Annotated in this window: 100 protein-coding genes (2 of these 100 only partly in view); 47 read left to right on the forward strand and 53 right to left on the reverse strand. The window is 73.2% G+C overall.

The window, feature by feature from the left end; genetic code table 11:
* The 12 genes from ngcE to ABZ479_RS06330 form a co-directional block, all read left to right on the forward strand.
* A protein-coding gene (gene ngcE, locus ABZ479_RS06275) for an N-acetylglucosamine/diacetylchitobiose ABC transporter substrate-binding protein (protein WP_500460269.1) crosses the window boundary here: on the forward strand, nt 1-1,196 show its 3' portion. 199 nt of this gene lie to the left of the window's left edge; only the last 1,196 of its 1,395 coding nucleotides appear in the window; the start codon falls outside the window, past its left edge; the stop codon is at nt 1,194-1,196.
* Nucleotides 1,197-1,298: 102 nt separating this feature from the next.
* Nucleotides 1,299-2,231, forward strand: coding sequence for a carbohydrate ABC transporter permease (locus tag ABZ479_RS06280; RefSeq protein WP_500460270.1), 933 nt, complete (start codon nt 1,299-1,301; stop codon nt 2,229-2,231).
* Nucleotides 2,232-2,247: 16 nt separating this feature from the next.
* Complete coding sequence (locus ABZ479_RS06285; protein ID WP_500460272.1) at nt 2,248-3,183, forward strand: carbohydrate ABC transporter permease; 936 nt, start codon at nt 2,248-2,250, stop codon at nt 3,181-3,183.
* Nucleotides 3,184-3,409: 226 nt separating this feature from the next.
* Nucleotides 3,410-4,606 (forward strand): ROK family transcriptional regulator, encoded by a 1,197-nt coding sequence (locus tag ABZ479_RS06290; protein ID WP_500460274.1) that lies wholly within the window; start codon nt 3,410-3,412, stop codon nt 4,604-4,606.
* A 146-nt stretch (nt 4,607-4,752) separates the two neighbouring features.
* Complete coding sequence (locus tag ABZ479_RS06295; RefSeq protein ID WP_500460276.1) at nt 4,753-5,856, forward strand: sugar ABC transporter substrate-binding protein; 1,104 nt, start codon at nt 4,753-4,755, stop codon at nt 5,854-5,856.
* A 187-nt stretch (nt 5,857-6,043) separates the two neighbouring features.
* Nucleotides 6,044-6,832, forward strand: coding sequence for an ATP-binding cassette domain-containing protein (locus ABZ479_RS06300; protein WP_037733039.1), 789 nt, complete (start codon nt 6,044-6,046; stop codon nt 6,830-6,832).
* The gene (locus ABZ479_RS06305; protein ID WP_500460278.1) at nt 6,829-8,127 is read left to right on the forward strand and encodes a sugar ABC transporter permease; all 1,299 of its coding nucleotides are present in this window, start codon (nt 6,829-6,831) and stop codon (nt 8,125-8,127) included. Before ABZ479_RS06300 ends, ABZ479_RS06305 begins: the two co-directional genes overlap by 4 nt.
* Before the next feature lie 136 nt (nt 8,128-8,263).
* Nucleotides 8,264-10,189 (forward strand): 1-deoxy-D-xylulose-5-phosphate synthase, encoded by a 1,926-nt coding sequence (gene dxs, locus ABZ479_RS06310; protein WP_500460279.1) that lies wholly within the window; start codon nt 8,264-8,266, stop codon nt 10,187-10,189.
* Between the two features lie 147 nt (nt 10,190-10,336).
* Nucleotides 10,337-11,848 (forward strand): amino acid permease, encoded by a 1,512-nt coding sequence (locus ABZ479_RS06315; protein WP_500460280.1) that lies wholly within the window; start codon nt 10,337-10,339, stop codon nt 11,846-11,848.
* Between the two features lie 37 nt (nt 11,849-11,885).
* The gene (locus ABZ479_RS06320; protein WP_500460281.1) at nt 11,886-13,412 is read left to right on the forward strand and encodes a glycosyltransferase family 39 protein; all 1,527 of its coding nucleotides are present in this window, start codon (nt 11,886-11,888) and stop codon (nt 13,410-13,412) included.
* A 139-nt stretch (nt 13,413-13,551) separates the two neighbouring features.
* Nucleotides 13,552-14,001 carry a hypothetical protein gene (locus tag ABZ479_RS06325; protein ID WP_500460282.1) on the forward strand — a complete coding sequence of 150 codons (450 nt, stop codon included), beginning with the start codon at nt 13,552-13,554 and terminating at the stop codon, nt 13,999-14,001.
* Between the two features lie 33 nt (nt 14,002-14,034).
* Nucleotides 14,035-14,274 carry a hypothetical protein gene (locus tag ABZ479_RS06330; RefSeq protein WP_500460284.1) on the forward strand — a complete coding sequence of 80 codons (240 nt, stop codon included), beginning with the start codon at nt 14,035-14,037 and terminating at the stop codon, nt 14,272-14,274.
* A gap of 70 nt (nt 14,275-14,344) precedes the next feature.
* Here the strand turns inward: ABZ479_RS06330 and ABZ479_RS06335 are convergent, their stop codons facing one another.
* Nucleotides 14,345-14,752, reverse strand: coding sequence for an NTP pyrophosphohydrolase (locus ABZ479_RS06335; protein ID WP_500460286.1), 408 nt, complete (start codon nt 14,750-14,752; stop codon nt 14,345-14,347).
* A gap of 129 nt (nt 14,753-14,881) precedes the next feature.
* Here ABZ479_RS06335 and ABZ479_RS06340 point away from each other — a divergent pair, with 129 nt between their 5' ends.
* The 3 genes from ABZ479_RS06340 to ABZ479_RS06350 all read left to right on the forward strand — a co-directional run bounded on the left by ABZ479_RS06340 (nt 14,882) and on the right by ABZ479_RS06350 (nt 17,936).
* On the forward strand, nt 14,882-15,619 hold the full coding sequence (locus ABZ479_RS06340) for a DsbA family protein (RefSeq protein ID WP_500460288.1): 738 nt from the start codon (nt 14,882-14,884) through the stop codon (nt 15,617-15,619).
* A gap of 89 nt (nt 15,620-15,708) precedes the next feature.
* Nucleotides 15,709-16,980, forward strand: coding sequence for a peptidoglycan-binding protein (locus ABZ479_RS06345; protein ID WP_500460289.1), 1,272 nt, complete (start codon nt 15,709-15,711; stop codon nt 16,978-16,980).
* Nucleotides 16,977-17,936, forward strand: a complete 960-nt coding sequence (locus ABZ479_RS06350) for an SPFH domain-containing protein (protein ID WP_500460291.1) — start codon at nt 16,977-16,979, stop codon at nt 17,934-17,936. The genes ABZ479_RS06345 and ABZ479_RS06350 overlap by 4 nt, the downstream gene beginning before the upstream one ends.
* A 3-nt stretch (nt 17,937-17,939) precedes the next feature.
* Here the strand turns inward: ABZ479_RS06350 and ABZ479_RS06355 are convergent, their stop codons facing one another.
* A complete protein-coding gene (locus ABZ479_RS06355; protein WP_500460292.1) occupies nt 17,940-19,028 on the reverse strand; it encodes an LCP family protein in 1,089 nt (362 codons plus the stop codon).
* A 172-nt stretch (nt 19,029-19,200) separates the two neighbouring features.
* Between ABZ479_RS06355 and ABZ479_RS06360 the strand changes: the two genes are divergently transcribed.
* From ABZ479_RS06360 to ABZ479_RS06370, 3 genes are all read left to right on the forward strand, one after another.
* Nucleotides 19,201-20,319, forward strand: coding sequence for a PLL family lectin (locus tag ABZ479_RS06360; protein WP_500460293.1), 1,119 nt, complete (start codon nt 19,201-19,203; stop codon nt 20,317-20,319).
* Nucleotides 20,320-20,616: 297 nt separating this feature from the next.
* Entirely contained in the window at nt 20,617-24,321 is a 3,705-nt protein-coding gene (locus ABZ479_RS06365; protein WP_500460295.1) for a bifunctional glycosyltransferase/CDP-glycerol:glycerophosphate glycerophosphotransferase, read from the forward strand.
* A gap of 115 nt (nt 24,322-24,436) precedes the next feature.
* Nucleotides 24,437-25,633, forward strand: a complete 1,197-nt coding sequence (locus ABZ479_RS06370; protein ID WP_500460296.1) for a hypothetical protein — start codon at nt 24,437-24,439, stop codon at nt 25,631-25,633.
* 78 nt (nt 25,634-25,711) lie between these two features.
* Here the strand turns inward: ABZ479_RS06370 and ABZ479_RS06375 are convergent, their stop codons facing one another.
* The 5 genes from ABZ479_RS06375 to ABZ479_RS06395 all read right to left on the reverse strand — a co-directional run bounded on the left by ABZ479_RS06375 (nt 25,712) and on the right by ABZ479_RS06395 (nt 32,793).
* The gene (locus tag ABZ479_RS06375; RefSeq protein WP_500460297.1) at nt 25,712-27,841 is read right to left on the reverse strand and encodes a 3-hydroxyacyl-CoA dehydrogenase NAD-binding domain-containing protein; all 2,130 of its coding nucleotides are present in this window, start codon (nt 27,839-27,841) and stop codon (nt 25,712-25,714) included.
* Nucleotides 27,838-29,058, reverse strand: coding sequence for a thiolase family protein (locus tag ABZ479_RS06380; protein WP_500460298.1), 1,221 nt, complete (start codon nt 29,056-29,058; stop codon nt 27,838-27,840). Before ABZ479_RS06380 ends, ABZ479_RS06375 begins: the two co-directional genes overlap by 4 nt.
* An 885-nt stretch (nt 29,059-29,943) precedes the next feature.
* Nucleotides 29,944-31,185 carry an HRDC domain-containing protein gene (locus tag ABZ479_RS06385; protein ID WP_500460300.1) on the reverse strand — a complete coding sequence of 414 codons (1,242 nt, stop codon included), beginning with the start codon at nt 31,183-31,185 and terminating at the stop codon, nt 29,944-29,946.
* Nucleotides 31,186-31,264: 79 nt separating this feature from the next.
* The gene (locus ABZ479_RS06390) at nt 31,265-31,927 is read right to left on the reverse strand and encodes a LuxR C-terminal-related transcriptional regulator (protein ID WP_499601712.1); all 663 of its coding nucleotides are present in this window, start codon (nt 31,925-31,927) and stop codon (nt 31,265-31,267) included.
* A 215-nt stretch (nt 31,928-32,142) separates the two neighbouring features.
* Nucleotides 32,143-32,793, reverse strand: a complete 651-nt coding sequence (locus ABZ479_RS06395) for a DUF3000 domain-containing protein (RefSeq protein ID WP_500460301.1) — start codon at nt 32,791-32,793, stop codon at nt 32,143-32,145.
* Between the two features lie 89 nt (nt 32,794-32,882).
* Here ABZ479_RS06395 and hemE point away from each other — a divergent pair, with 89 nt between their 5' ends.
* Entirely contained in the window at nt 32,883-33,926 is a 1,044-nt protein-coding gene (gene hemE / locus ABZ479_RS06400; RefSeq protein WP_500460302.1) for a uroporphyrinogen decarboxylase, read from the forward strand.
* A gap of 55 nt (nt 33,927-33,981) precedes the next feature.
* Here hemE and ABZ479_RS06405 read toward each other — a convergent pair whose 3' ends face one another.
* Nucleotides 33,982-35,022: a DUF4349 domain-containing protein gene (locus ABZ479_RS06405; RefSeq protein WP_500460303.1), complete on the reverse strand. Its 1,041-nt coding sequence runs from the start codon at nt 35,020-35,022 to the stop codon at nt 33,982-33,984.
* Nucleotides 35,023-35,149: 127 nt separating this feature from the next.
* Here ABZ479_RS06405 and hemG point away from each other — a divergent pair, with 127 nt between their 5' ends.
* Together hemG and hemQ are read left to right on the forward strand one after the other, a co-directional pair.
* Nucleotides 35,150-36,595 carry a protoporphyrinogen oxidase gene (gene hemG / locus ABZ479_RS06410; protein WP_500460305.1) on the forward strand — a complete coding sequence of 482 codons (1,446 nt, stop codon included), beginning with the start codon at nt 35,150-35,152 and terminating at the stop codon, nt 36,593-36,595.
* Nucleotides 36,596-36,599: 4 nt separating this feature from the next.
* Entirely contained in the window at nt 36,600-37,331 is a 732-nt protein-coding gene (gene hemQ, locus ABZ479_RS06415; RefSeq protein ID WP_500460306.1) for a hydrogen peroxide-dependent heme synthase, read from the forward strand.
* Between the two features lie 21 nt (nt 37,332-37,352).
* Here the strand turns inward: hemQ and ABZ479_RS06420 are convergent, their stop codons facing one another.
* The 5 genes from ABZ479_RS06420 to ABZ479_RS06440 form a co-directional block, all read right to left on the reverse strand.
* Nucleotides 37,353-38,102 carry a TIGR04222 domain-containing membrane protein gene (locus ABZ479_RS06420; RefSeq protein WP_500460308.1) on the reverse strand — a complete coding sequence of 250 codons (750 nt, stop codon included), beginning with the start codon at nt 38,100-38,102 and terminating at the stop codon, nt 37,353-37,355.
* Nucleotides 38,103-38,199: 97 nt separating this feature from the next.
* Nucleotides 38,200-39,360 (reverse strand): DUF1996 domain-containing protein, encoded by a 1,161-nt coding sequence (locus ABZ479_RS06425; RefSeq protein WP_500460309.1) that lies wholly within the window; start codon nt 39,358-39,360, stop codon nt 38,200-38,202.
* Between the two features lie 14 nt (nt 39,361-39,374).
* Entirely contained in the window at nt 39,375-40,112 is a 738-nt protein-coding gene (locus tag ABZ479_RS06430) for a DUF4142 domain-containing protein (RefSeq protein WP_499601701.1), read from the reverse strand.
* A gap of 161 nt (nt 40,113-40,273) precedes the next feature.
* Nucleotides 40,274-41,650: an MbnB/TglH/ChrH family RiPP precursor modification enzyme gene (locus ABZ479_RS06435; RefSeq protein ID WP_500460310.1), complete on the reverse strand. Its 1,377-nt coding sequence runs from the start codon at nt 41,648-41,650 to the stop codon at nt 40,274-40,276.
* 113 nt (nt 41,651-41,763) lie between these two features.
* Nucleotides 41,764-42,444, reverse strand: coding sequence for a peptidyl-tRNA hydrolase (locus ABZ479_RS06440; protein WP_500460311.1), 681 nt, complete (start codon nt 42,442-42,444; stop codon nt 41,764-41,766).
* 68 nt (nt 42,445-42,512) lie between these two features.
* On the opposite strand from ABZ479_RS06440, the gene ABZ479_RS06445 reads away from it, so the two are divergent.
* From ABZ479_RS06445 to ABZ479_RS06455, 3 genes are read left to right on the forward strand one after another with little or no spacing between them, the layout of a single operon-like run.
* A complete protein-coding gene (locus ABZ479_RS06445) occupies nt 42,513-43,187 on the forward strand; it encodes an AIM24 family protein (protein WP_499601696.1) in 675 nt (224 codons plus the stop codon).
* A gap of 1 nt (nt 43,188) precedes the next feature.
* Complete coding sequence (locus ABZ479_RS06450) at nt 43,189-44,037, forward strand: ATP-binding cassette domain-containing protein (protein ID WP_500460312.1); 849 nt, start codon at nt 43,189-43,191, stop codon at nt 44,035-44,037.
* Nucleotides 44,034-44,705: an ABC transporter gene (locus ABZ479_RS06455; RefSeq protein WP_500460313.1), complete on the forward strand. Its 672-nt coding sequence runs from the start codon at nt 44,034-44,036 to the stop codon at nt 44,703-44,705. Before ABZ479_RS06450 ends, ABZ479_RS06455 begins: the two co-directional genes overlap by 4 nt.
* 27 nt (nt 44,706-44,732) lie before the next feature.
* On the opposite strand, the gene ABZ479_RS06460 is transcribed toward ABZ479_RS06455, so the two are convergent.
* The 6 genes from ABZ479_RS06460 to ABZ479_RS06485 form a co-directional block, all read right to left on the reverse strand.
* Nucleotides 44,733-45,356 carry a LysE family translocator gene (locus ABZ479_RS06460; RefSeq protein WP_500460314.1) on the reverse strand — a complete coding sequence of 208 codons (624 nt, stop codon included), beginning with the start codon at nt 45,354-45,356 and terminating at the stop codon, nt 44,733-44,735.
* Entirely contained in the window at nt 45,350-47,434 is a 2,085-nt protein-coding gene (locus tag ABZ479_RS06465; RefSeq protein ID WP_500460315.1) for a spermine/spermidine synthase domain-containing protein, read from the reverse strand. Before ABZ479_RS06465 ends, ABZ479_RS06460 begins: the two co-directional genes overlap by 7 nt.
* 98 nt (nt 47,435-47,532) lie before the next feature.
* The gene (gene msrB / locus ABZ479_RS06470) at nt 47,533-47,940 is read right to left on the reverse strand and encodes a peptide-methionine (R)-S-oxide reductase MsrB (protein ID WP_500460316.1); all 408 of its coding nucleotides are present in this window, start codon (nt 47,938-47,940) and stop codon (nt 47,533-47,535) included.
* A 13-nt stretch (nt 47,941-47,953) separates the two neighbouring features.
* The gene (gene murC, locus ABZ479_RS06475; protein ID WP_500460317.1) at nt 47,954-49,345 is read right to left on the reverse strand and encodes a UDP-N-acetylmuramate--L-alanine ligase; all 1,392 of its coding nucleotides are present in this window, start codon (nt 49,343-49,345) and stop codon (nt 47,954-47,956) included.
* A gap of 79 nt (nt 49,346-49,424) precedes the next feature.
* Nucleotides 49,425-49,898: an indole-3-glycerol phosphate synthase gene (locus ABZ479_RS06480; protein WP_499601687.1), complete on the reverse strand. Its 474-nt coding sequence runs from the start codon at nt 49,896-49,898 to the stop codon at nt 49,425-49,427.
* A gap of 193 nt (nt 49,899-50,091) precedes the next feature.
* On the reverse strand, nt 50,092-50,850 hold the full coding sequence (locus tag ABZ479_RS06485) for a pyrimidine reductase family protein (RefSeq protein WP_500460318.1): 759 nt from the start codon (nt 50,848-50,850) through the stop codon (nt 50,092-50,094).
* Nucleotides 50,851-50,996: 146 nt separating this feature from the next.
* On the opposite strand from ABZ479_RS06485, the gene zapE reads away from it, so the two are divergent.
* Nucleotides 50,997-52,043 carry a cell division protein ZapE gene (gene zapE, locus ABZ479_RS06490; RefSeq protein ID WP_500460319.1) on the forward strand — a complete coding sequence of 349 codons (1,047 nt, stop codon included), beginning with the start codon at nt 50,997-50,999 and terminating at the stop codon, nt 52,041-52,043.
* A 106-nt stretch (nt 52,044-52,149) separates the two neighbouring features.
* On the forward strand, nt 52,150-53,025 hold the full coding sequence (locus ABZ479_RS06495; protein WP_500460320.1) for a PPK2 family polyphosphate kinase: 876 nt from the start codon (nt 52,150-52,152) through the stop codon (nt 53,023-53,025).
* A 19-nt stretch (nt 53,026-53,044) separates the two neighbouring features.
* Here ABZ479_RS06495 and ABZ479_RS06500 read toward each other — a convergent pair whose 3' ends face one another.
* Genes ABZ479_RS06500 through ABZ479_RS06510 form a run of 3 tightly spaced genes read right to left on the reverse strand, consistent with a single transcriptional unit; the run spans nt 53,045 to nt 55,890 of the window.
* Complete coding sequence (locus ABZ479_RS06500) at nt 53,045-53,182, reverse strand: hypothetical protein (protein ID WP_499602017.1); 138 nt, start codon at nt 53,180-53,182, stop codon at nt 53,045-53,047.
* 13 nt (nt 53,183-53,195) lie between these two features.
* Nucleotides 53,196-54,953, reverse strand: a complete 1,758-nt coding sequence (gene treZ / locus ABZ479_RS06505; protein WP_500460321.1) for a malto-oligosyltrehalose trehalohydrolase — start codon at nt 54,951-54,953, stop codon at nt 53,196-53,198.
* Between the two features lie 28 nt (nt 54,954-54,981).
* Entirely contained in the window at nt 54,982-55,890 is a 909-nt protein-coding gene (locus ABZ479_RS06510) for a GNAT family N-acetyltransferase (protein ID WP_500460322.1), read from the reverse strand.
* A gap of 237 nt (nt 55,891-56,127) precedes the next feature.
* Here ABZ479_RS06510 and ABZ479_RS06515 point away from each other — a divergent pair, with 237 nt between their 5' ends.
* The gene (locus ABZ479_RS06515) at nt 56,128-56,682 is read left to right on the forward strand and encodes an FHA domain-containing protein (protein WP_500460323.1); all 555 of its coding nucleotides are present in this window, start codon (nt 56,128-56,130) and stop codon (nt 56,680-56,682) included.
* Nucleotides 56,683-56,700: 18 nt separating this feature from the next.
* Here the strand turns inward: ABZ479_RS06515 and ABZ479_RS06520 are convergent, their stop codons facing one another.
* From ABZ479_RS06520 to glgX, 5 genes are all read right to left on the reverse strand, one after another.
* Nucleotides 56,701-57,237 carry a hypothetical protein gene (locus tag ABZ479_RS06520; protein WP_500460324.1) on the reverse strand — a complete coding sequence of 179 codons (537 nt, stop codon included), beginning with the start codon at nt 57,235-57,237 and terminating at the stop codon, nt 56,701-56,703.
* A gap of 44 nt (nt 57,238-57,281) precedes the next feature.
* On the reverse strand, nt 57,282-57,764 hold the full coding sequence (locus tag ABZ479_RS06525; RefSeq protein WP_499601675.1) for a VOC family protein: 483 nt from the start codon (nt 57,762-57,764) through the stop codon (nt 57,282-57,284).
* Between the two features lie 98 nt (nt 57,765-57,862).
* A complete protein-coding gene (locus tag ABZ479_RS06530) occupies nt 57,863-58,600 on the reverse strand; it encodes a hypothetical protein (RefSeq protein ID WP_500460325.1) in 738 nt (245 codons plus the stop codon).
* A 115-nt stretch (nt 58,601-58,715) separates the two neighbouring features.
* Nucleotides 58,716-61,112: a malto-oligosyltrehalose synthase gene (gene treY, locus ABZ479_RS06535; protein WP_500460326.1), complete on the reverse strand. Its 2,397-nt coding sequence runs from the start codon at nt 61,110-61,112 to the stop codon at nt 58,716-58,718.
* A 51-nt stretch (nt 61,113-61,163) separates the two neighbouring features.
* Nucleotides 61,164-63,284 carry a glycogen debranching protein GlgX gene (gene glgX / locus ABZ479_RS06540; protein WP_500460327.1) on the reverse strand — a complete coding sequence of 707 codons (2,121 nt, stop codon included), beginning with the start codon at nt 63,282-63,284 and terminating at the stop codon, nt 61,164-61,166.
* A 342-nt stretch (nt 63,285-63,626) separates the two neighbouring features.
* On the opposite strand from glgX, the gene ABZ479_RS06545 reads away from it, so the two are divergent.
* The 4 genes from ABZ479_RS06545 (at nt 63,627) to ABZ479_RS06560 (ending at nt 67,988) form a co-directional block, all read left to right on the forward strand.
* Nucleotides 63,627-64,358, forward strand: a complete 732-nt coding sequence (locus ABZ479_RS06545) for a Tat pathway signal sequence domain protein (RefSeq protein WP_500460328.1) — start codon at nt 63,627-63,629, stop codon at nt 64,356-64,358.
* A gap of 19 nt (nt 64,359-64,377) precedes the next feature.
* On the forward strand, nt 64,378-65,670 hold the full coding sequence (locus ABZ479_RS06550) for a copper amine oxidase (RefSeq protein WP_500460330.1): 1,293 nt from the start codon (nt 64,378-64,380) through the stop codon (nt 65,668-65,670).
* 124 nt (nt 65,671-65,794) lie between these two features.
* Nucleotides 65,795-67,042 carry a DUF5919 domain-containing protein gene (locus tag ABZ479_RS06555; RefSeq protein ID WP_500460331.1) on the forward strand — a complete coding sequence of 416 codons (1,248 nt, stop codon included), beginning with the start codon at nt 65,795-65,797 and terminating at the stop codon, nt 67,040-67,042.
* Between the two features lie 232 nt (nt 67,043-67,274).
* Nucleotides 67,275-67,988 carry a 3'-5' exonuclease gene (locus ABZ479_RS06560; RefSeq protein ID WP_500460332.1) on the forward strand — a complete coding sequence of 238 codons (714 nt, stop codon included), beginning with the start codon at nt 67,275-67,277 and terminating at the stop codon, nt 67,986-67,988.
* Nucleotides 67,989-68,069: 81 nt separating this feature from the next.
* Here ABZ479_RS06560 and ABZ479_RS06565 read toward each other — a convergent pair whose 3' ends face one another.
* Nucleotides 68,070-68,930: a phosphotransferase gene (locus tag ABZ479_RS06565; protein ID WP_500460334.1), complete on the reverse strand. Its 861-nt coding sequence runs from the start codon at nt 68,928-68,930 to the stop codon at nt 68,070-68,072.
* A 33-nt stretch (nt 68,931-68,963) separates the two neighbouring features.
* Between ABZ479_RS06565 and ABZ479_RS06570 the strand changes: the two genes are divergently transcribed.
* The 3 genes from ABZ479_RS06570 to ABZ479_RS06580 all read left to right on the forward strand — a co-directional run bounded on the left by ABZ479_RS06570 (nt 68,964) and on the right by ABZ479_RS06580 (nt 70,920).
* The gene (locus ABZ479_RS06570) at nt 68,964-69,317 is read left to right on the forward strand and encodes a hypothetical protein (RefSeq protein WP_500460336.1); all 354 of its coding nucleotides are present in this window, start codon (nt 68,964-68,966) and stop codon (nt 69,315-69,317) included.
* Nucleotides 69,318-69,665: 348 nt separating this feature from the next.
* Entirely contained in the window at nt 69,666-70,565 is a 900-nt protein-coding gene (locus tag ABZ479_RS06575; protein ID WP_500460337.1) for a hypothetical protein, read from the forward strand.
* 55 nt (nt 70,566-70,620) lie between these two features.
* On the forward strand, nt 70,621-70,920 hold the full coding sequence (locus ABZ479_RS06580) for a YciI family protein (protein ID WP_500460338.1): 300 nt from the start codon (nt 70,621-70,623) through the stop codon (nt 70,918-70,920).
* A 16-nt stretch (nt 70,921-70,936) separates the two neighbouring features.
* Here ABZ479_RS06580 and ABZ479_RS06585 read toward each other — a convergent pair whose 3' ends face one another.
* The 7 genes from ABZ479_RS06585 to ABZ479_RS06615 all read right to left on the reverse strand — a co-directional run bounded on the left by ABZ479_RS06585 (nt 70,937) and on the right by ABZ479_RS06615 (nt 82,352).
* Entirely contained in the window at nt 70,937-74,644 is a 3,708-nt protein-coding gene (locus ABZ479_RS06585; protein WP_500460340.1) for a CHAT domain-containing protein, read from the reverse strand.
* Nucleotides 74,645-75,410: 766 nt separating this feature from the next.
* On the reverse strand, nt 75,411-76,487 hold the full coding sequence (locus tag ABZ479_RS06590; protein ID WP_500460342.1) for a carboxylate-amine ligase: 1,077 nt from the start codon (nt 76,485-76,487) through the stop codon (nt 75,411-75,413).
* Between the two features lie 45 nt (nt 76,488-76,532).
* Nucleotides 76,533-77,759, reverse strand: a complete 1,227-nt coding sequence (locus tag ABZ479_RS06595) for a condensation domain-containing protein (RefSeq protein ID WP_500460343.1) — start codon at nt 77,757-77,759, stop codon at nt 76,533-76,535.
* A 28-nt stretch (nt 77,760-77,787) separates the two neighbouring features.
* Nucleotides 77,788-78,705: an NAD-dependent epimerase/dehydratase family protein gene (locus tag ABZ479_RS06600; RefSeq protein ID WP_500460344.1), complete on the reverse strand. Its 918-nt coding sequence runs from the start codon at nt 78,703-78,705 to the stop codon at nt 77,788-77,790.
* A complete protein-coding gene (locus tag ABZ479_RS06605; protein ID WP_500460346.1) occupies nt 78,702-79,850 on the reverse strand; it encodes a GNAT family N-acetyltransferase in 1,149 nt (382 codons plus the stop codon). Before ABZ479_RS06605 ends, ABZ479_RS06600 begins: the two co-directional genes overlap by 4 nt.
* Nucleotides 79,847-81,088, reverse strand: coding sequence for an aminotransferase class I/II-fold pyridoxal phosphate-dependent enzyme (locus ABZ479_RS06610; protein ID WP_500460347.1), 1,242 nt, complete (start codon nt 81,086-81,088; stop codon nt 79,847-79,849). Before ABZ479_RS06610 ends, ABZ479_RS06605 begins: the two co-directional genes overlap by 4 nt.
* A gap of 16 nt (nt 81,089-81,104) precedes the next feature.
* A complete protein-coding gene (locus ABZ479_RS06615; protein WP_500460348.1) occupies nt 81,105-82,352 on the reverse strand; it encodes a cytochrome P450 in 1,248 nt (415 codons plus the stop codon).
* Between the two features lie 486 nt (nt 82,353-82,838).
* Here ABZ479_RS06615 and ABZ479_RS06620 point away from each other — a divergent pair, with 486 nt between their 5' ends.
* The 8 genes from ABZ479_RS06620 to ABZ479_RS06655 all read left to right on the forward strand — a co-directional run bounded on the left by ABZ479_RS06620 (nt 82,839) and on the right by ABZ479_RS06655 (nt 89,152).
* Complete coding sequence (locus ABZ479_RS06620; protein ID WP_500460349.1) at nt 82,839-83,957, forward strand: LLM class flavin-dependent oxidoreductase; 1,119 nt, start codon at nt 82,839-82,841, stop codon at nt 83,955-83,957.
* Nucleotides 83,954-84,586: a CE1759 family FMN reductase gene (locus ABZ479_RS06625; protein WP_500460351.1), complete on the forward strand. Its 633-nt coding sequence runs from the start codon at nt 83,954-83,956 to the stop codon at nt 84,584-84,586. Before ABZ479_RS06620 ends, ABZ479_RS06625 begins: the two co-directional genes overlap by 4 nt.
* A gap of 8 nt (nt 84,587-84,594) precedes the next feature.
* A complete protein-coding gene (locus tag ABZ479_RS06630; protein ID WP_499601648.1) occupies nt 84,595-84,918 on the forward strand; it encodes a GNAT family N-acetyltransferase in 324 nt (107 codons plus the stop codon).
* Nucleotides 84,919-85,063: 145 nt separating this feature from the next.
* Nucleotides 85,064-86,053 (forward strand): pirin family protein, encoded by a 990-nt coding sequence (locus ABZ479_RS06635; protein WP_500460353.1) that lies wholly within the window; start codon nt 85,064-85,066, stop codon nt 86,051-86,053.
* The gene (locus ABZ479_RS06640) at nt 86,050-86,418 is read left to right on the forward strand and encodes a tetratricopeptide repeat protein (RefSeq protein WP_500460354.1); all 369 of its coding nucleotides are present in this window, start codon (nt 86,050-86,052) and stop codon (nt 86,416-86,418) included. Before ABZ479_RS06635 ends, ABZ479_RS06640 begins: the two co-directional genes overlap by 4 nt.
* A gap of 140 nt (nt 86,419-86,558) precedes the next feature.
* Nucleotides 86,559-87,353 (forward strand): VC0807 family protein, encoded by a 795-nt coding sequence (locus ABZ479_RS06645; protein ID WP_500460355.1) that lies wholly within the window; start codon nt 86,559-86,561, stop codon nt 87,351-87,353.
* A 142-nt stretch (nt 87,354-87,495) separates the two neighbouring features.
* Nucleotides 87,496-88,905, forward strand: coding sequence for a carboxylesterase family protein (locus ABZ479_RS06650; protein ID WP_500460356.1), 1,410 nt, complete (start codon nt 87,496-87,498; stop codon nt 88,903-88,905).
* Between the two features lie 49 nt (nt 88,906-88,954).
* Entirely contained in the window at nt 88,955-89,152 is a 198-nt protein-coding gene (locus ABZ479_RS06655; protein WP_500460357.1) for a hypothetical protein, read from the forward strand.
* Between the two features lie 118 nt (nt 89,153-89,270).
* Here the strand turns inward: ABZ479_RS06655 and ABZ479_RS06660 are convergent, their stop codons facing one another.
* Both ABZ479_RS06660 and ABZ479_RS06665 read right to left on the reverse strand, forming a co-directional pair.
* Nucleotides 89,271-91,493, reverse strand: coding sequence for an MMPL family transporter (locus ABZ479_RS06660; RefSeq protein ID WP_500460575.1), 2,223 nt, complete (start codon nt 91,491-91,493; stop codon nt 89,271-89,273).
* 323 nt (nt 91,494-91,816) lie between these two features.
* The gene (locus ABZ479_RS06665) at nt 91,817-93,028 is read right to left on the reverse strand and encodes a pyridoxal phosphate-dependent aminotransferase (protein ID WP_500460358.1); all 1,212 of its coding nucleotides are present in this window, start codon (nt 93,026-93,028) and stop codon (nt 91,817-91,819) included.
* Between the two features lie 107 nt (nt 93,029-93,135).
* Here ABZ479_RS06665 and ABZ479_RS06670 point away from each other — a divergent pair, with 107 nt between their 5' ends.
* Entirely contained in the window at nt 93,136-93,747 is a 612-nt protein-coding gene (locus ABZ479_RS06670; RefSeq protein ID WP_500460359.1) for a winged helix-turn-helix transcriptional regulator, read from the forward strand.
* A 19-nt stretch (nt 93,748-93,766) separates the two neighbouring features.
* Entirely contained in the window at nt 93,767-94,561 is a 795-nt protein-coding gene (locus tag ABZ479_RS06675; RefSeq protein ID WP_500460360.1) for a class I SAM-dependent methyltransferase, read from the forward strand.
* A 734-nt stretch (nt 94,562-95,295) separates the two neighbouring features.
* On the opposite strand, the gene lepB is transcribed toward ABZ479_RS06675, so the two are convergent.
* Nucleotides 95,296-95,967 (reverse strand): signal peptidase I, encoded by a 672-nt coding sequence (gene lepB / locus ABZ479_RS06680; protein WP_500460361.1) that lies wholly within the window; start codon nt 95,965-95,967, stop codon nt 95,296-95,298.
* A 120-nt stretch (nt 95,968-96,087) separates the two neighbouring features.
* Between lepB and ABZ479_RS06685 the strand changes: the two genes are divergently transcribed.
* Both ABZ479_RS06685 and ABZ479_RS06690 read left to right on the forward strand, forming a co-directional pair.
* Nucleotides 96,088-97,563 (forward strand): ArnT family glycosyltransferase, encoded by a 1,476-nt coding sequence (locus ABZ479_RS06685; protein WP_500460362.1) that lies wholly within the window; start codon nt 96,088-96,090, stop codon nt 97,561-97,563.
* Between the two features lie 219 nt (nt 97,564-97,782).
* On the forward strand, nt 97,783-98,634 hold the full coding sequence (locus ABZ479_RS06690) for an LLM class flavin-dependent oxidoreductase (protein WP_500460363.1): 852 nt from the start codon (nt 97,783-97,785) through the stop codon (nt 98,632-98,634).
* 49 nt (nt 98,635-98,683) lie between these two features.
* Here ABZ479_RS06690 and ABZ479_RS06695 read toward each other — a convergent pair whose 3' ends face one another.
* From ABZ479_RS06695 to ABZ479_RS06765, 15 genes are all read right to left on the reverse strand, one after another.
* On the reverse strand, nt 98,684-99,439 hold the full coding sequence (locus ABZ479_RS06695) for a sirohydrochlorin chelatase (RefSeq protein ID WP_500460364.1): 756 nt from the start codon (nt 99,437-99,439) through the stop codon (nt 98,684-98,686).
* A gap of 2 nt (nt 99,440-99,441) precedes the next feature.
* Nucleotides 99,442-100,335, reverse strand: a complete 894-nt coding sequence (locus tag ABZ479_RS06700) for an ABC transporter permease (RefSeq protein WP_500460365.1) — start codon at nt 100,333-100,335, stop codon at nt 99,442-99,444.
* Nucleotides 100,322-101,116, reverse strand: a complete 795-nt coding sequence (locus ABZ479_RS06705) for an ABC transporter ATP-binding protein (protein ID WP_500460366.1) — start codon at nt 101,114-101,116, stop codon at nt 100,322-100,324. Before ABZ479_RS06705 ends, ABZ479_RS06700 begins: the two co-directional genes overlap by 14 nt.
* A 53-nt stretch (nt 101,117-101,169) precedes the next feature.
* On the reverse strand, nt 101,170-102,246 hold the full coding sequence (locus tag ABZ479_RS06710) for an ABC transporter substrate-binding protein (RefSeq protein ID WP_500460576.1): 1,077 nt from the start codon (nt 102,244-102,246) through the stop codon (nt 101,170-101,172).
* 275 nt (nt 102,247-102,521) lie between these two features.
* The gene (locus tag ABZ479_RS06715; RefSeq protein WP_500460367.1) at nt 102,522-103,871 is read right to left on the reverse strand and encodes a sulfate adenylyltransferase subunit 1; all 1,350 of its coding nucleotides are present in this window, start codon (nt 103,869-103,871) and stop codon (nt 102,522-102,524) included.
* A 2-nt stretch (nt 103,872-103,873) separates the two neighbouring features.
* A complete protein-coding gene (gene cysD / locus ABZ479_RS06720; protein WP_499601611.1) occupies nt 103,874-104,809 on the reverse strand; it encodes a sulfate adenylyltransferase subunit CysD in 936 nt (311 codons plus the stop codon).
* 76 nt (nt 104,810-104,885) lie between these two features.
* The gene (gene cysC, locus ABZ479_RS06725; RefSeq protein ID WP_500460368.1) at nt 104,886-105,431 is read right to left on the reverse strand and encodes an adenylyl-sulfate kinase; all 546 of its coding nucleotides are present in this window, start codon (nt 105,429-105,431) and stop codon (nt 104,886-104,888) included.
* Nucleotides 105,432-105,463: 32 nt separating this feature from the next.
* A complete protein-coding gene (locus tag ABZ479_RS06730) occupies nt 105,464-106,171 on the reverse strand; it encodes a phosphoadenylyl-sulfate reductase (protein ID WP_500460369.1) in 708 nt (235 codons plus the stop codon).
* Nucleotides 106,168-106,347 (reverse strand): hypothetical protein, encoded by a 180-nt coding sequence (locus ABZ479_RS06735; RefSeq protein WP_499601605.1) that lies wholly within the window; start codon nt 106,345-106,347, stop codon nt 106,168-106,170. The genes ABZ479_RS06730 and ABZ479_RS06735 overlap by 4 nt, the downstream gene beginning before the upstream one ends.
* Complete coding sequence (locus tag ABZ479_RS06740) at nt 106,344-108,041, reverse strand: nitrite/sulfite reductase (protein ID WP_500460370.1); 1,698 nt, start codon at nt 108,039-108,041, stop codon at nt 106,344-106,346. The genes ABZ479_RS06735 and ABZ479_RS06740 overlap by 4 nt, the downstream gene beginning before the upstream one ends.
* Nucleotides 108,042-108,210: 169 nt before the next feature.
* The gene (locus ABZ479_RS06745; RefSeq protein WP_322975673.1) at nt 108,211-108,294 is read right to left on the reverse strand and encodes a putative leader peptide; all 84 of its coding nucleotides are present in this window, start codon (nt 108,292-108,294) and stop codon (nt 108,211-108,213) included.
* A gap of 93 nt (nt 108,295-108,387) precedes the next feature.
* On the reverse strand, nt 108,388-109,425 hold the full coding sequence (locus ABZ479_RS06750; protein WP_500460371.1) for a carbohydrate kinase family protein: 1,038 nt from the start codon (nt 109,423-109,425) through the stop codon (nt 108,388-108,390).
* Nucleotides 109,426-109,451: 26 nt separating this feature from the next.
* Nucleotides 109,452-110,030, reverse strand: coding sequence for a GNAT family N-acetyltransferase (locus ABZ479_RS06755; protein ID WP_500460373.1), 579 nt, complete (start codon nt 110,028-110,030; stop codon nt 109,452-109,454).
* 72 nt (nt 110,031-110,102) lie between these two features.
* Nucleotides 110,103-111,395 (reverse strand): helix-turn-helix domain-containing protein, encoded by a 1,293-nt coding sequence (locus tag ABZ479_RS06760; RefSeq protein ID WP_499601598.1) that lies wholly within the window; start codon nt 111,393-111,395, stop codon nt 110,103-110,105.
* A 360-nt stretch (nt 111,396-111,755) separates the two neighbouring features.
* Nucleotides 111,756-113,390, reverse strand: coding sequence for an acyl-CoA dehydrogenase family protein (locus ABZ479_RS06765; RefSeq protein ID WP_500460374.1), 1,635 nt, complete (start codon nt 113,388-113,390; stop codon nt 111,756-111,758).
* An 18-nt stretch (nt 113,391-113,408) separates the two neighbouring features.
* Here ABZ479_RS06765 and ABZ479_RS06770 point away from each other — a divergent pair, with 18 nt between their 5' ends.
* Nucleotides 113,409-113,470: the beginning of a YihY/virulence factor BrkB family protein gene (locus ABZ479_RS06770; protein ID WP_500460375.1), read on the forward strand. It continues 1,099 nt past the right edge of the window; 62 of the gene's 1,161 nt are visible here — the first part of the coding sequence; it begins with the start codon at nt 113,409-113,411; the stop codon falls past the right edge of the window.

Here is a 113,470-nt window from a genome sequence, read left to right on the forward strand (position 1 = left end):
AGGGCGGCTACGGCGACGCGTACGCCATCGAGTTCGAGAAGATCTACAAGAAGAGGTTCTCCGGGTCGAAGGTCAGCCACCTCGGCACCCAGGAGATCACCGGCAAGCTCCAGCCCCGCTTCAACGCCGGCAACCCGCCGGACGTCGTCGACGACTCCGGTGCCCAGCAGATCAAGCTGGACGTGCTCTACAAGAGCGGCCAGCTCACCGACCTCACCCCGCTGCTCGACGCGCCCTACATCGACGACCCGAGCAAGAAGATCAGGGACGTCCTGCAGCCCGGCACCGTCGAGATCGGCAGCTTCGACGACGGCAAGATGTACCAGCTCTCCTACATCTACACCGTGTGGGGCCTGTGGTACTCCGGCAAGCTCTTCAAGGAGAAGGGCTGGACCGCGCCGAAGACCTGGGCCGACTTCATGTCCCTCTCCGAGGAGATCAAGAAGTCGGGCATGGCCCCCTTCTGCCACCAGGGCAAGTACCCGTACTACATCAACATCGTGGTCATGGACCTGATCGCCAAGCACGGCGGTGCCGAGCTGGTGAAGCGGATCGACAGCCTCGACCCGACCGTGTGGGACGAGGACGCCGCCAAGGTGGCCGTCGAGTCGGTCTACCAGATCGCCGACAAGGGCTACCTGCTCCCCGGCACCAACGGCATGACCCACATCGAGTCCCAGACCGCCTGGAACGAGGGCAAGGCCGCCTTCATCCCCTGCGGTTCGTGGCTGGAGAACGAGCAGCTGAAGGCCACCCCCTCGGACTTCGAGATGACCTTCCTGCCGATCCCCTCGCTGGACGGCGACAAGCTGCCCTTCGAGTCGATCCGGGCCGGCGCCGGTGAGCCCTTCATCGTCCCGAAGAAGGCCAAGAACCAGGCCGGCGGCCTGGAGTTCCTGCGGATCATGCTCACCAAGGAGGCGTCGAGCAAGTTCGCCCAGACGGCCAACTCGCTGACCGTGCTCAAGGACGGCGTCGGCTCCGACGTCCAGCTGCGCCCGGGCACCAAGTCCACCGTCACGGCGCTCACGGCGGCCGGCAGCAACGTCTTCAACTACAACTACATCAACACGCAGAGCGCCTTCGACACGGACGTGCAGAACGCCAGCGCCGAGTTGATGGCCAAGCGCATCAAGCCCGCCGACTGGCTCAAGCGGGTCAAGGCGGCGGCCGAGAAGGCCAAGAAGGGCTCTTAGTTCAGACCGGCCCTTGCGCACCGGGGCCCCGGTGCCCCCTGATGGTCCGGGGGGCGTTCGGGGCCCCGGTGCGACGGTCTACCCGATGGCAGGAGCAGCGCCATGCGTTACCGCAAGTACCCGTTCATCGCGGGATTCCTCTTCCTTCCGGTCGTGCTCTACGTCGTCTTCGTGATCTGGCCGTACCTCCAGACGTTCGGGTATTCCCTGACGGACTGGTCCGGGCAGTCCCAGGAGATGAACTTCGTCGGCCTGGAGAACTACACGAAGCTCTTCGGGGACCACGTATTCCTGCAGGCGCTCCAGCACAACGTGCTGCTGCTGGTGTTCCTGCCGGTGATCACGATCCTGCTGGCGCTCTTCTTCGCCTTCATGCTCAACGTGGGCGGCCGCGGCGGCACCACGGGCGTCCGCGGAGTACGCGGATCGGCCTTGTACAAGGTCGTCTTCTTCTTCCCCCAGGTGCTTTCCGTCGCCATTCTCGTGGTGCTCTTCCAGGCGGTGTACCGCAGTGACGGAAGCGGCCTCCTGAACGGCGTCCTGATCAAACTGCACCTCCAGGACCCGAACGCCCCGGTCGAATGGCTGAACAGCCCCAACCTGGTGATGTGGTGCCTGCTCGGCGTGCAGATCTGGGCCGGTGTCGGTTTCTACCTGGTGCTCTTCTCGGCGGCCATGCAGTCCGTTCCGAAGGACATCTACGAGGCCGCGCTGCTGGACGGCGCGGGCCGCCTGCAGACCTTCTTCAAGGTGACGCTCCCGCTGCTGTGGGACAGCGTCCAGACGGCGTGGGTGTACCTCGCGATCGCCGCGATGGACTTCTTCGTACTGGCCTCGGTCCTCACCCCGGGATCGAATTTCGGCGGCGGTCCCGACTACCACGGTGAGGTCATGGCGACCTACCTGATGCGCAACTTCCTCACCTTCGGGAAGAGCGGCTACGCCTGTGCCATGGGCGTCGTCATCCTCTTCCTCACCCTGATCCTTTCCGCCATCGCGCTGCGGGTCTCCCGCCGCGACCGCATCGAGTACTGAGCGGGGAGCGCATCCCATGGCCACTCCCATCAAGCAGCCCACCCCGGTCCCGGTCTTCAAGGGCCGGCCCACCGTCATCGGCAGCAAGAAGACGGACCGGGAACGTTCCGCCGACGGCGGCGCGACCCTCAACGTGTTCTCCCACGGATTCCTGGTCCTGTGGGGCGTGATGATCGTCCTGCCGCTGGCGTGGATCGTCCTCGGCTCCTTCAAGAACAACACGGAGATCGGCGCGAGCGCCTGGTCCTGGCCCTCGCAGTGGTCGTTCGACGCGTTCTCCCGGGCCTGGGAGAAGGGCATCGGCGACTTCTTCGTGAACACCGTGATCGTGCTGGTGTTCTCGGTGCCGCTGACCATGCTGCTGGGCTCGATGACGGCGTACGTGCTGGCGCGCTACGAGTTCCCCGGCAACCGGATCATCTTCTACCTGTTCGTCGGCGGGGCGATGTTCCCGGTGTACCTCGCCCTGGTGCCGCTGTTCTTCATGGTCAGCAACCTGGGCATGCTCAACACCTACCAGGGCCTGATCCTGGTCTACGTCGCCTATTCGCTGCCCTTCACCGTCTTCTTCATGCATTCCTTCTTCAGGACCCTGCCCACGGCGGTGCACGAGGCGGCCATGATCGACGGCTGCTCCCATTCCCGGGCCTTCTTCCAGGTCATGCTCCCGATGGCGAAGCCGGGCCTGATCAGCGTGGGCATATTCAACGTGCTGGGGCAGTGGAACCAGTACATCCTGCCGATGACCCTCATGCAGCAGCAGTCCAGCAGCGACCCGGACCGCTCGATGCTGGCCCAGGGCCTGGTCAACCTGGCGCAGCAGCAGGGGTACTCCGGTGACTACCCGGCGCTCTTCGCGGGCATGACCATCGCGATGCTGCCGGTGCTCGTGGTCTACCTCTCCTTCCAGCGGCAGGTGCAGGCGGGTCTGACGGCCGGCACCCTGAAGTAACGGGAAGGTCACTCCACGTGGCCGCCGTCCGGTCGTCCGGACGGCGGAGCGGAAGCGGTCCCGCCGTATGCGGGGCCGCTTCTGGATTTTTCGGGCATACCGCCAGCGGTCTGGTTCTGCCCCTTGACGGGAAGCGAGCCTAAAGGCTTGCTTAGAGTTCACATGTTGTAGACGACGGGGTCTCATCGGCGTGGCTCCCGTCCGGTTCGGCAGGAGTGGAATGGTCGTGGAGACTCCGGGATCCCAGTCGTCGCTGCACCGGGCCAACCTCGAGCGGGTGGTCCGGGCCGTACGCCTCGCGGGTTCGCTGACGCAGGCGGAGATCGCCCGTACGACGGGGCTGTCCGCCGCGACGGTCTCCAACATCGTCCGCGAGTTGCGCGACAACGGGACCGTACAGGTCACCCCCACCTCCTCGGGAGGGCGCAGGGCCCGCGCGGTGGCGCTGTCGGGCGACGCGGGCGTCGTCGTCGGCGTCGACTTCGGGCACTCCCACCTGCGGGTCGCGGTCGGCAACCTGGCCCACCAGGTGCTCGCCGAGCAGTCCGAGCCGATCGACGTGGACGCCTCGGCCTCCGAGGGCTTCGACCGGGCCGAGCAGCTGGTCGCGCGGCTGATCGCGTCCAGCGGCATCGACGCCGACAAGGTGATCGGCGTCGGCCTCGGCGTCCCGGGCCCGATCGACGTGGAGACCGGCGCGCTGGGGTCCACCGCCATCCTCCCGGGGTGGGGCGGCATCAACCCCCGCCAGGAACTCGCCGAGCGGCTGCGCATGCCGGTCCAGGTGGACAACGACGCCAACCTCGGCGCCCTCGGCGAGCTGGTCTGGGGCGGCGGCCGCGGCGTGAAGGACCTGGCGTACATCAAGGTGGCCAGCGGCGTGGGCGCCGGGCTGGTGATCGACGGCCGCATCTACCGCGGCCCCGGCGGCACCGCCGGCGAGATCGGCCACATCACGCTGGACGAGTCCGGTCCGGTCTGCCGCTGCGGCAACCGCGGTTGCCTGGAGACCTTCACCGCCGCCCGGTACGTGCTGGACCTGCTGCGTGGCAGCCACGGCCCCGACCTCACCCTGGCGCGCATGGTGCAGCTGGGCCGCGAGGGCGACCCGGGCTGCCGCCGGGTCATCGCGGACGTCGGCCGGCACATCGGCATGGGCGTCGCCAGCCTCGCCAACCTCTTGAACCCGAGCCGGGTGGTGCTCGGCGGTGACCTCGCGGAGGCGGGGGAGCTGGTCCTGGCGCCGATAAGGGAGTCCGTGGCGCGGTACGCGATCCCCAGCGCCGCCCGCCGCCTCTCGGTCGTCGCAGGGGGCCTGGGGGCCCGCGCGGAGGTGCTGGGCGCGCTGGCGCTGGCCCTCAGCGAGGTAGGGGATTCGTCCCTTTTGGATGCTAATGTTCCGGCAGCGGTTGCTGTGCTGTAGAGATCACTCTGCGTTCATCTAGATAACGAAACGCACCGTTGCCATCTCGTTAAGTATTTACTTCTTGACGTCAAGGCTGTAGCCGAGTTGACTCACGCTCACCTCGGCCGCAGTCTCTTGCGGCCCTGTCAGGGAGGCAACCCCACATGAACGCAATGATGCGTCGCGTCGTGATCGGCACCGCGGCCGTCTCCATGGCCCTTTCCGTTGCTGCGTGCGGCAAGGCCGGCGACGACAAGGCGGACGGCGGCAGCAGCAGCACCGGCAGCAAGAGCAAGACCATCGGTCTGCTGCTTCCCGACAGCGTCACCGCGCGTTACGACAAGTTCGACAAGCCGCTGTTCGAGGCGAAGGTCAAGGAGCTGTGCGCCGACTGCGACGTACAGTACGCGAACGCCGCGGGTGACTCCGGCAAGCAGGCCCAGCAGGTCTCCACCATGATCACCAAGGGTGTCAAGGTGATCGTGATCAGCGCGCAGGACGCCGCTGCCATCAAGACCTCGGTCCAGTCCGCCGTCGACAAGGGCATCAAGGTCATCGCGTACGACCGCCTCGCCCAGGGTCCGGTCTCCGCGTACGTCTCCTTCGACAACGAGAAGGTCGGCGAGCTGCAGGGCCAGGCGCTCCTCGACTCGCTCGGCGCCAAGGCCAAGCCGTCGGCGAACGTCGTCATGATCAACGGTGACGACGCCGACCCGAACGCCGCGATGTTCAAGGCCGGCGCCCACAAGGTGCTCGACGGCAAGGTCAAGATCGCCTACGAGCAGAGCGGTCTGTGGAAGGACACCGTCGCCAACCAGAAGATGACGGCGGCCATCACGCAGCTCAAGGCCAAGAACATCGCGGGCGTCTACGCCGCCAACGACGGCATGGCCGGCGGCATCGCCACCGCCCTCAAGGGCGCCGGCATCAGCGGCATCCCGCTGACCGGTCAGGACGCCGAACTCGCGGGCATCCAGCGGATCATCGCGGGCACGCAGTCCAGCACGGTCTACAAGGCGTTCAAGCCCGAGGCCGACGCCGCCGCCCAGCTCGCGGTCAACCTGATCGAGGGCAAGGACATCGCGTCCCTGGCCACGACCTCGCTGACCAGCGGCTCCGGTGACAAGGTCCCGTCGCAGCTGCTGACCCCGGTCTCCGTGACCAAGGCCAACGTCAAGGACACGGTCATCGCGGACAAGCTGTACTCCGTCGCCGAGATCTGCACGGCCGAGTTCGCCGACGCCTGCAAGGCCGCCGGCATCCAGTAACACGGCAGGTCCTCCCTCCGGAGGCCGCCACGCGAACCTGTCCGGTGCCCGCCCCGTCCAACAGACCCCGCTGACGGGGCGGGCGCCGGACAGACAGTTCGTTTCCGTTCATGTAAAGCTGTGCAGTTTGCACAAAACTCCGCGCCCCTCCAAGCGCGGCATCCCCGCCGGTCAGGCGGCGAAGGAGATGGTTCACGTGTCCGCTACGCCCGTGCTGGCGTTGCGCGGAGTCTCCAAGCGATTCGGTGCAGTCCAGGCACTCACCGATGTCGACCTGGAGGTCCACGCCGGTGAGGTCGTCGCGCTCGTCGGCGACAACGGCGCAGGTAAGTCGACCCTGGTCAAGACGATCGCGGGTGTCCACCCCATCGATGAAGGCGTCATCGAGTGGGAGGGCAAGCCGGTCAGCATCAACAAGCCGCACGACGCCCAGGGCTTCGGAATCGCGACGGTCTACCAGGACCTCGCGCTCTGCGACAACCTCGACGTCGTCGCCAACCTCTACCTCGGCCGCGAGATCAAGCGCGCCAGCGTGATCGACGAGGTCACCATGGAGGCGCGGTCCAGGGAGCTGCTGAGCACCCTGTCGATCCGTATCCCCAGCGTGCGCATCCCGATCGCCAGCCTGTCGGGTGGTCAGCGACAGGTCGTGGCCATTGCGCGCGCCCTGATCGGCGACCCCAAGCTGGTCATCCTCGACGAGCCGACCGCCGCCCTCGGTGTGGAGCAGACGGCCCAGGTGCTCGACCTGGTGGAGCGGCTGCGTCAGCGCGGCCTCGCCGTCATCCTCATCAGCCACAACATGGTGGACGTCAAGGCCGTCGCCGACAAGGTGGCGGTACTGCGGCTCGGTCGGAACAACGGCGTGTTCGACGTCAAGAGCACGTCCCAGGAAGAAATCATCTCCGCGATCACGGGCGCCACGGACAACGCCGTGACCCGCCGTCAGGCGCGGCGCACGGAGGATGCAAAGTGAGCGACACGTCGAAGACCGTAAAGCAGGACGCGGCGGCAGCGGTCGAGGACGCGTCCTCGGCCGCGGTGCCCGTGGTCGACCCGCGTCTGCTCGTCCGTGAAGAGGGCTTCAAGGGCTACATCACGGAGTTCAAGCGCAAGGTGCGCGGCGGTGAGCTCGGCTCGCTGCCGGTCATCATCGGCCTGATCATCATCTGGACCGTCTTCCAGACCCAGTCCAGCAACTTCCTGACCGCCGGCAACCTGGCCAACATCGGCTTCTTCCTGGCGGCCACCGGCATGCTCGCCGTCGGCCTGGTCTTCGTGCTGCTGCTCGGCGAGATCGACCTGTCGGTGGGCTCGGTCAGCGGTCTGGCGTCCTCGCTCTTCGCGATCCTGGCGACCACCCACGGGATGAACCCGTGGCTCGCCCTGATCCTGACGATCCTGACCGGCATCCTCATCGGTGCCCTGCACGGCTGGTTCTTCGCGAAGATCGGCGTCCCCGCGTTCGTCGTCACCCTCGCCGGCTTCCTCGGCTGGAACGGCCTGATGCTGCAGCTGCTCGGCGACAGCGGAAGCCTCTCCATCCAGGACACGGGCCCGCTGCACATCCTGGGCCAGCAGTCCTTCTTCCTCGACCAGGACATCGCGGGCGCCTACCTGCTGGCGGGCCTCGGCACGGTGGCCATGCTCGCCGGATCGCTCATCGAGCAGCGCCGCCGTCGCGCCGCCGGCGTCCCGTTCCGGCCCACCAGCGAGATCGCGCTCCGTGTCGGCGCCCTCGCGGTGGTCTCGTTCGTCGTCGCCTACGTGCTGAACCAGGCGAGCGGTGTCCCCAACGCGCTGGTCATCTTCCTGGCGGCCCTGGTCATCACCGACTTCGTGCTCCGCCGCACCTCCTACGGCCGCAAGATCTTCGCGGTCGGCGGTGGCATCGAGGCGGCCCGCCGGGCCGGCATCAACGTCGCCATGATCCGCATCTCCGTGTTCGCCATCTCCGGTGCGTTCGCGGCGATCGGCGGTCTGTTCTTCGCCTCCCAGACCTACACCGCCTCGCTCGGCGCGGGTGGCGGCAACTACCTGATGCTGGCCATCGCGGCCGCGGTCATCGGCGGCACCAGCCTCTTCGGCGGCCGCGGCACCGTCTGGTCCGCCCTGCTCGGCATGCTGGTCATCCAGTCCATCCAGACCGGCCTGGACCTGCTCAACATGAACACCGCACTGCAGTACATGATCACCGCCGCGGTGCTCCTCGCCGCCGTGGTCATCGACTCGGTGTCCCGCAAGAGCCAGAAGGCCGCCGGCCGCGGCTGACGGTTCTCATCGCACCAGTGGCGTGACGTGCCCGGCGCAGGGAAGATCATCCCAGCGCCGGGCACAGGTGTGTGCGGAGCTGGAAACGCGAACACATACACTCGGGTAACCGGCAAGCGACAACAAGGAGGCACGGGTGGCGCTGCTGACCCGTATCAAGGGACCGCGCGACCTCGACCGGCTCAGCCCGGAGCAGCTGGTCGAGCTGGCAGGCGAGATCCGTACCTTCCTGGTCGACGAGGTCTCCAAGACGGGCGGGCACCTGGGGCCGAACCTCGGTGTCGTCGAACTCACCGTCGCCCTCCACCGCGTCTTCGACTCGCCGAAGGACAAGGTGCTGTGGGACACCGGGCACCAGTCCTACGTCCACAAGCTGCTCACCGGCCGTCAGGACTTCTCCAAGCTCAAGGGCAAGGGCGGCCTGTCCGGCTACCCCTCGCGCGCCGAGTCCGAGCACGACGTCATCGAGAACAGCCATGCCTCCACGGTGCTGGGCTGGGCCGACGGCCTGGCCAAGGCCAACGAGCAGCTCGGCAAGCGCGACCACACCGTCGCCGTCATCGGTGACGGCGCCCTGACGGGCGGCATGGCCTGGGAGGCGCTGAACAACATCGCCGCCGCCAAGGACCGCCCGCTGGTCATCGTCGTCAACGACAACGAGCGCTCCTACGCGCCCACCATCGGCGGCCTCGCCAACCACCTCGCCACGCTGCGCACCACCGACGGCTACGAGCGCTTCCTCACCCGCACCAAGGAGCTGCTGGAGCGCACCCCCGTCATCGGCCAGCCGCTGTACGAGACCCTGCACGGCGCCAAGAAGGGCTTCAAGGACTTCATCGCCCCGCAGGGCATGTTCGAGGACCTGGGCCTCAAGTACGTCGGCCCGATCGACGGCCACGACCTCGCCGCCCTGGAGTCCGCGCTGCAGCGCGCCAAGCGCTTCGGCGGCCCGGTCATCGTCCACTGCCTGACGGAGAAGGGCCGCGGCTACACCCCCGCCCTGGAGGACGAGGCCGACCGCTTCCACGCCGTCGGCAAGATCCACCCCGACACCGGCCTGCCCATCGCCGCCTCGGGCGCGGACTGGACCTCGGTCTTCGCCGAGGAGATGGTCAAGCTCGGCAAGGAGCGCAAGGACATCGTCGCCATCACGGCCGCGATGCTCCAGCCCGTCGGTCTCGACAAGTTCGCCAAGGCCTTCCCGGACCGCGTCTACGACGTCGGCATCGCCGAGCAGCACGCCGCCGTGTCGGCGGCGGGCCTGGCCACCGGCGGCCTGCACCCGGTGGTCGCCGTCTACGCGACCTTCCTCAACCGCGCCTTCGACCAGGTGCTGATGGACGTCGCGCTCCACAAGTGCGGCGTCACGTTCGTCCTGGACCGCGCCGGCATCACCGGCACCGACGGCGCCTCGCACAACGGCATGTGGGACCTGTCGATCCTGCAGGTCGTGCCCGGCCTGCGGATCGCCGCCCCCCGCGACGCCGACCAGGTGCGCGCCCAGCTGCGGGAGGCCGTGGCCGTCGAGGACGCCCCGACCGTGGTCCGCTACTCCAAGGGCGCGGTCGGCCCGGCGGTCAAGGCCGTCGGCAAGGTCGGCGGGATGGACGTGCTGCGCGCGGCCAAGACCCAGGGCGAGGACCGGCCGGACGTCCTGCTGGTCTCCGTCGGCGCGCTCGCCCCGATGTGCCTGGAGATCGCCGACCTGCTCGACGCCCAGGGCATCACCACCACCGTCGTCGACCCCCGCTGGGTCAAGCCCGTCGACGAGGCCCTGCCCGGCCTCGCGGCCGGCCACCGGGTCGTCGTCACGGTCGAGGACAACGGACGGGTGGGCGGTGTCGGCTCCGCCGTCGCCCAGGCCCTGCGCGACGCGAACGTGGACGTGCCGCTGCGCGACTTCGGCATCCCGCAGGAGTTCCTCGACCACGCCGGCCGCAAGGAGGTCATGGCCGAGATCGGCCTGACCGCCCCGGACATCGCGCGTCAGGTGACGGGCCTCGTCAGCCGGCTCGAGGGCCGCTACGCGGACGAGCCGGCGCCGCAGGTCGCGAGCGACTGACGCCCGCCTCCCCGCCTCGGCACCACCGGGCCGGGCGACACCCTTACGGGTGATCGCCCGGCCCTTCTGTTGATGTGTAGGCGCGCCAGATCCGGTCACAAGCATCAGCGGATGTTGTGATGCAGGGACAACTGTGGAGGTGCGCCGGTGGACGTGGGCGGTAACGCTACGAAGGGACGGAGCGGCTTCTTCCGTACCAAATCGGTCGAGGATTCCCTGAGGGACACGCAGGAGCCGGAGCACGCGCTCAAGAAGTCGCTGTCCGCCCTCGACCTCACGGTCTTCGGCGTCGGCGTCATCATCGGCACCGGCATCTTCGTCCTCACGGGCAAGGTGGCGAAGGAGAACGCGGGCCCGGCGGTCGCCCTGTCCTTCGTCGCCGCCGGCGTCGTCTGCGCGCTCGCCGCCCTGTGCTACGCCGAGTTCGCCTCCACCGTGCCGGTGGCCGGGTCCGCGTACACCTTCTCCTTCGCGACGCTCGGCGAACTGCCCGCCTGGATCATCGGCTGGGACCTGGTGCTGGAACTGGCGCTGGGCTCCGCCGTGGTCGCGGTCGGATGGTCGGGGTACCTGCGCTCGATCATGGACAACTGGGGCTGGCACCTGCCGTCGGTGCTGTCCGGCGGCCAGCAGGACGGCTTCCACTTCGACCTGCTGGCCTTCCTGCTGGTGGCCGCGCTGACCGCCATCCTGGTCGCCGGGATGAAGCTCTCGGCCCGGGTGACCTCCGTGGTGGTCGCCATCAAGCTGACCGTGGTGCTCATCGTGATCGTCGTGGGCGCGTTCTTCATCAAGGGCCACAACTACACGCCGTTCGTCCCGCCCGCCGTGCGGTCCGAGGGCGCCGAGGCCGGCATCAAGGCCCCGCTCATCCAGCTGATCTCGGGCTTCACTCCGTCCCAGTTCGGCGTCATGGGCATCTTCACCGCCGCGGCCGTGGTCTTCTTCGCCTACATCGGCTTCGACATCGTCGCCACCGCCGCGGAGGAGACCAAGAACCCGCAGCGGGACGTGCCGCGCGGCATCCTCGGCTCGCTGCTGATCTGCACCGTGCTGTACGTCGCCGTCTCCATCGTCGTCACCGGCATGCAGCACTACTCCCAACTCACCGTGGACGCGCCGCTGGCCGACGCGTTCAAAGCCGTGGGCCACCCCTTCTGGGCCGGGCTGATCGCCTTCGGCGCCGTGGTGGGCCTGACGACGGTCTGCATGATCCTGCTGCTGGGGCAGAGCCGGGTGTTCTTCGCGATGAGCCGCGACGGACTGCTGCCGCGCTTCTTCTCCCAGGTACACCCCACGCGGGGCACGCCGTACCGCTCGACGATCCTGCTCGGCGGCATCGTCGCGATCGTCGCGGGCTTCACCACCATCGAGGAACTGGCCGAGCTGGTGAACATCGGCACCCTGTTCGCCTTCGTCGTCGTCGCCATCGGCGTCGTGGTGCTCCGCCGTACCCGCCCCGACCTGCCGCGCTCCTTCCGCACCCCGTTCGTGCCGTGGCTGCCCGCGGTGTCGGTGCTTGCCACGCTGTGGCTGATGCTCAACCTGCCGGCCGAGACCTGGCTGCGGTTCGCCGTCTGGATGGCCATCGGCTTCCTCGTCTACTTCCTGTACGGCTACCGGCACAGCCGGGTGCGCGGGCCGGCCCGGCAGGGCTGAGCTGACGCGGCCGGAGGGCGCCCGGTACGTTGGGCGCGTGCCGACCCGCCCCGAGACCGCCCGCGCCGACGCGCCCGCGCTCCCGGAAGGGCGGTCGGGCGCGTCGGCGAACCGGGCGCCCTCGGCGTTCCCCCGCTTCTCCTGGCCCGTGCTGCTCCCGCTGCTGACGCTTCTCGCGGCCCTGGTCCACCTGCCCTCCTTCGTGCGCCCGGTCTGGAACCCCGACGAGGGGTTCCTGGCGACCCAGGCGCGGGTGCTCGCCTCCGGCGGTGTGCTCTACGACACCGTCGTGGACCGCAAGCCCCCCTTCCTGCCCTGGCTGTACCAGGGCGCGTTCGCGCTCTTCGGCGACGGCTCGCTGTGGCCCCTGCGGGTGGCCGCGGTCGCCGCGCACGTCGTGACCGCGGCGCTGCTCGTCTCCCTCGCCCGGCGCCGCTGGGGCGACCGGTGGGGCGCGGCCGCCGGGTTCTGCTACCTGCTGCTGTCCGTCGGGCTGGCGCCCGAGGACACCCAGGCGGCCACCTTCGAGGTCTTCACCCTGCCGTGGACGGCCGCCGCCGTGCTGTGCGCCGACCGCGGCCGCTGGGGTGCGGCGGGGGTGGCGGTGGCCGGGGCGGCGCTGACCAAGCAGACCGGCGCTGTGGTGCTCCTCCCGGTGGTCTGGATGCTGTGGCGGGCCCACCGGGGGAGTCCGGCCGCGCCCGCGGGTGCGTGGGGCCGGCTGGCGGCGGGGTGCGCGCTTCCCGTGGCGGCCGTGGCCGTGGCGACCGGCGTGGGGCGCTTCGTCTTCTGGACGGTCACCGGGTCCGGCGCCTACATCTCGCCCGAGGGCGCCTGGCTGCTCGCGGCGGGGCGCGGGCTCGGCAACGCCGCGATCCTCACGGCGGCCGGGGCGGGGCTCGTCCTGCCGGCCCTCTGGATCGCCGCGCGGCGGCGGGCCGGCGCCGGGGCCGAGCTGTGGGTCTGGCTCGGAGCGTCGGCCGTCGCCGTCGTGGCGGGCTTCCAGTTCTACGGCCACTACTACCTCCAACTGCTGCCCCCGCTCACGCTCGTCGGGATCGCCGCGCTGCGCCGGCTGCCGGCGCGCGGGCCCGCCAGGAAGGCCGCCGCCGTGTGGACGGTGCTGGCGGCGGCCGCCTTCACCGGCTGGGGCTTCACGGCCCCGCGCGCCGAACTCGACCACGCCCGGGCCGTCGCCGCCGCGATCCGCGCCCACACCGACGCGGACGGGACCGTCCTGGTCTGGGGCATGCACCCGGAGCACTACTGGCTCTCCGGACGCGCACCGGCCGGCCGCTTCCTCACCGCGGGATTCCTCACCAACTTCAGCGGCGGCCGCGGCGGGGCCCGGGTCGGCGAGGAGTACGCCGTGCCGGGCGCCTGGGCGGACTTCCGCAGGGAGTTCGCCGCCGCGCCCCCGGACGTCGTCGTCGACGACTCCCGGGGCGCGCCCTACGGCGCGGCGCACGTCCCCGGCCTGCGCGCTCTCCTCGACGGCGGCGGCTACGAGCGCGTCGCCACCGCGGACGGCGCGGTGCTCTACGCCCGGCCCGGGCGCGGCTAAGGGCTGTCCGATGAGTCGTGTGGGCTGATCAGGGCCGTGGCGTAACCGGAGCTCGTCACCAATCCGCCAACCGCCCCTTGCGTCAGCCGGTTGAGGAAACTGGTTGCGGTGGATCAGGCGGATGCGGTGATACTCCGGCATGAGTAGAGATGCCGAGGTCATCGTGCTCGCCCGTTGGTCGGGCGAGGTCATGGAACCGCTGACCCGGGACGATCCAGAACGCACGTGGCATGGCCGCTTCGTCCCGATAGCGGGGCAGTGGGGCTACGAGTTCGGATGGGCCCTGGAGTTCGAGAAGATGCGTGCCCGCAAGGGCCTGCTCGAGCACCTGGAGTCGCTGCCGTGGCCGCATCCGCATACGGTGCAAGTTCTGCTCCGCGACCAGGACGACGACTGCTTCGGACTCTGGATGTTCCGTGAGGACCGACTGGTGGAGGTCACCATTGCGCGCACCGAGCGTTTCCACCGGCCGGCACCGCCCAATGAGGACTTCGAACCCGACCCGGGCCTGCTGCTGCGCACAGACCAGGACACGGCCCTGCCCGAGCAGACCCCGGAAGCACGCCGCGACACCCGCCCACCCTGGTAGAAGTGTTCACCGGGTCCGAGGGGGTGGAACACGGTGTTCGTCGAGATCGTCCTTGCGGGGCTGCCCATCGACCGGGACGAGGTCGAGGAGGCGTTGGAGGCAGCGTTCGGCTCGGACGGGGAGATCACGGGTGCGGGCAGCGGGGAGGGGCGTTGCCATCTCGACCTCGAGATCGAGGGGCACCTCGATCGCGGTGCGGCACTGGAACGGGTTCGTTCCGTGCTGGTCGGGCTCGACGTGCTGCAGTACGCGACGTTGAACGTCGGCGACTGATCACGCGGCGAGCGTTCGTCCCCAACGGGGCGGGCCGGACCACGGCGGCCCTGTGCGGTCGGAGCACCGCTCAGGGGCGTACCGACCGGGGCCCGGCGACAGCCGCGCCGTGGGCGGTCACCCTGCGGCGCAGTTCGCGGTCGGCCGTCACGACCAGGCACGGCCGTTCCGGGGCCCGGGCGGCGACGAGTCCGGCGACGAGGTCGTCACCGCTGCCGCGGGCCGCCTCGACCCGTACCCCCGGCACGGGGGCCACGTCCCGGGCCGCGCCCTCGACGACGAGCACGATGTCGAGCGGCGCCCGCCGGGCCCACTCCGGTACGTCCGCGCGTTCGGGCAGCCCGGTCCGGGCCAGGGCGGCCAGGGCGTCCCGTACGCGTTCCGTCGCCCCGTGCCGGTCCCGCCACCACCCGTCGGGCACAGACCCCACGGTGTTGGCGGCGTCGACCACGACCAGGGGCGCTGTCCCACCGTTCACCGGCCCACCCTCCCACAACGGGCCCGGGGCGGGTCGGGCGCCGTCGCGAGGACACCGCCCCGGCGGTACCCGCCGCCCGAGGCCGTACCCCCCACGGGGCGCGGTCGTACGCGGTGGTAGAAAGTCCCGGTGAAGCAGACGAAGTCCAAGCGCTGGCGGTCCTACATCGGGACGGTGATCGTCCTGGGTGTGGTGTTCGGGGGCTCCGCCGTCCTCGGGGCGCATGTGCGCAGTGAGAAGCAGCACGAGGTCAAGGCGCCGACCGGCGCCGCCGGCGACGAGCGGCTGGCGGTGCCGGTGCGGCCGTCCGAGCTGCCGGTGACGCTGACCGTGTACGAGGACCTGCGCAGCCCGGAGTCGAAGGCCTTCGCCTCCGAGTACGCGGACACCCTGGCCAAGCTGGTGGCCACCGGCCAGGTCGGCATCGACTACCGTCTGGTGACGCCGACCGACGTCGCGGACGGCGGCACCGGCTCCCTGGCCGCGGCGAACGCGGCCGCGTGCGCGCAGGACGTGGGCCGGTTCCAGGAGTTCGTGGCGCAGGTGTGGGACGCGCAGCCCGTCGACGCCCAGGACGACCCGTTCACGAGCGACACGTTCCTGAAGGGCCTGGCGAAGAAGGCCGGCGGCGTCGACGAGACGCACTTCGTCCCGTGCGTGCAGGGCGGGGACCACGACGGGTGGGTGCGACGCTCGCAGGAGGAGTTCGCCGCGGCCGGGTTCACCTCGACGCCCGTCGTGCAGGTGAACGGCGAGACCGTCACCGACGCCGCGGGCGGCGCGTCCGGGCTCACCCCCGAGCGGCTGACGCAGCTGGTCGACAAGGCCGTCGCCGAGGTCGTGGACAGCACCACCGCGAACGGCTGACCACACCGCGAGCTGTCATTCCATCAGATTTACATGGAAATCGGGTAATAAGGGCATGTGGCACTCGATCGCGAGGAGTGGTGGTGCACATGTCCACACCGGTGTTCGACGAGGTCGGGCCGCAGCCGGGCTGCGTCTGTGAGGACTGCGCCCGGCGGCGGCTGATCCGGTCGGCGATCCGCGGCACGCCCCCGTGCGTGCCACCGGTCGCTGCCCCCGCCGCGCTGGTCGTGCTGGCCACCGCCGGCGCGGCCGTGATGGCGCCCGCCGCCGTGGCCGCCCCCGCGGAGGACGCGGGCCAGGCCGCTTCCGCCGGGCGGACCGAGCAGGCGCAGCCCGACCTGGCCGGCGCCGCGGTACCGCTCCGGCTGACCCGCGATCAGATCCTGGAGCGGGCCCGGGACTGGATCGACGCCGGCGTCCCCTACGACATGCGCCGCCGCTGGCGGGACGGCTACCGGCAGGACTGCTCCGGCTTCGTCTCCATGGCCTGGGGCCTGGGCACCAGCCAGTGGACCGGTACGCTGCCCCGCTACGCCGAACGGATCGGCCGCGACGAGCTCGAACCCGGCGACATCCTGCTCTTCCACAACCCCCGCGACCCCGTCGACGGCTCCCACGTCACGATCTTCGGGGGCTGGGCGAACGCCGCGCACAGCCGCTACGTCGCCTACGAGGAGACCCGGCCGCGCGCCCGGGTGCGCACGACGCCGTACGCCTACTGGGACCACTCCAAGCGCTACGTCCCCTACCGTTACAAGTACCTGCGCGGCGAGGGCCTCGACGACTTGTACGACGACCTCTACGAGGACCTGGACGGCGACCTCGACCTCGGCGACCTGGCCGCCATGGCCTACCCGGGGAGCCGGACCTTCGGGCCCGGCGCCACCAACGGCTACGTCACCCGGCTCGGCAGGATGCTGCGGCAGCGCGGGGCCGGCGGGTACTACCACGACGGGCCGGGTCCCCACTGGAGCGACTCCGACCGCCTCGCCACCCGCGCCTTCCAGCGCGCCCAGGGCTGGAAGGGCGACCAGGCCGACGGCTTCCCGGGCCCCCTGACGTGGCGTTACCTCACCCAGGGCGCGGGATCCGACATCGACGGCGGCCGCCCCGAGGCACCCCCGGCCTACCCCGGGCTCGGCGGCTTCCGGCCCGGCCAGTCGGGGCCGCACGTGCTCGCGCTGGGACGCCGCCTGGTCGCCAAGGGGTTCGGCCGGTTCTACGCCAAGGGGCCCGGCCCCCGTTGGGGCGAGGCCGACCGGCGCGCGGTGGAGGCCTTCCAGCGCTCGCAGGGCTGGTCGGGCAGCCGGGCGGACGGCTACCCGGGACCCGAGACCTGGAGGCGGCTCTTCTCATGACGATCACAGCGCAAGGCGGCCCGGCCGAACTCCCCGTCCCCGCCCGGCCCCCCATCGCCCCCGCCGCCGCTCGCGGTCCGGCCGCCGCGGCACCACTGCCCGAGATCGCCGAGCGTCCGGGGCGCTGCCTGCCCGGCGGCGTCGCCGTGTGCACGGCCCTGGCGGCGGCCGGCGGCACGGCCGCGCTCCTGCTGGGCCCCGCCGGGTCCTCGCCCGCCGTCCGCGGCAGCGCCGTGGCCGTCCTCGCGGCGATCGTGGCGCTGGCCGCGTTCGGCCTGGCGCGGGGCCGCCCCGGCTCGGTCTGGATGCTGTCCCGGCACGGCGCCTACCGCGGCACCGTCCGCCGTACCGGGCTGCTGTGGTTCAGCCCGCTGCTCGTCCGGCGCCGCGTCGACACCAGCCTGCGCCACTGGCGCAGCAGCCCCATCGAGGTCACCGACGCCAACGGCACCCCGCTGCTCGCCACGGTCCTGGTGGTGTGGCGGGTGCGGGACACCGCGCGGGCCGCCTTCACCGTGCACGACCACGTCCGCTACCTGCGCGAGCAGGTCGAGGCCGCGGTCGCGCGCTGTGCGTCCCGGCTGCCCGCCGACGACTTCCGCGGCCCCGGTCCCACGCTGCGCGACACCGACCGCCTCGCGGACGACCTCACCAGGATCCTCGTCGAGGACCTGCGGCCGGTGGGCGTCGAGGTGTTCTCCGCCCAGCCCGTCCACGTCGGCTACGCCCCCTCCGTGGCCGCCGCCATGCGCCGCGCGCACGTCGCGGCACTCGACGCCCGCCACCGCCGGGCCGCCCTGGACGACGCCCTCAACGCCGTGGGCGAGACCGTGCGCGGTCTCCTCGACCGCGGCCTGGTCGACCTCGACGACTACGAACGCAAGGCGCTGGTAAGGGACCTGACGGTCGCCTACTGCGCCGCCCGGCCCCAGGAGGGCCCGACGCCCGGCGGGTGAGCCTCAGTTGGTGGTCGTGGACTCCAGCACTGACCGCGGGACCGGGGTGTCCTCCCGGATCGCCTTCCACAGGAGGGACGCCTGCGGTTCGGCGGCCACCACGCGGTTGGGGTCGACCTTGTCGTAGGCCACCGGCAGCATGATCGTGCGCAGGTTGCCGGGGTCGAGTCCCTTCAGGCTGCGGCCGAAGTCGGCCAGCTTCACCAGGGAGCCGAGCCCGGAGTCGGTCGTCAGGGACCGGGTGGCCGAGTCCGCGATCCGGTAGGCCTTGGCGGGGCTCCCGAGGAGGTCCTGCTGCTTGATCTCGTCGAGGGTCGCCAGCAGGAACTGCTGCTGCAGCCCGATGCGGCCGAGGTCGCTGCCGTCGCCGATGCCGTGCCGGGTGCGGACGAAGGCGAGGGACTCGGTGCCGTCGAGGCGGTGCGAGCCGGCCGCGAGGTCCAGGCCGCTGGAGGTGTCGTGGATGGTCTTGTCGACGGTGACCGTGACCCCGCCGAGCGAGTCCACCAGGTCCTTGAAACCGGCGAAGTCGACCTCGACGTAGTGGTCGATCCGCACGTCCGAGATCCGCTCGACGGTCTTCACCACGCAGGCCGGACCCGCCGTGGTGTAGACGGAGTTGAACATCACGCGCTTCGCGGACGGCAGCGTGCTCCCGTCGCGGGCGGTGCACTCGGGGCGGGTGACGAGGGTGTCCCGCGGGATGCTGACCGCGACCGCGCTCCTGCGGCCCTCGGGGATGTGGATGACCATGGCGGTGTCCGAGCGCGCGGTGCCCCCGGTGTTGCCGCCCGCCAGGCCCTTGTTGGCGCCGGAGCGGGAGTCGGAGCCGAGCACCAGGATGTCCTTGGCGCCGGTGGCGAGCTTCTCGGGCCGGTCGGGGCCGAGTTCCCGGTCCAGGTCGATGCTGGTCAGGTTGGAGTTGAGGTGCGCGTAGGCCCACCACGCCGCGCCACCGGCGATGAGGACCAGGGCCAGGAGCGTCCAGACGACGATCCTGCGGATCCGCCGTCCCCGGGTGCGGGGTCCGCGCGCCTTCGGCGATGCGGTGACCGTGGCGGCCTCGTGGTCGGTGTCGACGGCGTGCGGCATCGCGTGAGTTGTCCTTCGTGGTGCGCGGTCCGGGATCCGGTCGCGACGTACCGCGTCGCAGCCCCTCCCCCTGATGATCGAGATCCGCGGAAGTGTAGCCCGCATGCATATCATGTGAAGAATTGGGGGTCCGGATCCATGGCGGACCGGGGCGAAGGGGTGGGCGCACGTCATGAGGCGTGGAACGGCGCGCGCGGCGCAACGGCGGGAAGCCGGCAGGCGCCGGGACGCACCGGACGCCGCGGAGGCCGCGACAGGCACGGCCGCCGGCACATGGCTGGTGCGCGGCGCCGACGGCAGGCTCACCGCGTACGCACCCTGTCGTGACGGACTGCTCCGGTGGACGCAGGCCAGGGCCGGCGCCGACGGGTGGACCGGCCCGGACGTGCTCGCCGCGCCCGGCCTCACGCACCTGTCGGTGACCCAGGGTGCGGACTCCTTCGTGCACCTCGTGGGCCGTCGCTCACTCGGCGCCGAGGGCGGGTTGACGGTGGACGTCGCCTACGCCCTGCAGTACCAGACGGGGCGGCCCCTGACGGAGTGGGTGTCCGTCGGCAATCCCCACGGTGATCCCGAGCGCGCCCGGCTGATCGGCGCGCCCGTGGCGGCCGTCGACGCCTCGGGCACGGTCCAGGTCTTCGTACGCTCCGCGGACGGCGGCGTCATGGCCCGGTGCGAGGGCAAGGGCGGGAAGTGGCAGGCGTGGCGGGACCTCCGCGGCACGGGTGTGCGTGACGGGCTTGCCGCCGTCGTCTCGCCGGCCGGCCGTTTGGAGTTGCTCGCACCCGCCGAGACCTCGGCCCTCCACTGGATCCAGGCGGAGGCCGGAGGGGTGCTCCGGCGATCCCTCGACGTGCGTCCGGCGCCGGTGCCGGGATCCGTGGCCGCGGTCGCGACCGCACCCGGCCGCCTCACCTACCTCTGGACCGACGCGGCGGGTTCCGGGCTGGTCGCCCATCGCCAGGGAGGCTGGGTCGTCCCGCTGGGCGGCAGCCCGGCGGCCGACGCGGCCAGCGCCGTGCTGCGGACCGTGCTGGACGACCAGGACTGCATGGTGGTCGCCCACCGGGGCCTGAACGGGAACGCGATGGTCGGGGTCTGCGGTACGGAGGCCGAGGCCTCGGGGGTGTGGTGGGTGGACACCGGTGTGCCGTGCCTTGGGGCACCGTCCCTGGCCGCCGACGCCCTGGGGCGGGTCGTGCTCGCGGTACTGGGACCGGACGGAGTGCTCCGGGTGGCGCGGCAGCGCGACGAACCCGGCCTCACCCTGGCCGACTGGGTGTGCGCCTGAGGACCGACCCACGTGACCCTGTGGGCAACACCACGTACCCCGTGCCGGACATTCCCGCCGTAATCGCAGGTAGGACCTTGACCGTTTGCGGGACATAAGATTGTGTTCACCCTGTGAGGGTTTCCTTTTCAACCGTCACAACGTAGTGGGGGAGGTTCGCGTTCCCGCCCGTCCGCCGGACGTGGGGGCGCGGTATACGGGGTGGGGTTCGGCAGGTCCGAGCGGTTGATGCCGGATCGTGCGAAGTGTCTTGAGTGGGAGAGTCCGGTACCTGTGCGCCCGCGGCTGAGCGTTGTCGTGCCCTTCCAGGATGTCGAGATCTATCTCGAAGAATGCCTGGAGTCGATCGCCCGTCAGACATTCGGGGATCTCGAGGTGATCCTCGTCGACGACGGGTCGACCGACACGTCCACGGAGATCGCCCGGAACTTCTGTGCCCGTGACCCCCGCTTCCGGCTGATCCGCCAGACGGCGCACGGTCCGGGTCACGCCCGGAATGCCGGGATCCGCGCCGTGCACCCCGACGGCGAGTTCCTCGCCTTCGTCGACGGGGACGACGTGATTCCGGAGCACGCGTACGAAGTGCTGGTGCGCACGCTTGAGAAGTCCGGTTCGGACTTCGTGTCGGGCAACGTGCAGATGATGAATTCCAGCACGAAGTGGCAGTCCCCGCTGCACCGGGCTCCGATGGGGCGGGCTCGCCGTGGTACTCACATCACGAAGTTCGATGCCCTCATCTACGACCGCACGGTGTGGAACAAGGTGTTCCGGCGGTCGTTCTGGGACCACCACCGCATCGCGTTCCCCGAAGGTGTCCTCTACGAGGACTCGTGGGTCAACATGTTCGCTCATTTCCGGGCCAACAAGGTCGATGTCATCACGGATTTCGTGTACTTCTGGCGACGGCGGGAAGGCGGTGCGGCTCCGTCGATCACGCAGCGCCACACGGAGATCGGCAACCTCCGGGACCGGGTGTCCGCCGTTCAGTCGGTGAGCCGGTTCCTCGCCGCGCACCGGTCGCCCGAGTTCGACGTCCAGAAGCGGAAGTACGACCTCGCCTGTCTGAAGTCCGACCTGATGCTGCACCTCAAGGTGCTGCCCGACGCCGACCCGGAGTACCGGCACGCCTTCATGCGCTGGGCCAACGAGTTCCTCGACGAGTCCGACCCGGGCATCGTCCAGGAACTGCCGGCCGACGCGCGGGTCAAATGGCTCCTGGTGCGCGAGGGGAAGCTCGACGAGTTGCTCGACGTGATCGAGTTCGAGCGCAAGGGCGGTCCGATCCCCGTGCGCCGCCGTGTCCACCGCTACCTGAACTACCCGTACCTCGGCGACCGGACGGTGGGCCTCGACAAGAGTGCCTACCGCCTCGGCAAGGAGCTGTCGCTCCACGGCTCCCTGCGCGATGTCCGCTGGGACGACGACTCCCTCGTCATCGACGGCTCCGCCTACATCCGATTCATCAACGTTCACAAACGTCACATGTCGGTCAAGGCCATCGCGCTGCGGAACAAGAAGCAGGGCCGTCTGCTGGTCACGCCCGCGAAGACCACGTTCGATCCGCAGGCCACCGAGCACTCCAACCAGAACCGCTACTGCTACGACTGGGCGGGCTTCCAGACCCGGATCGACGTGACCCGGCTGAAGAAGAAGGGGGAGTGGGTCGAGGGCACCTGGGACGTCGCCGCCGGAGTCCTCAGCCGCGGACTGTTCCGCTACCGGGGTCTGGCACGCGGCGGAGCGGGGACCGCGGCCAACCCGCCGTACCGTTACGTCGACAACAACATCCGAGTTGTCCCGGTCTTCCTGCAGGGGACACTGAAGCTCCGGGTGGAGATTGTCCGCTGCCGGATCACCCGGCACCGCGTCGACGGCAACCACCTGGTCATCGGCGGCGTGTACCTGGGGCCCCGGGTCCCCGAGTGGGGCCTGTTCGGGGTGACCAGCATGGGCGGCTCGGGACACCACGAGTCGCGGGTGGTCTTCACCCCGGGAGGCGACGGATGGTGCACCTTCGTCACCCGTGTCCCGCTGGAGTACCTCGTGCCCCGCTCCCGCTCGCAGGACGGCAGCGGCATCCCGCAGAGCTGGAGCATGGGCAGCAACGGCTGGAAGACCACCCTCCGCGTGGAGGGCCGGAAGACGACCCTCTACCCCGTCATGGCGGAGGGCGTCGAGGACGGTCGCCACCCGATGCCGGCGCGGCTCCAGACACCCGCGGGCGACCGCGAGATCTTCGTCCACCGCAACGGATCCGGCTACCTGGTGCTCTTCGAGCGGGCGATGCTCCCGACAGTGACGCACGCCGACTGGCGGGAGGACGGATCGCTGGAGCTCGTCGGCCGGTACCCCGCGGTGAACCGCCTCTCCTCGATCGAGTTCGCCTCCGCCCACCTGGTCGTCCGCTCCCGTGCCCACGGTGCCGAGCGGGTGGTCCCGATCGTGTGGAGCGGTCACGCGTTCCGCTCCGTCCTCACCCCGGCCGCCATGCGCAGCCTGGCGGGCGACATCCCGCTCGCAGCCGGACGCTGGGACTTCTTCCTCAGACGGCAGGACCCCTCCGTCGTCACGGCGGAGGAGCGCTCCGAGGACCTCATGGTGAAGATCGAGCAGGAGCTCATCGGCGAGCTCCCCCGCTCGATCACCGAGGACGACCGGAAGTACGAACTCCAGGGCGAGGCCTACGACCGGCTGTCGCTGCTGGTGCACTCGGCGATGCCGGACGCCGCCCGCGGCCCGTACCGGCAGAAGTTGCTGCGCACCAGGACCTACCCCGCCGCCCGGCGCAGACCCGTCCGTCCGGCCGTGCTGTTCGACGCCTTCAAGGGGACCCAGTACTCGGACAGCCCCCGCGCCGTCCACGAGGAGATGGTGCGGCGCGGCGTCGGCCTGGAGCACCTGTGGGTGGTCCGCGACGACCAGGTCGCGGTACCGCCCACGGCCCGCCCGGTCCGGATGTGGTCGCCCGAATGGTACGAGGCGCTGGCCACGTCCCGGTACGTCGTCGCCAACAACCACCTTCCCGACTGGTTCGTGAAGCGCGAGGGCCAAGTGGTCGTGCAGACATGGCACGGCACCCCGCTCAAGCGCATCGGGCACGACATCGAGGCCGTTCACTTCGCGGACCGCCGCTACCTGGAGCGGGTGGAGAAGGAGGTGCAGAACTGGGACATGCTCGTGTCGCCCAACAGCTTCAGCACGCCCATCCTCCAGCGCGCCTTCCGGTTCCCGGGGGAGATGGTCGAGTCCGGCTACCCGCGCAACGACATCCTGCGCCGGCGCGACTCCGAAGAGCGGGCGGCCGGCGTACGGCGCCGGATCGGGCTGCCGAGCGGCAAGCGCGTCATCCTGTACGCGCCCACGTGGCGCGACGACCAGTTCTACGCGCCCGGAAAGTACAAGTTCGACTTCCGTATCGACCTGGACGACGCCCGTGCCAGGCTCGGTGACGACTACGTCCTCCTGGTCCGCCGCCATCCGAACGTCGTGGATCCGGTGCCGGGCGCCGGCAACGGCTTCGTGTTCGACGTGTCCGACTACCCGGACATGGCGGACCTCTCGCTGATCACCGACGTCATGATCACCGACTATTCGTCGCTGATGTTCGACTACGTCAACACCGGCCGGCCGATCCTCTTCTTCACCTACGACCTCGAGCACTACCGCGACACGCTTCGCGGCTTCTACTTCGACTTCGAGGCGTGTGCTCCGGGACCGCTCGTGTACACCTCCGAGGAACTGGTCGACGCGCTCCACCACATCGACCTCGTCGAGGAGGCGTACGCCGCGCGGTACCGCTGGTTCCAGGAGGAGTTCTGTGACCTGGACGACGGATTCGCCTCGGTGCGGCTCACCGACCGCATCCTCGCGGCGGGCGGCGACGCCCCGAAGGCCCCCGCTTCTCCGTCGGCACAGAGCCTGACGCGACGCATCAGGACGAAGGCCATCGGTAAGGAGACGACCGAGCAAGCCGCGGAAGGCGGCTACGAGGTCACGATGTGATCGCGCCGACGCCCGGCGGACCCCGCCCAGGGGGAACGGGCCCGGTCCTGTCCTCATCATCCGTCCGCGGGACACCTCGTGCCGCGTCATCGATCCAGGGAGAACGATCCCCCGCATGTCGAAGGAAGCACCGGGAGGACGTCCCGCACTCAGAGGCATCGAAGCCTCCGGGGCGTTCCCCGTCGAGTACCGGTTCGCCCACGCGAAGAACGGAAACTGCCACCTGGTAGTGGTGTTCGCGAACTTCTCGGCGCCCCTCGACTACGGATGGTCCAACGGAGTCTTCGACGGACTCCGGGCGAACATCCTGTGGATCCGCGACCGGTTCGACGGGATGAACAGCTACTACCTGTGCAAGGACATGGATTTCGGGCTGGAGGAATCCGTGGTCACCCTGGTGTGGAAGGTGATGGAGGCACTTGCCCTGACGCCGGACCAGTGCACCTTGTGGGGTGGCTCGAAGGGCGGCAGCGCGGCCCTCTACTTCGGTCTGAAATACGGATTCCGGAACGTCGTGTCCTTGGTGCCGCAATTCATGGTCGGCTCCTATGTGGAGCGGTACCACCCGAAGGTCGCCCGGTTCATGATGGGCGAGGTGTCCGAGCAGAACGTGCGGATCCTCGACTCCGCCATTCCCAACCTCGTTCGCGCCGGCGCCAACCGGGGTGCCAACCTCTACCTGCTCTCCTCCCGGCAGGACTCACAGTACGAAGAACAGGTCGCCCCCTTCGTCAACCTGTTCCAGGGCTACGAGAACTTCAACTTCATCTACAGCGACTCCCCGTTCATCGCCGATCACACGGAAGTGACCAGGCGGAACGTCCCGCCGCTCATGGGACTCGCCCACCTCCTCGTCGACGGGATCGCCCCGCGCATCGGCTTCGTGCAGAACGGCTTCGAAGAACCCCGCCGCGACAGGTCCGCGATCGACGCCTACCTCAAGGCCACCGCGGTTCGACAGGACCAGGCGCTCGCCGCGCCGGTCGTCACGACTCCGGGCGCCGGGCAGCGGGTTCCGGGCGGCGTTGTGCGCGTCTCCGGCACCGCCCCCGGCGCCGTCCGCGTCAGCCTGTGGGAGAACGGCCGGTACCTGGGCTCGGGTACGGTCGGCGCCGACGGCACGTGGGTCTGGGAACCGGAGCGCCCGTGGAGCGTGGGGGAGCACCTGGTGAAGGCCTTCGCCGTGGACGCGCACGGGTACGAGTCCGCACGGACACAGATCACCTTCTCCGTAGCGGAGGAGCCGGCGCCGGTGTTCTCGGCGCTGCCGGGCCGTGAACTGCACGACGGAGTCACCCGCTTCGCGGGATGACGCACCGTGAGTGACAGAGCGGGCCGTACGGGACCACTCCCGTACGGCCCGCCCATCACAGCGCGGCGGCAGCCGGCGTCACGCGGGCACGCTCGCCACGCCCGGGGCCAGGAACGGCTTGCCGTTCACCCGCTCCGAGACGCCCTCACGGTCCAGGTACGGCGTGATGCCGCCCAGGTGGAAGGGCCAGCCGGCACCCGTGATCAGGCAGAGGTCGATGTCCTGCGCCTCGGCGACGACACCCTCCTCCAGCATGATGCCGATCTCCTGCGCCACCGCGTCCAGGACGCGGGCGCGCACCTGCTCCTCCGTCAGGACGCTGTCGCCCTGCACCAGGAGCGCGGCGACCTCCGGGTCCAGCTCCGGCTTCCCCGAGTCGTAGACGTAGAAGCCGCGCTTGCCCGCCTTGACGACGGCCGCGAGGTTCGCCGAGACCGTGAAGCGGTCCGGGAAGGCGCGGTTGAGCGTCTCGGAGACGTGCAGGCCGATCGCCGGCCCGACCAGCTCCAGCAGCACCAGCGGGGACATCGGCAGACCGAGCGGCTCGATGGCCTTCTCCGCGGTCGCGACCGGGGTGCCCTCGTCGATGACGTTCTGGATCTCGCCCATGAAGCGGGTGAGGATGCGGTTGACGACGAACGCCGGGGCGTCCTTGGTCAGCACCGCGGTCTTCTTCAGCTTCTTCGCCACGGCGAAAGCGGTGGCCAGCGACGCGTCGTCGGTCTGCTCGCCGCGCACGATCTCCAGCAGCGGCAGCACCGCGACCGGGTTGAAGAAGTGGAAGCCGACGACCCGCTCCGGGTGCTCCAGCTTCGAGGCCATCTCGCTCACCGACAGCGAGGAGGTGTTGGTGGCCAGGATCGTCTCCGGCTTCACCACCGCCTCGACCTCGGCGAACACCTGCTGCTTGACGCCGATCTCCTCGAAGACCGCCTCGATGACGAAGTCCGCGTCGCCGAAGGCCGCGGCCTTGTCGAGCGAGCCGGAGACCAGGCCCTTGAGGCGGTTCGCCTTGTCCTGGTTGACGCGGCCCTTGAGCAGCAGCTTGTCGATCTCGCCGTGGACGTAGCCGACGCCCTTGTCCACGCGCTCCTGGTCGATGTCGGTGAGGACCACCGGCACCTCCAGGCGGCGCGCGAAGAGCAGCGCCAGCTGCGAGGCCATCAGACCGGCACCGACGACGCCCACCTTGGTGACCGGGCGGGCCAGGTTCCTGTCCGGGGCGCCGGCCGGGCGCTTGGCGCGCTTCTGCACCAGGTTGAAGGCGTAGATGCCGGAGCGCAGTTCGCCGCCCATGATGAGGTCCGCCAGGGCCTCGTCCTCGGCGTCGAAGCCGGCCGACAGGTCGCCGTCCTTGGCGGCGGCGATGACGTCCAGCGCCCGGTACGCGGCCGGGGCGGCGCCGTGCACCTTGGAGTCGGCGAAGGCACGGCCCTTGGCGACGGCCTCGTCCCACGCCGCGCCACGGTCCACCTCGGGGCGGACGACCTGGATCTCGCCCTTGAGGACGGCCGCGGTCCAGGAGAGCGACTGCTCCAGGAAGTCCGCGCCGTCGAACAGCGCGTCGGCGATGCCCAGGTCGTAGACCTGACCGCCCTTCAGCTGCTTGTTCTGGTTGAGCGAGTTCTCGATGATCACGCTCACCGCGCGCTCCGCGCCGATCAGGTTCGGCAGCAGCGCGCAGCCGCCCCAGCCCGGGACCAGGCCCAGGAAGACCTCGGGGAGGGAGAACGCCGGGATGGCCGACGAGACGGTGCGGTAGCCGCAGTGCAGGCCCACCTCGACGCCGCCGCCCATGGCCGCGCCGTTGTAGTACGCGAAGGTCGGCACGGCCAGCCCGGACAGTCGGCGGAAGACGTCGTGGCCGCCCTTGCCGATGGCCAGCGCGTCCTCACGGCGCTTCAGCAGCTCGACGCCCTTGAGGTCGGCGCCGACCGCGAAGATGAACGGCTTGCCGGTGAGGCCGACGCCGACGATCTCGCCGTCCGCGGCCTCCTTCTCGACCTGGTCGATGGCGGCGCTCAGGTTCGCCAGCGACTGCGGGCCGAAGGTGGTCGGCTTGGTGTGGTCCAGGCCGTTGTCCAGGGTGATCAGGGCGAAGCGCCCGGCGCCCAGGGGCAGGTCGAGGTGGCGCACGTGCGCCTGCGTCACGACCTCGTCCGGGAACAGCTCGGCGGCGCCCTTGAGGAGCTCGGCGGTGGTGGTCACTTGCTGCCTCCGTCGAAGTGCGGGTTCTCCCAGATCACGGTGCCGCCCATGCCGAAGCCGACGCACATGGTGGTCAGGCCGTAGCGGACGTGCGGCTGGTCCTCGAACTGGCGGGCCAGCTGCGTCATCAGCCGGACGCCGGAGGAGGCGAGCGGGTGGCCGAACGCGATGGCGCCGCCGTACTGGTTGACGCGCGCGTCGTCGTCGGCGATGCCGTAGTGGTCCAGGAAGGCCAGTACCTGGACGGCGAACGCCTCGTTGACCTCGAAGAGGCCGATGTCCGAGATGGACAGGCCCGCCTTGGCCAGCGCCTTCTCGGTCGCCGGGACCGGGCCGATGCCCATCACCTCGGGCTCGACGCCCACGAAGGCGTACGAGACCAGACGCATCTTCACCGGGAGCTCCAGCTCCCGGGCGACGTCCTCGGCGGCGATCAGCGAGGCGGTGGCGCCGTCGTTGAGGCCGGCCGAGTTGCCCGCGGTCACGTTGCCGTGGGCGCGGAACGGGGTCTTCAGGCCCGTCAGGCTCTCCAGCGTGGTGCCGGGGCGCATCGGCTCGTCCGCCGTGGCCAGGCCCCAGCCGGTCTCCCCGCCCTCGGGGGAGGTGCGGCGCACCGAGACCGGCACCAGGTCCTGCTGGACCTTGCCGTTCGCGTACGCCTTCGCCGCCTTCTCCTGGCTGCGCACCGCGTACTCGTCGGCGCGCCGCTTCGTCAGGTGCGGGAAGCGGTCGTGCAGGTTCTCCGCCGTCATGCCCATGAACAGCGCGGAGTCGTCGACCAGCTTCTCCGACACGAAGCGCGGGTTCGGGTCCACGCCCTCGCCCATCGGGTGCCGGCCCATGTGCTCCACGCCGCCCGCGACCGCCACGTCGTACGCCCCGAAGGCGACGCCGCCGGCGACGCTGGTGACCGCGGTCATCGCGCCCGCGCACATGCGGTCGATGGAGAAGCCGGGGACGGACTTGGGCAGCCCCGCCAGGATCGCGGCCGTACGGCCCAGGGTCAGGCCCTGGTCGCCGATCTGGGTGGTCGCGGCGATGGCGACCTCGTCGATGCGCTCCGGGGAGAGCGCGGGGTTGCGTCGCAGCAGCTCCCGGATGGACTTGATGACCAGGTCGTCGGCACGGGTCTCGTGGTAGATGCCCTTCGGGCCCGCCTTGCCGAACGGGGTGCGGACGCCGTCGACGAAGACGACGTCCCTAGCGGTACGAGGCACGTTGGCTCTCCTCAAGGTGCGGGTTCGCTTGCCGCGGGCAGAAGACGGCGGCTCCGGCGTACATGCTACTCGTGGGTAACCGTTGTGCACAGTGCGGGGTGGGGCGCGTCACACGCCGATCTTCCTCCGGCGTTCCCGCGTTCGGGTCGTTCGTGGTTGGGGTTGGGTTTCTCCCCCACCCTCCCTCCCGATTGCCCGGCGCGATTGGTGCGGGGCTGCGCAAGTTCGTCTGGGGGGCGGGGCCGCGCCGGCGCACGTCCTCAACGCTCGCGGTTTACCCCTACATCGTCGGGCGCCGCACTCGACCGCTCGTCGTTTCCGGGCGCACCCCGACACACCCCCTCCCGTCGTATGGGCGCACAACGGCCGGTGGGGGGTCAGATAGGCGTGCGGGGGTACCCGGAACCGCCCTCTGACCCCCCAGCCCCACCGCTCAGCCCGCATCGCCCGGGTCCGCCGCTCGTTTCGCCTCGACCTTCAGCCAGGGGAAGCACCCCGCCACACCCCTCCCTCTTGCGCCGGCGCAGGGTGTCCCGTTGGGGGTGCGTGGGACAGTGCGGTGCCCCGGGCTGCCTTGTGACCACCCACCGGCCGTTGGTCGCTGTCGATTCGGAGGGGGTGGGGTCGGAGGGGTGGGCGTTCTGGACGCTGACGTGTATTTGATGTGCGGCAGCGACGGCACCGGCGAGTGGTGCCCGTCATGCACATAAATATGCGGTACAGGATGCCCACCCCGGAGGCCCCGCCCCCGGCCCACCCATGCACAGTGCGCAGGCCCGCACCAATCGCGCCGGGCAATCGGGTGGGAGGGCGGGAGACAGCCCGCCGCAGGCGCAGACAACCCGCACACAACAACAGGCCGCAACCACGGACCCCGGGCATCCGCTACGCGGGCGGCTTCGCCGCCAGCGCGGTCGTGAGGATGGGCGTCGTCAGTTCGACCTGCCAGGGGCGGGCCCCGGCCTCCTGGAGGAAGGCCGACACCGACTCGGGGCTGCGGTCGCGCGGAGGCGCCCAGCACAGGCGGCGGACGGTGTCCGGGGTGATGAGGTTCTCCTGGGGCAGGTTCAGCTGCTCGGCCAGTGCCGAGACCGCCGCCCGCGCCGCGGAGAGCCGGGCCGCCGCGGCCGGGTCCTTGTCGGCCCAGGCGCGCGGCGGCGGGGGGCCGGTGTAGGCGGGGCCGGGCTGCGGCAGGTCCCGCTCGGGGATGCTGCGGGCGTGGTCGATCGCGGCCTGCCACTGCTCCAGCTGGCGCCGCCCCATGCGGTGCCCGAACCCGGGGAGCGCGGCGAGCGCGTGCGCGTTGGGGGTGGCCTCCAGGGACGCGGTGACGATCGCCGCGTCGGTGAGGACCCGCCCGGGGGAGACGTCCCGCTCGCGGGCGATCCGGTCGCGGAGGTTCCACAGCTCGCGCACGACCCCCATCTGGCGGCGCCGGCGCACCTTGTGCATGCCGGACGTGCGGCGCCAGGGGTCGACGCGGGGCGGGGGCGGCGGGGCCGCGGCGATGGCCGCGAACTCCTGCATGGCCCACTCCAGCTTGCCTTGGGCGCGCAGCTCCTCCTCCAGCGCGTCGCGCAGGTCGACCAGGAGCTCGACGTCGAGCGCGGCGTACCGCAGCCACGGTTCGGGCAGGGGGCGGGTGGACCAGTCGACGGCGGAGTGGCCCTTCTCCAGGGCGTACCCGAGGACGTTCTCCACCATCGCGCCGAGCCCGACCCGGGCGAACCCGGCGAGGCGGCCGGCCAGCTCGGTGTCGAACAGCCGGGTGGGGCGCATGCCGGCCTCGTCGAGGCACGGCAGGTCCTGCGTGGCGGCGTGCAGCACCCATTCCGTGCCGTCCAGCGCGGCGCTGAGCGCCGACAGGTCCGGACAGGCGACGGGGTCGATCAGCGCGGTCCCTGCCCCGGTGCGGCGCAGCTGGACCAGGTAGGCCCGCTGCCCGTAGCGGTAGCCGGATGCGCGCTCGGCGTCGACGGCGACAGGTCCGGAGCCCGCGGCGAAAGCCGCGACGACGTCGGCGAAGGCCTCCGGGCTGGCGGTCACCGGCGGGATGCCCTCGCGCGGGTCCAGCAGCGGGACCGGCGCCGGGGGTGCTTCTGTTGCGGTCTCTCGGGCGTCGGTCACCAGTCAAGAGTATCTGTGTACAGCAGGGGCCCGCCGACGGAACGTTCCGGCGGCGGGCGCACCCGGGATATGACGTCGATCAGTGGATGATGCCGGTACGCAGCGCGACCGCGACCATGCCGGCCCGGTCACCGGTGCCCAGCTTGCGGGCGATCCGGGCCAGGTGGCTCTTCACGGTCAGCGCGGACAGCCCCATGGAGACCCCGATCGCCTTGTTCGACTGGCCCTCCGCGACCAGCCGGAGCACCTCCACCTCGCGGCCGGACAGCTCGCGGTAGCCGCCGCCGTGGCCGGGGGCTCCCGGTGGGCGGCGCTGCAGCCGCTGGCCGGCGGGGCCCAGGGGCACGGAGCCGGGGCGGCCGGGGATGCCGAGGTTGGTGCGGGTGCCGGTGACGACGTAGCCCTTCACTCCGCCCGCGAGGGCGTTGCGCACGGCGCCGATGTCGTCGGCGGCGGACAGGGCGAGGCCGTTGGGCCAGCCGGCGGCCCGGGTCTCGGCGAGCAGGGTCAGCCCGGAACCGTCGGGGAGGTGCACGTCGGCGACGCAGATGTCTCGGGGGGTGCCCACCCTGGGCCTGGCCTCGGCGATGGAGGACGCCTCGATCACGTCGCGCACCCCGAGCGCCCACAAGTGGCGCGTGACGGTGGAACGTACGCGGGGATCGGCGACCACCACCATCGCCGTCGGCTTGTTCGGGCGGTAGGCGACCAGGCTTGTGGGGTGCTCGAGAAGAACCGACACCGGGCCTCCTGGGACATTGGCGGGAAGGGTCACAGGTTCCTTCGGCAGCAACTTCGCCCGGCTTTAGAGAATGATCACGACTTGTTTAGTAACAATTCCGGCAATTCGGACGCGCTGTCGAGCAGGGTCGATCGAAGGTGTGAAGATCGCGGTCACCGGGTGTCAGAGCGTGTTGACGGCGGTAAAGCGAGTGGTCAGCGCCGGCGCGCCGGTCCTCAGCGGGCCTGCTGCGGGCCGCGCCGCTTCGGCAGCGGCACCACCGAGGGGCCGCCCCCCGGCGGGGGGCACGGGGGCTCGGCGGGCACCGGCGGCAGTCCCGCACCGGTGCACAGCAGGTCGCACCAGGCCGCCAGGTGCGAGGCCATGTCCGGAACGCCGCCGCTCACCGCGAGCGGCGTCCACGAGGCACGGATCTCGATGCGGGTGGAGTCCTCCCGCCCGGCCAGGGTGCCGAAGTGGTGCGAGGAACTGCGCGAGACCGTGCCGCCCGCCTCGGTGAAGGCCGCGCCGCGCCCCTCCAGGGCGCCCGTCAGCCACGACCAGCTCACCTCGGGCAGCAGCGGGTCCCCCGCGATCTCCGGTTCCAGCTCCGCCCGGACCAGGGTGACCAGCCGGAACGTACCGTGCCAGCCCTCCTGGCCGTCGGGGTCGTAGAGCAGCACCAGGCGCCCGTCCCCGAGCTCCTCGTCGTCGACGACGACCGCCGCCTCCAGGGCGTACGCGTGCGGAGCCAGGCGCTTGGGCGGGGGCACGGGATCGAGCTCCACCTCGGGCCGTACCCGGGCGCGCAGCAGTGCGTCGACCGCGTGCTGGAACGGGAGGGGGGCGTCGTTCCCGTCCGAGAGGTGCCCATGAGCCGCTGCCATGCCCGGAAGCGTAGGCCGAAGGGGGCCCGCAGTGAGGGAGGACACCCGGTCGGGCGGGTCGCCCACTTGGCGCATGCGAAGATTCGGGGGTGAGTGCGCACCAGCAGACCGCTGCTTCCCCCTTCATCCTGGCGTGCCGGCGCCGGCCCGTGCCGCACACCCCCGTGTGGTTCATGCGCCAGGCCGGGCGCTCCCTCCCCGAGTACCTCAAGGTGCGCGAGGGGATCCCCATGCTCGAGTCGTGCATGCGGCCCGACCTCGTCACCGAGATCACGCTGCAGCCCGTGCGGCGGCACAAGGTCGACGCGGCGATCTACTTCAGCGACATCGTGGTGCCGCTCAAGGCCATCGGGCTCGACCTCGACATCAAGCCGGGCGTCGGCCCGGTCGTCGAGCAGCCCATCCGCTCACGCGAGGACCTGCAGCGCCTGCGGCCGCTCGACCCGGACGACGTCAAGTACGTCACCGAGGCGATCGGCATGCTCACGGGTGAACTGGGCGCGACGCCGCTGATCGGGTTCGCGGGTGCGCCCTTCACCCTGGCCAGCTACCTGGTCGAGGGCGGCCCGTCGCGCAACCACGAGCGCACCAAGGCCATGATGTACGGCGAGCCCGAACTGTGGGCGGAGCTCCTGGACCGTCTCGCGGACATCACCTCGGCCTTCCTGAAGGTGCAGATCGAGGCCGGTGCCAGCGCGGTGCAGCTCTTCGACTCCTGGGTCGGCGCGCTGGCCCCCGAGGACTACCGGCGCCACGTCATGCCCGCCTCCGTCAAGGTCTTCCGGGCCGTCGAGGACTACGGCGTCCCCCGCATCCACTTCGGCGTCGGCACCGGCGAGCTGCTCGGGCTGATGGGCGAAGCCGGCGCGGACGTGGTCGGCGTGGACTGGCGGGTCCCGCTGGACGAGGCCGCCCGCAGGGTCGGCCCCGGCAAGGCGCTCCAGGGCAACCTCGACCCCGCGGTGCTCTTCGCCCCCCGCGAGGCGGTCGAGAAGAAGACCCGCGAGGTCCTGTACTCGGCCGGGGCCGCCCCCGGCCACATCTTCAACCTGGGCCACGGCGTCCTGCCCAGCACGGACCCCGACGCCCTGACCCGCCTCGTGGACTTCGTCCACACCGAGACGTCCCGCTGACACCGCCGGCACCGGTGACCCCGCGCCGCACGGCGCGGGGTCACCGGGTCCGCCGCTACTCCCGCGGCTGGGCCTCGCCGTCGCCCGCCCCCACCGGCGCGGGCACCCGCACCGGCTCCGGGGGCGCTTCGACGGTGCGCCGGGCGGGCAGCACCCGGCGCAGCAGCCGGAAGCCCAGGTAGCCGAGGAGGACCAGCGCGGCGAACGGCGCCACCACGGCGAGGACGACGAGCAGGGTCCGCAGGGTCACGTAGAAGGCGTGCCAGCCGCTGCCGAGGGCGTCGCCCACCGTGGCCCAGAAGCCGTCGGCCTTCTGAGGTGCCTCCTCGGCGGCCGGCTCCTGCACCTCCAGGGTGATCGTCGCCATTCCCGTCCGCGCCTTCAGCGAGGCCTGCTGGGCCTCCAGCGCCTCCAGGTCGGCCTGGCGGGAGCTGAGTTCGCCCTCCAGGGCGACGACGTCGCTGAGCCTGGTCGCCCGGTCCATCAGCTCCCGCACCCGCGCCACGCTCGCCCGCTGCGTCTTGAGCCGGCTCTCCACGTCCACCACCTCGCCGGTGACGTCCTGGGCGTCCACCTTGCGGTTGCGCAGGGTGCCCAGCCCGGAGAGGTCCTGCAGCACCCGGTCGTAGCCCTCCGGGGGCACGCGGAGCGTGATGGTGGAGTACTCCAGGCCGTCCTCGTCCAGGCTGGTGCTCTCGTTGCCGACGTAGCCGCCCGCGCCCTCCACCAGCGTGCGCGCCTTGGCCACGGCTCCGGGGACGTTCCTGGCCTCGACCGTCAGCGCCGCCGTGCGCACGATGTAGGACTGCGCCAGGGTCGGGGTCCTCCCCGCCCCGGTTCCGGTGCCGGACCTGCTGCCGGAGCTCTTGCCGGTGGCGTTCTCCGTGTCGCCGCCCGCGTCGGCGGGTGCCGTGCCCGCGTCGGGCCGCTCGGCCAGACCCGGGGCGGCGGCACCGGCCTTGCCGTCCGCGGTGTCGGCGCTGCTCTCGCTGCCGCCGCCGCTGCCGCAGCCGGTGAGCATGAGGGCGGCGGCCAGCGCCAGGGTGCCCAAGGCCGCGGCAAGTGGTCTGCGGGCTGCGGTGGTTGACGTGCTCACAGGGCATCCCCCCGGGTCCGTTGCGTCTGTTGCCGATTCGACGTGAGGGGCACCGGGCGGGTTTCGGCTCCGTGATCCCGAAGAGGTCACGGTTAGGGCTCGTTCCGGCGTCTGAGACAGTGGTGGCATGAGCAATACGCAGCCCCGGGCCGGGCATGTGGTGGTCGTGGGCGGCGGGGTCTCCGGACTCGCCGCGGCGCATTTCCTGCTGGAGGGCGGGGCGGCACGGGTGACCGTGCTGGAGTCCTCCGGCCGCCTGGGCGGCAAGCTGTACGCGGACGAGATCGCGGGCGTCCCGGTCGACCTGGGCGCCGAGTCGATCCTGGCGCGCCGCCCCGAGGCGGTCGACCTGGCCCGTGCGGTCGGCCTCGGCGACGACCTGGAGGCGCCCGCCACGACGACCGCGGGCCTGTGGACCCGTGGCCGGCTGCGCCCCATGCCCAAGGGCGGCGTCATGGGCGTCCCCGGCGACCTCGGCTCGCTCGCCGCCTCCGGTGTGCTGTCGGCGGCCGGCCTCGCGCGGCTGCCGCTCGACCACGTCCTGCCCCGCACCAAGGTCGGCGAGGACGTGGCGGTGGGCGCCTTCGTCGCCGCCCGGCTGGGCCACGAGGTCGTCGACCGGCTCGTCGAACCGCTGCTCGGCGGGGTGTACGCGGGCAACGCGTACGAGATCTCGCTGCGCGCCGCCATCCCGCAGCTCTACGAGGGCGCGCGCGGCGGCCGGTCCCTGATCGAGGCCGTCCGCGAGAGCCAGCGCAAGGCCGCCGCCGCGCGGCAGGACGGCCCGGTCTTCGCCGGCGTCCGGGGAGGCGTCGGCCGGCTCCCGGTCGCCGTCGCCGAGGCCTGCCGCGCCGCCGGGGCCCGCATCGAGACCGACGCCCCGGTCCGCACGCTGCGCCGTACCCCCGACGGCTGGGAGGTCGCCTTCGACCACGACGGCACCCGCGAGACGCTGGCCGCGGACGCGGTCGTGCTCGCCGTGCCCGCCCCCGCCGCGTCCGCGCTGCTGGCCGCCGAGTCGCCGGGCGCCGCCGCGGAACTGTCGGCGGTGGAGTACGCGAGCGTCGCCCTGGTCACGATGGCCTTCCGGCGGCGCGAGATCGCCCACGCGCTGCCCGGCAGCGGCTTCCTCGTCCCGCCGGTCGACGGGCGGACGATCAAGGCGTCCACGTTCTCCAGCCAGAAGTGGCACTGGAGCGGCGCCGCCGACTCCGACGTCTACGTGCTGCGCACCTCGATCGGCCGGCACGGCCAGGAGGCCGACCTCGCCTGGGACGACACCGACCTCGTCCGGCTCTCCCGCGAGGACCTCGGCGAGGCCGTCGGGCTCACCGCGGCACCCGTGGCCGCCCGCGTCACCCGCTGGGACGGCGGCCTGCCGCAGTACCCGGTGGGCCACCTGGCGCGGGTCGCGCGGCTGCGCGAGCACGTCGCGAAGCTGCCCGGCCTCGAGGTGTGCGGCGCCGTCTACGAGGGCGTGGGCATCCCGGCCTGCGTCGCGAGCGCGCGCGGCGCGGCCACGCAGGTGCTGGGCACCCTGCGGCGGGCCGCGGAACCGGACGCGGGACAATAGCCCCATGACCGACTCCACTGCTTCCGCCGCCCCCGCCAAGGCCCCCAACGCCGGCAAGAAGGCCAAGGACCTCAACGAGGTCATCCGCTACACCCTCTGGTCGGTGTTCCGGCTGCGCGACGTCCTCCCCGACGACCGCACCCGCTACGCGGAGGAGGTGGAGGAGCTCTTCGCGCAGCTCGCCGAGAAGGACGTCACGGTCCGTGGCACCTACGACCTGTCCGGGCTGCGCGCCGACGCGGACGTCATGATCTGGTGGCACTCGGAGACCTCCGACGCCCTCCAGGACGCGTACAACCGCTTCCGCCGCACCTTGCTGGGGCGCCACCTGGAGCCCGTCTGGTCGAACATGGCCCTGCACCGCCCGGCGGAGTTCAACAAGAGCCACATCCCTGCCTTCCTCGCCGACGAGACGGCCCGCGACTACGTCTCCGTCTACCCCTTCGTCCGCTCCTACGACTGGTACCTCCTCCCCGACGAGGACCGCCGCCGCATGCTCGCCGACCACGGCAAGATGGCGCGGGGCTACCCGGACGTGCGGGCGAACACGGTGGCGTCGTTCTCGCTGGGGGACTACGAGTGGATCCTGGCGTTCGAGGCGGACGAGCTGCACCGGATCGTGGACCTGATGCGTCATCTGCGGGCGTCCGAGGCGCGGATGCACGTCCGTGAGGAGGTGCCGTTCTACACGGGGCGCCGTAAGTCGGTGGCGGATCTGGTGTCGGGCCTGGCCTGAGGCCCTGCCTCGCGCGGCGCGTCAGCTCAGGGCCGCGCGGAGTGCGGGGTCGGGGAGGGCGGAGGGGCCCCGGACGGCGAGGGCGGTGAGGAGCTGCCGGCGGTCGTCGGGGGCCGGGCCGCGGGGGACGTCGACGGCACGCAGCAGTTCCCGGCCCGCAGGGGCGGCCCAGCGGGTGTAGGGGTGGATCTCCAGGCGCGCGACGGCCAGGCAGCCGAGGGTGGCCAGCAGGGGGAGGGCGAACCACGGCAGCAGGGGCCGGCCGGCGGGGCTCAGGGTCGTCGCGGCGACGAGCATCACCAGGATGAGGGCGGAGGCCGCGCGGACCTCGCGGATGCCGGTGGAGATCGACTCCCGGGTCGCCGCGGGCACCGCGAGCCCGGCGTCGGTGAGGCGCCGCGCCAGTGCGCGGACCCCGTCGGAGCCCGCGTGCGCCGCGCGTATCGCGGGGACGGGGGCCTGGCCCCCGGGGCCCGTGGCGGCGATCAGGGAGCGCTCGATGGCGTCCCGCCCGTCGGGGTCGACGACCGTCGCCCAGCCCGTGCCGGCGAGCAGCAGGCGGCGTTCGCGGCCCATCGTGACCATCGTCAGCTCGGTCACCCGGCGCGGACCGCCGGCCAGGAAGGCCATCTCGTAGAGCCCGAGGGCGTGGTCGGCGGCCGGTGCGGCGGTCGCGTCAGGCAGATCGGCCGCGGCGACCGCCGCCCTGCACAGGCGTGTGCAGGAGGCGATCGCCGCGGCCCAGGCCACGACGAGGAAGAGCATCCACATGGGGGAGTTGTAGCCGACCCCCGCGGGGGTCCGCCCGTGGTTTCCCGGAACGGAGGCGGGCGGACCGGAGCCGGCGGGGGTCGCGCGGGCTACCGCGTCAGCCGCAGTTGCGGTTGCCGTTGACGCAGCTGACGACCTGGTTCATCAGGCGCGTCGGCATGAAGTTGGCGAAGTCCGCGTGGTCCGTGACCGGCTTGTGCAGCTGCTCGGGGAAGCTGTCGAGCGCGAAGTTCGGACCCTGCGGGACCTTGTAGGTGAGCCGCATCTTCAGCTGGGGCACGGCCTTGAAGCCGGCCTGGCACCGTCCCGCGCCGTCGGGGAAGACGATGTGCGTGCGGTGGTTGGCGCTGTCGGCGTTGGTCCCGTCCCAGCAGTTGGGGAAGTTCAGGGTGCGGACCACGCGGCTGCCCTGCGGGCACAGCGGGTACTTGTCGGTGAGCTGGCGGTTCTCGAAGCCGGTGCAGCTCCACGACGCCTTGGCGTTGGCGACGCCGTTGGTGAAGGACTTCGCGTCGCCCATGATGATCCGCATCGTGGACGGCATCGCCACCACCTTGGACGTCGGGCTGCCGCCGAAGACCAGCTGCACCGAGGTCGCCTGCAGGATGGTGCCGGTGTTGCCGTCGGCGTCCGGCGCGTCGTTGGCGGAACGGGTGCGCAGCACCGGCCAGAAGTACGTCGACTTGTCCCCACGGGCACAGGTGGTGCCGGCCGCGGCCAGGGACTCGTTGGTCGAGAAGCCGTCGGTGCTCAGGTTGCCGACGTAGTCGTGGACGTGGTGCGCGCCGTTGGCGACGCCGGGGGCCACGATGAAGTTGTCGGGGTTGTGGTGCTTGTTCTCGTTGCGGCCGCAGCGGGCCGTGAAGGTGCCGCGCGAGGCGCCGCGCTGGTTCGCCGCCCGCTGGACGTTGGGCTTGACGGAGCGGATGTCGGCGAAGTCCTCGGGGGCCGGGCCGTTGGTCTGCGTGCCGCCGCCGGCCGGCGCGGACGCCGAGGCCGAAGGGGCCGGGGAGCCGCTCTGGCCGCCGTTGTTCTGCCCGCCGTTGTTCTGGCCCCCGTTGTCCGCCTTGGTGCTGTTCCCCGGGCTCGGGCTCTGCCAGCCGCCCGAGTGGCCGGAGTTGGACCGCCAGTGGGCCGAGGCCGATCCGGAGACCAGGGCGAAGGTGCCGCCGGAGCCGAGCAGTGCCAGCACGGCTATCAGCACGAGTTGCTTGGTGCTCAACCTGCGCCGGTGGTTCATGTGTTGTCGTGTGGGCATGGGATCGCTCATTTCTACTGCGACGGCTGGGGGGACGAAGCCGCTGGGGGAAGTGAGTACGTGGGGGACGGGGTGACGATGAAGGTCGGCTCACCGGGACCCGGCGAGACCGGCACCGCCGCCGCGGGGTTGGTGGGGCTGGCGGTGGTGTCCACGGCGACCTGGTCGAAGTTGACCATCCCGGTCTTCTCCAGAACGGTGATGTGGTCGAGCACCGTCGCGTTCGCCTGGTCGGCCAGTTCGCGCACCAGCGAATTGCGGGTGGTGGCGCGTACCTGGGCGACGACGGAGAAGACCTGACCGTGGGCGAGCCTCAGGATGTTCGCGAACTTCTGGTCGAAATCCTGTCCACTCGCCGCGGACATCGTGGCCAGAAAGCCCATTTGCTGCTGTGTGGGCTGGTTGGGCAGGGTGATGCCCAATTGGGGAGCGATCGTGCGGCACGTGGCGTCGAGGCTGGTGTGCCCGTCGATCAGGTGCTGCCCCGCGCGCTTGACCGCGGGCGTCGTCCCCTTCTGCAGGCCCATCTGCCCGGCGGGGAACTCCCACAGGCCGGCCAGTCGGACCTTGGTGACGAAGGTGCGGTCCAGCTGCGTGAGCGGACCGTACTGCGTGGACACGGTCTGGGCACCGGCCGCGGTCACGGCGGGGCTGTTCAGCCCTGACATGACGGGGTAGGCCAGTGCGGCGAGGGTGACCACGAGAGCCCCGACCACGAGGCTGAGTCCGGTGGCGTAACGGGTGGATCGCATGGGACCGCACGTTAGTGCGTTTGAAGCGTCCAAGGCGAGGAACGGTCACGTATTCGCGAATTCCAGGAATCGGGGTCCGCGCCTTGATACGTTGTTGTCTTTTCGTGCCCGATGGGCCCCGCCGCCATTCTCTTCGCAGGTCGGGGGCCTCTTGGAAAAGATTATGGCAGCTTTGAACGGAGCCTGTCCCGCATACGTATGAATACGTGTGAGGGCTGTCGCGGCGAGGGGAAAACCCTTCCGCGCAGCCGCGGCTGCCGGGCCCGCAGCGGCGCCGGCCCCGACCGCTCCCGCCACCACGCGGCCAACTGCCGGACGGCCGCGGGTTCGTGCGTGCCGACGGCGTCGTCGAGGACGTGCGCGGCGAAGTCCAGGGCGTCGCGGCGGTACCCGCCCGTGAGCGGCCGCGCGGTGGCGTAGCGCAGGAACGCCGGCCGGTACGCGGCCCCCAGGATCTCCGGCAACTCCGGCGCCACCTTGGCGACGATCCCGGCGCGCTTGGCGGCGAGGGCGCGTCCCTGCACGCCGATCCGGGTCCGGTCGAAGCCCTCCGGCACCGGGGTCCCGGCCACGAGCGCCGACAGCAACGCGGTCTGCCGCAGCGCGAGGCGCTGCCGGGCCGCCCCCGACGCCGCGGCGACCCCGGTCGGCACGGAGGGCGGAGCGGGCGGGGTCGCGGGTGCGTCCGGGCGCCCGCCGGTGCCGGCGTCCACCACACGCCCTATCGCGGCCAGTTCGCGGGCCAGCTCCTCGTCCGCGGGGAAGTCGTCGTCGCGCTCCAGCAGCACCCCGGGCGGGCAGGCCCGTTCGTACAGCGCCGCCAGCACGTCCAGGACCGGCCCGGGGACGGGGTGCGCGTGGCTGTCGTGCCACACGCCGTCCTTCTCGACGCCGCCGGCCACGTGGACGTAGGCGATCGCGTGCACCGGCAGCGCGTCGAGCGCCGCGAGGGGGTCCTCACCGCGGTTGACGTGGTTGGTGTGCAGGTTGGCGACGTCGACCAGCAGCCGCACCCCGGTCCGCTCGACGAGCTCCGCGAGGAACGCCCCCTCGCTCATCTCCTCGTCCGGCCAGGCCATGAGCGCCGCGATGTTCTCCAGCGCGAGCGGAACCGGCAACGCGTCCTGCGCGACGCGCACGTTCTCGCACAGGACGTCCAGCGCGTCCCTGGTCCGCGGCACGGGCAGCAGGTGCCCCGCTTCCAGGCGGGCCGAGCCGGTGAGCTCCCCGCCGCCGCGGACGTAGGCGATGTGCTCGGTGACCAGGGGGGCGCCCAGCGCCTGCGCGCGCTGCGCGAGGGCGGCCAGCCGTTCCGCGGCGGGCCGCTCGGCGCCCCCGAGGCCGAGCGAGACACCGTGCGGGACGACCGTGACACCGCGCTCGCGCAGCCGCAGCAGTGAGTCGGGCAGGTGCCCGGGGCAGACGTTCTCGGCGACCGCCTCGACCCAGTCGACGCGACCGGCCTCCGCGAGCGCCTCGACCGCCGCCGCGATCTCCGGCCGCCAGCCGATGCCCGTGCCCAGATACGAGTGCTCCATGCGCCCCCCTTCCTCCTGCCGGGTTTGTGGCCCGGCGGAAGGCCCGCGAACCCCGTGGGGCGGGTTTCAGAGCTTGATTTGAGCTTGCGGCCGCAGGCTCCGCGGGCGCGGCCTCAGCGGCGCAGCGCGGGATGGTCCGCCACGACGGTGCACGAACCCGGGGCGATCTCGGTGAACCCCGCGTCCCGCACCACGGGCAGCCCGGACGCGGTGAGCGCCTCCCAGCGTGCCTGCGGCGCCGTGCGCACCGCCAGCGGGAAACCGGCGTCGCGCCACTGCGCACGCCCCTCGGGGGACAGCGCCAGCCAGGCGAGCTGGGCGCCGTGGCCGGCCTGCGCCATGGCCTTGCCCGCCGACATCGGCACCCCCGGGTTGAGCCAGAGCACCGGGAGGCCGGCGTCCGGCGCCAGGGGCGGCTCCGGCTCCTCCAGCTCCGTCCCGGACACCTGCAGCCGCGCCAGGTCCTTGGGCCAGCCGTCCAGCGGCACCGGTGGGAAGACCCGCACCTCGGCGGACTTGCCGGTGACCGTGATGCCGGGCAGCGCCTCGGCCCGCCGCCACTCGGCGCCGCGCGCCCGCCGCACGACCTTGCGGATGCGGGCGTCCTCCCAGCCCCGTACCGCCTCGGCCCACTCCCCGTCCACGGCGGTGCTGCGCTCGTCGGAGCGCAGCAGGAGCACGGCACGGGCGGCCGTCTCCAGCGCGTCGGTACGCGACGGCGGGGCGTCCCGCTCGATGCGGACGACCAGGGGGAGCACGAACTGGGGAGCGGCGTCACGAGGATCGGTTGTCACCTCGACAGTCTGCCACCAGCCCGCGGAAGAGCTTGTCGGAGCCGATCCCTCCGGGCCAGGATGCCGGGGTGCACAGCGACCTCTTCGCGACCGAGAACACGGCGCAGCCGGCCACCGAGCCCGGCATGACCCTCCAGAACGCCAAGTCGATCAAGTACGCGGTCAACGGCGAGTGCCTGGCCCGCCAGGGCTCGATGATCGCCTTCCGCGGCAACCTGCAGTTCGAGGTGAAGGGCCAGGGCGTCGGCAAGTTCCTCAAGCGGGCCTTCACCGGTGAGGGCCTGCCGCTGATGGCGGTCCGCGGCCAGGGCGAGGCATGGTTCGCGCACGAGGCCGCCAACTGCTTCGTCATCGACATCGACCCCGGCGACAGCCTCACCATCAACGGCCGCAACGTGCTGGTCTTCGACTCGACCCTCTCCTACGAGATAAAGGTCGTGAAGGGCGCGGGCATGACCGGCGGCGGCCTGTTCAACAGCGTCTTCACCGGGCACGGCCGCCTCGGCGTCATGTGCGAGGGCAACCCGATCGTCATCCCGGTCACCCCGCAGGCCCCGGTGTACGTCGACACCGACGCGGTCGTGGGCTGGAGCGCCCAGCTGCAGACCTCCCTGCACCGCTCGCAGAGCTTCGGCTCGATGCTGCGCGGCGGGTCGGGCGAGGCCGTGCAGCTGATGCTGCAGGGGGAGGGCTTCGTCATCGTCCGGCCGAGCGAGTCCCAGCCCCACCAGCCGTCCAACTGACGTGCGCCTGGAGGCGGTCGGCCGCCGTTACGGCGCCCGCGGACCCTGGGTGCTGCGCGGCGTCGACCTCGACGTGCCCGCGGGGCAGGTGCTGCGCGTCGAGGGCGCGAACGGCAGCGGCAAGTCCACGGTCCTGCGCATCCTCGCCGGCATCGACCGCCCCACCACGGGCCGGGTCAGCGGGCGCCCGCGCGCCGCGTACGTGCCCGAACGGTTCCCGCCGGCGCTGCCCTTCGACGCGTACGGCTACCTCGTGCACCTCGGGCGGGTGCACGGGCTCGGCGGCCGTACCGCCGCCCGGCGGGCCGCGCAGTGGCTGGAGTGCTTCGGCATCGCAGGCCACGCCCGGACGCCGCTCGCCGAGCTGTCCAAGGGCACCTGCCAGAAGGTGGCCGTCGCCCAGGCGCTGGTGGCCGAGCCGGAACTCCTCGTCCTCGACGAGGCGTGGACCGGGCTCGACCCGGAGGCGCGCGCCGTCCTGGACGACGCCGTGCGCGCCCGGTGCGCCGCCGGCGGCACCGTCGTCTTCGTCGACCACGACCCGCGCCGGCTGGCCGCCGACACCACGGCGGCCCACCGCGTGGCGGGGGCCCGGCTCGTGCCGGTGCCCCTGGAGGCCGCCGCCGGGCCGCGGGTCGTCATCGAGGCCACCGGCGGCGGGGAGCCGCCGGCCGGCCTCGTCCACGAGCCCGCCGCGCCCGGCACGCTGCGGGTGACCGTCCCGGCCGGGGAGTCCGACGCCGTCCTGCGGCTGCTGCTGGCCGCCGCCCCGCCCTGGCACATCCGCGCCGTCCGTCCTGCCCGGCCGCTCGCCGAGCCGCCCGCGACGCCGCCCACGGAGACCTCATGACCGCGACGCTGCACTACCGGACCGCGCTGCTGCTGCGGTCCTTCCGCTGGCTGCCCCCGCTGCTGCTCTACGTGGCCGTCATGGGGATCGGTCTCGCCGGCGGACCGCAGCCGCTGCTGGACTCCCTCGGCTGGAGCGCCGCCGCCCTGCTCCCGGCCGCGGCCTGGCTGGTACGGGTCAGCGTCACCGTCGAGCCGCCGGCCGCCCGGGCCTGCGTGGCGGCCGCCACCGGTCCGGGACGGGCCCACACGGCGGGGGTCCTGGCGGCGCTGCTGTGCTCCGTGGTGCTGGGCGGCGCGGGCACCGCCGTGGTGGCCGCGATCGCCGACCCGCACACCACGGACCACCTCAAGGCCGTCCCGGTCGTCCCGGCGGCCGTGGCCGGTCTGCTCGCCGCCCTGGTCACGGCGCTGCTCGGCACCGCCGTCGGCGCCCTCACCAACCCCCCGGTGCTGCTCCGCCCCGGATGGGCCGTGCCGGTCACGGCGCTCACCGCGGTCCTGGTCCTCGTGGCGGCCGGATCGCCCGCCAACGCGGCGGTCACCGGGCTCGTCACCGGTTCGCGCACCGGCGCCGTCCCGTTCCCGCTGCTGCCGCTCCTGCCGGCGGCGCTCGCCGCCGCGGGCACCACCTGGCTCGGGGCGGTGCTCAGCGCCCGCCGCGGATGAGGGCCGGGACGGCCCGGCGGGGCGGGCTCAGCCCTCCAGCGCCATCCGGACGCCGAGCGCCACGAGCACACCGCCGGACACCGCCTCCAGGCGTCGGCGCACCGCTGCGCGGCTGAACACCGACCGCAGACGGTCGACGAACCAGACGTACGCCCCGTAGTAGCCGACCTCGTAGACCGCCCACAGCGCCGCGAGCCCGGCCATGGTGGGCAGCTGGGGCGCGCCGGCCGGCACGAACTGCGGCAGGAACGACATCGCGAAGACCGCCGCCTTGGGGTTGGCCAGGTTCATCCCCAGCCCCGCGCGGTAGGCCGCCCACGGGGTCACCGCCGCCTCCTCGCCCGCCGCGGCCCGCTCGGGGTCCGGGCCGCGGCGGGCGGCACGCAGCGCCTGGACGCCGAACCAGATCAGGACGGCGGCGCCGACGATCCGTACGACGTCGTAGGCGAGCTGCGAGGCCGCGAGGAGCGCGGTGAGCCCGAAGGCGGCGCACAGGCCCCAGACGAACACACCGGTCTCGTTGCCGAGGACGGTCGCGAAGCCGGCACGGCGGCTGCGCAGGGAGTGCCTGATGATCAGCACCGTGCTCGGCCCGGGGGCCGCGGCGACGAGGGTGCAGGCACCGATGAAGGGCAGGAGGACGTTCAGCATCCCGTCATGGTGCTGCGGCGGGCCCCTCGCGCACCAGCCGGTTTCCGCGCGCCGGTCACGTCCTGCCCGCCCTTCCCCGTGCCGTCCGCGCCGTCCCCCGGGCCACCGCCGCCGTACAGCCGCATCGCGACGCAGGCCCCGGCGTACAGCACCGCCACCAGGATCAGCAGCGCCCGGTAGCCGGTGAGCAGCGCCAGGTACTCCAGGGTGCCGCCGGTCAGCGCGCCCAGGAGGTTGGCGCCGAAGGCGGAGGTCGGGTCAGGCGCCTGCGCGAGGCGGTCGGAGAAGATCAGGTTGGCGCAGAAGATCGGCGCGAAGGCGAGGGCGACGGCCGCCGCCAGCCGCGCCGCGAAGGGCAGCGACAGCACGGCCTGCGCGGGGACGAGCCAGCCGACGGCGAGCGTGACGAAGAGCAGGACCTGCAGCGCCGTCTGGTTGAGCCGGCGCATCCGGCGCCGCACCTCGACGGCGGCCAGCACCGCCAGCAGCACCCCGATGAAGACCAGCGCGTTCACCAGCCAGGTGGTGCCGAAGTACAGCGCGAAGCCGATGACGTTCTTCGTCTCCAGCAGCATGAAGGCCGCGCCCATCAGGAACATGTCCGTGTAGCGCAGCGTCCCGCGCAGCCGCACCCCGGCCAGCCGCACCGAGATCACGGTGACCAGCAGGATCAGGCCGAGCGCGCCGAGGTACAGGCTCGGCACGGTGCGGTTGAGGAGGTACGGGAAGGGGTGGTCGTCGTCCGCGGGCGGCGGCACCGCCCCGGAGGCCCGCCAGACCGTCCCGCAGGTCTGGTCCGCCGGCGTCAGCCCGGCCACCAGGACCGCGGCGCGCTTGCTGTACTCCGTCATGCACGGCGCGTGGCCGAAGACCTGGTCCAGGCTCCCGGCGAAACGGTCGATCAGCCACTGCTGCCGGTAGTAGTTGTACATGGCGAACGCGCCGCCGGGCGCGAGGTGGTCGCGCGCGGACTCGAAGGCCTGCTTGGTGAAGAGGTAGCTCTCCAGCCGCAGGTTGCTCGCCCCCGACACCAGCGTCAGCGAGTCCGGCAGGGCGAGCACGATCAGGTCGTACTGCGTGTCCGTCCGCTCCAGGAAGGCCCGCCCGTCGTTGATGTGGACGTGCACCCGCGGGTTCTCGTACGGCTTCGCGGGGTGCAGCTTCGCCCCGATCTCCTGCAGCCGCGGGTCGATCTCGACGGCGTCCACGTGCTGCGCCCCGTTGGCGAGCGCCACGGCGACGTCGTTGCCGTTGCCCGCCCCGATCACCAGCACCTTGCGGTGCGGGTTGTCCGGGGTCTCCCGGTAGGCCTGCTCGTACGGCGAGTTCGGCTGCTGCAGCACCTTCAGCGGTGCGATGCTCTGGTGCGGCACGCCGTTCGCCGCGATCTTGTACGTCCGCGAACTGGTGCCCGGCTCGGGGCGGGTCAGCTCGATCTTGTAGTACGGCGACCACGACACCCCCGGCGCCAGCGACTCGAAGAGCAGCGTCATCACCATCGCCGCCAGCGGCAGCGCGTAGCGCAGGACGTTGCGCCGGCCGCCGAGCACCAGCAGCGCCGCCGCGGCGACCAGCCCCCACACCAGGGAGGGCGCGCGCAGCCACGACAGCCCCGCGAAGGCCACCGAACCGGTCAACGAGCCGAGCAGGTCCCAGCGGTACGCCTCCAGCGAGGGCAGTTGCCGGAACAGGTCGGCGGTGATCTTCCCGATCGCCGTCATGGCGAGGGCCACCAGCAGGAAGAGCACCGGCAGCGTCACCCACTGCGGCAGGCCGGTGGTCCGCACGGCGGTGAAGTAGATGATGTCGCCGCTGCTCTGCCGCACCTGGACGGGGAACTCCCGCACCAGCACGACGAGTACGGCCAGCGGCAGCGGCGCCCACCGCTTGAGCCACTGACCGCGTTCCGCGGCGATCAGGAAGCCCAGCCCGATCCCCAGGAACGAGCCGAGCAGGATGAAGTTGGAGAAGTAGCTCAGATGGACGACGTTCGCGCCCGCCCACCGGATCAGCGCCAGTTCGACGAAGAGCATGGTGGCGCTGGCCAGCAGCAATCTGGCCCGTACGTGGTGTTCCATGCCCGGCCACGTTGCCACCCGGTGGGCGGGGAGTCGACGGACGCGCCCCGTGGGTCGCGTGAGCCCCACGCGGGGGGCCTAGCCGTCGGATTTCGTGATCAGTCCCCCACGGGGGCCAGTCGCAGCGAGATCGAGTTGATGCAGTAGCGCTGGTCCGTCGGGGTGTCGTAGCCCTCGCCCTCGAAGACGTGGCCCAGGTGCGAGCCGCAGCGGGAGCAGCGGACCTCGGTGCGGACCGTGCCCATCGAGCGGTCCTCGATCAGCTCGACGGCCTTGCTGTCCTTCGGGTCGAAGAAGGACGGCCAGCCGCAGTGCGACTCGAACTTGGTGTCCGAGGTGAACAGTTCGGCCCCGCAGGCGCGGCAGGAGTAGACGCCCTGCGTCTTGGTGTCGGTGTACTCACCCACGAAGGGACGCTCCGTGCCCGCCTGGCGCAGGACCGCGTACTCCTGCGGCGTCAGCTCCTGACGCCACTGCTCCTCGGACTTGTCGACTTCGTACGCCATGGTCTCCCTCTCCTCAGTTCTCCAGGCGGGCGAGGATGCGCGGACCGAGATCGGTCACGTCTCCCGCCCCCATGGTGAGAACAAGGTCACCGGGCCCGGCCATTCCGGCGACGACCTCGGGGACCGCGTCCTTGTCGTGCTCCGCGGCGACGTCGGCGCCCGCGGCGGCGGCCGCGTCGACGATCATGCCGCTGGTGACGCCCGGGATCGGGTCCTCGCGGGCCGGGTAGATGTCCAGCACCACGGATGCGTCGGCCAGCGCCAGGGCCCGGCCCATCTCCAGGCCCAGTTCCTGGGTGCGGCTGAACAGGTGCGGCTGGAAGACCACGACGATGCGCCGGTCGCCCGCCGCCTCCCGCAGGGCCTGCAGGTCGGCGGTCATCTCGGTCGGGTGGTGCGCGTAGGAGTCGATGACCTGCACGCCCCCGGCGGTGCCCTTCAGCTGCAGCCGGCGCTTCACCCCGGTGTACGTGCCGAGCGCCTTGGCCAGGCCCTCCACCGGGACGCCCAGCGCGACGCCGGCGGCGAGGGCCGCGACCGCGTTGTGGGCGTAGTGGCGGCCGGGCACGGAGACGGTGAAGGTGTGCTCCTCGCCGCCGAGGCGGACGGTGACGTCGCTGGACATGCCGTGCGGGGTGACCCGCAGGATCCGCACGTCGGCCGCCTCGTCCTCGCCGACGCGCACGACCTCCAGCCCCTCGCGGCCCGCCACCCGGGCGGCCAGCTCCCGCGCCCCGGAGTGCTCGCCGACGACCAGGGTGCCGCCCGGCACGATCTTGCCGACGAAGACCTCGAACGACTCGTGGACCTCCTCCACCGACGCGTAGTTCGCGTGGTGGTCGAGTTCCACGTTCAGCACGATCGCGACCTCGGGGTCGTACTTCTGGAAGCTGCGGTCGCTCTCGTCCGCCTCCGCCACGAAGATCTCGCCGGTGCCGTGGTGGGCGTTGGAGCCGGGCGCGTCCAGGTCGCCGCCGATGGCGTACGACGGGTCCAGGCCCAGTGCCGACAGGCTCACCGCGAGCATGGAGGTGGTGGTGGTCTTGCCGTGCGTGCCGGCCACCGCGATCGGGCGCGAGCCCCCCATCAGCGCCGCCAGCGCGTCCGAGCGGTGCACCACCGGGATGCCGCGGCCACGGGCCGCGGCCAGCTCCGGGTTGTCGTCACGGATGGCGCTGGAGACGACCACGCAGGTCGCCTCCGGAGCGAGGTGGTCCGCGGAGTGACCGATGTGGACGGTCGCGCCCAGCTCGCGCAGCGCCTCCGCCGTCTCCGAGTCCTTCGCGTCGCTGCCCGCGACGGCCGCGCCGCGCTGGGTCAGGATCTTCGCGATGCCCGACATCCCGGCCCCGCCGATCCCGATGAAGTGCGGTCGGTCCATGCCGGGGGGAAGGGTGGGGCTCATGCGCGGTGCTCCCTGGAACTCACGGGGTCGGTTGTCGGCCGTCCCCGATTCTTCCACCAGTCGGGGACGCGGCGTCCGCTCAGTCCTCCGCGTTGTGGGCGAAGAGCTTCAGCACCGGTACGCCGACCCTGTGCCGGGCCCGGGACGTCCAGTCGCGGTGGAAGAACTCCTCCACCAGGTGCGGGGCGGTCAGCACGATCACCTCGTCGGCGTGGGTCTGCTCGACCACCGACCGCATCAGCTCGATCGGGTGCCGTTCGACCACCTCGCCCACCGCCTCGCAGCCCGCCTCGCGCAGCGCGGTCAGGCTGTGGTTCAGCGCCCGCTCGGCCGGCAGCAGCGCCTGGTCGCCCTCCGGGCGGTCCCGCTCGTGGACGGCCTTGTCCAGTTCACCCAGTGCGACGTCGTCGATGGCCCGCAGCAGCCGGTCCTGGTCGCCGCGGGGCTGCATGAGGACGACGAAGGAGACGGGCTCGTCACCATGGAGCGTGGTGACCAGTTCCACGTCGGCGGGGACGAGCGGCTGCTCGATCATGAGTACGGTCGTGAACACGGACGCGTCCTTCTCTCTCGCGGGCCGTCGGGCCAGCCACGGAAACCATCCTGCCCCGCCGGGGCGCGGGGCACGCGGGGTCATCTGTTCCCGCGCCGCGGCACGCGGACGTCCACGGGCGGGCGGTCGGCGCCATCCGGGTGAGGCCGGTGGCGCGGGGCGGCGGCGGCCGGTCCCGGTCGTGCCGGGGCGGTCAGCCGCGTACGTAGCGGGTGAACAGGAAGCCGTCCTCCTCCAGGATCGACAGCGGGGCGTAACGGACGGGGTCGGCGATGCCGGGGCCGTTCATGATGCGCATGGCGTCGCCGGCGGTCAGCAGCGGCGCGACCGTCAGGCACAGCTCGTCGACCACCCCCGCCGCGGCGAACTGGGCGAGCAGCCGCGGTCCGCCCTCCGTCAGCATCCGGCGCAGCCCCAGGGCGGCCAGCTCGCGCACCACTCGAGCCGGCTCCACGCCCGTGCCCCGGCCGGCCCGGACGACCCGCGCCCCGGCCTTCGCCGCCGCCGCGACCCGGTCGGCCGGGGCCTCCTCGCCGGTCAGCAGCAGGGTCGGCACCAGCGGCTCGGTGAACAGGGGCAGCGAGAAGTCCAGGTCGAGCCGGGCGCTGACCACGGCGATCGCCGCGGCCGGGCCCTGCCCCGCCGCGGCGCGGCGCTCCGCGAAGGCCTCCCGGGCCCTCGCCGGGCGGTAGCCCTCCTGCCGTACGGTCTCCGCGCCGACGACGACGACGTCGGCCAGGGCCCGCAGCACCCCGAAGACCCGCATGTCGGCGTCGGAGGACAGCGGCTGGGAGCGGCCGTCGTGCCGGGCCGCGCCGTCCAGCGAGGACACCATGTTCGCCCGCAGCCAGGGCGCGTCACCGGCGGACTCCGGGTACGCGTAGGCGTCCGCCAGCGCCTCCGGGCCGTCCAGGGTCTCGGCGGGTGCGGGGGCGGGGAAGAGGCGGCGCATGGCTGCAGTCTTCCACGCCCCCCGCGCAGTGGTGTCGCCCACACGGCGGCGAGGGGACCTCCGGGGAGGCACTAGGCTGGAGTGCTGTGTCCTCGTCCTTCGCCGCCGCGCAAGAATCCAGCCCGATACCCGGCGGGACGCCGCCCGTGTCGCTGAGCGGACGCGAGCCGCGCGTCCCCGTGGACCGGCTGGTGGCGGAGATGGTGCCCCCGCCGCGCTTCGACTCCGTCCGGTTCGACAACTACCTCCCGGACCCCGGGCAGCCGAGCCAGTCCGAGGCCGTCGCCACGCTGCGGTCCTTCGCGGAGGGACTGGCCGCCCCCGCGGGCGGCGGACGCAAGCCCTGGTTCCGGCGCCGGGCCGCGGCGGCCGCCCCGGCCGGCCCCGGCGGGGTCTACCTCGACGGCGGCTACGGCGTGGGCAAGACCCATCTGCTCGCCTCGCTGTGGCACGCCACGCCCGCGCCGCGCGAGCAGAAGGCCTTCGGCACCTTCGTGGAGCTGACCAACCTCGTCGGCGCCCTCGGCTTCCAGCAGGCCGTGCAGGCGCTCAGCGGACACCGGCTGGTCTGCATCGACGAATTCGAACTCGACGACCCCGGCGACACCGTGCTGGTCTCCACGCTGCTGGGCAAACTCGCCGACGCCGGGGTGAAGCTGGCCGCGACCTCCAACACCCTGCCCGGGAAGCTCGGCGAGGGCCGGTTCGCGGCCGCCGACTTCATGCGCGAGATCCAGGGCCTGTCCGCCCGCTTCCGTTCGCTGCGCATCGACGGCGAGGACTACCGCCACCGCGGCCTCCCCGAGGCCCCGGCACCGTACGGCGACGACGAGGTCACCGCCGCCGCGGGACGCACCCCCGGCGCCTCCCTGGACGACTTCGGTGCCCTCCTGGCGCACCTCGCCCGGGTCCACCCCAGCCGCTACGGCGCGCTCTGCGACGGCGTCGAGGGGGTCTTCCTGCGCGGCGTCCGCCCGGTGGAGGACCAGGCCACCGCGCTGCGCCTGGTCGTCCTGGCCGACCGGCTCTACGACCGCGAGGTCCCCGTGATGGCCTCCGGGGAGCCCTTCGACCGCATCTTCGGCGAGGAGATGCTCGCCGGCGGCTACCGCAAGAAGTACTTCCGGGCGATCTCCCGCCTCACCGCCCTCGCCCGCGACGCCGGACGCCTCGCCGCCCCGCACCGTTCCTGAGCCGCCGCATGCGGCCCGCGTTGGCGGGTCCGCGGGATCCGTCGCACCATCGGATCACCGGAACAGGGCCCGCGGGGACGCGGAACGTACCCCGGAGGGAGGCGCGGTGGCGCAGAGGAAACCGGACACCGCGTCCGGAACCAGGCCGGGGCTGCGCACCAGGCTCCGCGTCCCGTCGGGCGGGCCCGTGCGGCTGCGGTCGGTCGACCCGCGCGCGACGCCGGGCGGACCCGCTCACAAGGCCGAGGCCCTGGCGGGCGTGCCGTACGCCAGGGACCGGATCACGGCGCTGCAGGAGCGGCTCTTCGCGCAGAGCACGGCGGGCGACCCGCGTTCCGTCCTCGTCGTCCTCCAGGGCCTGGACACCTCGGGCAAGGGCGGCTCGGTGCGGCACCTGGCGAGCCTGCTCGACCCCGCGGGGTGCCGCATCACCGCCTTCAAGGCCCCGACCGCCGAGGAGAAGGCGCACCACTTCCTCCGGCGCATCGAACGGGCCCTGCCCAGCCCCGGGCGAATAGGCGTCTTCGACCGCTCCCACTACGAGGACGTCCTCGTCCCCCGGGTCCGCGGCGGGGCGCCGCGCTCGATGTGGGAGGAGCGCTGCGAGACCATCAACTCCTTCGAGGCCTCGCTCGCCGACGACGGCGTCAGCGTCGTCAAGGTCTTCCTGCACATCAGCCGCGACGAGCAGCGCACCCGTCTGCTGGCCCGGCTGGACAACCCCTGCAAGCACTGGAAGTTCGGCCCCGCCGACCTGGAGGACCGGGCCAGGTGGGGCTCCTTCCAGCAGGCGTACGAGGACGTGCTCGGCCGCTGCTCCACGGAGGCCGCGCCCTGGTACGTCGTCCCCGCGGACCGCAAGTGGTACCGGAACTGGGCCGTCGGGCGGCTGCTGATGGAGCACCTCGACCTGATCGACCCGGTGTGCCCGCCGGCCTCCTTCGACGTCGAGGCCGCCCGCAAGGAGCTGCTGGAGGACTGACCCGGTGCCGTCCGGCGGCTCAGCCGCTGCAGGCGGTGCGCTGGGCCTCGTGCCAGGCGCAGACCGGGCAGAGGGTCGCACCGGGCTGGGAGTCGGGGTGCTCGGTCGGCTCGCCGCAGTGGACGCAGATCGCGCGGGGTTCCTCGTCGGTCGTCACCCGGACAGGGTAGTCAGCGCTCACGGAGCACGGCGACCGAGTGCCCGGGCAGGTGGAGGCACCCGGTGGCGGTGGGCGGCGGGCAGGGACGCCAGGCGGCGACCTGGACGTACCCCGGCGGGTCGGCGCGGCCCGGGTGGTGGAGGGGGACCAGCGCCTCGTCGCCGGAGAGGTTGACGGCGATCCGGAACCGCCCGCGGTCCAGCCGCAGGGTGTGCTCGCCCACGGTGACGTGGACGGCGTCCAGGGCCGGGTCGGTCAGCTCGGGCTCGGCGTGGCGCAGCGCGATCAGCCGCCGGTACCAGGCGAGCAGCTCCGCGTGCGGCTCCCGGGCCGGTTCGGACCAGTCCAGGCAGGAGCGCAGCCGGGTCGCCGGGTCCTGGGGGTCGGGGATGTCCTCGGCCCTCCAGCCGTGCTCGGCGAACTCGCGGCGGCGGCCGCGCGTGATGGCGGCCGCGAGCTCGGGGTCGTCGTGGTCGGTGAAGAACTGCCAGGGCGTGCGGGCCCCCCACTCCTCGCCCATGAAGAGCATCGGCGTGTACGGGGAGGTGAGCACGAGCGCGGCGGCCGCGGCGAGCAGCCCCGCAGGGACGCTCGCGCCGAGGCGGTCGCCGGTGGCCCGGTTGCCGACCTGGTCGTGGGTCTGGGTGTACGCCAGGAAACGGTGGCCCGGGGTGCCCGTCAGGTCCACGGGGCGGCCGTGGGCCCGGCCGCGGAAGCTCGAGTGGGTGCCGTCGTGGAAGAAGACCCGGCGCAGCGCCTTGGCCACGGCGGCCACCGGGGCGACGGCGAAGTCCGCGTAGTACGCCTGGGACTCGCCGGTGACGGCGGCGTGCAGGGCGTGGTGGAAGTCGTCGTTCCACTGGGCGTGCACGCCCAGGCCCCCCGCCTCGCGCGGGTCGGTGGTGCGCGGGTCGTTGCGGTCGGACTCGGCGATCAGGAAGAGCGGCCGGCCCACCGCCGCGGCCAGCGCGTCGACGGCGGTGGACAGCTCCTCGAGCAGGTGCACCGCACGGGTGTCGACGAGGGCGTGGACGGCGTCGAGCCGCAGCCCGTCGAGGCGGTAGTCGCGCAGCCACGCCAGGGCGCTGCCGACCAGGAAGGCGCGCACCTCGTCGGAGCCGGGGGCGTCGAGGTTGACGGCGTCGCCCCACGGGGTGTGGTGGCGGTCGGTGAAGTACGGGCCGTAGGCGGGCAGGTGGTTGCCCGAGGGCCCGAGGTGGTTGTGGACGACGTCCAGCACCACCCCGAGGCCCTGGCCGTGCGCGGCGTCCACGAAGCGCTTCAGCCCGTCGGGGCCTCCGTAGGGCTCGTGCACCGCCCACAGCGACACCCCCTCGTACCCCCAGCCGTGCGTGCCGGGGAACGGGCAGAGCGGCATCAGTTCGATGTGCGTGATGCCCAACCCGGCCAGGTACGGCAGGTGTTCGACCGCCGCGTCGAAGGTGCCGGCGGTGGTGAAGGTGCCGACGTGCAGCTCGTACAGGACCGCGCCCGGCAGCGGGCGGCCCGCCCATTCGTGGGTCCAGGCGAACCGCCCGTGGTCGACGACCGCGCTCGGGCCCTCGGGTCCTTCGGGCTGGCGGCGGGAGCGGGGGTCGGGCCGCGGCGGGCCCCCGTCCAGCGCGAAGGAGTACCGCGCACCGTGCCCGGCGGGCACGTCCGCGTACCACCAGCCCTGGCGTTCGGGCTCGCGCTCCATGTCGTGAGCCCGGCCGTCGACCCGTACCTCCACCTCACCGGCGTCCGGTGCCCACACGTCGAAGCGCATGGGCACCATGCTGCCCGCCGTCCGGGGGTCACACCAGGTTGACGCGCTCCTGGGAGACCGGATAACCCGCCTTGGCGAAGTGCGCCGCCATGGGCGCGTTGGTCTGGTCGGTGGCGGCGGCGATCTTCTCCGCGCCGTGACCGACCAGGCCGTGCGTGCACTCGACCAGCAGGTCGTAGGCGTAGCCGTGGCCGCGCTGCTCCGGCAGGACGCCGATGAAGCCGACGCAGAACGCGCCCGGATTGCGCCCCGGCACCTGGATGCCGGCGAGCTCGCCCTGCGGGGTGTACGCCAGGCGCCACCATTCGCGGGGCGACTGGAGCCAGTTGAGGAACTCCAGTTCCTCGCGGGCGGCCGCGTCCGGGCCGTGCAGCCGCACCGTGCGGCGGGTGTGCGCGTCGAGGCTGCCGACCCCGATGCGCCTCAGCACGTCCAGGATCACGCCGTCGTCCGGCTCCGGCCGGTACTCCAGGCGTCCGGTGCGCTCCGGCAGCCCGCACTCGGGCGTCCAGGTGTAGCGGTAGCGCTCGACGACCATTTCCATGCCGGAGACGATCGCCGCGTCGATGCGGCTCTGGGCGGCCTCGCGCACCTCGCGCCGGTCCCGCCAGCCGGGCGGCACCAGCAGTTCGTACTCGGCCTTCAGCGGTGCCGTGCGCAGCAGCCGAACGGCCGCGTCGGCGTCGGTGAAGTCGAACCAGTCCAGGGCGATGGGCTTGTCGTCGGTGGAGGCCGCCCACCACGCCGCGCGGGCGACCACGGTGCCGTCGCGCAGGGCCACCCAGGTCCAGTCGGGGCGGTACTCGCCGCCCTCGTCGGTCATGGCGTAGGTGTGGCCCAGCAGGGAACGGCCGACCAGGCCGTCGTCCTCGAGGGCAAGGGAGTGGAACAGGTGGGATTCGCCCGCGGCGAGCGGGCGGAAGACCAGATCGGTCATGAAGGTGAAGTCCTCACGGGAGAGTGGTGCGCTCCCGGTCAGACGGAGTACGCCCTGCGGATCTCGGGGCGGGAGCGCGGAACGCTGAACAGGCACATGGCTTCCGCCTCCTTCCTCGGTCAAGGGCGTGCGCCCACCGTAGTCGGGCCGCCCCGGCGGCGTCCACGCAATTAAGCGCGGCCCCCCCGGGCCGCACCTTCTGGACACCCCGGCCTCCCCGGCCCGACAATCACGCAGGTGAGCTACGAGTTCCCGACGCACCCGCCGCGTCCCACCGACGCCGAACGCGAGCGCGCCATCGAGGTGCTCCGCGAGGGCGCCGTCGACGGACGGCTCTCCCACGACACGTTCGTGCGCCGCATGGGACTCGCCCTCAAGGCCCGTCACGCCGACGAGTTGGCCGCCCTCATCGCCGACCTGCCGCCGGAGCAGGGCCGTTGGGCCCGGCTGACCGGCTCGGTCGTCCGCGCCGTCACCAAGACCTCGGCCTTCCGGGCCCGCATGCGGCTCGCCTGGGCCGTCCAGCAGCTGCCGCCGCTGCTGCTGCCCGCCCCCGGGCCCTTCCCGGTGCGGATCGGCCGTGACCTGTCGTGCACCTTCCGGCTCAGCCACTCCTCGACCTCGCGCTTCCACGCGGAGCTCAGCCACGAGGGCGGTCTGTGGGTGCTGCGCGACCTCGGCTCGATGAACGGCACCTGGGTCAACGGCCACCGCGTCATGGGCGCGGCCGCCGTCCGCCCCGGCGACCAGGTCACCTTCGGGGCGATGAGCTTCCGTCTCACCACCGCCTGAGCCCGGGCCGGGCCCGGCTCAGGGCCCGAACATCGGCTCGTACGCCCCGTGGTCGGCGTCGTCCACGTACGGCAGGAAGTCCGGCACCGTGCGGGCCGCGGTCGCCAGCAGCCGGGCGACGACCTCCTCGACCGGAGGGGGCGTCAGGCCGAGGGCCGCCACCAGTTCGGCGCGCTCCCTGTCCAGGTCCGGCTCATCGGCCCGCGCCTCGGCGTCCAGCTCCTCCGGGGAGCGCCCGCAGTCCACGTCGTGCCACCACACCGGGCAGCAGACGAGCAGCTCCACCGCCTCGGTCAGGTCCGCGCCGATCAGCGCCGCCTGCCCCTCGGAGTCCGCGTACACCACGGGCCGCTCGGCGTCGCCGGGTTCCCCGCACAGGTAGAACGTGCCGCCGGCGGCGTCGCCCGCTATGGGGCGCATCGCGAGGCCCGAGGGCAGGCGCACGTCCTCGACCGGGTCGCGACCGCTGATGTCGAAGTCAGCGGTCCGCGTGAGGTTCGAGGCCGCGACCGGGTCGTTCTCGATGCGGGCGAGCAGGGCTTCCGAGGCGTCCATGGCAGGACGCTAACAGCGGGCTCCGACAGTCCGGTCCGCGTCCCTCAGGCGGTGCGGGACCGGAGCACCGGCTCGCGGCCGCCGGCCAGGCGCAGCACCTGCCCGCGGCAGGGCGGCGGTCCCTCGTCGACGGTGGCGAAGCGCAGCTCGTGGCCGTCAGGGTCGCGCAACTGCGGCAGCAGCCAGCCGCGGGTGGTGCGGACGACGGCGCCGTGCGGCTCGCCGAGGGCGTCCAGCCGGGCCGCCAGCGCCTCCAGGGCGGGGAGGTCGGGGACGCCGAGGGAGAACCACGCGAAGCCCGCGGAGGCGGCCGCGAGGGCGGGGTCGTGGCGCAGGCACAGCACGGGTCCGCCGCCGGGGTGGGCCATGGCGACGCCGGCGAAGGCGCCGCCCTCCGTGAACTCCGCGATCCGGTGGTGGCCGAGGACCCGCTCGTACCACGCCTCCGACCGGGCCGGATCGCTGACGGGCAGCGTCACGTGGTGCACTCCGGCGAGACGCGGGATGAAGGGAATATCGGTATACATGCCGCATACCGTACAGTGTGCCCGGTCGTGCGGCTCCGGCGCAGGAGCGGCGTGCCGCACGGTGGTTGACGAACCGTCAGGGGATGCGGCCCGAGGGGTCAGGCCGTGGTCCCGGGGTCGACCAGCACGTCGTAGGCCGGGGTGGTCAGGGAGTGAAGCGGCGAGTCCAGCTTCTCCGTGCGCAGGATGTACGTGCCCGGCGCCAGGTCGGAGATCGGCTGGTACCGGCCGGTGAACCAGGGCTCGGTGCCGGTCCAGTAGCCGGACCCCAGGCTGTTCTTGAGGACCCAGCCGCCCGGCAGCACGACGGCCGGGTACACCGGTCCGAGCGCGTCCGGGGTGATGGTGAAGGACGGCCCGGCGTGGGCGTCCGGGCCGGGCGCCCCGGGCAGGGTGAACGAGAAGTACCGCACGTTGAAGGGCGCGCCCGCGGTCAGCGGGGCGCAGCCCTCGGCGACGACGGGACCGTCGGCGACGCCGAGCTGCAGCGGGTCGGTGAAGGTGCCGCTGCCGGGCAGGGCGCCGCAGCTCGTCGTCCGCGGTCCGCCGCCGGACGCCGGCGTCCCCGTCGCGCCGCCGGGCGGGTCGCCGCCGTCCGAGGGGGTGGCGGCCGGTGTGGCGTCCACCGTCGCCACCGTCGCCACCGTCCCGGACGGTTCCGCGGCGGCCGGGGACGGCGGGCTGCTCTGCGGGACGGGAGGGGAGCTGTCCATGGCGGTCGCGGAGGCAACCGCGGACGGTGATCCCGCGGTCGTCGTACGGACAGGCGCGGAACCGCCGCCGCAGCCGCTCGCCAGCAGCACGGCGGCGAGCGCCGGCGCACACCTGCGCAGCATGGACGTCCCTCCCCCCGCGCCGCCGGGAGGGTCCCCGGCGACACTCAACGGGCGGGACATTACCGGCTTTCGTGCTCCGTATCCCTCCGTACCGGATTTCTCCTCCCGCCCAGTCTCATTCGTCCACGTCGCGCACCAGCAGACCCACCGGCAGCCGGTCCAGCAGCTCCGCCAGCGGCACCACCGCCTGGAACGGGCGGCCCGTCAGCACCTCCGTCCAGACCCCCTCCGGCAGCACCAGTTCCGTGCCGCGCCACCCGCCGGCGTCCGCGAGCCGCCGGGACAGCCGGGTGACGACCGTCAGCGCCCGTCCGCCGCGGACGAAGGCCACGCAGTGCTCCCCGGCCGGACCGCGCGCGTACAGCGGCTCGTACGAGCCCTCCGGGCCGGTGAACCACTGCGGGCGGGCCCGGCGCAGCCGCAGCGCGAACTCCGTCACCCGCCGCTTCTCGCTCACCTCGCCCCCGGCCGTGCCCGGGTCGTACGGACGGCGGTTGGCGGGGTCGACGAGGAGCAACTGCCGTTCCTCGTCGCCCTGGTAGAGGTCGGGCACGCCCGGCATGGTCAGGTGCGCCAGGTGCGCGCCGAGCACGTTGACGCGTTCCGGTCCGCGCAGCGCCCGGTCGATGCGCTCGGTGGCGAAGGCGGCCGGCCCGCCGACGAGTTCGCGGACGAAGCCGGTCATGTCCCGCTCGTACTCCGGCCGCTGGTCGGTCCACGAGGTGCGCAGGCCCGCCTCGCGCTCCGACTTGAGCATGGTGTCGGCCACGAGCCCGGCCGCGCCGGCGTCGCAGAAGACCGCCGCGTACTGCCAGGCCTGGTACTCCACATGACGCTCGGGCAGCGGGATCCCGCGGTGCTCCAGGTACTCCCGCAGGTCCGCCGAGGCCTCGCCCAGCCAGTCCGCCCACTCGCCGGGCAGCTCGCTCAGCGCGGCCAGCCGGGCCCGCACGTCGCCGCCGCGCTTGGTGTCGTGGGTGGAGCGCACGGTCCCGGTGAGCGGCCAGTCGCGCCGCAGCCGCTCGCAGAAGGCGTGGAACTCCTCGGGCGAGGTGGCGGGACGGTCCGGCTCGCGGCCGACCTCGTTGAGGCAGAGCAGCGGGTGGTAGCGGTAGAACGCGGTGTCCTCGGCCGACTTGGCGCGCAGCGCGGAGGAGACCTGGGCGAAGCGCACCGCGAAGTCCGCCGCGGCCTCCCCGCCGCCCTTGTGCCGGCCCAGGGCCAGGTCGCACACGGCGCCGGCCGCCGGGAGCCCGGTGGCGCCGGCCGCGGTCTCCAGCAGGGCGGTGTCCTGTGCGTCCGCCGGCTCGCCGGGGACGACGTACGGGCGGTAGCGCGGCAGCCGGACCAGCGTCGCCTCGACGGCCTCGCGCAGCGCCGTGTGCTCCAGCCCGGTGGCGCGGACGGCGGAGCGGGTCAGCCGGTCCACCTCGGCGGCCAGGTCGTGCGTGACGATGCGTTCGGCGGCGGCCCGTACGGTCGGCTGCCACTCGCCGCCCGCGTCGGCGGGAGCGGCGGTGAAGGCGCGGTAGCCGCGGACGATCTCCTCGACGCCCGCGGGGTCGGTGAACAGCCCGTCGAGCCGGTCCAGGGCGTCGTAGCCGGTCGTTCCGGCGCAGGCCCAGCCGGCCGGCAGCCGCTCGTCGCCGGTGAGGATCTTCTCCACGACCGTCCAGCGGCCGCCCGAGGCGTCCGCGAGCCGCCGCAGGTAGCCGGCCGGGTCGGCGAGGCCGTCGGGGTGGTCGATGCGCAGGCCGTCGGCGACGCCCTCGTCGAGCAGGCGCAGCAAGGTGGCGTGCGTGGCGGCGAAGACCTCGTCGTCCTCGACACGGACCGCGATGAGCTCGGAGATGGTGAAGAAGCGCCGGTAGTTCAGTTCGGTACGGGCCTGCCGCCACCAGGCGAGCCGGTACCACTGGGCGTCGACCAGCGCGCGCAGCGGCAGTCCCTCGGTGCCGGGGCGCAGCGGGAACGCGTGGTCGTGGTAGCGCAGCACGCGCTCCCCGGCGGCCCGGTCGCGTTCGACGCGCAGGTCGGGCAGCACCTCCTCCAGCGGGCCGCCCAGCACCGGCAGCAGCAACCGGTCGCCCTGCGCCGCCCAGTCGACGTCGAACCAGCGTGCGTACGGGGAGTCCGGCCCGTCCCGCAGCACCTCCCACAGCGGCCTGGCCAGGTGCTCGGGCGCGGGCACGGCCATGTGGTTGGGCACCACGTCCAGCACGAGCCCGAGGCCGTGCGCGCGGGCGGTGCGGGCCAGGGCGCGCAGCCCCTTCTCGCCGCCGAGTTCCTCGCGGACCCGGGTGTGGTCGACGACGTCGTAGCCGTGCGTGGAGCCGGGCACGGCCTGCAGGACGGGGGAGAGGTGCAGGTGGGAGACGCCGAGCGCCGCCAGGTGGGGGACGACGGCCTCGGCCGCGGCGAAGGGGAAGTCGGGCTGGAGCTGGAGCCGGTAGGTGGCGCTCGGCACGGAAGGGACGACAGCGGTCGGCGGGCTCGCGGCGCTTTCTGTCATGGAGGACTGACTACCCCGCCGACCGGTAGGCCCATCACATCGGACGGACGGTTACGCCGGGCGCTGCAGGACCACCATGCTCCGGTCGGCCAGCCGCAGCCGGTCGCCCTGGGTCACCTTGCGCCCCGAGCCGGGGGGCACGCCCTCCGGCCGCTGGGTGTCCACGACCACCTGCCACTCCTTGCCGTGGTTCACCGGGACGACGAAGTCCAACGGCTCGTACCAGGCGTTGAACATCAGCAGGAAGGAGTCGTCGCCGATCCGCTCCCCGCGGTCGCCGGGCTCGGAGATCGCGCTGCCGTTGAGGAAGACCACCAGGGCGTTGGCCTGCGCCTCCTGCCAGTCGTCCTGGGCCATCTCCTCACCCTCAGGGGTGAACCAGGCGATGTCCGAGAGGTCGTCGTGCGTCCCCTCGACCGGCCGGCCGTGGAAGAAGCGGCGGCGCCGGAAGACGGGGTGGTCGCGGCGGAGCCACACCATCTGGCGGGTGAACTCGTGCAGCCGCTCGGTGTCCGCGTCGCCCTCCTTGGGCCACGGCACCCAGGCCAGTTCGTTGTCCTGGCAGTAGGCGTTGTTGTTGCCCTGCTGGGTGCGGCCGAACTCGTCGCCGTGGGCGAGCATCGGCACGCCCTGGGAGAGCATCAGCGTGGCGATGAAGTTGCGCATCTGGCGCTCGCGCAGGGCGAGCACCTCCTCGTCCTCGGTCTCGCCCTCGGCGCCGCAGTTCCACGAGCGGTTGTGGCTCTCGCCGTCCCGGTTGTTCTCGCCGTTCGCCTCGTTGTGCTTGTCGTTGTACGACACCAGGTCCCGCAGGGTGAACCCGTCGTGGCACGTCACGAAGTTGATGGAGGCGAGCGGCCGGCGGCCGTCGTCCTGGTAGAGGTCGGAGGAGCCGGTCAGCCGGGAGCCGAACTCGGCCAGCGTGGCCGGTTCGCCGCGCCACAGGTCGCGCACGGTGTCGCGGAACTTGCCGTTCCACTCCGTCCACAGCGGAGGGAAGTTGCCCACCTGGTAGCCGCCCTCGCCGACGTCCCAGGGCTCCGCGATCAGCTTCACCTGGCTGACCACCGGGTCCTGCTGCACCAGGTCGAAGAACGAGGAGAGCCGGTCCACCTCGTGGAACTGCCGCGCCAGGGTCGCCGCGAGGTCGAAGCGGAAGCCGTCGACGTGCATCTCGGTGACCCAGTAGCGCAGCGAGTCCATGATCATCTGCAGCACGTGGGGGCTGCGCATCAGCAGCGAGTTCCCCGTGCCGGTGGTGTCCGTGTAGTAGCGCGGGTCGTCGGCCAGCCGGTAGTACGAGGCGTTGTCGATGCCCCGGAAGCACAGCGTCGGCCCCAGGTGGCTGCCCTCGGCCGTGTGGTTGTACACCACGTCGAGGATGACCTCGATGCCCGCCCGGTGCAGTTCGCGCACCGCCGTCTTGAACTCCAGCACCTGCTGGCCGCGGTCGCCCATCGAGGCGTAGGCGTTGTGCGGGGCGAAGAAGCCGATCGTGTTGTAGCCCCAGTAGTTGCGCATCCCCGCGTCCACCAGCCGGTGGTCGTGGACGAACTGGTGGACCGGCATCAGCTCCAGCGTCGTGACGCCCAGCTCCGTCAGGTGCGAGATCACCGCGGGGTGGGCGAGCGCCGCATAGGTGCCGCGGATCTCCTCGGGCAGCTCCGGGTGGAGCATCGTCAGGCCCCTGACGTGCGCCTCGTAGATGACGGTGCGGTGGTAGTCGATGCGGGGGCTGCGGTCCTCCGCCCAGTCGAAGTACGGGTTCACCACCACCGACGTCATGGTGTGCGGCGCCGAGTCCAGGTCGTTGCGGGACTCCGGCTCCCCGAAGCGGTAGCCGTACACCGCCTCGTCCCAGTCGATCGTCCCGCTTATCGCCTTGGTGTACGGGTCCAGCAGCAGCTTCGCGGAGTTGCAGCGGTGGCCCCTGGTGGGCTCGTGGGGGCCGTGGACCCGGAAGCCGTAGCGCTGACCGGGCATGATGCCCGGCACGTAGGCGTGGCGCACGAAGGCGTCCGCCTCGCGCAGCTCGACGGCGGTCTCCGAGCCGTCGTCGTGCAGCAGACACAACTCGATCCGGTCCGCGGTCTCGGAGAAGACCGCGAAATTGGTGCCGGCGCCGTCGTACGTGGCGCCGAGGGGATATGCCTGACCCGGCCAGACCTGCATGTCGTCGACTCTTCCACTTCTCCGCCGGGTGCCGGTAGGCCGCACCCCGGCCACATCGGTGCCGAAAGGGCATCCTCACGCAAACGGGCCCCTGCGGGCGTGGAATCGCCAAGATCTTCCCCGTTACGGGTGGCCCAATTCCCCTGCCTGCCGCAAGAATCCACCGCCCCGGGGCAACCTGTGCCGTTGAGGTTCCGTCGATAAGAGTGACCATACGACACAGGGGAGACCTACGTGACAGATCAGGGGGAAAGCCGTTCCTTACCGCGTAAGGGACGGTTCGGGCGCGGCCTCAGGCGCGCCCTGTGGGGCGGCGGCACCGCCGTCGCCGCCACCGTCGTGATGATCGGCATCACCTTGCCGCGCGACGCCTCAGGCGACGACCACTCCACGACGGGCGGCCCGGCCGCCGCGCCGGGAGCGCCGGGGCGGCAGGACGCGGGCAGCGGTGGGACGACGGAGGACGAGGCGCCCGCCGGCGCGCAGCGGAGCGGTCGCGGGCCCCTGACCAAGGCCGAGGTCGACCGCGCGAAGTCCATAGCCCTGCGCCGCGACGCGCTGCGCAGCGCCGAGGACGTGGCGGGCGGCCGCGGCCCGGAGTACCTCGACACCGACCTCGCCGAACCGGCCGACGCCACGGGGGCGCGGACCGAAGGGGCCCGCCGGGTCGAGGTGCTCTTCTACGACTACGGGCACGACCGGCTCGTGAAGAAGACCGTCGACCTCACCGCCGGCACCGTCGAGCGCACCGACACCGCCACCGGCCTGCAGCCGCCGCCGTCGCCGGACGAGACCCGGCAGGCGGCGGCACTGCTCATCGGTGACGCCCTCGGTGCGGGTCTCCGCGCCGACTTCACGGCCGCCACCAAGGGCCGGGAACTCACCTCGCCCGGCCAGCTGCGGCTGCGCGGCATCTCGTTCAACACCGCTGAGCAGTCCGCCCCCGCCGGTCTGGCCAAGTGCGGTCGTCACCGGTGCGTACGGCTGTTCACACAGGTGAAGGACGGGCCGTGGATCGACACGACCCAACTCGTCGTCGACCTCAGCGACCGCACCGTCGGCCGGATCCACTAAGAGCGGAGACCCAGACACGATGCGCACCACCCTTGTGCGCCGGGCCCTCGGTACGGCCCCGGCGCTTCTCCTCCTGCCCGCGCTCGCCGTGGGCCCCACCGCCGGACGGGCCGAAGCGGCCCCCCGGGCCGGCGCCGCCGCCGCGGCGGACTGCGGCACCGCCACCGCCCTCACCAGGACGCTGCCGAACGGCACCGGCTGGACCATGTGCTGGCGCATGAGCGGCACCAAGGGCCTGGTCCTGGAGAAGATCGCGTACCGGCCCCGGAAGGAGCCGCAGCCCCTCAAGGTGCTGAACTCCGCCACACTTGCGCAGGTCAACGTCCCGTACGACTCCGGGCTCACCGAGTACAACGACCTGTCCGACATCGGATTCGGCAACACCGCGGTCGACATCGGCCCCGAGGAGTGCCCCGGCGGCACCATCGCCTCGGCCTACGTCCCGCAGCAGGAACGCACCGTCAAGGCGCTGTGCGTCACCACCGCGCCGCACGGCTACGCCTACCGCAGCGACCTCTACGACGAGGACGGCACCGCGAGGAAGTACACCCGGCAGGGCAGCGACCTGGTCGTCTTCTCCGTCTCCCAGCTCGGCTGGTACGAGTACGTCACCCAGTGGAACTTCTCCGACGACGGCACCATCACCGCCAAGGTGGGCGCCACCGGCGACCTCTCGCCCGGCGACTACAGCGGCGAGGGCACCGGCTGGCCCATCGGCACGGGCGGCCACGACCACGCCACCAGCCACTACCACTCGGTCTTCTGGCGGCTGGACTTCGGCCTGGACGGCTCGAACCGGGCGAAGGTCGAGCAGTACGACACCAAGAAGGCCGGCCGCGGCTCCGGCTCCGCCGTCCTGAAGACCACCAGGACCGCCGTCACCAAGGAGCTCGCCGTCAACTCCGCGCTGCGCCGCTGGTGGCGCGTGGTCTCCACGGCCGGGAGGAACGCCGACCGGCACCCGCGCTCCTGGGAGCTGGTCCAGCAGCACTCCGACCGCTACGACGCCCACGCGTACACCTCCAAGGACCTGTACGTCACCCAGTACCGGGCCTGCGAGCAACTGGCCAGCGGCAACAGCGACCCCGCCTGCGCCGGCCGCGGCACCTCGGTGGACAAGTGGGCGAACGGCGAGACCCTCACGCACCCGGTGATGTGGGTCAACGTCGGCTTCCACCACATCCCGCGCGACGAGGACCAGACGCCCATGCCGATCCACTGGCAGGGCTTCCAGCTCGCGCCGCGCGACGTGACCGCCATGAGCCCGCTCACACCGGACGAGCTGTCGGGCGGCAACGGGCAGGGACACTGACCGTCCCGCGCCGTCGGGCCCGGTAAGCATGTGGTGAAGTAGCGTCGTTACGGCTGCACCGCCTCCCGCCCCGCAGTACCCTTCCTTGATCGTGGACGGGGGCGGGAAGGCGGGTGCAGTCGTGATGTCGGGAGGTCTGGTGCTCCCCGGTGGTGGTGATCAGGGGGACCCGGGCGGCGGCATCGGCGAGGGAGGCACCGGTACGGCCGCCCTGGCACTGCCGTTGGAGATCGGAGCGGAACTGGACTGGGGCGCCGACGAGTGGGCCGAGGTGCGCACCCGCGCCCGGCGCGCGGGACGGGCGTACGTGTGGCTCAACCTCGTCGAACAGCGCCTGCGCGCCGTCGTCAACGCCGTGCTGCGCCCGATCTACGAACCCGTGCACGGCGACGAGTGGGTGGTCGCGGCCGCGGGCCCGGCCGGTCACGAGTGGGTGCAGCGGGCCGCGGCCGTGCGCGAGGTCAGCCGCCGCAAGGGATTCCTGCTCGACCCGGCCGACGACAACATCCTCAGCTTCCTGACGCTGCCGCAGCTGCGCGAGCTCGCCGTGCAGCACTGGCCGTGCTTCGAGCCCTACCTCGACGACCGCCGGGAACTCGAACTCGCCCTGGACGAGCTGGAGGTGGCCCGGCACGTCGTCTCCCGCAACCGCGCCCTGTCCCGCACCGTCCTGGACCAGGCCGAGCGGGCCGCCGCCCGCCTGCTGGACATGCTCGGCTCCGGCCCCGGCTACCCCTCCGCCGAGCGGCTGCCCGTGGACGCCGTCGAGGAGCTCGTCGCCGACCGCTACGCCGACGTCGTCGGCGTCTACCCCGACCGGGTGCGGCTGCAGCGGCAGCTGCCCGCCGAGGACCTGTTCGGGAACGCCCGCCGCCTGGACGCGGTGGGCATCGGCCTCAACCTGCTGGTGCAGAACTACTCCGGCAAGCGGCTGGTGCGGCTCGCCGAGTCCGGCTGCCGGGTGCGGCTGCTCTTCCTCAACCCGGCGAGCAGCGCCGTCCGCCGCCGCGAGCGCGAACTCGGCCTCGGCCGGGGGGAGCTCAGCCGCGCCGTCGAGATGAACATCATGCACATGCGGCGGGTGCGGGCCCGGCTGCGGGACACCGCCGCGTTCGAGATCCGGGTCTTCGACGAGACCCCGCGCTTCACCGCCTACCTCGTGGACGGCGACACCGCGGACGGCATCGCGGTCGTCCAGCCCTACCTGCGCAGGGCCCGCGGCATGGAGGCGCCCGTCCTCATCCTGCGCGGCGGGCCGCGGGACCTCGTGCAGACCAGGGCCGACGGCGCGCCCGAGGCCGAGCACGGCCTGTTCGAGACCTACCGCGAGGAGTTCGAGGGCGTCTGGGCCGACTCCCGTCCGGTCTCCTGAGGGGTCTCCTGACGGCCCGGCGGGCCCCCGGCCGGACGCCCCCGCACAGCCCGGCCGCGGGACTGTCAGTGGCGCACGGGATGATGGAGGCGAACACGGGGGAACAGCGGGAAGGACGTACGTCAATGCGCATGGGACGAGGCCGGACACGGCCGGCCGATTCCGCACGGGGGAGGAGCGCGGGCAGCCGCCCGCGCGGCGCTGTGCACGCCACGGGCACGAGGGCCGCGCGATGAGCTGGATCAGCGACGCACTGGTCGCCTTCGACCTGGAGACCACCGGCACCGACGTCGAGACCGACCACATCGTCACCGCGGCGGTCGTCAGGCTGGAGGCCGACGGGGCCGTCTCGCGGGAGCGCACCTGGCTGCTCGACCCGGGCGTGGCCATACCCGAGCAGGCCTCGGCGATCCACGGCATCTCGACCGCGCACGCCCGTGCGCACGGCGCCCCGGCGGCCTCGGCGGTCGAGGAGATCGCCCAGGCCGTCACCGAAGTGCTGCGCTCGGGCACCCCGCTGGTGGTGATGAACGCCCGGTACGACCTGTCGCTGCTGGACCGCGAGTGCCGGCGGCACGGCGTCGCCTCGGTCAGCGAACGGCTGGGCGGCGGGCCCGAGCCCGTCATCGACCCGCTGGTCATCGACAAGCACGTCGACAAGTACCGCAAGGGCAGAAGGGCCCTGCAGGCGCTGTGCACCCACTACGGGGTCCAGTTGGAGGGCGCCCACGACGCGCGGGCCGACGCGCTGGCCGCGGCCCGCGTCGTGCGCCGCCTGGGGGAGCGGCACGAGCCCGTCGGCCTGATGCCGCTCGCGGACCTGCACGCCCTTCAGATCCGGGCGGCGGCCGAGCAGTCGGCCTCCCTCCAGGCATACCTGCGGCGCACCGCCGACCCGGCGGCCGTCGTCGAGCAGGCCTGGCCGGTCATCCCCCGGCCGAGGTGACCGCGGGGCCCCGGCGCGCACGGATGCGCCGGGGCGGCCCGGACGCGTGGCCGGGGCCTGTTGCCGGTAGGCGTTGTGGGGTCAGAAGGGGTACCAGCGTACGGACGGGTCGCCGTCGCGCAGCGAGGTCACCCGGCGGCGGAACTCCGCGAGCGCGGCCGGGTTGCCCGGTGCGTGCTGGGCCACCCAGGCGCAGCTCGCGGTCTCCCTCGCCCCGCGCAGCACCGCGCAGCCGTCCCACTCGCGCACGTCCCAGCCGTAGGTGTCGGTGAAGGCGGCGTAGGCGTCCGGACCGAGCCCGTAGCGGTCCCGGCTGAGCGCCATGACGACGAGGTCGTGCTCGCGCAGGTCGGCCGAGAAGGTCTCGAGGTCCACCAGGACCGGGCCCTGCGGGCCGACGTGCACATTGCGCGGCAGCGCGTCGCCGTGGACGGGGCCCGGGACCAGGTGCGGGGTCAGCGCGGCCGCGGCGGCGGCGAAGCCGTCCCGGCGCTCGCGCAGGTACGCGGCGTCCGCGGGGTCGACCGCGTCACCGGCCAGCCGCAGCCACCGTTCCACCCCGTCCAGCAGGTCGCGGGGCGGCAGGGCGAAGTCCGGCTCGGGCAGGGCGTGCACGAGCCGCAGCAGCGCGGCGAGGTCGGCGGGCCCCGCGGGCCGGACCGGGTCCGGCAGCCGCTCCCAGTACGTGACCGGGTGCCCCTCCACCAGCCGGGCCTCCGGCGCCGCCGCCCGTACGGCGGGGACGCCGTGCGCCGCCAGCCAGGAGGCCGTGCGCACCTCGCGGGCGGCCCGCTCCAGCAGTTCGGGACCGCGGCCGACCTTCGCGACGGTCACGCCGTCCGCGAGGTCGAACACCGCGTTCTCGCCGAGCGCGAGCAGCTTCGCGCCGTCCTGCCCGTCCGCCGCGAGCACGGCCCGGGCGAGCTCTTCGGTGAACGCCATACGGCAATGATCGCAGATCAGTAGGCTGGGCCGGTGACCGAGGAAGACGTCATGGCCTTCTGCGAGATGCTGCCGCTGCTGCGCGGCGCCGCGAGCGACCCGGGCGAGGCGGCCGAGGTCGAGGCCGCCGCCGAGGCCGTACGGCGGGGCGCCGGCGACGTCGAGACCGTGACCGACCTGGGCCACCGGCTCGGCGTCCGGGTCGTCGGCCCCCGCATGGACCCGGGCGGCTACACCCAGCTGCCGGGCATGACCGGCGGGGGCGCCGGCATCCTGCGCCACCGCTGCCCGCGCGGCCTCTGTGCCCGCAGCGAGGACCCCACGGCCTCGGTCACCGCCCCGCGCTGCGCGGTCTGGGACGCCGAACTGCGGCCCGTCTGGTACTAGGCCGTGCCGTCGAAGGAGCCCCGGCCGCCCGGAGGGCGGGCCATCCCCCAGGTCCGATGCACCGCAAGGCGGAGAGCCGTCCCCGTAGTGGGCTGCTCGGACGATTCGACAACACAGCGCGAGGGCACTTCCCGGCGGAGCGCCGTGCCGGATCCTGCGGGCAGGAGGGACTCTTGACGACACGGCCTGGACCTGTCCTTACGGCCTCCGGGGAGAAGGAGGGCCGTCCGGTGCGCGCAGCCGCACGGCGGAGGAAGCAGCAGGCACCGGTGGCGGTGGCGCGAAGGCCCCGGGGCCGCTGCGCCCGCCGCGTAGTCGAGCAGGTCGCGGAAGGCGGGGCGTAGCGCGGTGGCGGGTCTGCTGGACGAGATCGGCGGGAAGCTCGCCGAACGCTGGGTCTCCCTGCTCGCGCTGCCCGGCGCGCTCTTCCTGGGCACCGCCTGGGCCGCCCATGTGCTCGGCGGCAGGCGGCCGTTCGACGCCGGCCGCCTGCTGCGCGAGGTCGAGCGCGCCGCGGACTGGACCGACGCGCACGGTACGGCCGGGTTCCTCCTGGCCCTGGTCGCGGTGCTGTTGCTCGCCGTCGTCCCGGGCCTGGCGGTGCAGGCCCTGGCCCGCGCGGTCCAGGTGCTGTGGGTCGGGCCCTGGCCGGGCGGGTCGGGGCAGTGGCTCGTGCGCCGGCGCCGGGCCCGTCGTGAACGCGCGGACGCCGACGTCGCGGCCCGTCTGCGGAACCACGAACGCGACGGCGACCCGGCCGAACTGGCCGCCGCCCGCGCGGCCGAGGCCCGCCGGGACCGGATCGCGCCCGTGCCCCCGGCCCGCCCCACCCGCATGGGCGACCGGATGCACGCCCTGGAGCACCGCGTCGGCGCGTACTACGCGGTGCCCTTCACGGCGGTCTGGCCACGCCTGTGGCTGGCGGCGACGGAGGCCGACCGCAAGGAGATCCGTACCGCGGCCGGTGCCTTCGAGGCGTCCACCCGGCTGTGCGGATGGGGCCTGCTCTACGTGGCGCTGGGCTGCGCCACCGCGTGGTGGCCCGCCTTCGGCGCGGGCGCCGTGGTCGTGTTCGCCGCCTGGTGGCTCGGGCGCGAACGGCTCTTCGCCCTCGCGGACCTCGCCGACGCCGTCGTGGACCTGCGGCTGCGCTCCGTCGCCCGCGCCGTCGGGATCCCCGTCGCGCCGGGCCCCGTCGCCCCGGCGACCTGGCGGGAGCTGGACCTGGTGCTGCGCCGCCGCCGGTGAGCGAGCCTGAAAATGACGGACCGGGCCGCCCGGACCGCGAGGAGATCGGACGGGGATGCTGCACCTGCTGTTCCTGACGTACACCGGATCCGAGGAGGACGCCGGGCCGTTCGTCGCGGCCCACGTCGCGTTCCTGGAACGCCACCACCGCGCCGGCACCTTCCTGCTCTCCGGGCAGACCGTGCCCTCGTCCGAGGGCGGCGTGATCCTCGCCCGCGGGACGGACCGCCGGACGATCGAGCGGATCGCCGCGGAGGACCCCCTGGTGGTCTCGGGGGTCGCCGTGTACACCGTCACCACCGTCGATCCGGCCCGCGTGCACCCGGTCCTAGCCGGACTGCTCGGCGGCGCCTGACGTCCCGTCGCGGCGCTCAGCGGCCGATGTGGACGAAGGGTGCCCACACCGCGGGGGAGCGGGCGTAGCGGGTGCGCAGGGCGCGCACGACGTGGTTGAGGGCGCGGCCCGTGTCCGCGGGGGCGACGGCGCCCGGCGCCGGGGCGCGGAGCGCCGCGTACAGGCGGGCGGCCAGGAGCGCGGAGACCGCGTCGTCGGCCTCCCACAGGGCGCCGACGACCTGCGGGTAGCCCGCGGTCTGGAAGGCGGAGGCGAGGTGGACCGCCTCGTCGGGCAGCTGCCCGGTGTGCGCGGTGTGGCAGGCCAGCAGCACCGCCAGCTCCGCGTAGAGCGGTTCCTGCCGGGCGACGTCCGCGGCGCTCAGCGGCCCGCCGTGCAGCAGCAGGTGGCTGGCGGACGGGTCCAGAGGGTCGCTGACGCCGTGGCAGGCGAAGTGCACCCAGCGGGCCGTGCGCAGGGCCGACAGCACGCGTTCGGGTGTGGCCTGCTCGCCCTCGAGGGCGCGTACGCCGCCCAGCGCGTCCGCGATCGCGGCGATCTCACGGGCCGAGGCACCCGCGGAGCCCGCCGTGCCGGTGGGGCGGCCGACCGCCAGCAACCGGCCACCGGTGCGGCCCGAGGACGCCCGCCGGGCGTGCTCCAGGGCGCGCAGGGTGGGGGTGTAGGACGAGGCCACCCGGTCCAGGACGGTCCGTCCGTCGCGCAGTTGGTGCTTGCGCTGCATCCCTGCGGCGTGCAGCGGCAGGTACGCCAGCGGTCCCGACGCCGACCACCACAGCCGGGGCGCCGCCGAGGCGGGGGCGTCCTCGGGGAGCGCCCTGGTCAGGCCGAGGGCGGTGAGCACGGGCTCGGCCACCGTGCGCCACAGCCAGGCGAGGGTGTCCAGCACCAGTTCGCGGGCCCGGTCGTGCTCCTCGGCGGGCGCGGTCCGGGGAAGGCCCACGGCCGCCAGGAACTCCTGTGCCCGCAGGGCGAGCCGGCCCTCCGTCAGCTCGCGCAGCGGCACCGAGAAGATCCGCTCCCGCGTGACGACGACCGCGTCGCACCGCAGCCGGTCCACGTTGACCGCCACGACCGGCCCCTGGGCCGCCACGGCCCGCATCTCCCGTTCCGTGGGCGGCATCAGGAACCGCTCGAACCCCGTCCTGCCGCGGACGCGCGTCAGCAGCGCCTCCCACTCGGCGGCCGCGACGTGCCGTTCCATGACGTCCTCGCCGGCCTCGGCCCGCCGCAGCCGGGCCCCGAGCGCGGCGAACTCCCGGGCCAGCAGGGGATGCGCCGCGGACAGCGCCGTCAGATCGGTCCGGGCCTCCAGGTCCTGCCCCATCAGCACGGCCCGGCTCTGCTCCAGTAGCGCCAGCGCCTGAGCGGGCCGCCCGGCGGCGAGCGCCGCGGCGCAGCCGGTGCGGCCCAGGCTCGTGCCCGTCAGCGGATCGGGCCGGCCCGCGTCCGCCGGGTCGCCGCCGTCCGTGCGCAGGTGCGCCAAGGGGTAGCGGCGGCCCAGCAGCGCCCCGCCGACGAAGGCCCGGCGGTCCTCCCGGGCCAGGGCACGCGAGGCCACCGCCGGCAGCGTCTCCAGGGCTCGCGCCGCCGCGTCGGCGGCGGCCGCCCAGTCGTGGTGCTCCAGCGCGTCGGCCATCGCGATGCGTGCCACCTCGAAGCGCAGCGCCGGCATCTCGCCCCCGGGCTCCGCCGCCAACGCGACCTCGGCCGCCCGCGCCGCCCGCAGGTCCCCGCGGACCGTGGCGTCGGTGTAGTCCGCCCAGTGGCCGTACGAGGTGACCATCCCGCCCAGCAGGTCCGACAGGCCCGGGCTCCGCTCCACGCGCAGCGAGGCGTCGGCGATCCGGCGGCGCGCCTCGGCGGCGAGCACGGGGTCCTGGGTGAGCCCGGCGAGGTTGGTGAGCGCGTTGGCGTACTCGACCTCACCGGCGGCCCGTTCCGGCGCGTCGTCGGGCAGCAGGTCGAGCGCCGCGCGCAGTTCCCGGCAGCAGACGCGCAGCGCGCCGGTGTCCATGGCGAGCACCGCCCGCATGTGCTGCCAGGGCGCCGAGGCGAGGACCAGACGGGCGTGCTCCGGTGAGCCGTGGGGGAGTTCGGCCAGGACGCGGTCGCCGAGCGCGGCCGCCTCCTCGATCACGGCGGCGTCCTGGTCGGCCATGTAGCGCATCCCGGTGACGGCCATCAACAGCGCCGCGGTCTGGGCGCGTTCCGGGCTGCCGGACTCCGTCCGTTCCAGTGCCTCGCGCAACTGCCGCTCCGCGTCGGCGACGAAGGCCGGATCCAGGCCCTGGGGCGTGCCGGGGCCCTTGGCCAGGGCGTCGAGCAGCGGGCGCATGTCGGGAGGCACGGGGAAGGCGGAGGTGAAGCGCGTGTACAGGTCGTCGCCTGTCCCTGCCTCCGCCTCGCCGCCGGGTTCCGGACGGGGGCCGGGCACTGGCTGTGGTTGTGGCTGAGGCTGAGGCTGCGGCTGTTCGGCGGGTGCGGGCCCGGGGCCGGGGCCGGGCTCGGGGCGGAAGCCGTCCGGCGGCAGGGCCGTCCGTAACTGCATCGGCGGCAGCGCGGGCGCGAACCGCACCATCAGCGGCAGGAAGCGGGTCACCACCGGCCCCAGGGACCGCGGCAGGAGCCGCATCCTGCCGCGGAGTTCGCCCACCGCGGCGGCCTTCGCCGCGATGTGCGGCTGCAGCGGATGGCCCGGCGGCAGCCGCTCCATGAGCGCGCGCAGCATCCGTTCCGCCTCCGCGGCGTCCGCGGCCTCCCACGCGACGACCGCGCGGGCGGCCAGAAGCGAGGCCGTGTTCACCTCGTACGACCCGTTGTCGTCCGGCAGCCCCTCGGCCCGGTACGCCTCCAGGTGACCCATCGCCTCGTCGATCGTCGCGCGGGACGGCGCCCAGGGCAGCGTGCACATCAGCGCCACCGCCAGCGCGAAGTGGACGCTGCGCATCTCGTGCCGGTCCCGCAGCCCGCCCATGGTGCGTCCGCTCGCCGCGGCCAGCGCCAGCCGACCGCCCCGCACGGCGACGTCCACCGCCTCCCGGTCCCGCGGATGCGCCCGGACCCAGGCGACTCCGGCCAGCACCGCCACCCGGCCCGCGTCCGGGGCGTCGACGTGGCCGGGGACGACCGTCGCGAAGGCCTCCCGGGCACGCGCCCACAGGGCGGGCAACTCCCCGGTGGCCCCGCACTCGTAGCGGACCAGCGCGGAGTGCGCGAGCCGGGCGAGCAGCCCGGGGCGGCTCAGGTCGTCCGGCGGCAGCGTCGCCAGCAACTCCACCACCTTGCCCTCCACGGGGTCCGCGGGCCGGAACGGCCGCTGCGCGGGGCCCGAGGGGTAGACCGCGGCGACCGCCACGAGGTCGTCGGGCGGACGGTGCTGGGTCTGCGCCCCCAGGTGGTGCCGGACCTCGGGCCCGGTGCGGAAGTCGCCGTGCACGTGCGCCAGGGTGCGGTCGGCCAACTGCAGGTGCAGGACGAGCCGGGCGCGCGACGGATCGTCGCGGTCCGCCGTGTCCAGCCCCAGCACGGTCAGCGCGAGCGCGGCGGCGGCCGGAGCCCGCCCGTCCTCGCTCCCCCAGGACTCGCGCAGCAGGCTCTCCGCCGCGGCGAGCAGACCAGCGGGCGTCGAGCCGGCACCGTCGACGAGGCGCGCGGTCCCCGGCGGTTCCGCCAGCCCGAAGCGTGCCAGCATGCGGTCCACGGCCGCCCGCGCGTCCTTCATCAGCCGCCCCCGATCCCCGTCGCCGACGTCGCGCGGCAGAATAGCGCGCGCCGGGTGACCGACCGGTCACTCCAGGGCACGAGGACACCCCGAGGCGTGCGCGCGCCGGCATGCGGTCGCTCACCGGCCTGCCCCGCCGTGTCCTGCCGCGCGGCGCCCACCGGCCGGCCGGTCCGGGGCGGGATCCGGCGGTGCGTGAGTCGCGCCGTCTCGCTGTCCCGGAGGGACTCGCGGTCCGTCCGGTACCGCGCGAACAGGGCTGGGGCGGGGCCATGGGCTCCGGGCTTCCCGCGCGGCGTCACGATGTCCCGGGCCGGGCTCGGCGGAGGTGGCTGCGCGCCGTAGAGAGGGCACCCGGTGGCCTGCTGGGAGCGCTCGTGGCCTGCGGCCTCCTGCAGCAGTGCGCTCCTGGGGCCTTGGTGGACGGATGGCGGGCCCGGTCATGCCGCGCCGCACAGCTTCGCGCTGCCTGCGGGGTTGTCAGGACCCGGGGTGCATCGGGCCTCGCCCGGGCCGGACCGCATCGTCACGTTGCGCGCGTTCGCAGCGCCCGCGGGGCCGGCAAGGGCCGGGCCGGGCACGAGTGCCCGCCGTGGACGGGGCACCCGGTGGCCTGCTGGGAGCGCTCGTGGCCGGCGGCCTCCGCGGCACTGCGCTCCTGGCGGCCTCGGTGGACGGATGGCGACCCCGGTCACGCTGCGCCGCAGCGCGCACCGCCCGCACGGCCTGGCGGGGCCCGCCACCGTGCCGCGGTGGACCGGCCAGGTCACGCCGCCGTGCGGCGGACCGCGTCGCGGAGGACCGCGGGGGCGCCGCCCTGGGCGTACATCTCGCGTTGCCGGCGGGCGCCGGAGCCCCGCGAGGTCAGGCGGTCGACGCCGGCGCGGACGGTGTAGAGGTCGCCCGCGTCCTTCAGGGCGTCCTCGACGTGGGCGACCAGGGTCTCGACGACGTCGTGCGCGCTCGCCGGGCGGAAGGTGCGCGGATCGAGGAGGGCGCCGTCCAGGCCGGAGCGGCTGGCCCGCCAGGAGGCGAGCCGGAGCAGCGCGAGGTCGTCGTCGGGCGCGGGGTGCCCGTCGGCCCACTCGCGCGCGGCGGTCTCGACCAGGCCGCGCACCAGCGCGGCCAGCACCACCGAGTCCTGGTACTCCGGGCACACGTCGCAGACGCGCACCTCGACGGTGGGGAACTTCGCCGACAGCCGGGCGTCGAAGTAGAGCATGCCCTGGTCGATCAGGATCCCCGTGGCCAGCAGCCGGGACACCGCGGCGCGGTACCCCTCGGCGGAGCCGAAGCCGCGGGTCGGCCCCGCGGTGGGCCAGCGGCCGAAGACCTGGTAGCGGTAGCTCGCGTACCCCGTGTCGGTGTCCTGCCAGAGCGGCGAATTGGAGCTGAGCGCCAGCAGCGGCGGCAGCCAGGGGCGGATGCGGTCGACGACGGCCACGCCCTCCTCGTCCGACTCCACCCCCACGTGGACGTGGCAGCCGCAGGTCAGCGTCTCCTGCGCGGTGAGGCCGAAGGACTGGGCCATCCTGCGGTAGCGGCCCCTGGGGGTGAGCCGGGGCGGCACCGTCACGGGGGAGGTCCCGAGCGCCGCCACCGCGACGCCTTCGGGGCGGGCGAGGTCGGCCGCCCTCCGGCGCCAGGAGCGCAGTTCCTCCCTGAGCTGGTCGAGGGTGACGCAGGGGGAGCTGTTCAGTTCGAGCTGCTGTTGCTGCAGCTCGGCCACGAGTTCCCGGGGCCAGGGCCCGCCGTCCAGCACCGCGTCCGCGACCGCACGCGGTTCCCCGGACCGTGCGTCCACCAGGAGAAGCTCTTCTTCCACTCCCACGGTGCGTGCCACCCCCTTCGGATACCCGCTGAGGGCGCCGCTATCCGTCGTCCGGCCTCACCCGGGGGTCAGCAGGTGGTCCATGGCGCGCCGGCACAGGTCCGCGGCCTCGTCCCCCGCCGTGGAGGTCACGCTGAGGAACAGCCGCCCCCCGTGCCCCACCACGATCACCAGCGGCGCCCCGGACAGGCTGGTGTGCGCGGCGCCGTGGACGGCGGCCAGCCGCAGCGGCCCGTACGTCTCGGGGAGGTCCAGGCGCGTGTTGCTCACGGACACGTCGAAGCGGGGCCCGCGCGACTCGCCGCGCCGCAGCAGGGCGCCGACGGCACGGTGCGGCAGGAACGAGGTCAGCCGGAAGACGCGGACGAGCGGCCGCAGCTCCTCGGGGGTGAGCCGGGCGTGGATCCCGGTCCTCGCCTCGCGCGCGGCCGCCCACAGGTCGTCGGTCGCGCCGTCCACGGGGACGACGAAACTCGCCGCGTACAGGCCCATGGCCTCACCGGGCGACGGTTCGAGCACCCGGCGCAGGTCGGCGGCGACCGCGATGCGGGCCGGGCGGCCGGGCGCGGCGGCCCGTGCGAAGGCCGCGCACAGGGCGGCCTGCAGCGTCGCGCCGCGCGCCCGGCACCGCTTGAGCAGCAGCTCCGTCTCCTCGCGCTCCAGCGACCACGCCCGGTAGGCGAGCCGCCCGTCCGGCGGGTACGGGGGGCGTACGGGCCCGCCCAGGGCGCGGGCGGTCTTGAGCAGGTCCCCGGGGCGGGTGCGCGGGCCGGGGATCAGCTCGTCCGCGGGCGCCGCCCGCACCGGCACCGCGCCCGCGCCGGACCCGTCCGGCCCGTCCGGCCCGCCGAGGTGGGTCAGCAGGTCGCGCAGGACGACACCCGCGGAGACGGCGTCGGCGACCAGGTGGTGGTAGACGGTGACCAGGTCGAAGGCATCGCCCGCGTCGACGAGCACGAAGCGGGCGAGCGGACCGGTGCGGGTGTCGAAGGGCCGCGGGAGCTCCTCCTCCACCACCCGGGACCAGGCGCCCGCGCCGGCGTCCGGGACCACCCGCACCTCGGGGTCCGGCACCCCGGTCGTCGTGAGCCGCCCCTGCCACGGCCCGGGGTCGGCGACGCGGACCCCGAGCAGGGGGTGGCGGCCGCGTACGGCGGCCACGGCCGCACGGAGGCGCCCCGGCGTGGTGCGGCCCTCGACCCGGGCCACGGCGGCGATGTTGACGGGGAGCCGCTCGCCGGCGGCCCAGATGACGCGTTCGTACGGGGACAGTCGGCGGCGCACGGGGTGCTCCCCCTTCCTCGCGGGGCGGTCAGCGGTTCGGGGTCAGGGAGCCGCGCAGCCCCTCGGGGAGCGTGACGGCGGGGCGGTACGGGAGCCGGCCGCCGGGGGCGCAGGTCCACGCGGGGTGCAGCGCCTCGACGACCTTGTCGGGGTTGAGCGCCGACGTACGGCCGAAGAGCCGTGCCGCCGCCATCGCCAGCGGCCCGGGGATGTGCACCACCCGCGGCGCGCGGCGGCCGAGCGCCGCCGCGACGGCGGCGCCGATGTCCTCCCAGCGGTGCTCGGTGCCGTCGCACACGTGGTACGTGCCGACCTCCGTGGTGGCGGGGTCGGCGGCGGTGATCAGCGCCCGGCACAGGTCGTCGACGTGGATCAGGGAGTAGTGCCGCGGCCCGGGCCGGCCGACCACGGGCAGCAGGCCCGTGCGTACCGCCGCGACCAGCCGCGGCAGGAACTCCCGGTCGCCGGGGCCGTAGACGATCGGCGGCCGGACCACGACGGCCGGCAGCCGGTCCGCGGCGTCCCGCACCGCCCACTCCCCGCCGAGCTTGCTGCGCCCGTACGCGGAGACCGGCTCCGGCGGCGCGTCCTCGTGCCGCCGCCGTCCCGGGCCGGAGGCGGCCAGCGACGAGCAGTACACCAGGCGGGGCGGCACGGCGAGCGCCGCCGCCGCGTCGCACAGCCGCCGTGTCCCGGCGGCGTTCACGGTCGCGTAGGCCCGCGGGTCGCCCGCCTTGGTGACCCCCGCCAGGTGCACCACGCGGTCCACGCCGCGCAGCGCGAAGGTCAGCCCGGCGCCGGTGGCGAGGTCACCGGGCACGCTGCGGGCCCCGGGCACCTCGCGGCCGCCGCGCACCAGCGCCGTCACCTCGTGGCCGTGGGCGGTGAGGTGGCGTACGAGGTGCCCGCCGATGAAGCCGGTGGCGCCGGTCACGAGGTACCTCACCGCAGGCCCCCGCCGTCGCGCTCGTACAGCCGGTGCGTCCTGAAGTGCACCCCGCCCATGGCCTGCGCGTGCCGGTTGGAGCCCCGGTTGTCCTCCAGGATCCAGGACAGGTCCGTCTCGGTGTAGCCGAGCCGGAACGCCGCGCGCTGCGCGTCGGCGAGCAGCACGGCCACCAGCCCGCGGCTGCGGTGCTCCTTGCGGACGCCCGAAGTGCCGCCCCTGACGCGGGTGATGCGGCCCATCGCCCGGCTGACCCGCAGCATGCCGACGGGCAGCCCCCAGGTGGTGAGCCGGCCCCGCACGGTGCGCAGCGCCTGGTTCACGTCGGGCACCCACAGGGTGAAGGCGGCGGGCTCGCCGTCCACCTCGGCGATCCGTACCAGTTCCGGGTGGACGACCGACCTCAACTGGGCGGCCATGTGCAGGAACTCGGCGTCGCTCAGCGGGACGGACGCGTAGTTCTCGGCCCAGGCGTCGTTGTAGATGTCCTTGACGACGGCCATGTCGGCCTCGTAGCGGTCGGCGTCGAGCGGCCGCACCCGTACGGCCGGGTCGGCCAGGGTGCGCGCGGCGACCCGGGCGATCGCGGCGGGCGGCTCGCCGTCCGGCGGCATCGGCACCAGCCAGGACAGCAGGTCCTTCGCCTTGTTGAAGCCGCAGCCGGTCAGCAACTCCGCGTAGTACGGCGGGTTGTACGGGATGCCCACGCTGGGCGGCCCGTCGAAGCCGTCCACGAGCAGCCCGCACTCGTCGTTGACGGAGAAGCTGAGCGGGCCCAGCATCCGGGTCAGGCCGCGCCCGGCCAGCCAGGCGGCCGCCGCCTCGAAGAGGGCCCCGGCGGCCTCGGGGTCGTCGGCGCACTCGAAGAGCCCGAAGTGGCCGCACTTGTAGTCGTGCCGCTCCTGGAAGCGCGGGTCGGCGACGGCCGCGATCCGGCCGACCGTCCTGCGCCCCCGGCGGGCGAGGAAGAGCCGTGCCTCGGCCGTGTCGAAGAAGGGGTTGCGGCGCGGGTCGAGGAAGGCGCGCATCTCGCGTTCCAGCGGGGCGACCCAGTGCGGGTCGTCGCGGTAGAGCGCGTACGGCAGCCGGATGAAGTCCGTCGTGGCGGCGCGGTCCTCGACGGTGGTGACGGTGACCGCGTTCACCGGGCCACCGCCTGGGCGGGCAGGCCCGGGACCGGACCGACGCGGCGGCCGGCGGCCGCGAAGGCGTCCAGGATCCGCCGCAGGTGGGTGTCGGAGTGGGTGGCCTGCACGGTCACCCGGATCACGCACCGGCCCTCGGGGACGGCGGGGGCCCCGACGGCGTTGGTGAACACCCCTTCGTCGAGCAGGGCCTGCCACATCAGGGCGCACGCGGTGGCGTCCCCGATGAGGACGGGGACGACCGGGGTGACCGAGTCCCCCGTGTCGTAGCCGAGCGCGCGCAGCCCCGCCCGCAGTTCCTCGGCGAGGGAGAGCACGCGTCGCCGCCGCCAGGGCTCGGCCGCGGCGATGCCGAGCGCGGCGATCCCGGCGGCGAGGGCGGCCGGCGGCATCGACGCGGAGAAGAGGACCGAACGGGCGCTGTAGCGCAGGTAGTCGATGACGTGCGCGGGTCCCGCCAGGAAGCCGCCGGTGGAGCCGAAGCACTTGGACAGGGTGCCGGTGAACAGGTCGACCCGGTCCATGAGCCCGAAGTGGTCCGCGACCCCGCGCCCGCCCGGGCCGAGCAGCCCGATGTCATGGGCGCCGTCCACGATGAGGCGGGCGGCGTGCCGGGCGGTGAGCTCGGTCAGTTCGGGGAGCCTGCACAGGTCGCCGTCCATGGAGAACATCCCGTCGGTGACGACGACCTTGCCGGCGGCCGGTTCCGCGGCCGTGGCCTGCTCCAGCAGCGTGTCCAGCCGTGCGGTGTCCGAGTGCGGGTACAGCACGCGGCGGGCCGACCCGAGCCGGATGCCGTCGACCAGGGAGGCGTGGTTGGACATGTCGCTGAAGACGATGTCGCCGCGGCCGAGCAGCGCGGCCACGGCCAGGTTCGCCTGGAAGCCGGTGGTGACCACGGCGGCCGCCTCGGTGCCCATGAAGTCCGCGATCCGCTCCTCCAGTTCGCCGTGGAGGGGCAGGGTGCCGTTGAGGGTGCGCGCGCCCGAGCAGGACGCGCCGTAGCGCGTCAGCGCCTCGGCCGCGGCCGCCGTCACCCGGGGGTCCGTGGACAGCCCCAGGTAGTCGTTGCAGCCCGCCATGACGACGTCCCGGCCCTCGACGACGGCCTCCCCGTCGCCCGTCATGTGCAGGGTGCGGTAGAAGGGCCGGACGCCCGTCTCCGCCATGGCCCGCACGAAGGTCGACGACGACAGGTCCTTGCGGAACGCGTCCGTGGCGTCCTGGATTTCGGTCACTGGCCTGCGGTCTCCCTTAGGTGAGGGGCGAGTGGATGGTCAGCCGGGCGATGTCGGCCATGCTCGGCCCGGCGTGCCGCACCGGAGGTGCGGCGGCCCGGGCGCCGGGCAGCTCGCGGGCGAACGCCCGGGCGAACGCGAGCGCCTGCGCGCGGGCCAGGTGGGACCCGAGGCAGTAGTGCAGGCCGCCGCCGAAGGCGAGCAGCCGCTGCGCCGGCCGGTCCGGGTCGAAGACGTGCGGGGCGGGGAAGCGCGCCGGGTCGCGGTGCGCGGCGCCGATGAGCGCGTGGACGACCCGCCCCGCGGGCACCGGCCGGCCGCCCAGTTCGGTGCCGGCGCCCGCCACGCGGGTCACCACCCGGCCCGGCGGGTCCCAGCGCAGCAGCTCGTCGGTGAGCGGCCCCGCGAACCCCGGGTCCTGGCGGATCCTTTCGGCAAGGGCGGGGTCGCCGGCCAGCGCCAGCGCGGTGCCGGCCAGCAGCGCGGCCGTGGTGGGCACCCCGGCCGAGAACAACGTCAGCAGCAGGTAGCGGGCCCCCGCCGGGTCCTCGGCGGCCCACCGCGACAGCAGGTCGTCCGCGGGGTGCCGCAGGCGCTCGGCCAGCGCGCGGTCGTACGCGTCGAGCAGGGCCATTGCGGCGGCGTCCGCCCGCCGTACGACACTGGGCGGCGCGGCGAGTTCCTCCACCCGCACCATGGCGGCGCTCTCGGCGGCGAGCCACCCCCGGTCGATCCACTCCGGCAGCCCGGCCATCTCCGCCAGGACCGCGGTGGGCAGCGGCCGGCAGACCCGGGTCACGACGTCGGCCGCGCCCTCGCGGCGCACGGCCGCGGCGAAGTCCGCGACGTGGCGCTCGGTGAGCGGCTCGACGAGCCGTTCCGCCGCCTCCCGCACGACCCGGGGCGCCAGCACCGCGTTGAGCGGACGGCGGCGCGCGGTGTGCTCCGGAGGATCCTGCTGCAGCGGGGTCTCGCACAGCCCGACCGTGCTCGCGCTCCGCCGCCACCCGGGGCGGTGCGCGTCGCGCCACCGGGCCCCGAGCGTGAGCCATTCCCGCCCGGTCAGCACCTGACGGCACTCCTCGTACCCGGTGACCAGGAGCGCGCCCCACGGCGTCGGCACCAGCGGTCCCGCCACGGCCAGCGCGTCGTACGCCGCCGCGAGCGCCTCCGGCTCCACGGCCCTGCGCCACTGCCGGACGAGGCCCGCCGCGGAGCGCGCGTCAAGGGCGGTGGGCTTCGGGGGCAGCATCACGTGGCTCATGTGTCAGGAACGGACTTCGGCTCGGAGGCGGGCGGGGAGCGTGTTGGGACCGGCGCGGCGCACAAGGCGGCGTCCGCGGGATCGGCGCCCCTGAGAGTGCTCTGCCGGAGCCGTTCCGATCCAGTCACATAGGCACTTTTCACCCACCCGTGAACGTAATTCGCCTTTCCCTCACGCGGTCCGCTACGGTCGACCGTCCGTGTCCCAACCGCCCCGCGTCCCTCGTAGGTGACGCCGACGGGGGCGGTGCGCCTTCCCTCCGCGGCTCTCCAGCGGTGCCCCTTTCTGTGGCGGGGGAGGCCCGTGCGGGGCCCCTGCCCCTGGTGACGTCTTCGTCACGTCCGGGATGATCTCCGGCGCTCGGCTGCCCGGTGGGGGCCCAGGGGAGGCGGCGCCAGGTGAGGAATAGCCCGGTCGGGCATCCCGTTGCGAAGGGTGGTTGAATACTCAACAAACATCGCGAGACGACGGAGGAGGGTGAAGCCGGTGCAGTTCGGGATCTTCACCGTGGGTGACGTGACCATGGACCCCACGACCGGCAGGACGCCGACCGAGCACGAGCGGATCAAGGCCATGACGGCGATCGCGCTCAAGGCCGAGGAGGTGGGGCTGGACGTCTTCGCCACCGGCGAGCACCACAACCCGCCCTTCGTGCCCTCGTCCCCGACGACGATGCTCGGCTGGATAGCCGCCCGTACCGAGAGGCTGGTCCTCTCGACCGCGACCACGCTGATCACCACGAACGACCCGGTGAAGATCGCCGAGGACTTCGCGATGCTGCAGCACCTGGCCGGCGGGCGCGTCGACCTGATGATGGGCCGCGGCAACACCGGCCCGGTCTACCCCTGGTTCGGGCAGGACATCCGGCAGGGCATCCCGCTGGCGGTCGAGAACTACGCGCTGCTGCACCGGATGTGGCGTGAGGACGTCGTCGACTGGGCCGGCCGCTTCCGCAGCCCGCTGCAGGGCTTCACCTCGACGCCCCGGCCGCTCGACGGTGTGCCGCCCTTCGTGTGGCACGGCTCCATCCGCTCGCCGGAGATCGCCGAGCAGGCCGCGTACTACGGTGACGGCTTCTTCCACAACAACATCTTCTGGCCGGCCGACCACACCAAGCGGATGGTGGAGCTGTACCGCACGCGCTACGCGCACTACGGCCACGGCACCCCGGAGCAGGCCATCGTGGGCCTCGGCGGCCAGGTGTTCATGCGGAAGAACTCGCAGGACGCCGTCCGGGAGTTCCGGCCGTACTTCGACAACGCGCCGGTCTACGGGCACGGCCCGTCGCTGGAGGACTTCACCGAGCAGACCCCGCTGACCGTCGGCTCGCCGCAGCAGGTCATCGAGAGGACGCTGGGCTTCCGCGAGTACGCCGGCGACTACCAGCGCCAGCTGTTCCTGATGGACCACGCGGGACTGCCGCTGAAGACCGTGCTGGAGCAGCTCGACCTGCTCGGCGAGGAGGTCGTCCCGGTGCTGCGCGAGGAGTTCGCCAAGGGCCGTCCCGCGGACGTGCCGGACGCCCCGACGCACGCCTCGCTGCTCGCGCGCCGTGACCCGCGGGCCCCGGAGGAGAAGGACAAGGAGAAGGAGGCCGCGAAGTGACCGTCGCACCCCTGAAGCTGGTGGTCGTCTCGGCGGGCCTGAGCACGCCGTCGTCCACCCGGCTGCTCGGCGACCGGCTCGCCGAGGCCGTACGGCGGGCCGTCGCGGACGCCGGCCGCGCCGTCGACGTGCGCGTGGTGGAACTGCGCGACCTGGCCGTGGACATCGCCAACAACCTGGTCACCGGCTTCCCCGGCCGCGCCCTGGCGGAGGCCGTCGCGGCCGTGACGGCGGCGGACGGCCTGATCGCCGTGACACCGGTCTTCTCGGCCTCGTACAGCGGGCTGTTCAAGTCGTTCTTCGACGTCATCGACAACGACGCGCTGTCCGGCAAGCCCGTGCTGATCGCCGCCACCGGCGGCACGGCCCGGCACTCGCTGGCGCTGGAGCACGCCCTGCGGCCGCTCTTCGCCTTCCTGCGGGCCGTGGTCGTCCCCACCGCCGTCTACGCGGCGTCGGAGGACTGGGGCGGCAGCGGGGACGCGCTCACCGACACCCTGCCGACCCGCATCGCCCGCGCCGCGGCCGAGCTGGCGGCGCTGCTGGGGACGCGGCCGTCGGCCCCCGTGACCGCGGCGGATACGGTCGTTCCGTTCGAGCAGCAATTGGCCGCCCTGCGGACCGAGTAGGAGAGACGATGGCACTGCGCGTCGCCGACAACCCCGGCACGTCCCGTTTCGAGATCTTCGACGCGGCGGAGGAGGGCGGTGCCGAGGAGGTGGCCGGCTTCGCCGAGTACCACCTGTACCGTGACCAGATCGCGTTCATCCACACCGAGGTCGACCCCCGTTTCGGCGGTCGCGGCCTCGGCGGGGCGCTCGCCCGGGCCGCCCTGGACGAGGCCCGCGAGCGCGGTCTCGCGGTGCTGCCCTTCTGCCCGTTCATCCGCGCGTGGATCGGCAAGCACCCCGAGTACGTGGAGCTGGTGCCGGAGGGTGAGCGCCCACGCTTCGGCTTCTGAGGGCCCTGGGGGTACCGGGGTGCACCGGCGTGCGCCGGTGCGTCCCGGGCGGGAACGGGAGGCGGGAATGGACGCGGTTGGTTGAAGGTTAAACCGACCGTGCGAGGCCCGGACCGGGCCCGCCGGGACTGCCGAGGAGGGCGTCATGCCTGCCGTGACCGTGGAGAACACCCTGCTGCTGCCCCGCGTCGCCGAGCCCGACCCGGTGACCGCGGAGCAGCGCCCCGTCCGCCGGGTGACCGCCGCCCCGCAGGGCTTCGAGGGCGAGGGCTTCCCGGTGTACCGCGCCTTCGCGGGCGTGCCGACGCGGGAGCTCGACCCCTTCATCCACATGGACCAGATGGGCGAGGTCGAGTACGCCCCGGGCGAACCCAAGGGCACCGCCTGGCACCCGCACCGCGGTTTCGAGACCGTCACGTACATGATCGACGGCCGGATGGAGCACCAGGACTCGCACGGCGGCGGAGGCACGATCACCGACGGCGCCACGCAGTGGATGACGGCCGGCAGCGGCATCCTCCACATCGAGGCGCCGCCGGAGGAACTGGTCGTCTCCGGCGGGCTCTTCCACGGCGTCCAGCTGTGGGTGAACCTGCCGCGGGCGAACAAGTGGAACGCACCTCGGTACCAGAGCATCGAGGGCCCCGAGTCGGCACTGCTGTCCTCGCCCGACGGAGGTGCGCTGGTGCGCGTCATCGCCGGCGAGGTCGGGGGGCACGCGGGACCGGGGAGCACCTTCACCCCGATCACGCTGGTCCACGCCACCCTCAGCCCCGGCGCGCGACTGGTGCTGCCCTGGCGGCCGGACTTCAACGCCCTGGCCTACGTGCTGTCCGGGCGCGGCAGCGCCGGCGCCGAACGGCGCCCGCTCGACGCGCACCAGCTGGCCGTCTTCGGCGCCGGCGACACCCTGACCCTGGAGGCCACCGACCACCCCGACAGCCGCACCCCCGCCCTGGACGTGCTGATCCTGGGCGGCCGCCCGATCCGCGAACCGGTCGCGCACTTCGGCCCGTTCGTCATGAACACCAAGGCCGAGGTCGTGCAGGCCGTCGAGGACTTCGAGCGGGGCCGGTTCGGACTGGAGCCGGCCGGCCGCATGCCGCACACCGCACCCGGAGAGGAGCTCACGTGAACACCCCCACCACCCACGGGTCCTACGCCTCCCACGAGGAGACCACGGCGGAGCGCTGGGCGCGCGCCGGACTCTACTTCGAGGCCAAGGAGTACACCGAGGCGGCCCGGCTGCTGACGGCCGTGGTCGACGAGGTGCCCGGGCACGTCGCCCCGCGCCTGCTGCTCGCCCGCGCCTACTACCACTCCGCCCAGCTCGGCCGCGCCGAGGAGCAGTTGCGCGTGATCGTCGAGCGCGACCCCGTCGAGCACTACGCGCACCTGCTGCTGGGCCGCACCCTCCAGCGGCAGGGCCGCGAGGCCGAGGCCGCTCCCTGGCTGCGGCTCGCCGCCGCCTTCGCGGGGGAGCTGCCGCCGGAGGAGTGAGCCGGTGCCGGGCCCCGGTGCGGGCCCGGCGGCACCTCGTGGCGCCGCCGTCCTAAAACCTGGGCAAAGTGCCTGGCCGGGACGGCGGCGCCGCGCATATGTTCCCCTGCGACTTCGGCAACTACTACGGGGGGAAAGCCGTGTCCGAACGATCAGGCACGTCGTCACAGCCAGGCACGTCGCCACCATCAGGCCCGGACGCATCGTCGGCGCCGGGGTCGGGGCCGGCTGCGTCGTCGCGGTCGGGCCTGTCGTCCGCGCTCGGCTGGGCACTCACCCTCACCTTCAACATCGTCCTGCCCGTCGTCACCTACGGCCGGCTCACCGACGCCGGATGGAGCGAGTTCTCCGCCCTGCTCCTCTCCGGCGTCTGGCCGGTGCTCGACACGGCCATCACGCTCGCCTGGCGCCGCAAGGTGGACGAGTTCGCCGTCATCACCCTCGTCTTCCTGGTGATCACGGTGGTCGTCACCGTCGTGGGGCCGCACTCCACGCGCCTGCTGCTGGTCAAGGACTCCGCGGTCACCGGCCTGTTCGGAGTGGTCTGCCTGGCCAGCCTGTTCGCGCCGCGGCCGCTGATGTTCTACTTCGGCCGCAAGTTCGGCACCGACGGCACCAAGGAGGACGCCGAGCGCTTCGACGGCCTGTGGCAGTACGAGGGATTCCGGCACGTCATCCGCACCATGACCGTCGTCTGGGGGCTCGGCTACGTCCTGGAGGCCCTCACCAGGATCGGCCTGTCGTACGAGCTGTCGACCGCCACCATGGTGACGGTCAACTCGGTCATGGCGTACGCCGTCACCGGGGTCCTCGTCGCCTGGACGATCCTCTACGGCCGGCGCGCCGCAGCCCGCGGCAAGGAGCGGGAACGGCAGGCCGAGGAGGCGGCAGCCGCGGCCGCCCGGGCCGAGGCACCGGGCACGGCGGGTACCTGAAGGCGCCCGACGGGAAGGCACCCGACGGGATGGGCGGCGCGGGCCGGGCGTTCGGCAGTCCGGGCGGCTTCGGGTGCCCTCGCCGCCGCGTCGCCCCGGCAGGTCGGGCCGCCGGGGGGCCGGCGGCGGTAGACCGGCTGCCATGGACAGTGAGCGCGGGACGGAAGGACAGCGACGGCCGGTGGCCGTCACGGAACGGGGCCCCGTACGCGGGGTGACCGGGGAGCACGGGGTGGCGGCCTTCCGCGGCATCCCCTATGCGGCGTCGCCGGTGGGGCCGTTGCGGTTCGCCCCGCCCGCACCGCCCCCGGGCTGGTCCGGCGTGCGCGACGCGGCCCACCCCGGTCCCGACGTGCCGCAGGCGCCGTCCCGGCTGGCGGTCGTCACGGGCCCGCACGCGTCGCACGGGGACGAGGAGGGCTGCCTCACCCTCAACGTGTGGGCGCCGGAAGGGGCGCTCGACGCCGGCGCGGTGCCCCGGGGGGTGCTGGTGTGGTTCCACGGCGGCGGCTTCACCACGGGTTCGGGCGGCTGGGACTGGTTCGACGGCGCCCGCCTCGCCGCCCTCGGCGGCATCGTGGTCGTCACGGCGAACTACCGCGTCGGCCCACTGGGCTGGCTCTATCTGCCGGAACTCGGCGCGACCAACCTGGGGAGCCGGGACCAGGCCACGGTGCTGCACTGGGTGCGCGACAACATCGCGTCCTTCGGCGGAGACCCCGCGCTGATCACGGTGGGAGGACAGTCGGCCGGCGCCTACAGCGCGCTCTGCCTCGCCGTCGACCCGGCCACGCGGCCCCTCGTGCGGCGGGTGATCGCCGAGAGCGGGCCGTGGGGCCTGGCACCGCAGGAGCCCGCGGAGGCGGCCGAGGTCACCGACGCCTATCTGCGCCTGCGGGGCGTCGGGCACCCGCAGGAACTGCGGGAGATGCCGGCGGAGCGGCTGGTGTCGGCGTACGGGCGGCTGGCCGCCGAGCGCGCCAGGCCGGGCGACGTCGCGCCGCCGATGTACCCGGTGCTGGGCGGGGCCGGGGTGCCCCGCGCCCCCATGGCGGCGGTGGCCGCGGGCGGTCTGGACGGGACGGACGTCCTGCTGGGCAGCGCGCAGGACGAGATGACGGCCTTCCACGCCGCCTCGCCCGCCATGTTCCCCACGGCGGACGGTACCGAGCGGGTCTTCGGGGCCGGGGTCACCGAGATCGCCTCCCACTGCGCGGAGCGCGGCCGTCCCGCGTACGTCTACCGCTTCACGCGGCGCCCGCCCGGGGACGACGGCACCCTGGGCGCCACCCACTGCTCCGAACTCCCCTTCCTCTTCGGCACCTTCGCGGCTTTCGCCGACGCGCCGATGCTGGGCCCGGTGGACGACGCCGACCGCGCCCTCGCCCGGTCGTTCGGCGGTGCGCTCGCGGCGTTCGTGGCCGGCGGCCGCCCGGACGCCGGGGGCGACGGGGGCGACGGCGACGGGGACGCCGAGGGGCGCGGGCCGTGGCGGCCCTACGAGCCGGGGGCGGGCGCGGAGGTACGGAGGTTCGGGCCGCCGGTTCGTTAACTCTTTCGGGGGATCGCACACATATTCGAACACGGGATACGCTGCAGGCATGTCGACTTCAGACGATGAGCGAGACCTCTTCTCGGACCCCGACCGGACGGCGCCACTGACGATGCGCGGTCCGGCCCCCGTCCTCGACCCGTTCCGGACCTCCGGCTCCGCGGGCGCGTCCACGGCCCCGGCCGCGTACGCGGTGGACGGTCCGGGGCGCGGGGCCATATCCCCGCGCCCCGGCGCCGGACGCTGACCAGGGCTCGTTCGGAACGCCCGGCGCCGGGGGTCCCCGGGCGGGGAGGGCGTACGCCGCGGCCCGGCCCCCGTGGCGATGGAGGCCGGGCCGGAACGTCCTGGCGGGGTCCGCGGCGTCAGCGGCCCACGCCCGAGGGCTCGGCCGGTGCCGGGGCGGCGGGCGGCCGTACCGGGGCCGGCGCGAGGTCCGCCTCGTCGTGGGTCATGTCCGGCAGCCAGCCGAGCCACTTGGGCAGGTACCAGTTGCGCTCGCCCAGCAGGGCCATCACCGCGGGGAGCAGCACACCGCGGATGACGGTGGCGTCGATGAGCACCGCCGCCGCCAGGCCCACGCCCATCTGCTTCATGCTCTGCATGGACAGCGTGCCGAAGATCGCGAAGACCGCCACCATGATGACCGCGGCGCTGGTGACCACACCTGCGGTCGTCGTGATGCCGTGCCGGATCGCGCCCTGTGTGGTCAGCCCCCGCATCCGTGCCTCACGGATCCGGGAGACCACGAAGACGTGGTAGTCCATGCTCAGCCCGAAGAGGATCACGAACAGGAACAGCGGAAGCCAGGCCACGATGGCGCCCACGCCCTCGGCGCCCACCAGCGCGGCGCCCCAGCCGTGCTGGAAGACGATGGTGAGGATGCCGTAGGCGGCGCCCACCGACAGCAGGTTGAGCACGATCGAGGTGACCGCGATGGTCAGTGACCGGAAGGAGAGCAGCATCAGCAGGAAGGCGAAGGCCACGACGAAGGCGAACACCGGGGGCACCGCGTCGCCGATCTTGTCGGTGAAGTCCATCGACGCCGCCGTCGAGCCGCCGATCGGCGCGCTGAGGCCGGCGACCTCGCCCAGCGTGCCGGGGCGCACCTCGTCACGCAGGACCTTCAGCGAGGCCTCGGTCCGCTCCTCGTCGGTGCCGCCGGTCAGCGGAACCTTCAGGACGGCGACGCCCGCCTTCTCGTGGACCTCGGTCTCCACCGGCCCGGGGGAGACGCCCTTGGCCACGGCCTCCCGGGAGAAGGCGTCGATGGCCTGACGCACCTCGGGCGAGGTGATGTCCGAGGCCTTGACGACCACCTGGGCCGGGTCGGGCCCGCCGGGGAAGGCCTTGTTGATGTCCTCGTACGCCCGGACGATCGGCAGTCCGTCGCCGAGCTCCTGGCTCAGCGTCAGGTTCGCGGTGTTCAGGCCGACGGCCGGGACGGCCAGTGCGACCAGCGCCCCGCCGGCGACCACCACGGACACCACCGGGCGGCGCAGCACACCCCCGAGGATCGTCCGCCAGACGCGGGACTCCCCGCTCGGCCCGGCACCCCGGCGGCGCAGGAAGGGGATCCGGCCCTTCTCGACCCGCTCGCCCAGCAGGGACAGCAGCGCGGGCAGCACCGTCACCGAGCCGAACATCGCCACGGCCACCACCATCATCGTGGCCAGGCCCATCGCCTTGAAGTCGCCGATGCCGGTGAAGAGCATGCCCGCCATCGCGACGATCACCGTCACACCGGAGACCAGCACCGCACGCCCGCTGGTGGCCGCCGCGATCCGCAGCGCGGTCTGCGCGTCGTGGCCCGCCTCCCGCTCCTCGCGTTCACGCCGCAGGTAGAACAGGCAGTAGTCGACACCGACCGCCAGGCCGACCAGCAGCATCACGGAGTTGGCGGTGTCGCTCATGTGGACCGCGTGGCTCACCACGGCGACCAGGCCGGTCGTCGCGAGGAAGGCCGTCATCGCCAGCGCCACCGGCAGCAGCGCCGCGACCAGCGCCCCGAAGGCGATCAGCAGGATGCCGAGCGCGACCGGCAGCGCCGAGTACTCGGCACGCTGGAAGTCGCTGCCGAAGGCGTCGTTGAAGACCTTCTCCGAGCTGGCCTCGCCGAACTGCTCGACCTTCAGGTCCTTGTGCTTGCCCTGGACGCCCGCCACGGCGTCGACGACCGGCTCGACCCGGTCGGGCGCCGTCTGCGGGTCGCCCCGCATGTCGAACCTCACCAGTGCGGACCGGCCGTCCTCGGAGACCGCCCCGGCGTCGTACGGCGACTGGACGGAAGCGACCTCACCGGTGCCCTCCACCGCGGCGACGACCTCCGCGACCACCGCCCGGAATGCCGGGTCCGTGGCCTTGAGGGAGCCCCCGGCCGCCTGGACCAGCACCATCTCGCCGGCCGGTCCGTCGTTCAGCCCGGCGTCGTCCAGGATGGCCACGGCCTGCCCGAACTCCCCGGGCACCTCCTCCCGGTCCGTCAGGTCGACCCGCCCCGCCATCGAGCCGATGGCCAGCGCGAGTACGACGAAGAGCAGCCAGCTCCCGACCGCCGTCCAGCGGTGCCGGGCACTCCAGCCGCCCATGGCGGCGGCGATGCCCTGCCCGCGCACCGTCCCCGCGGTACGTGTCCTGCCGTGTGCGCTTGCCACGGTTGCGAACCCCCTCGAAGCCGGGCGGTGGAACCTCTCCTCCGCCTCGTCCACGACGCTATGGGCCCGCGGGACACCGCCCCATCCGGCTGACAGGTGAACCGCCGGAGGGTTTCTCCTCCCCAGGGAGTGGGGAAAACCCCCGCCCACGGGAGTCTTGCCCCCTACAACGACCGCCGCCGCCGCGCCCGCCGTACGGGGACGGGGGAGCGCCGGCCCCGTACCTCCCCTTCCGGGACGCGGCCGGCGCCTCGGGGCTACTGCCGGTAGCCCGCCAGGAAGCGGCCGATGCGGCTGATGGCGGCGTCCAGGTCGTCGGCACGGGGGAGGGTCAGGATGCGGAAGTGGTCCGGACGCGGCCAGCTGAAGCCGGTGCCCTGGACGACCTGGATCTTCTCGCGGAGCAGCAGGTCGAGCACGAACCTCTCGTCGTCGTGGATCCGGTGCACCTTCGGGTCCAGCCGGGGGAAGGCGTAGAGCGCGCCCTTGGGCTTGACGCAGCTGACGCCGGGGATCTCGTTCAGCTTCTCCCACGCCATGTCGCGCTGCTCGTGCAGCCGCCCTCCGGGCAGGATCAGGTCCTTGATGCTCTGCCGGCCGCCGAGCGCGGCCTGGATCGCCTGCTGGGCCGGGACGTTGGGGCACAGCCGCATCGAGGCGAGCATCGTCAGGCCCTCGAGGTAGCTCTTGGCGTGCTGCCGGGGCCCGGTGACGACGAGCCAGCCGGAGCGGAAGCCCGCCACGCGGTAGGCCTTGGACAGCCCGCTGAAGGTCAGGCACAGCACGTCGGGGGCGAACTCGGCCGCCGAGTGGTGCACCGCGTCGTCGTAGAGGATCTTGTCGTAGACCTCGTCGGCGAAGACGACCAGATGGTGCCGCCGCGCCAGGTCGAGCATCCCCTCGAGCAGTTCGCGCGGGTAGACGGCGCCCGTCGGGTTGTTGGGGTTGATGATGACGAGTGCCCGCGTACGGCTGGTGATCTTGGAGGCGATGTCGTCGAGGTCGGGGAACCAGTCCGCCTGCTCGTCGCAGAGGTAGTGCACCGCCTTGCCGCCGGCCAGGTTCGTCACGGCCGTCCACAGCGGGAAGTCGGGGGCCGGGATCAGCACCTCGTCCCCGTCGTCGACGAGTGCCTGGACGGCCATCTGCACCAGCTCCGACACCCCGTTGCCGAGGAAGACGTCGTCCACGCCGACGTCGGCGAGGCCGCGCTCCTGGTAGTGCTGGGCCACCGCCCGGCGGGCCGACAGGATGCCGCGTGAGTCGCTGTAGCCGTGCGACGCGGGGAGCGTGCGGATGATGTCCTGCAGGATCTCCTCGGGCGCCTCGAACCCGAACAGCGCCGGATTGCCCGTGTTGAGCCGCAGGACGCTGTGCCCCGCCTCCTCCAGCGCGTTGGCGTGCTCGATCACCGGCCCCCGGATCTCGTAACAGACGTCGGCCAGCTTGCCCGACTGCTTGTACTCCATGCGACGGCCTCCCGATCCGGTCCCGCGGTCCTGCCCGGTACGCTGCTCCACTTGGTTTTACCAAGTGCGCGCTTGGAAAGTCCAACTCCATGTCTACACTGGGGATCATGCCGCGCCGAAGTTACGACCAGTACTGCGCCGTCGCCCGCGCCCTGGACACCGTCGGGGAGCGCTGGACGCTCCTGATCGTCCGGGAGCTCCTGGCGGGCCCCCGCCGGTACACCGACCTCCACGCCGACCTGCCCGGCGTCAGCACCGACGTCCTCGCCTCGCGGCTCAAGGAGATGGAGCGCGACGGCCTGGTCACCCGCCGCCGCCTCGCGCCCCCCGGCGCCGCGTACGTCTACGAACTCACCCCGCGCGGCAGTGGGCTGCTCGCCGTGCTCGGCGCCCTCGCCGAGTGGGGCGCGCCGGAACTGCAGGAGCCCCGGCCCACCGACGCCGTCCGCGCGCACTGGGCCGCCGTGCCCCTCATGCGGCACCTGGCCGCGCTGCCCGGCGCCCCCACGGGGGTGGTCGAGGTCCGCCTCGACGAGGGCGCCTTCCACATCGAACTCGGCGGGGGCTCCCCGTCGTACGCCGACGGCCCCGCCGAGCGCCCCGACGCGGTCGTGGCGCTGCCCCCGGGGGCCGTCCGCGGCGTCGCCTGCGCCCTGCGGGACGGCGGCGCGGCGGTCACCGGCGACGGCCCCCTCGCGGACGCCCTGCGCGGCGCCTGAACCGCGGTACGGTGCCCGGATGGAGCGTCGCCGCGTGGAACTCGGCCTGGTCCAGGAGACCCTGCTCATACCGCTGCGGGCACGTGCGGCCGAGACGCGCCGCAGGCGTCCGCTGACCCGTGACCCCCGCTCGGTGGAGGTGGCCGAGGCACTCGACCGCGACCTCACGCGTGTCGGCGGCAGGCTGCGGCTGCTCGGGCCCGTCTTCCGCGGGGTCGTCCTCGACGACTGGGTGCGGGAGTTCCTCGACGAACACCCCGCGGGCACCGTCGTCGAGATCGGCGTCGGCCTCAACACCCGTTACGAGCGGCTCGACAACGGCACCGCCACCTGGGTCGAGATCGACCTGCCGGACGTCGTCGCGCTGCGCCGGGAGCTCTTCGTGGAGCACGAGCGCCGCCGCGTCGTCGCGGGCTCGGCGGCCGAACCGGACTGGGCGGCAGCGGTGGCGGCCGCCCCCGGTCCCTACCTCTTCGTCTCCGAGGCGGTGCTCATCTACCTCGACGAGGCCGGCGCCCGCTCCGCCGTGGACGTCATCCGCGACCGGTTCCCCGGCTCGGTGCTCCTGATGGACACCGTCGGCTCCGCGGAGGCCCGCAGGCCGCGTGCCGTCGACGTCGGCTGGAGCTGCGACGACCCGCGCGAACTGGCCGCCTGGGGACTACGGTTGCGCGACTCCCGCACCCTGTGGGACCTCCCGCCGCAGGCGCGTGCCCGGCTCACCCCGGGGCGCCGCCTGCTGAGCGCCCTGCTCGACCGCGCCTCACGCGGCGCGGGCTCGCGGCTGTCCCGCTTCGACGTCGACGGGCGCTAGGCGTAGGGGTGTTGAGCGGGCGGCGGTGGCGGCGGTGGCGGCGGTGGCGGCGGTGGCGGCGGTGGCGGCGGTCGTTCGGCTGTCGCGCCGTCTCGCGCCCTGCGGGCGCACAGCGGCTGGCTGCGGGTGGGAGGGTGGGGGCGGCCCTTGTCGGCAGTGTGCGGGCGCGTGGGTAGCGGGCGTTCAGGCGCCGGAGCGGGGTGCCTCTCCCTTGGCGGAGGTCTCGTTGCCGTCCGCGGGTATAGATGGCCGGTTGCCACGCCTACTCCCGGTGGTGGGCGGGCCCGCCGTAACCCGCGCCTGCGGGTATTTCGGGGTGCTGCAGGGCGGTCGGGGGGAGATCGGGCTCGCTTTCGACGGTATATCCGGCGGAACAGAGCCCGATCTTTGCGCGGACGGAGATCGGGCCCGCTTTCAGCGGTATGGCCGTCGGAAGAGAGCCCGATGTCGGATCGGGGAAGCACCCGCAGACGCCGGTTACGGCGGGCGCGCCACCCACGAACGGTGGGCGTGGTCACCGGCCATCTATACCCGCGGACGGCAACGAGACCGGCACCAGACGAACAACCAGCCCCGCTCCGGCGCCTGAACCCCAACCACCCACCCACCCGCAGACTGCCGACCGGCCCCGGACCCCCACCCTCCCCTCCGCAGCCCGCCGCTGTGCGCCCGCAGGGCGCGAGACGAACCCGCACCCGCCCACCGGCGCGCGCACCCCACCCCCGTCAATGCGTCTACGGCACCGGCGGCGCGGCACCCCAGACCGGCGGCAGGACCGGGCGCTGCTCGCGGCGACGGGCGGCCCGGGCCACGAGGCCCAGCACCAGTCCCGTGACGGCCGACGCGAAGCCGAGCAGGGCCGCCAGGGCCAGCAGCAGGGGGTTGGTGCGGTCCTCCAGCACGCGGGCCCGGACGCCCGCGGCGGGGAGGGTGCCGGACTGTTCCCGGACGAAGTAGCGGGAGTCCATGGAGTCCGCGCGGTGGTCGCCCATCAGGAACAGCCGTCCCTCGGGCACCGTGACGTCGAACGCCGGGGCCCCGCCGGACGGATCCCCGTCCTTCACGTACGGCTCGGACAGCTCCTTGCCGTTCACCGTCACCGGCCCGCCGCGCCGCTCCGCGACGCGGTCGCCGCCCTCGCCGATCACGCGCTCGAGCACCGGCGCGCCGCCGTAGCGGTCGCCCCCGTCGATCAGGACGACGTCGCCGCGCCGGACGTCGTCCGCGCCGATCCGCTCGAACAGCAGCCGCTCACCGGGGGAGTAGCCCGGTTCCATGGACGCGCTGGCGACCGTGCCCGTGGTGTAGTCCGTCCGCGACGTCACCACCGCGCCGACCACGAGCACCAGTCCCACCGGCCCGAGCACCCACGCCGCGACGCGCCGCCGTCTTCCCGCCTCTGCCATGGCCCCTCTGCCCCTCTCGCATTCCGGTAGGCCGACACTAGGACACGGCCCTCCGGCCGGAACCGTGGCCCCCGGGGCAGCGCGCCGGTACCGTCGTCTGGGATCACCGGGGGGTGGGGGATGTCCGCTACGCACGTCCGCGCGCAGGTCTCGTCGTTCGCCACCGTGCCGGTGCTCGGGGTCGCGGCCGCCGTCGCGGCCGTGCTGACGGCGCTGTCCGGACGCTACGGCTTCCACCGCGACGAGTTGTACTTCCTCGTCGCCGGTGACCACCCCGCCTGGGGCTACGTCGACCAGCCCCCGCTCACCCCGCTCGCCGCCCGTCTGTCCACCGCGGTCCTCGGCGACTCGCCCGCAGGGCTGCGGGCGGTCGCCACCCTCGCCTGTGCCGCGACCGTCGTGGTCGTGGCAGCCGTCGCCAGGGAACTGGGCGGCGGTCAGTCGGCCCAGGTGCTCGCGGCGGTGTGCACGGCGGTCTCCGGATTCGTGCTCGCCATCGGCCACATGGTCTCCACCGCCACCTTCGACGTCCTGGTGTGGGTGGTCGTCTGCTGGCTCGTGCTGCGGCTGCTGCGCACCGGCGACCGCCGCCTGTGGCTCGCGGTGGGCGCGGCGCTGGGTATCGGCATGGAGAACAAGTACCTGGTCGCCCTGCTGGCCTTCGCCCTGCTCGCGGCGCTGCTCGCCACCGGCCCCCGGGACGTGCTGCGCGGCTGGTGGCCGCCGGCCGCAGTCGTCGTCGCGCTGGCGCTGGCCGCCCCCAACCTGTGGTGGCAGGCGGCGCACGGCTGGCCCCAGTTGACCGTCGCGGGCGGCATCAGCAGTGACGACGGCGCCGAGAACCGCGTCCTGTTCGTGCCCCAGCAGATCGTCTTCCTCTCACCGGTGTTCGTCCCGGTGTGGATCGCGGGCGGCCTGCGGTTGTGGCGCGATCCGGAGCTGCGCTGGGCGCGCGCGTTCCCCCCGGCGTACCTGCTCCTGGCCGTCGTCGTCCTCGCCTCCGGCGGCAAGGCCTACTACTGCCTGCCGCTGCTGCTCGTCCTGCTCGCCGCGGGTTGCGTCACGGCCGTCTCCCGGCCGCGCGGCATGTGGCCGGCCGTCGCGGTGACGGCGGTCGTCACCGCCCTGATCTCGCTGCCGGTGCTCCCGCCGGGCGCGGTGTCCGCGGTGAACGCCGTCAACAAGGAGCAGGGCGAGCAGATCGGCTGGCCGCGGCTCGCCGACGCCGTCGCCGACGCCTGGTCGGGCGTCCCCGCCGCCGACCGGCCCCGCGCGGTCGTCCTCGCCCAGAACTACGGCGAGGCCGGCGCCCTGGCCCACTACGGCCCCGCCCGCGGCCTGCCCGCCCCGTACTCGGCGCACATGAGCTTCGCCGACTGGGGCCCGCCGCCCGACTCCGCCACGGGCCCCGTGCTGCTGGTCCGCCAGGAGGACGCCGACGGCATCGAACGGCACTTCACCGGATGCCGGCAGGTCGGCCGGGTCGACAACGGCCACGGAGTCGACAACGAGGAGCAGCACGCCGCGATCGTCCTGTGCGCCGCCCCGAAGGCACCCTGGTCGCGGCTGTGGCCGTCGCTGCGCCACTACTACTAGCGCCGGGGACGTCCGCGGCACCCGTGCGTGCCCGTGGCGTCGCGGCCGCCGCGACACGGGGAAATGAGTCGCCGCTGCGTGCGGCGGAGCGTTACGGTGGACGGACTCGATGATCACGCTCCCCTGAAGGACGCCGCAGAACGGGAGCGGCCCGCACGGCAGGTGCGTGGCGACGGAGGGGCGGCACCACACGTCCGTGCCCTTCCCGAGGAGTTTCCCATGAAGATCGGTCTCGGCCTTCCCGTCGACGACCCCGCCGTGCTGACGACCTGGGCCCGCCGCGCCGACGACGGCCCCTTCAGCAGTCTCGGCCTGCTCGACCGTCTCGTCTACGACAACCCCGAGCCCCTGGTCACCCTCGCCGTGCTCGCCGGGGCGACCCGCCGGATCCGGCTGCAGACCGAGGTGCTCATCTCCCCGTTCCGTGACGGCGCCGTCCTGGCCAAGCAGGCGGCCACGCTCGACCGCCTCTCCGGAGGCCGCTTCACCCTCGGCCTCGGGGTGGGCGCGCGCGAGGACGACTTCCGTGCGGCCGGTGCCGACTTCCGCCGCCGCGGCCGTCTGCTCGACGAGCAGCTGGCCGTGCTGCGCCGCCTCTGGGCGGGCGACCCGTACGGCGACGGGGCCGGGCCCGTCGGACCCGCCCCGGCGACCCCGGGCGGGCCGGAGGTGCTGTTCGGCGGCTTCGTCCCGGCGGCGCTCGACAGGGTCGGCCGCCACGGCGACGGCTTCCTCGGCGCGGGGATGCCGCCCAAGTCGATGGACCGTCTCTTCCGCGAGGCGGAGCGCAGCTGGGAGCGGTACGCGCGGCCCGGCCGGCCGCGGCTCGTCGCCCAGGCCAACGTCGCGCTCGGACCCGACGAGGTGGTCACCGCGGCCCGCGACAACATCCGCGCCTACTACGCCTTCAGCGGGTTCGCCGACCGTGTCGCGGAGGGCCTGCTCACCACCCCGGAGCAGATCCGCGACGCGGTCGCCGGCTACGGCGGCATCGGCGCCGACGAAGTGATGCTCTACTGCTGGGCGTCGGACCCCGGCCAGGTGGAACGCCTGGCGGACGCCGTGTCCTGACGCCGTGTCCCGCCGCCGTCCGGGGGCCGGACGGCGGCGGTCCCGCGCCTCAGGCCAGGGCCAGCGACAGGCGCGGCTGGAGTGCCTCGTCGAAGCGGCGCAGCAGCAGGCGGGCGACCTCCGGGGCGTCGCCGAGGACGCCGGCGAGGACGTCCGCCCCGGAGGCCAGGCCACCACGGGCGATGCGGTCGGGCAGGAAGCCCGGCGCGATGACGTACGGCGCGACGGCGACGTGCCGTACGCCCTCGGCACGCAGTCCGCGCACCGCCTCGTCCGTGGTGGGAAGGGATGCGGAGGCGAACGCAGGCCGCACGGCGCACCAACCGGTACGCCGCCACTCCCGCGCGATTTCTGCGATCACTGCGATCGCCTCCGGGTCGGAGGAGCCCGCCGAGGCCAGGACGATCCCGGTCGAGGGGCGGTCGCCGGGCCCGAGCCCGGCCTCGCGCAGCCGCCGCTCCAGCGCGGCGAGCAGCAGCGGTGAGGGCCCGAGCACGTCGGCCCGGCGTACGCGCATCCGGGCGTGGCGCGCCGCGGCCTCGCGCAGCACCGCGGGGACGTCCGCCTTGGCGTGGAAGGCCCGGGTCAGCAGCAGCGGCAACGCCACCACGTCGCGCACGCCCTCCGCGGCCAGCCGGTCCACGACCTGCGGCACGTTCGGCGCGCAGTGGTCGAGGAAGGCCGTCTCCACCCGCAGTCCGGGACGGGCCGCGCGGACCCGCCCGGTCAGGGCGTGGACGGTCGCGGCGTGCCGCGGGTCGCGGCTGCCGTGGGCGATGACGAGGAGGACGGGCTGCGCGGTCATGGTCAGCCCCGTGCGAACAGGCCGCGGCTGCGGAGCACCGTGCGCTCCAGCGGCGCGAACACCAGCAGTTCGATGCCGATGCCGACGACCAGGATCAGCAGGATCGCGGCCAGCACGCTCGGCATGTCGGACAGTTCGCGCCCCTGCTCCAGCAACTGGCCCAGGCCCACGCCGAGGTCGGGGGAGGTGGCGATGAGCTCGGCGGCCATCAGGGAGCGCCAGGAGAAGGCCCAGCCCTGCTTGAGGCCGGCGAGGTAGCCCGGCAGGGCGGCGGGCAGCAGCACGTGCCGCACCCCGTGGACACCGGTGGCGCCGATCGTGCGGCCGGCCCGCAGGAACAGCGGCGGGATCTGGTCGACGCCCGCGACCAGCCCGTTGGCGATCGAGGGCACCGCTCCCAGCAGCACCACGCAGTAGATCGTGGCGTCCGAGAGGCCGAACCAGATGATCGACGCGGGCACCCACGCCACCGACGGCAGGGACTGCAGGCCCGACAGGATCGGCCCGATCGCGGCCCGTACCACCCGGACCCGCGCCACGAGCAGGCCGAGCGGCGTGCCGATCGCGACGGAGGCCACGAAGCCCAGCGCGCCGCGCGACAGGCTGGTCCAGACGTACCCGAGGAGGGTGCCGTCGAGCCACTTGTCCTGCAGCGCGCGTCCGACCTCCGCCGGACTGGGCAGCTGGTAGTGCGGCTTGACCTCGAAGTGGTAGGCGAGCTGCCACACCACCAGCACCAGGGCGATGGCGACGAGCGGCGGAACGGCCTTCTGCAGCAGCGTGCGGGCCAGCGGCACCCGCGCGGCCGAGCGCGTCTCCAGGGCGTCGAGGCCGGCCTCGAGCCCCGCGAGGTCCCCGCCGTGCCCGCTGTGCGCCTTCGTGTCAGTGCTGGCCATGTCGGCGGATCTCCCCCCGGAGGTGTTCGGTGATCTCCACGGAGAGCTCGGCGACCGCCGAGTCCTCGATGCGGCGCGGCTGCGGGATGCCGACCGTCCACTCCCGGGCGATCCGTCCCGGCCGCGAGGAGAGCAGCACGACCCGCTGCGCGAGCCGCACCGCCTCGCGGACGTTGTGGGTCACGAAGAGCACCGACAGGCGGGTCTCGGCCCAGATGCGGGTGAGTTCCTCGTGGAGGACGTCGCGGGTGATGGCGTCGAGGGCCGCGAACGGCTCGTCCATCAGCAGCAGCTGGCTGTCCTGGGCCAGGGCCCGGGCGAGCGCGACGCGCTGCCGCATGCCGCCGGACAGTTCGTGCACCCGCTTGCCGTACGAGCCCTTCAGGCGGACGAGCTCCAGCAGGCGCTCGGCCTCCGGGCGCCGCTCGGCGCGCGGCACGCCGCGCATGCGCAGGGCGAGTTCGATGTTCCTGCCCGCGGTGAGCCACGGGAACAGGGCGTGCTCCTGGAACATCAGGGCCGGGCGGCCGCCGGGGGTCTCGATGCCCCCGGCGGTCGGCCGGTCGAGGCCCGCGACCAGGTTGAGCAGTGTGGACTTGCCGCAGCCCGAGGCCCCCAGGAGGCAGACGAACTCGCCGGGGGCGACGTCGATGCTGATGTCGTCCAGCACGTGCGTCTCCGCACCGGGACGGCCGAAGGACTTCGAGACGTGCTCGAGCCGTGCGGCGTACGGGGCCGCTTCGACCGTCACGGCGGGCTGGTTGGTGAGTGCGGTGGCCATGGCGTCACCTCCTGGGGGCTGGGGCTGCGGGCTTCATCGGGTGCTGCCGGGGTTCAGCCGCCGAGACCGGCGTCGTCGATCCCGGTCTTGCCCTCGCCCTTGAGGACCTTGTTGAGGAGCGACAGGTCGTAGATCCCCTTGAGGGAGGGCTTCTCCAGCAGGCCGGCGGTGACGGCGTGGTCGGCCTCGGTCTGCAGCGTGGACGCCAGCGGGTCGTCGATGACCTGGATGCTCTGCCACGCCGGGTCGATGACGTCGGCGGGCAGCGGCTTCCCGGAGAGCTTCTCCAGTTGGGCGTTGGCGTCGGCCTTCGCCTTGTCCGGGTTGGCGTTGATCCAGGCGTTGGTCTTCACCGAGCCGCGCAGGACGGCCTCGACGACGTCCGGGTGGGCCGTGAGGAACGCCTGGGAGACGATCACGTTGGTGATGACGAACTTCTTGTCCGGCCACAGGTCGCGCTCGTCCAGGAGCACCTTCGCGCCCTCGGCGACCAGCTTGGACGCGGTGGGCTCGGGGACCCAGGCGCCGTCGATCGACCCGGTCTTGTAGGCGTCGGGCGTCACCTTGTTGTCCGTGCGGACCACGGAGACGTCGCCCTTGCCGCTGGTGGCGTCGACCTTCCAGCCCTGCTCGTTGATCCAGTTGAGGAACGCCACGTCCTGGGTGTTGCCGAGCTGCGGGGTGGCGATCTTCTTGCCCTTGACGTCCTTCAGGGACTTGATCTTGTCCGGGTTGACGACCAGCTTGACGCCGCCGGAGGCCGAACCGGAGATGATCTTCAGGCTCTTGCCGCCGGACTTCGTCCAGCCGTTGACCGCCGGGGAGGGGCCGATCCAGCCGATGTCGATGGAACCGGCGTTGAGGGCCTCGATCTCGGCGGGCCCGGCGTTGAACACCGACTCCTTGATCGTGGTGCCCGAGCCCAGTTCGTCCGCGAAGAAGCCCTCCTTCAGACCCACCAGCGGGGTGGCGTGGGTGAGGTTCGCGAAGTAGCCGATCTTCACCGTCGAGGCGGACAGCTTCTTGCTGGTGCCGCTGCTCGCGGCCGCGTTGGTGGTGTCGTCCTTCTTCTCGGAGCCGTAGCCGCAGGCGGCGAGGGCCAGCAGCGGCAGAAGGACGGCGCCCGCCATGAGGCGGCGACGGGCGGACGTTCTCGGGGCGGTGGTGCGATCGGCAGTCACGGGAGGTGGTCCTCTCGGTGGCCCCGGCTCGCGCCCTCTAGGGCGCGCCGGGGTGGTGGCTGTCTGGATGTCGGTGGTGCGGTGCCGCCTGCGCGGCGCGGGTACGGTGCTCGGGCGGGGTCAGCGCGCACATCGCGTCACACCGCCCGTGCCGCTGCCCAGACAGCCGCTGCCGACCCGACCGCCCTCCTTGGCGAATCCCGCGAAGGCGTCGTCGAACGCCATCAGAAGTCCCACCCCTCCTCGTCACCGGCCGCGTCCGCGGCGGCCGTGGCGGTACGGACGGCGAAGGCCTCGCCCGCCATGCCGGCGGTCAGCGTGGTGCCGTCCGCCGGGTCGATCAGCAGGAAGGAGCCGGTGAGCCGGGAGTCGGCGTACGCGTCGAGCGGCAGCGGCTCCGAGGTGCGCAGCACCACCGTGCCGATGTCGTTGACGCCGAACTCGCCCGGCTCGTCCTGGTGCTCCAGGCCCCGGGTCAGGTCGACCCGGTACGGGAGCCGCTTCACGATCGCCTTGACCGTGCGCGTGCTGTGCTTGAGCAGGACGCGGGCGCCGACCGCCAGCGGACGCTCGTGCAGGTGGCACACGGTCGCCTCGACGTCCTGGGTGGTCGCCGGGGCGGCGGCGGACGGCGCGATCAGGTCGCCCCGCGAGACGTCCAGGTCGTCGGCGAGCAGCAGCGTCACCGATTGCGGCGCCCACGCCACGTCGACCGGGGTGCCGAGCAGGTCGATGCCGCTGATCGTGCTGGTCAGCCCGGACGGCAGCACCGTCACCGGGTCGCCGACGCGCAGCACGCCCGAGGCGATCCGGCCCGCGTAGCCGCGGTAGTCCGGGTGCTCGGCGGTCTGCGGGCGGATCACGTACTGCACGGGGAAGCGCGCCGGGTGCCCGCCGGGGTCGCTGCCGACGGGGACGGTCTCCAGGTGCTCCAGGACCGTGGGGCCGCCGTACCAGTCCATGTTCGCCGACGGGGTCACGACGTTGTCGCCGGCCAGGGCGGAGATGGGGATCGCGGTGATCTCCGGGACGCCGATCGAGGCCGCGTAGGCGGTGAACTCCTCGGCGACGGTCGCGAAGACCGGCTCCGACCAGTCGACCAGGTCCATCTTGTTGACCGCGAGCACCACGTGCGGAACCCGCAGCAGCGCGGCCACCGCCGCGTGCCGGCGGGTCTGCTCCACCACGCCGTTGCGGGCGTCCACCAGGATCACGGTGAGCTCGGCGGTCGAGGCGCCCGTCACCATGTTCCGCGTGTACTGCACGTGCCCCGGCGTGTCCGCCAGGATGAACCGCCGCCGCGGCGTGGCGAAGTAGCGGTACGCCACGTCGATGGTGATGCCCTGCTCGCGTTCGGCGCGCAGGCCGTCGGTGAGCAGCGCCAGGTCCGGCGCGTCCTGCCCGCGGCGCGCGGAGGCCAGCTCGACGGCCTCCAACTGGTCGGCGAGCACCGACTTGGAGTCGTGCAGCAACCGGCCGACCAGGGTGGACTTGCCGTCGTCGACCGAGCCCGCGGTGGCGAAGCGCAGCAGGGAGGTGGCCGAGAGCTGCTCGGCGGTGGTGCCGGTGGTCATGGCTAGAAGTACCCCTCGCGCTTGCGGTCTTCCATCGCGGCCTCGGAGAGCTTGTCGTCGGCCCGGGTGGCCCCGCGCTCGGTGAGCCGGGACGCGGCGATCTCGGCGATGACGGCGTCGATGCCGGCGGCGTCGGAGTCCACCGCCCCGGTGCACGACATGTCGCCCACCGTGCGGTAGCGGACCAGCCGGGTCTCCACCGTCTCGCCGTCCTTCGGGCCGCCCCAGTCGCCCGCGGTCAGCCACATGCCGCTGCGCCGGAACACCTCGCGCTCGTGGGCGTAGTAGATCTCCGGCAGCTCGATGCCCTCGCGGGCGATGTACTGCCACACGTCCAGCTCGGTCCAGTTGGACAGCGGGAAGACGCGCACGTGCTCACCGGGGGCGTGCCGGCCGTTGTAGAGCTGCCACAGCTCGGGGCGCTGGCGCCGCGGGTCCCACTGGGAGAACTCGTCGCGCAGCGAGAACACCCGCTCCTTGGCCCGGGCCTTCTCCTCGTCGCGGCGGCCGCCGCCGAAGACCGCGTCGAAGCGGTGCTCCTGGATGGCCTCGGTGAGCGGCACCGTCTGCAACGGGTTGCGGGTGCCGTCGGGGCGCTCGCGCAGCCGGCCGTCGTCGATGTAGTCCTGCACCGAGGCGACGTGCAGCCGCAGCGAGTGCTCCGCAACGGTGCGGTCCCGGTACTCCAGCACCTCGGGGAAGTTGTGGCCCGTGTCGACGTGCAGCAGCGAGAAGGGGACCGCCGCGGGGGCGAAGGCCTTCAGCGCCAGGTGGAGCATGACGATGGAGTCCTTGCCGCCGGAGAAGAGGATCACCGGCCGCTCGAACTCGCCCGCGACCTCGCGGAAGATGTGCACCGCCTCCGACTCCAGCGCGTCCAGGTGCGACAGCGCGAAGGGGTTCGCGGTGCTCTCGTCGACGGCGACGACCGTGGTCATGCCGTTCCCCTCTCACTCGGTCCGCTCGCTCGTCCGGCCGCGCCTGCCGCCCGGGCCGCCGGGAGGTGTCCACGGTTCACGCCAGTCCCCTCTCCACGAGAAGCGCGTCGACCAGCGCCGCCGAGTCCTCGACGGTGTGGTCCTGGGTCTCGATCCGCAGGTCGGGGGTCTCGGGCGCCTCGTACGGGTCGTCGACACCGGTCAGCCCCGATATCTCGCCCGCGGCCTGCTTGGCGTACAGGCCCTTCACGTCACGCGTGGAGCAGACCTCCACGGGGGTGGCGACGTGCACCTCCAGGTACGTCGTGCCGCGCGCCTCGTGGCGCTTGCGGACGACCTCCCGGCTGTCGGCGTACGGCGCGATGACCGGGACGAGCACGGTGACGCCGTGGGAGGCGAGCAGTTCCGCCACGAAGCCGATGCGCTGCACGTTGGTGTGCCGGTCCTCGCGGCCGAAGCCGAGGCCGGCGGAGAGGAACTCGCGGATCTCGTCCCCGTCCAGGACCTCGACCCGGCGCCCGTCACCGCGCAGCCGCGCGGCAAGCGCCCGCGCGATCGTGGTCTTGCCCGCACTCGGCAGACCGGTGAGCCACACCGTGGCGCCCGCGTCCGTCACGCTCATCCGCCCCTCCCGGGAGGTCCGTTCCGTCGTCATCAGCCGTGCAGCCCGCACTCGGTCTTCGCCCGGCCCGCCCACCGGCCGGCCCGGGCGTCCTCGCCCGCCTGCACCCGGCGGGTGCAGGGGGCGCAGCCGACCGAGGCGTAGCCGTCCATGAGCAACGGATTCGTGAGTACCCCGTGATCGGCGACGTAGGAGTCCACGTCGTCTTGCGTCCAGCGGGCGATGGGGGAAACTTTGACCTTTCCGCGCCGGGCGTCCCAGCCGACGACCGGGGTGTCCGCCCGGGTCGGGGACTCGTCGCGGCGCAGTCCGGTCGCCCAGGCGTCGTAGCCGGTCAGTCCCTCCTCCAGCGGCTCGACCTTCCGCAGCGCGCAGCACAGGTCGGGGTCGCGGTCGTGGAGCCGGGGCCCGTGCTCGGCGTCCTGCTCGGCCACCGTCCGACGCGGCGTCAGCGTGATGACCCGTACGTCCATGACGGCCGCGACCGCGTCGCGGGTCCCGATGGTCTCGGGGAAGTGGTAGCCGGTGTCGAGGAAGACGACGTCGACGCCCGGGGCGGCGCGTGCGGCCAGGTGCGCCACGACCGCGTCCTCCATCGAGGAGGTGACGCAGAACCGGGAGCCGAAGGTGCCGGTGGCCCAGCGCAGGATGTCCAGCGCCGGGGCGTCCTCCAGGTCGCGTCCCGCCTGCTCGGCCAGCGTCCGCAGTTCGTCCGCGGTGTGCCGCTGCACGGTGCTCACGAAGGGCCTCCCTCACGGGTGTCGGTCCGCAGCCCCCGGGCCAGCAGGCCCAGGAACTTCAGCTGGAACGCGCGGTTGCAGGCCCGGCACTCCCAGGCGCCGTGGCCCTGCTCCGCCGGGTGCAGGTCCTCCTCACCGCAGTAGGGGCAGTGGAAGGGCGCGGCACGCTCGCTCACGACAGCGCCTCCTCGTCCGCCCGGGTCACCCACTGTGCGAAGCGCTCGCCTTCCGCCCGCCCGTCCTGGAAGCGCTTCAGGACGCGCTCGACGTAGTCGGGCAGTTCGTCCGCGGTGACCTTCAGGCCGCGGACCTTGCGGCCGAAACCGGCCTCCAGGCCCAGCGCGCCGCCCAGGTGCACCTGGTAGCCCTCCACCTGACGGCCCTCGTCGTCCAGCACCAGCTGGCCCTTGAGGCCGATGTCGGCGACCTGGATGCGGGCGCAGGCGTTGGGGCAGCCGTTGATGTTGATCGTGATCGGCTCGTCGAACTCCGGGAGCCGGCGCTCGAGTTCGTCGATCAGCGAGGAGCCGCGCGCCTTGGTCTCGACGATCGCCAGCTTGCAGAACTCGATGCCGGTGCAGGCCATCGTGCCGCGCCGGAACGGGGAGGGCCGCACCTGCAGGTCCAGTGCCTCCAGGCCCGAGACGAGCGAGTCGACCTGGTCCTGCTCGACGTCCAGCACGATCATCTTCTGCTCGACGGTCGTCCGCAGACGCCCGGAGCCGTGCGCCTCCGCCAGCTCCGCGATCTTGCTGAGGGTGGCGCCGTCCACCCGGCCGACGCGCGGCGCGAAACCGACGTAGAAGCGGCCGTCCTTCTGGCGGTGCACGCCCACGTGGTCCCGCCAGCGCTCGACCGGCTGGTCGGGGGCGGGGCCGTCGGCGAGCTTCCGCCCCAGGTACTCGTCCTGGAGCACCTGCCGGAACTTCTCCGCGCCCCAGTCGGCGACCAGGAACTTCAGCCGCGCGCGGTTGCGCAGCCGCCGGTAGCCGTAGTCGCGGAAGATGGAGATGACGCCCTCGAAGACGTCCGGGACCTCCTCCAGCGGCACCCACGCGCCCAGCCGGACGCCGATCTTCGGGTTGGTGGACAGGCCGCCGCCGACCCACACGTCGAAGCCCGGGCCGTGCTCGGGGTGGCGGACGCCGACGAAGGCGACGTCGTTGATCTCGTGGGCCACGTCCAGCAGCGGAGAGCCGGAGATCGCCGACTTGAACTTACGCGGCAGGTTCGAGAACTCCTTGTTGCCGACGATGCGGCGGTGCGCCTCGTCCACGGCCCACGTGCCGTCGACGATCTCGTCCTCGGCGATCCCGGCGACCGGCGAGCCGAGGATGACGCGCGGGGTGTCGCCGCACGCCTCGGTGGTGGACAGGCCCACGGCCTCCAGCCGCTCCCAGATCTCGGCGACGTCCTCGATGCGGATCCAGTGCAGCTGGATGTTCTGCCGGTCGGTGATGTCGGCGGTGCCGCGGGCGAACTCCTGGGAGACCTCGCCGATGACCCGCAGCTGCTCCGTGGTGAGCCGGCCGCCGTCGACGCGGATCCGGAGCATGAAGAACTTGTCGTCCAGCTCCTCCGGTTCCAGGATCGCGGTCTTCCCGCCGTCGATCCCGGGCTTGCGCTGGGTGTAGAGGCCCCACCAGCGCATGCGGCCGCGCAGGTCGGCGCCGTCGATCGCGTCGAAGCCGCCGTAGCGGTAGATCGTCTCAATGCGTGTCCGCACGTTGAGACCGTCGTCGTCCCGCTTGAACTGCTCGTTGGCGTTGAGCGGCGTCATGTGACCGACCGCCCACTGGCCCTCGCCGCGGTGGCGGCTCACCTTGCGGCGCGGCGCGGCGGCGTTCGGCTGGTCAGGGGTGGATGCCATGGCGATGCAGTCCTTCTGGCAGGCTGGAAAGAGTCGGTCGTAGCGCAAATGGTCCCCTTGGCCTGCGGGTACGCCGGAACGCCGGGAAGGGCGCAGGGCGTGGGCGCGTCATTGCGCCCGCGAGACCGGGGACGGCCGGATCAGTCCTGAACGGGACGGCGGCGAGTGCTCAGCACGCCTGACAGATGGCGCTGGACATGCGTCCGAGATCGACGTGCAGCCGACCTACCAAGGCGATTCCAGTGCGAGACATGTCGAAAGCGTGTCACGCGCATCTCGGGCCAGTCCACCGTTATCCATATGGTGGACGCGATCATCCCGCATGTCGAGACGCCCGAGTTGTCCGTCACCTGACAGGGGTCACCGGGCGCAGGAAATCCGCCGCGATGGCCCGGAATCCACCGTGCCCCCCGGTCCCCACGTGCCGCAGCTTGTGGCCCGCCAGCGCGGAACCCAGCCGCACGCCGGTGCCGAGCAGCGTACGGCCCGCGACCAGGGCCGCCAGCAGCCCCGCCGCGAAGACGTCGCCCGCCCCGGTCGCGTCCTCGACCTCGCCGTCGGGCAGCGGCCGGTGCGCGTAGCGCTCCACGGTGCCCGGCCGGTGCACCTCCACCCGGTCCGGGTACTTCACCACGGCCGCGCCCTCCCGCCGCGTCCGCACACGGCCCAGCCGCTCGAACTCCCGCCCGTTGACCAGCAGGTAGTCGCTCATCGCCGCCATGGCCAGCACATCGGCCGTCGGCTCCGCCGACCAGGCGTGGCCCGGGTCGAAGCTGATCAGCGTCCTCGGTGAACGCCGCCGCACCTCCACCAGCAGCCGGTGCAGCGCCGCCCCGCCGTCCGGATCCAGGAAGGAGGTGACGTGGACCGCCCGGGACGCCGCCAGGTAGCCGGCGATCTCCTCGAAGCGCTCCCGCACGTGGACGGCGATCCGCGTGTTGGCCCCGGTGTGGGTCAGCAGGGTGCGCTCCCCGCCGTCGTGCACGGACAGGCAGATCCCGCACAGCTGGTCCGGGTCCCGGGCCACCAGCCGCCGGTCGATGCCGAGCCCGTCGAGGACCGCCAGCGGGCCGGCAGCCCCCAGCGGGTCGCGGCCCGCGACGCCCACGTAGCCGAGCCGCAGCCCGCGGCCCAGGCGGCCCAGGGCGTGGAGGGTGTTGAACGCCGAGCCGCCCGGCTCCGGCGTCAACGGCACCCCCTCGTCCCGCAGCCACTCCAGCCCGGCCCGCACCGCGCGCTCGTCGACCATGCGCTCGCCGCCGCTCTCCGGCGGGTACCGCAGCCGCATGTGCGCGCCCAGCCGGGCCAGCACCGGGCCGCCGTTCAGGGCGGACGCCCCGGTGATGAGGTCCAGGTTGAGTGCCCCGACCCCGACGACGTCCATGCCCGCCCCTTCCCTCCGGCCGGTCCCTACCGGGCTCCGGGCCAGGGCCCGGTCACGGGCCTCTCCTCCTCTTCCCCCGTCTCGGTGCGGAAGATGCGGAAGCCGCGCCTCTCGTAGTTGGCGAGCGCGTGCGGCCCGTCCAGGCTGCAGGTGTGCACCCACACCCGCTTGGTGGGGGCGCGGTCCGGCAGGCGGTCCGCCAGGTCCCAGGCGCGGGCGATGCCGACGGACAGCAGGTGCCCGCCGATCCGCCGCCCCCGGAAGGCGGGCAGCAGCCCGAAGTACGCGATCTCGACCTGGCCGTCGTCCTGCGGGTCCAGTTCGATGTAACCGGCCGGGGTGTCCCGGTCGTACGCCACCCACGTCTCGACGCCCGGGCGCTCCAGGAAGGACCGCCACTGCTCGTACGACCACGGCAACCGGTCCGTCCAGGCGCAGTCCGCGCCCACCGAGGTGTAGAGGAAGCGGCTGAACTCCGGGGACGGCACCTCGGCCCGCGCGATGCGGACGCCCGCGGCCGCGGGGTCCGGCTCCAGGGAGGGCCGCAGGTCGGCGTGGGAGGTCTGCTCCAGGGACCACGTGGTCACCGTGACGCTAGTGCTCATGCGCCACATTCTGCGGCCTCGCGGGCCCGGCGGGTCCCCGGCTCGCTGCCGCCGCCCGTCCGGGTCCGGGCCTCACTCCCCGAAGCGCGCCGCGCGCACCGCCGGCGCCGTCGAGTGCGGCAGCAGGTCCGCGGGGTGGGCGGGGCGCACCACCTCGACCTCGACGCCGTCGGCGAAGCGGTAGGGACGGTGGCCGAGCACCCCGGCCAGGGTGCGGCGCAGCCGGGACATCTCGGCCCGCACCGTCACCGTGCGCGAGGGGTCGCCGAACAGGTCGCCGGCCAGCTCCGCGGCGCTGCGGCCGTCCCGGTGCAGGGCCAGCACGAAGAGCAGTTCGGCGTGGCGCGGGCTGAGCTCCTGCGACCAGCCGCCGCCCGCGCCGGAGACGCTCACCGTCCACGTGCGGGGACGGGCGAGGTCCAGCACCACGTGCCCGGACGCGGGCACCTCGTCCTCCGGCGCGGCGACCCGCACCAGCCAGCCGCCCGGCAGCGGCTCCAGGGTGCAGGTGCCCAGCGCGGGCACCCAGGTGCGCCCGGCGCTCGGCGCGGCGGGCAGCGTGATCCGCTCCACCGGCGGCATCCCGGTCACGGCCGCCGTCCAGCCGTTGGGGTCGACGACCGCCGCGCGGCCCTGCATCCGGGCCAGCAGCGGGGCGGCGACCGAGCGCAGCCGGTCCACGGTCGCCCAGTGCAGGCTGCGCAGTTCCGCCTCGGCGACCTTGGTCACCGCGGTCACCAGTGACAGCACCGCGGGGTGCATGCCGGCCGCGGGCCCGCTGACGTCCACCGCGCCCAGCAGCCGTCCGTCGCGCGGGTCGTGGAGCGGAGCGGCGGCGCAGGTCCACTGGTGGTGCACCCGCACGAAGTGCTCCGAGGAGTGCACCTGCATCGGCCGCCCGGTGACCAGGGCGGTGCCGATCGCGTTGGTGCCGACGGCCTCCTCCGACCACGAGGCGCCCTCCGCGAAGCCGAGCCGGTCCGCGCTCCTGCGGACGGCCAGGCTGCCGTCCCGCCACAGCACCCGGCCCTCGGGGTCGGTGACCACCATGATGTGCCGGGCCTCGTCGGCGACCGATACCAGGCCGTCGCGCAGCGCGGGCAGCACCTCGCCCAGCGGGGTGCGGCGCCGGCGCACCTCGATCTCGTCGGCGGTCAGCATGCCGGTCTGACTGCCGCTGTCGGGATCGACGCCGAGGTGCAGCGCACGCCGCCAGGAGTCCTCGATGACCGGTCTGGCCTGCGTGCCACCCGACCCGCCGCCCAGCGCGGCGTCCCGCATGCCGGCCAGCAGCCGGGCGGAACGACGCGGTTCCTGGACGGACTGGACCGACAACGACCGTGCGTCGATCGGAACCTGGCTCATGGTGCTCCCCGCGTCCGTGTGCGCCGCGCTTTGTGCGCCCCGGCAGTGGCAGCGACGTTTCTTCGCTGCCACACCATGTGCATATGGTGCCGTCGGGCCGGTCCCTCCGGTGGGATATCCGGCCAATACCTTGCAACTGTCTGCAACGGTTGCGAATATGCGCGCATTCGACGGACAGTGACGGCGCATCACGCTACTCGTACGGAACCCTGAATCCGTACGACGGTGAGGCGAGACCGGGGGTGGTGCCGAGTCGGCGCGGCACCACCCTCAGTGCGGCGCGGCGGCGGAACGTTTCCCCTGGGTCCCGGTCCTTCCGTCGGGACCGTGGGACGGACCGCCGCCGCACCCGCCCGGCCCTCACACCCGCGGGCGCGCCCGCTCGACGACCGCCGCCAGGTCCAGGCCGCGCGGCAGCGTCCCGAAGGTCGCCCCCCAGTCCCCGCCGAGCCGCGAGGCGCAGAACGCGTCCGAGACCTCCACCGGCGCGAACCGCACCAGCAACGAGCCCTGCAGCACCAGCGCCATGCGCTCCACCACCCGGCGTGCCCGCGCCTCGACGCCCTCGAGATCCGCCAGTTCCGTCAGCAGCGACTTGATCGCGCCGTCCAGCCGGTGGTCCGCGCCCCGCGCCAGGCCGATCTCGCCCAGGAACGCGTTCAGCGCCGCCGGTTCCCGCTGCAGCACCCGCAGTACGTCCAGGGCCTGGACGTTGCCCGAGCCCTCCCACACCGAGTTCAGCGGCGACTCCCGGAACAGCCGCGGCATCCCCGACTCCTCCACGTAGCCGTTGCCGCCCAGGCACTCCAGCGCCTCCGCCACCAGCGGCGGGCAGCGCTTGGTGATCCAGTACTTGGAGACCGCCACCGCCAGCCGCCGCAGGTGCCGCTCCTGCTCGTCGTCCGCGTCGTAGGCGGCCGCCAGCCGCAGCACGGTCGTGGTGGCCGCCTCCGACTCCAGCGCCAGGTCCGCCAGGACGTTGCGCATCAGCGGCTTGTCGGCCAGCAGCCCGCCGAACGCGCTGCGGTGCCCGGCGTGGTGCACCGCCTGCGCCACCGCCTGCCGCATCAGCGCCGCCGAACCGGTCGCGCAGTCCAGCCGGGTGGCCGCCACCATCTCGATGATCGTCGCGACCCCGCGCCCCTCCTCGCCGACCCGGCGCGCCCACGTGCCGTCGAACTCCACCTCCGCCGAGGCGTTGGAACGGTTGCCCAGCTTGTCCTTGAGCCGCTGGATCAGGAAGACGTTGCGCGAGCCGTCCGGCAGCACCCTCGGCAGCAGGAAGCAGGTCAGCCCGCCGGGCGCCTGCGCCAGCACCAGGAAGGCGTCCGACATCGGCGCCGAGCAGAACCACTTGTGGCCGGTGAGCAGGTAGGTGCCCTCCTCCGCCAGCGGCTCCGCGCGCGTGGTGTTGGCCCGTACGTCCGAACCGCCCTGCTTCTCGGTCATCCCCATGCCGAACAGCGCCCCGGGCTTGCGCCCCGGCGCCACCAGACCGGGGTCGTACACCCGCGACCCCAGCCGGGGCTCCCACTCCGCGGCCAGCACCGGGTCGACGCGCAGCGCCGGCACCGCCGCGTGCGTCATCGACACCGGGCAGCCGTGCCCGGCCTCCGCCTGGGACCACACCAGGAAACCCGCCCCGCGCCGCAGGTGACCGCCGGGCCGTGACCACGCGTCGGTCAGCCCGGACGAGACCGCCCGCCCCAGCAGCCGGTGCCACGCCGGGTGGAACTCGACCTCGTCGATCCGGTTCCCGTACCGGTCGTGGGTGCGCAGCACCGGCCGGTGGGTGTCGGCCGCCTCCGCCCACCCCCGCGCCTGCGCCGAACCCGCCACCCGGCCGATGTCGCCCAGCTCCCGGTGGACCTCCTCGCGGAGACCGGGCGCCACGTGCCGTTCCACCCCCTCCACCAGGGCGGCGTCGGCGGCGTACACGTCATACCCGACCAGGGGCGGAGGCTGGTTGGTCACGGTGTGTGTGGGGGGACTCATGCCAGTTACGGTAGGCGCGTGCAGGCAGCAGACGAAACACCCGAGGGGCCCAGGCGCGGCCGTCTCCACCGGGCGCAGGC

Origin of the sequence: Streptomyces sp. NPDC005722, assembly GCF_040630935.1 — a bacterium.
Taxonomy (GTDB): Bacteria; Actinomycetota; Actinomycetes; order Streptomycetales; family Streptomycetaceae; genus Actinacidiphila.

What these genes read in the sequence shown, in the direction of transcription:
- ABZ479_RS06280 (WP_500460270.1), top strand. Translation starts at nt 1,299, where the DNA reads ATGCGTTACCGCAAGTACCCGTTCATCGCGGGATTCCTCTTCCTTCCG.
- ABZ479_RS06285 (WP_500460272.1), top strand. Translation starts at nt 2,248, where the DNA reads ATGGCCACTCCCATCAAGCAGCCCACCCCGGTCCCGGTCTTCAAGGGC.
- ABZ479_RS06295 (WP_500460276.1), top strand. Translation starts at nt 4,753, where the DNA reads ATGAACGCAATGATGCGTCGCGTCGTGATCGGCACCGCGGCCGTCTCC.
- ABZ479_RS06300 (WP_037733039.1), top strand. Translation starts at nt 6,044, where the DNA reads ATGGTTCACGTGTCCGCTACGCCCGTGCTGGCGTTGCGCGGAGTCTCC.
- ABZ479_RS06325 (WP_500460282.1), top strand. Translation starts at nt 13,552, where the DNA reads ATGAGTAGAGATGCCGAGGTCATCGTGCTCGCCCGTTGGTCGGGCGAG.
- ABZ479_RS06345 (WP_500460289.1), top strand. Translation starts at nt 15,709, where the DNA reads ATGTCCACACCGGTGTTCGACGAGGTCGGGCCGCAGCCGGGCTGCGTC.
- ABZ479_RS06350 (WP_500460291.1), top strand. Translation starts at nt 16,977, where the DNA reads ATGACGATCACAGCGCAAGGCGGCCCGGCCGAACTCCCCGTCCCCGCC.
- ABZ479_RS06355 (WP_500460292.1), bottom strand. Translation starts at nt 19,028, where the DNA reads ATGCCGCACGCCGTCGACACCGACCACGAGGCCGCCACGGTCACCGCA.
- ABZ479_RS06360 (WP_500460293.1), top strand. Translation starts at nt 19,201, where the DNA reads ATGAGGCGTGGAACGGCGCGCGCGGCGCAACGGCGGGAAGCCGGCAGG.
- ABZ479_RS06370 (WP_500460296.1), top strand. Translation starts at nt 24,437, where the DNA reads ATGTCGAAGGAAGCACCGGGAGGACGTCCCGCACTCAGAGGCATCGAA.
- ABZ479_RS06395 (WP_500460301.1), bottom strand. Translation starts at nt 32,793, where the DNA reads ATGGCAGCGGCTCATGGGCACCTCTCGGACGGGAACGACGCCCCCCTC.
- hemG (WP_500460305.1), top strand. Translation starts at nt 35,150, where the DNA reads ATGAGCAATACGCAGCCCCGGGCCGGGCATGTGGTGGTCGTGGGCGGC.
- hemQ (WP_500460306.1), top strand. Translation starts at nt 36,600, where the DNA reads ATGACCGACTCCACTGCTTCCGCCGCCCCCGCCAAGGCCCCCAACGCC.
- ABZ479_RS06420 (WP_500460308.1), bottom strand. Translation starts at nt 38,102, where the DNA reads ATGTGGATGCTCTTCCTCGTCGTGGCCTGGGCCGCGGCGATCGCCTCC.
- ABZ479_RS06425 (WP_500460309.1), bottom strand. Translation starts at nt 39,360, where the DNA reads ATGCCCACACGACAACACATGAACCACCGGCGCAGGTTGAGCACCAAG.
- ABZ479_RS06430 (WP_499601701.1), bottom strand. Translation starts at nt 40,112, where the DNA reads ATGCGATCCACCCGTTACGCCACCGGACTCAGCCTCGTGGTCGGGGCT.
- ABZ479_RS06435 (WP_500460310.1), bottom strand. Translation starts at nt 41,650, where the DNA reads ATGGAGCACTCGTATCTGGGCACGGGCATCGGCTGGCGGCCGGAGATC.
- ABZ479_RS06455 (WP_500460313.1), top strand. Translation starts at nt 44,034, where the DNA reads ATGACCGCGACGCTGCACTACCGGACCGCGCTGCTGCTGCGGTCCTTC.
- ABZ479_RS06460 (WP_500460314.1), bottom strand. Translation starts at nt 45,356, where the DNA reads ATGCTGAACGTCCTCCTGCCCTTCATCGGTGCCTGCACCCTCGTCGCC.
- ABZ479_RS06465 (WP_500460315.1), bottom strand. Translation starts at nt 47,434, where the DNA reads ATGGAACACCACGTACGGGCCAGATTGCTGCTGGCCAGCGCCACCATG.
- msrB (WP_500460316.1), bottom strand. Translation starts at nt 47,940, where the DNA reads ATGGCGTACGAAGTCGACAAGTCCGAGGAGCAGTGGCGTCAGGAGCTG.
- murC (WP_500460317.1), bottom strand. Translation starts at nt 49,345, where the DNA reads ATGAGCCCCACCCTTCCCCCCGGCATGGACCGACCGCACTTCATCGGG.
- ABZ479_RS06485 (WP_500460318.1), bottom strand. Translation starts at nt 50,850, where the DNA reads ATGCGCCGCCTCTTCCCCGCCCCCGCACCCGCCGAGACCCTGGACGGC.
- treZ (WP_500460321.1), bottom strand. Translation starts at nt 54,953, where the DNA reads ATGCGCTTCGACGTGTGGGCACCGGACGCCGGTGAGGTGGAGGTACGG.
- ABZ479_RS06510 (WP_500460322.1), bottom strand. Translation starts at nt 55,890, where the DNA reads ATGACCGATCTGGTCTTCCGCCCGCTCGCCGCGGGCGAATCCCACCTG.
- ABZ479_RS06520 (WP_500460324.1), bottom strand. Translation starts at nt 57,237, where the DNA reads ATGGACGCCTCGGAAGCCCTGCTCGCCCGCATCGAGAACGACCCGGTC.
- ABZ479_RS06525 (WP_499601675.1), bottom strand. Translation starts at nt 57,764, where the DNA reads ATGTATACCGATATTCCCTTCATCCCGCGTCTCGCCGGAGTGCACCAC.
- ABZ479_RS06530 (WP_500460325.1), bottom strand. Translation starts at nt 58,600, where the DNA reads ATGCTGCGCAGGTGTGCGCCGGCGCTCGCCGCCGTGCTGCTGGCGAGC.
- treY (WP_500460326.1), bottom strand. Translation starts at nt 61,112, where the DNA reads ATGACAGAAAGCGCCGCGAGCCCGCCGACCGCTGTCGTCCCTTCCGTG.
- glgX (WP_500460327.1), bottom strand. Translation starts at nt 63,284, where the DNA reads ATGCAGGTCTGGCCGGGTCAGGCATATCCCCTCGGCGCCACGTACGAC.
- ABZ479_RS06545 (WP_500460328.1), top strand. Translation starts at nt 63,627, where the DNA reads ATGATCGGCATCACCTTGCCGCGCGACGCCTCAGGCGACGACCACTCC.
- ABZ479_RS06550 (WP_500460330.1), top strand. Translation starts at nt 64,378, where the DNA reads ATGCGCACCACCCTTGTGCGCCGGGCCCTCGGTACGGCCCCGGCGCTT.
- ABZ479_RS06555 (WP_500460331.1), top strand. Translation starts at nt 65,795, where the DNA reads ATGTCGGGAGGTCTGGTGCTCCCCGGTGGTGGTGATCAGGGGGACCCG.
- ABZ479_RS06560 (WP_500460332.1), top strand. Translation starts at nt 67,275, where the DNA reads ATGAGCTGGATCAGCGACGCACTGGTCGCCTTCGACCTGGAGACCACC.
- ABZ479_RS06565 (WP_500460334.1), bottom strand. Translation starts at nt 68,930, where the DNA reads ATGGCGTTCACCGAAGAGCTCGCCCGGGCCGTGCTCGCGGCGGACGGG.
- ABZ479_RS06580 (WP_500460338.1), top strand. Translation starts at nt 70,621, where the DNA reads ATGCTGCACCTGCTGTTCCTGACGTACACCGGATCCGAGGAGGACGCC.
- ABZ479_RS06585 (WP_500460340.1), bottom strand. Translation starts at nt 74,644, where the DNA reads ATGAAGGACGCGCGGGCGGCCGTGGACCGCATGCTGGCACGCTTCGGG.
- ABZ479_RS06615 (WP_500460348.1), bottom strand. Translation starts at nt 82,352, where the DNA reads ATGAGCCACGTGATGCTGCCCCCGAAGCCCACCGCCCTTGACGCGCGC.
- ABZ479_RS06630 (WP_499601648.1), top strand. Translation starts at nt 84,595, where the DNA reads ATGGCACTGCGCGTCGCCGACAACCCCGGCACGTCCCGTTTCGAGATC.
- ABZ479_RS06635 (WP_500460353.1), top strand. Translation starts at nt 85,064, where the DNA reads ATGCCTGCCGTGACCGTGGAGAACACCCTGCTGCTGCCCCGCGTCGCC.
- ABZ479_RS06650 (WP_500460356.1), top strand. Translation starts at nt 87,496, where the DNA reads ATGGACAGTGAGCGCGGGACGGAAGGACAGCGACGGCCGGTGGCCGTC.
- ABZ479_RS06655 (WP_500460357.1), top strand. Translation starts at nt 88,955, where the DNA reads ATGTCGACTTCAGACGATGAGCGAGACCTCTTCTCGGACCCCGACCGG.
- ABZ479_RS06660 (WP_500460575.1), bottom strand. Translation starts at nt 91,493, where the DNA reads ATGGGCGGCTGGAGTGCCCGGCACCGCTGGACGGCGGTCGGGAGCTGG.
- ABZ479_RS06665 (WP_500460358.1), bottom strand. Translation starts at nt 93,028, where the DNA reads ATGGAGTACAAGCAGTCGGGCAAGCTGGCCGACGTCTGTTACGAGATC.
- ABZ479_RS06670 (WP_500460359.1), top strand. Translation starts at nt 93,136, where the DNA reads ATGCCGCGCCGAAGTTACGACCAGTACTGCGCCGTCGCCCGCGCCCTG.
- ABZ479_RS06675 (WP_500460360.1), top strand. Translation starts at nt 93,767, where the DNA reads ATGGAGCGTCGCCGCGTGGAACTCGGCCTGGTCCAGGAGACCCTGCTC.
- lepB (WP_500460361.1), bottom strand. Translation starts at nt 95,967, where the DNA reads ATGGCAGAGGCGGGAAGACGGCGGCGCGTCGCGGCGTGGGTGCTCGGG.
- ABZ479_RS06685 (WP_500460362.1), top strand. Translation starts at nt 96,088, where the DNA reads ATGTCCGCTACGCACGTCCGCGCGCAGGTCTCGTCGTTCGCCACCGTG.
- ABZ479_RS06690 (WP_500460363.1), top strand. Translation starts at nt 97,783, where the DNA reads ATGAAGATCGGTCTCGGCCTTCCCGTCGACGACCCCGCCGTGCTGACG.
- ABZ479_RS06695 (WP_500460364.1), bottom strand. Translation starts at nt 99,439, where the DNA reads ATGACCGCGCAGCCCGTCCTCCTCGTCATCGCCCACGGCAGCCGCGAC.
- ABZ479_RS06700 (WP_500460365.1), bottom strand. Translation starts at nt 100,335, where the DNA reads ATGGCCAGCACTGACACGAAGGCGCACAGCGGGCACGGCGGGGACCTC.
- ABZ479_RS06705 (WP_500460366.1), bottom strand. Translation starts at nt 101,116, where the DNA reads ATGGCCACCGCACTCACCAACCAGCCCGCCGTGACGGTCGAAGCGGCC.
- ABZ479_RS06710 (WP_500460576.1), bottom strand. Translation starts at nt 102,246, where the DNA reads ATGGCGGGCGCCGTCCTTCTGCCGCTGCTGGCCCTCGCCGCCTGCGGC.
- ABZ479_RS06715 (WP_500460367.1), bottom strand. Translation starts at nt 103,871, where the DNA reads ATGACCACCGGCACCACCGCCGAGCAGCTCTCGGCCACCTCCCTGCTG.
- cysD (WP_499601611.1), bottom strand. Translation starts at nt 104,809, where the DNA reads ATGACCACGGTCGTCGCCGTCGACGAGAGCACCGCGAACCCCTTCGCG.
- cysC (WP_500460368.1), bottom strand. Translation starts at nt 105,431, where the DNA reads ATGAGCGTGACGGACGCGGGCGCCACGGTGTGGCTCACCGGTCTGCCG.
- ABZ479_RS06740 (WP_500460370.1), bottom strand. Translation starts at nt 108,041, where the DNA reads ATGGCATCCACCCCTGACCAGCCGAACGCCGCCGCGCCGCGCCGCAAG.
- ABZ479_RS06745 (WP_322975673.1), bottom strand. Translation starts at nt 108,294, where the DNA reads ATGTCTCGCACTGGAATCGCCTTGGTAGGTCGGCTGCACGTCGATCTC.
- ABZ479_RS06750 (WP_500460371.1), bottom strand. Translation starts at nt 109,425, where the DNA reads ATGGACGTCGTCGGGGTCGGGGCACTCAACCTGGACCTCATCACCGGG.
- ABZ479_RS06755 (WP_500460373.1), bottom strand. Translation starts at nt 110,030, where the DNA reads ATGAGCACTAGCGTCACGGTGACCACGTGGTCCCTGGAGCAGACCTCC.
- ABZ479_RS06760 (WP_499601598.1), bottom strand. Translation starts at nt 111,395, where the DNA reads ATGAGCCAGGTTCCGATCGACGCACGGTCGTTGTCGGTCCAGTCCGTC.
- ABZ479_RS06765 (WP_500460374.1), bottom strand. Translation starts at nt 113,390, where the DNA reads ATGAGTCCCCCCACACACACCGTGACCAACCAGCCTCCGCCCCTGGTC.